General features: G+C 43.3%; 105 protein-coding genes. 38 read left to right on the plus strand and 67 right to left on the minus strand.

Features of this window, described 5'->3' with window-relative positions:
- Positions 1 to 145 precede the first annotated feature (145 nt).
- The 8 genes from EJP82_RS18860 to EJP82_RS18895 form a co-directional block, all read right to left on the minus strand.
- The gene (locus tag EJP82_RS18860; RefSeq protein WP_127193627.1) at positions 146 to 976 is read right to left on the minus strand and encodes a formate/nitrite transporter family protein; all 831 of its coding nucleotides are present in this window, start codon (positions 974 to 976) and stop codon (positions 146 to 148) included.
- Between the two features lie 259 nt (positions 977 to 1,235).
- Positions 1,236 to 2,597, minus strand: coding sequence for an FAD-dependent oxidoreductase (locus EJP82_RS18865; RefSeq protein ID WP_127193628.1), 1,362 nt, complete (start codon positions 2,595 to 2,597; stop codon positions 1,236 to 1,238).
- A gap of 249 nt (positions 2,598 to 2,846) precedes the next feature.
- Positions 2,847 to 3,689 carry a M15 family metallopeptidase gene (locus EJP82_RS18870; RefSeq protein ID WP_127193629.1) on the minus strand — a complete coding sequence of 281 codons (843 nt, stop codon included), beginning with the start codon at positions 3,687 to 3,689 and terminating at the stop codon, positions 2,847 to 2,849.
- 200 nt (positions 3,690 to 3,889) lie between these two features.
- Positions 3,890 to 5,434, minus strand: coding sequence for a DEAD/DEAH box helicase (locus EJP82_RS18875; RefSeq protein WP_127193630.1), 1,545 nt, complete (start codon positions 5,432 to 5,434; stop codon positions 3,890 to 3,892).
- A 260-nt stretch (positions 5,435 to 5,694) separates the two neighbouring features.
- Complete coding sequence (locus EJP82_RS18880) at positions 5,695 to 6,333, minus strand: ThuA domain-containing protein (RefSeq protein ID WP_127193719.1); 639 nt, start codon at positions 6,331 to 6,333, stop codon at positions 5,695 to 5,697.
- Between the two features lie 32 nt (positions 6,334 to 6,365).
- On the minus strand, positions 6,366 to 7,217 hold the full coding sequence (locus tag EJP82_RS18885; RefSeq protein WP_127193631.1) for a uroporphyrinogen-III synthase: 852 nt from the start codon (positions 7,215 to 7,217) through the stop codon (positions 6,366 to 6,368).
- 144 nt (positions 7,218 to 7,361) lie between these two features.
- A complete protein-coding gene (locus EJP82_RS18890) occupies positions 7,362 to 8,189 on the minus strand; it encodes a response regulator transcription factor (RefSeq protein ID WP_246054273.1) in 828 nt (275 codons plus the stop codon).
- The gene (locus EJP82_RS18895; RefSeq protein ID WP_127193721.1) at positions 8,171 to 8,560 is read right to left on the minus strand and encodes a Fur family transcriptional regulator; all 390 of its coding nucleotides are present in this window, start codon (positions 8,558 to 8,560) and stop codon (positions 8,171 to 8,173) included. The genes EJP82_RS18890 and EJP82_RS18895 overlap by 19 nt, the downstream gene beginning before the upstream one ends.
- 223 nt (positions 8,561 to 8,783) lie before the next feature.
- On the opposite strand from EJP82_RS18895, the gene EJP82_RS18900 reads away from it, so the two are divergent.
- The 8 genes from EJP82_RS18900 (at position 8,784) to EJP82_RS18935 (ending at position 17,493) form a co-directional block, all read left to right on the plus strand.
- The gene (locus EJP82_RS18900) at positions 8,784 to 10,355 is read left to right on the plus strand and encodes an FAD-dependent oxidoreductase (protein ID WP_246054275.1); all 1,572 of its coding nucleotides are present in this window, start codon (positions 8,784 to 8,786) and stop codon (positions 10,353 to 10,355) included.
- A gap of 268 nt (positions 10,356 to 10,623) precedes the next feature.
- Positions 10,624 to 11,661 (plus strand): BMP family lipoprotein, encoded by a 1,038-nt coding sequence (locus EJP82_RS18905; protein ID WP_127193632.1) that lies wholly within the window; start codon positions 10,624 to 10,626, stop codon positions 11,659 to 11,661.
- Between the two features lie 116 nt (positions 11,662 to 11,777).
- Entirely contained in the window at positions 11,778 to 13,316 is a 1,539-nt protein-coding gene (locus tag EJP82_RS18910) for an ABC transporter ATP-binding protein (RefSeq protein ID WP_127193633.1), read from the plus strand.
- Positions 13,309 to 14,385 carry an ABC transporter permease gene (locus EJP82_RS18915; RefSeq protein WP_127193634.1) on the plus strand — a complete coding sequence of 359 codons (1,077 nt, stop codon included), beginning with the start codon at positions 13,309 to 13,311 and terminating at the stop codon, positions 14,383 to 14,385. The genes EJP82_RS18910 and EJP82_RS18915 overlap by 8 nt, the downstream gene beginning before the upstream one ends.
- On the plus strand, positions 14,386 to 15,348 hold the full coding sequence (locus EJP82_RS18920; RefSeq protein ID WP_127193635.1) for an ABC transporter permease: 963 nt from the start codon (positions 14,386 to 14,388) through the stop codon (positions 15,346 to 15,348). It begins immediately after the preceding gene.
- Positions 15,349 to 15,544: 196 nt separating this feature from the next.
- Positions 15,545 to 15,877: a PadR family transcriptional regulator gene (locus tag EJP82_RS18925; RefSeq protein WP_127193636.1), complete on the plus strand. Its 333-nt coding sequence runs from the start codon at positions 15,545 to 15,547 to the stop codon at positions 15,875 to 15,877.
- On the plus strand, positions 15,870 to 16,493 hold the full coding sequence (locus tag EJP82_RS18930) for a DUF1700 domain-containing protein (protein WP_127193637.1): 624 nt from the start codon (positions 15,870 to 15,872) through the stop codon (positions 16,491 to 16,493). The genes EJP82_RS18925 and EJP82_RS18930 overlap by 8 nt, the downstream gene beginning before the upstream one ends.
- A complete protein-coding gene (locus EJP82_RS18935) occupies positions 16,486 to 17,493 on the plus strand; it encodes a DUF4097 family beta strand repeat-containing protein (protein ID WP_127193638.1) in 1,008 nt (335 codons plus the stop codon). The genes EJP82_RS18930 and EJP82_RS18935 overlap by 8 nt, the downstream gene beginning before the upstream one ends.
- Positions 17,494 to 17,575: 82 nt before the next feature.
- Here EJP82_RS18935 and EJP82_RS18940 read toward each other — a convergent pair whose 3' ends face one another.
- Both EJP82_RS18940 and EJP82_RS18945 read right to left on the minus strand, forming a co-directional pair.
- Positions 17,576 to 18,247, minus strand: coding sequence for an amino acid ABC transporter permease (locus EJP82_RS18940; RefSeq protein ID WP_127193639.1), 672 nt, complete (start codon positions 18,245 to 18,247; stop codon positions 17,576 to 17,578).
- A 1-nt stretch (position 18,248) separates the two neighbouring features.
- A complete protein-coding gene (locus EJP82_RS18945) occupies positions 18,249 to 19,037 on the minus strand; it encodes an amino acid ABC transporter substrate-binding protein (protein ID WP_127193640.1) in 789 nt (262 codons plus the stop codon).
- 128 nt (positions 19,038 to 19,165) lie between these two features.
- On the opposite strand from EJP82_RS18945, the gene EJP82_RS28900 reads away from it, so the two are divergent.
- From EJP82_RS28900 to EJP82_RS18970, 6 genes are all read left to right on the plus strand, one after another.
- Positions 19,166 to 19,330: an RAxF-45 family protein gene (locus EJP82_RS28900; protein ID WP_425464355.1), complete on the plus strand. Its 165-nt coding sequence runs from the start codon at positions 19,166 to 19,168 to the stop codon at positions 19,328 to 19,330.
- A 97-nt stretch (positions 19,331 to 19,427) separates the two neighbouring features.
- Positions 19,428 to 21,422 (plus strand): ribosomal protection-like ABC-F family protein, encoded by a 1,995-nt coding sequence (abc-f, locus tag EJP82_RS18950; protein WP_127193641.1) that lies wholly within the window; start codon positions 19,428 to 19,430, stop codon positions 21,420 to 21,422.
- A gap of 189 nt (positions 21,423 to 21,611) precedes the next feature.
- Positions 21,612 to 22,904 (plus strand): ArnT family glycosyltransferase, encoded by a 1,293-nt coding sequence (locus tag EJP82_RS18955; RefSeq protein WP_127193642.1) that lies wholly within the window; start codon positions 21,612 to 21,614, stop codon positions 22,902 to 22,904.
- Positions 22,901 to 23,605 carry a glycosyltransferase family 2 protein gene (locus tag EJP82_RS18960; RefSeq protein ID WP_127193643.1) on the plus strand — a complete coding sequence of 235 codons (705 nt, stop codon included), beginning with the start codon at positions 22,901 to 22,903 and terminating at the stop codon, positions 23,603 to 23,605. The genes EJP82_RS18955 and EJP82_RS18960 overlap by 4 nt, the downstream gene beginning before the upstream one ends.
- Positions 23,606 to 23,953, plus strand: a complete 348-nt coding sequence (locus EJP82_RS18965) for a DUF2304 domain-containing protein (RefSeq protein ID WP_127193644.1) — start codon at positions 23,606 to 23,608, stop codon at positions 23,951 to 23,953.
- Entirely contained in the window at positions 23,937 to 24,281 is a 345-nt protein-coding gene (locus EJP82_RS18970; protein ID WP_127193645.1) for an EamA family transporter, read from the plus strand. Before EJP82_RS18965 ends, EJP82_RS18970 begins: the two co-directional genes overlap by 17 nt.
- Positions 24,282 to 24,346: 65 nt before the next feature.
- Here EJP82_RS18970 and EJP82_RS18975 read toward each other — a convergent pair whose 3' ends face one another.
- From EJP82_RS18975 to cidR, 6 genes are all read right to left on the minus strand, one after another.
- A complete protein-coding gene (locus tag EJP82_RS18975) occupies positions 24,347 to 26,233 on the minus strand; it encodes an ABC transporter ATP-binding protein (protein ID WP_127193646.1) in 1,887 nt (628 codons plus the stop codon).
- Positions 26,230 to 27,957 (minus strand): ABC transporter ATP-binding protein, encoded by a 1,728-nt coding sequence (locus EJP82_RS18980; protein ID WP_127193647.1) that lies wholly within the window; start codon positions 27,955 to 27,957, stop codon positions 26,230 to 26,232. The genes EJP82_RS18975 and EJP82_RS18980 overlap by 4 nt, the downstream gene beginning before the upstream one ends.
- A gap of 26 nt (positions 27,958 to 27,983) precedes the next feature.
- Entirely contained in the window at positions 27,984 to 28,457 is a 474-nt protein-coding gene (locus EJP82_RS18985; RefSeq protein WP_246054277.1) for a MarR family winged helix-turn-helix transcriptional regulator, read from the minus strand.
- A 156-nt stretch (positions 28,458 to 28,613) separates the two neighbouring features.
- The gene (gene pdaA, locus EJP82_RS18990; protein ID WP_127193648.1) at positions 28,614 to 29,438 is read right to left on the minus strand and encodes a delta-lactam-biosynthetic de-N-acetylase; all 825 of its coding nucleotides are present in this window, start codon (positions 29,436 to 29,438) and stop codon (positions 28,614 to 28,616) included.
- A 121-nt stretch (positions 29,439 to 29,559) separates the two neighbouring features.
- A complete protein-coding gene (gene bcaP, locus EJP82_RS18995) occupies positions 29,560 to 30,972 on the minus strand; it encodes a branched-chain amino acid transporter BcaP (protein ID WP_127193649.1) in 1,413 nt (470 codons plus the stop codon).
- 119 nt (positions 30,973 to 31,091) lie between these two features.
- A complete protein-coding gene (gene cidR, locus EJP82_RS19000) occupies positions 31,092 to 31,982 on the minus strand; it encodes a cidABC operon transcriptional activator CidR (RefSeq protein ID WP_211350204.1) in 891 nt (296 codons plus the stop codon).
- Positions 31,983 to 32,120: 138 nt separating this feature from the next.
- Between cidR and EJP82_RS19005 the strand changes: the two genes are divergently transcribed.
- Both EJP82_RS19005 and EJP82_RS19010 read left to right on the plus strand, forming a co-directional pair.
- Positions 32,121 to 32,489, plus strand: coding sequence for a CidA/LrgA family holin-like protein (locus tag EJP82_RS19005; RefSeq protein ID WP_370877700.1), 369 nt, complete (start codon positions 32,121 to 32,123; stop codon positions 32,487 to 32,489).
- Positions 32,489 to 33,172: a CidB/LrgB family autolysis modulator gene (locus tag EJP82_RS19010; protein ID WP_127193652.1), complete on the plus strand. Its 684-nt coding sequence runs from the start codon at positions 32,489 to 32,491 to the stop codon at positions 33,170 to 33,172. The genes EJP82_RS19005 and EJP82_RS19010 overlap by 1 nt, the downstream gene beginning before the upstream one ends.
- Before the next feature lie 200 nt (positions 33,173 to 33,372).
- On the opposite strand, the gene EJP82_RS19015 is transcribed toward EJP82_RS19010, so the two are convergent.
- Positions 33,373 to 34,350, minus strand: coding sequence for a Gfo/Idh/MocA family protein (locus tag EJP82_RS19015; RefSeq protein ID WP_127193653.1), 978 nt, complete (start codon positions 34,348 to 34,350; stop codon positions 33,373 to 33,375).
- Between the two features lie 540 nt (positions 34,351 to 34,890).
- Between EJP82_RS19015 and EJP82_RS19020 the strand changes: the two genes are divergently transcribed.
- Positions 34,891 to 35,538, plus strand: coding sequence for a nitroreductase family protein (locus EJP82_RS19020; protein WP_127193654.1), 648 nt, complete (start codon positions 34,891 to 34,893; stop codon positions 35,536 to 35,538).
- A 65-nt stretch (positions 35,539 to 35,603) separates the two neighbouring features.
- On the opposite strand, the gene EJP82_RS19025 is transcribed toward EJP82_RS19020, so the two are convergent.
- The gene (locus EJP82_RS19025; protein WP_127193655.1) at positions 35,604 to 36,575 is read right to left on the minus strand and encodes a GGDEF domain-containing protein; all 972 of its coding nucleotides are present in this window, start codon (positions 36,573 to 36,575) and stop codon (positions 35,604 to 35,606) included.
- 264 nt (positions 36,576 to 36,839) lie between these two features.
- Here EJP82_RS19025 and gdhA point away from each other — a divergent pair, with 264 nt between their 5' ends.
- Positions 36,840 to 38,219: an NADP-specific glutamate dehydrogenase gene (gdhA, locus tag EJP82_RS19030; RefSeq protein WP_127193656.1), complete on the plus strand. Its 1,380-nt coding sequence runs from the start codon at positions 36,840 to 36,842 to the stop codon at positions 38,217 to 38,219.
- Positions 38,220 to 38,261: 42 nt separating this feature from the next.
- Here the strand turns inward: gdhA and gltC are convergent, their stop codons facing one another.
- From gltC to EJP82_RS19105, 15 genes are all read right to left on the minus strand, one after another.
- A complete protein-coding gene (gltC, locus tag EJP82_RS19035) occupies positions 38,262 to 39,185 on the minus strand; it encodes a glutamate biosynthesis transcriptional regulator GltC (RefSeq protein WP_127193657.1) in 924 nt (307 codons plus the stop codon).
- A 730-nt stretch (positions 39,186 to 39,915) separates the two neighbouring features.
- Positions 39,916 to 41,709 (minus strand): thiol reductant ABC exporter subunit CydC, encoded by a 1,794-nt coding sequence (gene cydC, locus EJP82_RS19040; RefSeq protein ID WP_127193658.1) that lies wholly within the window; start codon positions 41,707 to 41,709, stop codon positions 39,916 to 39,918.
- Entirely contained in the window at positions 41,706 to 43,427 is a 1,722-nt protein-coding gene (gene cydD / locus EJP82_RS19045; RefSeq protein ID WP_127193659.1) for a thiol reductant ABC exporter subunit CydD, read from the minus strand. The genes cydC and cydD overlap by 4 nt, the downstream gene beginning before the upstream one ends.
- Positions 43,427 to 44,443: a cytochrome d ubiquinol oxidase subunit II gene (gene cydB, locus EJP82_RS19050; RefSeq protein ID WP_127193660.1), complete on the minus strand. Its 1,017-nt coding sequence runs from the start codon at positions 44,441 to 44,443 to the stop codon at positions 43,427 to 43,429. The genes cydD and cydB overlap by 1 nt, the downstream gene beginning before the upstream one ends.
- Positions 44,430 to 45,833 carry a cytochrome ubiquinol oxidase subunit I gene (locus EJP82_RS19055; protein ID WP_127193661.1) on the minus strand — a complete coding sequence of 468 codons (1,404 nt, stop codon included), beginning with the start codon at positions 45,831 to 45,833 and terminating at the stop codon, positions 44,430 to 44,432. Before EJP82_RS19055 ends, cydB begins: the two co-directional genes overlap by 14 nt.
- 286 nt (positions 45,834 to 46,119) lie before the next feature.
- Positions 46,120 to 47,781 (minus strand): hypothetical protein, encoded by a 1,662-nt coding sequence (locus EJP82_RS19060; RefSeq protein ID WP_341190885.1) that lies wholly within the window; start codon positions 47,779 to 47,781, stop codon positions 46,120 to 46,122.
- Complete coding sequence (locus tag EJP82_RS19065) at positions 47,781 to 48,569, minus strand: ABC transporter ATP-binding protein (protein WP_127193662.1); 789 nt, start codon at positions 48,567 to 48,569, stop codon at positions 47,781 to 47,783. Before EJP82_RS19065 ends, EJP82_RS19060 begins: the two co-directional genes overlap by 1 nt.
- Positions 48,570 to 48,710: 141 nt before the next feature.
- Positions 48,711 to 50,177 (minus strand): catalase, encoded by a 1,467-nt coding sequence (locus EJP82_RS19070; RefSeq protein ID WP_127193663.1) that lies wholly within the window; start codon positions 50,175 to 50,177, stop codon positions 48,711 to 48,713.
- A 232-nt stretch (positions 50,178 to 50,409) separates the two neighbouring features.
- Positions 50,410 to 51,396 (minus strand): siderophore ABC transporter substrate-binding protein, encoded by a 987-nt coding sequence (locus EJP82_RS19075; protein WP_127193725.1) that lies wholly within the window; start codon positions 51,394 to 51,396, stop codon positions 50,410 to 50,412.
- A 56-nt stretch (positions 51,397 to 51,452) separates the two neighbouring features.
- The gene (locus tag EJP82_RS19080; RefSeq protein WP_127193664.1) at positions 51,453 to 52,211 is read right to left on the minus strand and encodes an iron ABC transporter ATP-binding protein; all 759 of its coding nucleotides are present in this window, start codon (positions 52,209 to 52,211) and stop codon (positions 51,453 to 51,455) included.
- Complete coding sequence (locus EJP82_RS19085) at positions 52,205 to 53,155, minus strand: iron chelate uptake ABC transporter family permease subunit (protein WP_127193665.1); 951 nt, start codon at positions 53,153 to 53,155, stop codon at positions 52,205 to 52,207. The genes EJP82_RS19080 and EJP82_RS19085 overlap by 7 nt, the downstream gene beginning before the upstream one ends.
- Positions 53,148 to 54,098 (minus strand): ABC transporter permease, encoded by a 951-nt coding sequence (locus EJP82_RS19090; protein ID WP_127193666.1) that lies wholly within the window; start codon positions 54,096 to 54,098, stop codon positions 53,148 to 53,150. The genes EJP82_RS19085 and EJP82_RS19090 overlap by 8 nt, the downstream gene beginning before the upstream one ends.
- Positions 54,099 to 54,414: 316 nt before the next feature.
- Positions 54,415 to 54,918: a hypothetical protein gene (locus tag EJP82_RS19095; RefSeq protein WP_127193667.1), complete on the minus strand. Its 504-nt coding sequence runs from the start codon at positions 54,916 to 54,918 to the stop codon at positions 54,415 to 54,417.
- A gap of 211 nt (positions 54,919 to 55,129) precedes the next feature.
- Positions 55,130 to 55,261, minus strand: coding sequence for a DUF4023 domain-containing protein (locus EJP82_RS19100; protein WP_127193668.1), 132 nt, complete (start codon positions 55,259 to 55,261; stop codon positions 55,130 to 55,132).
- 82 nt (positions 55,262 to 55,343) lie between these two features.
- Positions 55,344 to 56,282 (minus strand): 1,4-dihydroxy-2-naphthoate polyprenyltransferase, encoded by a 939-nt coding sequence (locus EJP82_RS19105; RefSeq protein ID WP_127193669.1) that lies wholly within the window; start codon positions 56,280 to 56,282, stop codon positions 55,344 to 55,346.
- A 224-nt stretch (positions 56,283 to 56,506) separates the two neighbouring features.
- On the opposite strand from EJP82_RS19105, the gene EJP82_RS19110 reads away from it, so the two are divergent.
- Entirely contained in the window at positions 56,507 to 57,709 is a 1,203-nt protein-coding gene (locus EJP82_RS19110) for an ArnT family glycosyltransferase (RefSeq protein WP_170220234.1), read from the plus strand.
- A gap of 62 nt (positions 57,710 to 57,771) precedes the next feature.
- Here EJP82_RS19110 and EJP82_RS19115 read toward each other — a convergent pair whose 3' ends face one another.
- Together EJP82_RS19115 and EJP82_RS19120 are read right to left on the minus strand one after the other, a co-directional pair.
- Positions 57,772 to 59,169, minus strand: coding sequence for a sensor domain-containing diguanylate cyclase (locus EJP82_RS19115; RefSeq protein ID WP_127193671.1), 1,398 nt, complete (start codon positions 59,167 to 59,169; stop codon positions 57,772 to 57,774).
- 201 nt (positions 59,170 to 59,370) lie between these two features.
- Entirely contained in the window at positions 59,371 to 59,886 is a 516-nt protein-coding gene (locus tag EJP82_RS19120; protein ID WP_246054283.1) for a hypothetical protein, read from the minus strand.
- Positions 59,887 to 60,113: 227 nt separating this feature from the next.
- Between EJP82_RS19120 and EJP82_RS19125 the strand changes: the two genes are divergently transcribed.
- Positions 60,114 to 60,866 carry an SDR family NAD(P)-dependent oxidoreductase gene (locus tag EJP82_RS19125; protein ID WP_127193672.1) on the plus strand — a complete coding sequence of 251 codons (753 nt, stop codon included), beginning with the start codon at positions 60,114 to 60,116 and terminating at the stop codon, positions 60,864 to 60,866.
- 275 nt (positions 60,867 to 61,141) lie between these two features.
- On the opposite strand, the gene EJP82_RS19130 is transcribed toward EJP82_RS19125, so the two are convergent.
- A complete protein-coding gene (locus EJP82_RS19130) occupies positions 61,142 to 61,741 on the minus strand; it encodes a DUF2785 domain-containing protein (RefSeq protein ID WP_246054285.1) in 600 nt (199 codons plus the stop codon).
- 58 nt (positions 61,742 to 61,799) lie between these two features.
- Complete coding sequence (locus EJP82_RS28495; RefSeq protein ID WP_246054287.1) at positions 61,800 to 61,964, minus strand: hypothetical protein; 165 nt, start codon at positions 61,962 to 61,964, stop codon at positions 61,800 to 61,802.
- Between the two features lie 531 nt (positions 61,965 to 62,495).
- Between EJP82_RS28495 and EJP82_RS19135 the strand changes: the two genes are divergently transcribed.
- Positions 62,496 to 63,533 carry an LLM class flavin-dependent oxidoreductase gene (locus tag EJP82_RS19135; RefSeq protein ID WP_127193673.1) on the plus strand — a complete coding sequence of 346 codons (1,038 nt, stop codon included), beginning with the start codon at positions 62,496 to 62,498 and terminating at the stop codon, positions 63,531 to 63,533.
- Between the two features lie 51 nt (positions 63,534 to 63,584).
- On the opposite strand, the gene EJP82_RS19140 is transcribed toward EJP82_RS19135, so the two are convergent.
- Positions 63,585 to 64,220 (minus strand): NAD(P)-dependent oxidoreductase, encoded by a 636-nt coding sequence (locus EJP82_RS19140; protein WP_127193674.1) that lies wholly within the window; start codon positions 64,218 to 64,220, stop codon positions 63,585 to 63,587.
- 190 nt (positions 64,221 to 64,410) lie between these two features.
- On the opposite strand from EJP82_RS19140, the gene pepT reads away from it, so the two are divergent.
- The gene (gene pepT, locus EJP82_RS19145) at positions 64,411 to 65,643 is read left to right on the plus strand and encodes a peptidase T (RefSeq protein WP_127193675.1); all 1,233 of its coding nucleotides are present in this window, start codon (positions 64,411 to 64,413) and stop codon (positions 65,641 to 65,643) included.
- A 64-nt stretch (positions 65,644 to 65,707) separates the two neighbouring features.
- On the opposite strand, the gene EJP82_RS19150 is transcribed toward pepT, so the two are convergent.
- From EJP82_RS19150 to nagA, 6 genes are all read right to left on the minus strand, one after another.
- Positions 65,708 to 65,893 (minus strand): hypothetical protein, encoded by a 186-nt coding sequence (locus EJP82_RS19150; protein ID WP_127193676.1) that lies wholly within the window; start codon positions 65,891 to 65,893, stop codon positions 65,708 to 65,710.
- 123 nt (positions 65,894 to 66,016) lie between these two features.
- The gene (locus EJP82_RS19155; protein WP_127193677.1) at positions 66,017 to 66,820 is read right to left on the minus strand and encodes a DeoR/GlpR family DNA-binding transcription regulator; all 804 of its coding nucleotides are present in this window, start codon (positions 66,818 to 66,820) and stop codon (positions 66,017 to 66,019) included.
- A gap of 114 nt (positions 66,821 to 66,934) precedes the next feature.
- Positions 66,935 to 67,864 carry a 1-phosphofructokinase gene (gene pfkB / locus EJP82_RS19160; protein ID WP_127193678.1) on the minus strand — a complete coding sequence of 310 codons (930 nt, stop codon included), beginning with the start codon at positions 67,862 to 67,864 and terminating at the stop codon, positions 66,935 to 66,937.
- Complete coding sequence (gene fba / locus EJP82_RS19165) at positions 67,861 to 68,727, minus strand: class II fructose-1,6-bisphosphate aldolase (RefSeq protein WP_211350196.1); 867 nt, start codon at positions 68,725 to 68,727, stop codon at positions 67,861 to 67,863. The genes pfkB and fba overlap by 4 nt, the downstream gene beginning before the upstream one ends.
- A gap of 57 nt (positions 68,728 to 68,784) precedes the next feature.
- Positions 68,785 to 69,747 carry an ROK family protein gene (locus EJP82_RS19170; RefSeq protein ID WP_127193680.1) on the minus strand — a complete coding sequence of 321 codons (963 nt, stop codon included), beginning with the start codon at positions 69,745 to 69,747 and terminating at the stop codon, positions 68,785 to 68,787.
- 38 nt (positions 69,748 to 69,785) lie between these two features.
- Positions 69,786 to 70,988 carry an N-acetylglucosamine-6-phosphate deacetylase gene (gene nagA / locus EJP82_RS19175; protein ID WP_170220235.1) on the minus strand — a complete coding sequence of 401 codons (1,203 nt, stop codon included), beginning with the start codon at positions 70,986 to 70,988 and terminating at the stop codon, positions 69,786 to 69,788.
- A 260-nt stretch (positions 70,989 to 71,248) separates the two neighbouring features.
- Here nagA and EJP82_RS19180 point away from each other — a divergent pair, with 260 nt between their 5' ends.
- A complete protein-coding gene (locus EJP82_RS19180) occupies positions 71,249 to 72,292 on the plus strand; it encodes an SIS domain-containing protein (RefSeq protein WP_170220236.1) in 1,044 nt (347 codons plus the stop codon).
- 86 nt (positions 72,293 to 72,378) lie between these two features.
- On the opposite strand, the gene EJP82_RS19185 is transcribed toward EJP82_RS19180, so the two are convergent.
- Together EJP82_RS19185 and EJP82_RS19190 are read right to left on the minus strand one after the other, a co-directional pair.
- Complete coding sequence (locus EJP82_RS19185; protein ID WP_127193683.1) at positions 72,379 to 73,479, minus strand: TFIIB-type zinc ribbon-containing protein; 1,101 nt, start codon at positions 73,477 to 73,479, stop codon at positions 72,379 to 72,381.
- Positions 73,480 to 73,496: 17 nt separating this feature from the next.
- Positions 73,497 to 74,567 (minus strand): SPFH domain-containing protein, encoded by a 1,071-nt coding sequence (locus tag EJP82_RS19190; RefSeq protein ID WP_127193684.1) that lies wholly within the window; start codon positions 74,565 to 74,567, stop codon positions 73,497 to 73,499.
- Between the two features lie 212 nt (positions 74,568 to 74,779).
- On the opposite strand from EJP82_RS19190, the gene EJP82_RS19195 reads away from it, so the two are divergent.
- On the plus strand, positions 74,780 to 75,709 hold the full coding sequence (locus tag EJP82_RS19195; RefSeq protein ID WP_127193685.1) for a bifunctional helix-turn-helix transcriptional regulator/GNAT family N-acetyltransferase: 930 nt from the start codon (positions 74,780 to 74,782) through the stop codon (positions 75,707 to 75,709).
- Between the two features lie 74 nt (positions 75,710 to 75,783).
- A complete protein-coding gene (locus EJP82_RS19200) occupies positions 75,784 to 76,518 on the plus strand; it encodes an SDR family NAD(P)-dependent oxidoreductase (protein WP_127193686.1) in 735 nt (244 codons plus the stop codon).
- A 65-nt stretch (positions 76,519 to 76,583) separates the two neighbouring features.
- Here the strand turns inward: EJP82_RS19200 and EJP82_RS19205 are convergent, their stop codons facing one another.
- The 6 genes from EJP82_RS19205 to EJP82_RS19230 all read right to left on the minus strand — a co-directional run bounded on the left by EJP82_RS19205 (position 76,584) and on the right by EJP82_RS19230 (position 80,393).
- Complete coding sequence (locus tag EJP82_RS19205) at positions 76,584 to 77,195, minus strand: flavin reductase family protein (protein ID WP_127193687.1); 612 nt, start codon at positions 77,193 to 77,195, stop codon at positions 76,584 to 76,586.
- A 42-nt stretch (positions 77,196 to 77,237) separates the two neighbouring features.
- A complete protein-coding gene (locus EJP82_RS19210) occupies positions 77,238 to 77,846 on the minus strand; it encodes an alpha/beta hydrolase (RefSeq protein ID WP_127193688.1) in 609 nt (202 codons plus the stop codon).
- Positions 77,847 to 77,923: 77 nt separating this feature from the next.
- Complete coding sequence (locus EJP82_RS19215; RefSeq protein WP_127193689.1) at positions 77,924 to 78,550, minus strand: nitroreductase family protein; 627 nt, start codon at positions 78,548 to 78,550, stop codon at positions 77,924 to 77,926.
- A gap of 45 nt (positions 78,551 to 78,595) precedes the next feature.
- Positions 78,596 to 78,994 (minus strand): DoxX family protein, encoded by a 399-nt coding sequence (locus tag EJP82_RS19220; protein ID WP_127193690.1) that lies wholly within the window; start codon positions 78,992 to 78,994, stop codon positions 78,596 to 78,598.
- 166 nt (positions 78,995 to 79,160) lie between these two features.
- Complete coding sequence (locus tag EJP82_RS19225; protein ID WP_127193691.1) at positions 79,161 to 79,892, minus strand: copper homeostasis protein CutC; 732 nt, start codon at positions 79,890 to 79,892, stop codon at positions 79,161 to 79,163.
- A 57-nt stretch (positions 79,893 to 79,949) separates the two neighbouring features.
- Positions 79,950 to 80,393 carry a MarR family winged helix-turn-helix transcriptional regulator gene (locus EJP82_RS19230; protein ID WP_127193692.1) on the minus strand — a complete coding sequence of 148 codons (444 nt, stop codon included), beginning with the start codon at positions 80,391 to 80,393 and terminating at the stop codon, positions 79,950 to 79,952.
- Positions 80,394 to 80,659: 266 nt separating this feature from the next.
- Here EJP82_RS19230 and EJP82_RS19235 point away from each other — a divergent pair, with 266 nt between their 5' ends.
- On the plus strand, positions 80,660 to 81,802 hold the full coding sequence (locus EJP82_RS19235) for a serine hydrolase domain-containing protein (RefSeq protein WP_127193693.1): 1,143 nt from the start codon (positions 80,660 to 80,662) through the stop codon (positions 81,800 to 81,802).
- Positions 81,803 to 81,869: 67 nt separating this feature from the next.
- Here the strand turns inward: EJP82_RS19235 and EJP82_RS19240 are convergent, their stop codons facing one another.
- Positions 81,870 to 82,622: an SDR family NAD(P)-dependent oxidoreductase gene (locus tag EJP82_RS19240; protein ID WP_127193694.1), complete on the minus strand. Its 753-nt coding sequence runs from the start codon at positions 82,620 to 82,622 to the stop codon at positions 81,870 to 81,872.
- 226 nt (positions 82,623 to 82,848) lie between these two features.
- Between EJP82_RS19240 and EJP82_RS19245 the strand changes: the two genes are divergently transcribed.
- Positions 82,849 to 83,568 (plus strand): 3-ketoacyl-ACP reductase, encoded by a 720-nt coding sequence (locus EJP82_RS19245; RefSeq protein ID WP_127193695.1) that lies wholly within the window; start codon positions 82,849 to 82,851, stop codon positions 83,566 to 83,568.
- Between the two features lie 73 nt (positions 83,569 to 83,641).
- On the opposite strand, the gene EJP82_RS19250 is transcribed toward EJP82_RS19245, so the two are convergent.
- Positions 83,642 to 84,481: a DUF2785 domain-containing protein gene (locus EJP82_RS19250; protein WP_127193696.1), complete on the minus strand. Its 840-nt coding sequence runs from the start codon at positions 84,479 to 84,481 to the stop codon at positions 83,642 to 83,644.
- Entirely contained in the window at positions 84,478 to 85,197 is a 720-nt protein-coding gene (locus EJP82_RS19255; RefSeq protein ID WP_127193697.1) for an HAD family hydrolase, read from the minus strand. Before EJP82_RS19255 ends, EJP82_RS19250 begins: the two co-directional genes overlap by 4 nt.
- Before the next feature lie 267 nt (positions 85,198 to 85,464).
- Between EJP82_RS19255 and EJP82_RS19260 the strand changes: the two genes are divergently transcribed.
- Together EJP82_RS19260 and EJP82_RS19265 are read left to right on the plus strand one after the other, a co-directional pair.
- Positions 85,465 to 86,124, plus strand: a complete 660-nt coding sequence (locus tag EJP82_RS19260; protein WP_170220237.1) for a TetR/AcrR family transcriptional regulator — start codon at positions 85,465 to 85,467, stop codon at positions 86,122 to 86,124.
- Positions 86,125 to 86,188: 64 nt separating this feature from the next.
- Positions 86,189 to 87,217, plus strand: a complete 1,029-nt coding sequence (locus EJP82_RS19265) for an alpha/beta fold hydrolase (protein WP_127193699.1) — start codon at positions 86,189 to 86,191, stop codon at positions 87,215 to 87,217.
- Between the two features lie 23 nt (positions 87,218 to 87,240).
- Here the strand turns inward: EJP82_RS19265 and EJP82_RS19270 are convergent, their stop codons facing one another.
- A complete protein-coding gene (locus EJP82_RS19270) occupies positions 87,241 to 89,550 on the minus strand; it encodes an ATP-dependent DNA helicase (RefSeq protein ID WP_127193700.1) in 2,310 nt (769 codons plus the stop codon).
- Between the two features lie 315 nt (positions 89,551 to 89,865).
- Between EJP82_RS19270 and EJP82_RS19275 the strand changes: the two genes are divergently transcribed.
- Positions 89,866 to 91,218, plus strand: a complete 1,353-nt coding sequence (locus EJP82_RS19275) for a GH1 family beta-glucosidase (protein WP_127193701.1) — start codon at positions 89,866 to 89,868, stop codon at positions 91,216 to 91,218.
- 76 nt (positions 91,219 to 91,294) lie between these two features.
- On the opposite strand, the gene EJP82_RS19280 is transcribed toward EJP82_RS19275, so the two are convergent.
- The 4 genes from EJP82_RS19280 to EJP82_RS19295 form a co-directional block, all read right to left on the minus strand.
- A complete protein-coding gene (locus EJP82_RS19280; protein WP_127193702.1) occupies positions 91,295 to 93,832 on the minus strand; it encodes an ABC transporter permease in 2,538 nt (845 codons plus the stop codon).
- A 4-nt stretch (positions 93,833 to 93,836) separates the two neighbouring features.
- On the minus strand, positions 93,837 to 94,523 hold the full coding sequence (locus EJP82_RS19285; RefSeq protein ID WP_127193703.1) for an ABC transporter ATP-binding protein: 687 nt from the start codon (positions 94,521 to 94,523) through the stop codon (positions 93,837 to 93,839).
- A gap of 127 nt (positions 94,524 to 94,650) precedes the next feature.
- The gene (locus tag EJP82_RS19290) at positions 94,651 to 95,688 is read right to left on the minus strand and encodes a sensor histidine kinase (RefSeq protein WP_127193704.1); all 1,038 of its coding nucleotides are present in this window, start codon (positions 95,686 to 95,688) and stop codon (positions 94,651 to 94,653) included.
- Positions 95,681 to 96,373, minus strand: coding sequence for a response regulator transcription factor (locus tag EJP82_RS19295; protein ID WP_127193705.1), 693 nt, complete (start codon positions 96,371 to 96,373; stop codon positions 95,681 to 95,683). The genes EJP82_RS19290 and EJP82_RS19295 overlap by 8 nt, the downstream gene beginning before the upstream one ends.
- A gap of 251 nt (positions 96,374 to 96,624) precedes the next feature.
- Here EJP82_RS19295 and EJP82_RS19300 point away from each other — a divergent pair, with 251 nt between their 5' ends.
- Positions 96,625 to 97,497 carry a YitT family protein gene (locus EJP82_RS19300; protein ID WP_127193706.1) on the plus strand — a complete coding sequence of 291 codons (873 nt, stop codon included), beginning with the start codon at positions 96,625 to 96,627 and terminating at the stop codon, positions 97,495 to 97,497.
- A gap of 221 nt (positions 97,498 to 97,718) precedes the next feature.
- Here EJP82_RS19300 and EJP82_RS19305 read toward each other — a convergent pair whose 3' ends face one another.
- Entirely contained in the window at positions 97,719 to 98,807 is a 1,089-nt protein-coding gene (locus EJP82_RS19305) for a serine hydrolase domain-containing protein (protein WP_127193707.1), read from the minus strand.
- 203 nt (positions 98,808 to 99,010) lie between these two features.
- Here EJP82_RS19305 and EJP82_RS19310 point away from each other — a divergent pair, with 203 nt between their 5' ends.
- From EJP82_RS19310 to EJP82_RS19335, 6 genes are all read left to right on the plus strand, one after another.
- Positions 99,011 to 100,129 (plus strand): ABC transporter substrate-binding protein, encoded by a 1,119-nt coding sequence (locus tag EJP82_RS19310; protein WP_127193708.1) that lies wholly within the window; start codon positions 99,011 to 99,013, stop codon positions 100,127 to 100,129.
- A 140-nt stretch (positions 100,130 to 100,269) separates the two neighbouring features.
- Positions 100,270 to 101,223, plus strand: coding sequence for an ABC transporter permease (locus EJP82_RS19315; RefSeq protein ID WP_127193709.1), 954 nt, complete (start codon positions 100,270 to 100,272; stop codon positions 101,221 to 101,223).
- Positions 101,220 to 102,017: an ABC transporter permease gene (locus EJP82_RS19320; protein ID WP_127193710.1), complete on the plus strand. Its 798-nt coding sequence runs from the start codon at positions 101,220 to 101,222 to the stop codon at positions 102,015 to 102,017. The genes EJP82_RS19315 and EJP82_RS19320 overlap by 4 nt, the downstream gene beginning before the upstream one ends.
- Entirely contained in the window at positions 102,014 to 103,120 is a 1,107-nt protein-coding gene (locus tag EJP82_RS19325) for an ABC transporter ATP-binding protein (RefSeq protein WP_127193711.1), read from the plus strand. Before EJP82_RS19320 ends, EJP82_RS19325 begins: the two co-directional genes overlap by 4 nt.
- 3 nt (positions 103,121 to 103,123) lie before the next feature.
- Complete coding sequence (locus tag EJP82_RS19330; protein WP_127193712.1) at positions 103,124 to 103,906, plus strand: DeoR/GlpR family DNA-binding transcription regulator; 783 nt, start codon at positions 103,124 to 103,126, stop codon at positions 103,904 to 103,906.
- A gap of 24 nt (positions 103,907 to 103,930) precedes the next feature.
- Positions 103,931 to 104,818, plus strand: a complete 888-nt coding sequence (locus EJP82_RS19335) for an alkaline phosphatase family protein (protein ID WP_246054289.1) — start codon at positions 103,931 to 103,933, stop codon at positions 104,816 to 104,818.
- Between the two features lie 82 nt (positions 104,819 to 104,900).
- Here the strand turns inward: EJP82_RS19335 and EJP82_RS19340 are convergent, their stop codons facing one another.
- On the minus strand, positions 104,901 to 106,202 hold the full coding sequence (locus tag EJP82_RS19340) for a DUF3999 family protein (RefSeq protein WP_127193713.1): 1,302 nt from the start codon (positions 106,200 to 106,202) through the stop codon (positions 104,901 to 104,903).
- Positions 106,171 to 108,717 (minus strand): DUF2339 domain-containing protein, encoded by a 2,547-nt coding sequence (locus EJP82_RS19345; RefSeq protein ID WP_127193714.1) that lies wholly within the window; start codon positions 108,715 to 108,717, stop codon positions 106,171 to 106,173. Before EJP82_RS19345 ends, EJP82_RS19340 begins: the two co-directional genes overlap by 32 nt.
- A gap of 273 nt (positions 108,718 to 108,990) precedes the next feature.
- Between EJP82_RS19345 and EJP82_RS19350 the strand changes: the two genes are divergently transcribed.
- Positions 108,991 to 109,590 carry a YkoP family protein gene (locus EJP82_RS19350; RefSeq protein ID WP_127193715.1) on the plus strand — a complete coding sequence of 200 codons (600 nt, stop codon included), beginning with the start codon at positions 108,991 to 108,993 and terminating at the stop codon, positions 109,588 to 109,590.
- A gap of 7 nt (positions 109,591 to 109,597) precedes the next feature.
- On the opposite strand, the gene EJP82_RS19355 is transcribed toward EJP82_RS19350, so the two are convergent.
- The 4 genes from EJP82_RS19355 to EJP82_RS19370 all read right to left on the minus strand — a co-directional run bounded on the left by EJP82_RS19355 (position 109,598) and on the right by EJP82_RS19370 (position 112,903).
- Positions 109,598 to 111,286: a methyl-accepting chemotaxis protein gene (locus tag EJP82_RS19355; RefSeq protein ID WP_127193716.1), complete on the minus strand. Its 1,689-nt coding sequence runs from the start codon at positions 111,284 to 111,286 to the stop codon at positions 109,598 to 109,600.
- Between the two features lie 324 nt (positions 111,287 to 111,610).
- Positions 111,611 to 111,889, minus strand: a complete 279-nt coding sequence (locus EJP82_RS19360) for a hypothetical protein (protein ID WP_127193717.1) — start codon at positions 111,887 to 111,889, stop codon at positions 111,611 to 111,613.
- 58 nt (positions 111,890 to 111,947) lie between these two features.
- Positions 111,948 to 112,502 carry a class I SAM-dependent methyltransferase gene (locus tag EJP82_RS19365; protein WP_246054291.1) on the minus strand — a complete coding sequence of 185 codons (555 nt, stop codon included), beginning with the start codon at positions 112,500 to 112,502 and terminating at the stop codon, positions 111,948 to 111,950.
- A gap of 59 nt (positions 112,503 to 112,561) precedes the next feature.
- A complete protein-coding gene (locus tag EJP82_RS19370; RefSeq protein WP_127193718.1) occupies positions 112,562 to 112,903 on the minus strand; it encodes a hypothetical protein in 342 nt (113 codons plus the stop codon).
- Positions 112,904 to 113,184 lie beyond the last annotated feature (281 nt).

A 113,184-nucleotide genomic window follows, 5' to 3' on the forward strand; every position in this document is an offset into this window, starting at 1 on the left:
TTATTCTCGGTTTCGTTTTGAGCTTATCTTAATGACATTGCCCTTGTGAGGCCCCCTTTTCATGCATATAACCGTCGCTGACCAGATTATGATAGTATCGCTTAAAACGTAAGTCTAGGCAAGTACTTTTAGTACCACTTCTTAACTACTTGCTTGCTACGGACTTGGAGCTTTGACCATGTTGGTCAGTAGCTACCTTCTCACCCGCAGGATCTTTCAGATAGGCTACCCAGTATGCTGCAGCCACAAATATCGCGCCACCGGTCAAGTTACCGAGCCATACGGGAACGAAATTTCTTATATAATCTCCCCAAGTGAAATATCCTTCAAAAATTGCTGCTGGAATAAGGAACATGTTAGCCACGACGTGCTGAAAGCCAATAGCAACGAAAGCCATGGTCGGGAACCATATCCCCATAATTTTGCCACTCATGTTGTCCGCTCCATAGGACAGCCATACAGCCAAAGCCACTAACCAGTTACATCCTATACCTGAAACGAAAGCTTGAAGAAAGCTATCATCGATCTTGTGACCCGCCATATCAACAAGCTTATCTAGATATGCTCCACTTGAAGTCAATCCGACAACGTGACCAAAAAAATACGCTACGAATAAAGCTCCAACAAAATTACTGATTGTAATAAGCACGAGATTTTTGAACATTTCACCCGTCGAAATCTTCTTACTCATTCGCGCCAGTGGAACAGCCATCATATTACCTGTCAACAGCTCGCCACCAGCGAGTAGAACTAGAATCAAGCCAACCGGGAACACAGCAGCTCCAACAAAGTTAACTAAACTGCCCCATTCTTTGGGAGCAGTGCTAATCACGCGAATATCTAGCAGAAACCCAAGAGCAATGAACGCTCCACCCAGAAATCCTAAAATCAACACCGTAAGCAAATGATTGTGCGCTTTTTTTACACCGTTCTCTACAGTGATCGCCGCAATCTGCTGAGGTTTGTAATATGCCATGGTTTAATCTCCTTTTATGCTTCATATCTCGTTATTATGAATTCTACTATAATTGTATAGCTTCGGTCATCGCCCGAAAAGTAACAAAGATCACGTTAGCGCTTTCATTAGGGTGAAATATTTCACATTTCATTCAAACAAGACTTCATGTAGCTAGCCAAGACATCCTTTGCACACTCTTCATACAAAAGACCACCTCAGGGATCTCTCCCTATAGATGGCCGTTGTCAGGCATTCTATTATTCATTCAAATTATCGATCATACACGAGTAACTTCTCTAGCTGGAACCTCTGGTAATGCCCCAAGACCTGCGCTGTTCAGGAAATTCCAAGGCTTGTTATAATGCGGTTGGAAGAAGAAATCGATGAACGCAAGCTCTTCCATCTTCATTTTGTTCTGAATACAAACTGAAATAGTGTTAATGGATTGTGTCAGATCCACCTTCGACATGATTTGAGCACCAAGGATTACTCTTGTATCTTTTTCATATACGACCTTCAGCATAAGAGATTCATGTGTTGGCATAAACTCCGGACGATAATTATCGTTAATAAGTACTGCTTCCGCCTGTATCCCAGCATGCTTCGCCGCTGTTTCCGTCATTCCAGTTCCTGCGATGTTATCTTCATAAATTTTAATCCCTGAAGTGCCTTGAGTACCCATATATTTCACTGTCGGAGTCACAAGGTTCCGAGCTACGAGTGTCCCCATACGTACTGCGTTCGTAGCAAGTGGAATGTACGAATGCTTACCCGTAGGATTGTACAGTATAGCGCAGCTATCACCTGCTGCGTATACATCACGCGTACTAGTGCGCATGTATTCGTCGACGATAATTGCCCCATTGTCCATCATCTCAACTTGACCCTTCAATAATTCTGTATTCGGACGGAAACCGATACATAGGATAACAAGGTCAGCTTCATGTTCACCCTGATCTGTAACGACTTTGCCTACCTTCCCGTCTTCCCCTACAAACCGTGTTACTTTCTCTCCAAGGGCCAGTTTAATACCATGCTCGCTTAAGGATTGTTCAATCTTATCTGTATACTCAGGATCCAAGTACTTGCTAAGAATTCGATCCTCTGCATCAATTAAAGTAACTTGTTTACCATTCATTTCAAATGCCTCGACCAACTCTACACCGATATATCCTGCACCCACCACGACGATATTACGCGCCTTCTTTGCCTTCTCAATGATCGTGTTAGAGTGATTGAAATTCTTTGAGAGCACAATGTTCTCGAGTTCAATTCCCTCAAACTTCGGTATGATCGGCCAAGATCCTGTCGTCACGATAAGCTTATCAAAAGACTCCTCAAACTCTTCTCCTGTTTGTAGATTGCGAGCTCGAAGGGTTTTCAATGCTGTATCTACAAAAGTCACTTCATGTTGCATCTTTGTTGTTACTCCCAACTCAGCAAGTTGCTCTGGTGAAGAGTAGAACAAGCCTCCAGCGTCTTCCACTACTCCACCAACATATAAAGCAATCCCACATGATAGGAAAGAGATATTATCATTTCTCTCATACACCGTAATTTCTGCTTCTGGATATAACTTAGCCGTATTAACAATGGCTGCTGTGCCCGCGTGTGTACATCCGATAACTGCTACTTTCATAATTTCTTCCTCCTCCAAGTTCCCCAATTTATAAGGTTTTCACCCCTTAGGGTATATATTGTGAAAAGTGTCACTTGTAAATACATGTTTTTGTGAATTAATTCACCTTATGTATCTATTATAGTGTGATATTTATCACAATGCAAATTATTGAGGGATAGTTTTCAAATTGTTCACACAAAAAAGGCTGCCTCCTAAGTAGATACAATCTAACTTGAGGGCAGCCTTCACCATAGATGAGACAGATTATTATTTTCCAGTTACGGGTACAGCATCATAATATTCTTCGAGAGTAATATCCCTTTCAGCAATTTCTGCCGCAATTTCCTTACCGACAAAGCGCAGATGCCATGGTTCATACTTGTAGCCCGTAATGGATTCCTTGCCATCTGGATAACGGATAATAAAACCATTTTCAGTAGCATGTTCATCGAGCCAATTGGCTTCCTTTGTGCCACCAAAGCAATCGTCAGCAGCACACTTACCGTCACTACCAGACACATCGATAGCAAGACCTGTTTCGTGCTCACTATGACCTGGAACAGCGCTATAAGTTTTGGCCTTTTCTTCCCCGTCCTTCGCTACATACCGATTAAACAAGGAGGTCTGGGTACTATGAGAGCGATAGGCAGAAACCCCAGCTAAATACACGCCATCGTTCTCCGCAGCAGCAAAAAGTTCCTCTAATGCCTGTGCAGCCTCTTTACGCATCATTCGCTTTTCAATCTTTTCTTTAAAAGTAAACCGAACATCGGGATATACTAAGTCTTCTGGCTTATAATCTTCTGGCAACGCGAATTCCTTATTAACTAGCACTGCAACACTCTCAGCATCCGCAGCCGCCGCGAGATCTGGTCCCTTATCCTGAGAGTCCGATGGAGTTTGCCCCTCTGTAGAGGAGTCACCATTATCTGTAGGCGTGTCTACGGTATCACTTTCCTCATTATCAGGAGACACAGCGTTTCCGTCTGTAATCCCGGATTGACCTGTGTTTGTCCCGGTAACTGGCAGCGCCGAGTTCTTCGATCCGCAGCCTACCACCAATACAGCTGCTACAAAAAGAACGACGACGGTTGTGATCCATTTATTCAAAGTTGGTTCCCCCTATATACCCTGCAATTCCAGGTTAGTTATCAATATAGAATGAACTAAAGAAAGAGGCTCCTTCATCCCGATGGGATTCTGTTAGTAAAGACTTTAGTTCCATCTGATTAATTCAGACGTATTCATGCACTATTAGGTTACACTCAAGAAAAATTTACACTGGGGTAATTATCGTAAGCTATTTAGCATTAACGTCCTTTGCGGACTCCACGATCACTACCACTGTTCCGGGTACCACCCTGTCCACGCTTAGCACCATCAGGTCTACTTTGACCTCCTGATCCCCGCTTCACACTATCAGGTCTGCCTTGACCTCCTGGTCCACGTTTATAACCATCCGGTTTGCTTTGACCACCCGGGCCACGTTTAGTATCAGTTGGTCCAGCAGGGCCTCTTCCTTCCCCACCACGTGCTACACGGCTCTCTCCACCCTGACCTCCACTACGGTCATCACGCGATCCACTAGTCGAATTGCGTCTTCCGCGAGAACTGTCTTTACTTTCTCCACGGCGGAATTTATCCCGGCCTCCAGCTTCGCTCTTTGTCCGGCCACGTTCAGATCTACTTGCATCCCGACTCGCAGAGACATTTCTTGCCCGATCCACTGTCTTGCTACTGCTACTACCACCTGGTCGCTCCAACCGAGCGGAGATCCCCTTCTCAATCAGCCGCAACGATTCAATATCCCTCGGGGAAGCAAATGTAACAGCGATCCCTTTCTCTCCAGCACGCCCCGTCCGGCCGATCCGGTGGATATAGCTATCCGCATCCTGTGGTATATCGTAATTGAAGACATGAGTCACACCTTCAACATCGATGCCTCTGGCAGCAACATCCGTCGCAACCAACAGTTCCAACTTCGCCTCGCGGAAAGCACGCATAACTTGCTCACGCTTGGACTGCGACAAATCGCCATGCAACTCGTCCGAAGCGAATCCCGCCTCTTGTAATGCCTCATTAAGCATACTAGCCCGTCGTTTCGTCCGGCAGAAAATAACCGCTAAGTATGGACGATTAGTACGAATCATTTCAATCAGGGCTTGTTGTTTCCCCCGATCTGTAACTTCCACCACAATTTGCTGAATACTATCCAGTGTTACACGTGAAGTTTCAGTGATCCGGATATCCTTGGGTTGGTCCATATATGTTTTGGCCAGTCTCTTCACATTGTCAGGCATTGTCGCAGAGAATAACATGGTTTGGCGACTTCTCGGTATCATACGAATAATACTTTCTACTTCTGCTAGAAAACCCATATGAAGCATTTGATCTGCTTCATCCAATACCAACATTTTAATGGATCCTAACTTGAGTGAGCCACGACGTAAATGATCCAGCAATCGACCTGGTGTACCAATAACTAATTGGGTTCCACTTTTCAATTTGCGGAGTTGACGCTCTACATCCTGTCCTCCGTAAGCCGCTAGAATAGACAGTCCTTCCTTGGCATTTGTTAATTTACGCGCCTCGGCAGTTATTTGAATCGCTAACTCACGTGTAGGTGTAATAATCAGCGCTTGTGCATCACTGCGATCTACACGAATTTTCTCTATGATTGGCAGCAAAAATGCCAATGTCTTCCCCGTACCCGTCTGGGCTTGAGCAATAACATCCTCTCCCGATAGTAGGGCCGGAATTGCGGCCTCCTGGACCGGAGTAGGCTTTACGATGCCTTGTTTATCTAATATATCAAGAAGGGCGGGGGTGATGCCCCATTGTTTAAATGTTGTCAAAAGTACTCACCTCATATTTTGATAGATGCGATTGTTCGCATCTTCGTGCACCTTTGTCCATTATTCAGAAAGGAACGCTTGGATTTCGGGACCCTTTTATTGTAACAGAGATTGACCCGAAATACTTTTCCTTAATAACCAAAGCCATGGCGACTAGCGCCATGGCAATTTCCGATAACGGCCGGAATGCCGGACAAAACTGCCTATTATCTGTTACTTAAGCATTTTAATTGATTTAATATCCAATATTGTGCTGGGTTCTAACCCGGACATCTTGCTGCCCATTTCGCACTCTGAAGAACCAACTTACGGTATTCTGGATGCTGAAATGCTGCCTGGTCACGTCCAGGTAGAAGATATACAACTCTGCCTAAGCCATAACGATGAGCCCAGGCCGCTGGATGCCATTCTCCATCCAAATTATATTCCATCAGAATCGTTGTTTCATTAAAAGGATCAAACTCAAACCGGTAAGGTTCATCTTTAATTTCAAATGGTTCTATATTCAGCATAATATCATGCTCTGGAGCGGTGATCCTCATTTCCAAATCACAAAAAGCTGGATGTATTGTATTCTTAGCCCCAATTAATTGTGCGAGCTCATACTTCTTCTGAAGTACAATGCCGTTATGAAGAACGAGTAACCCACCACCGCCACTAACAAAAGACAGCAGCCCTGCCGCTTGCTTAGAGGAAACCTTTTCTGCCCAACTATCATGATAGGAAATACATAAGTCGAAGGCTTCTATATTCTCTTTCTCTAATAATTGCTTATTCTCACTACATTGCACTGTAAGACTCTCTTGCAAAATACGCGTAATTTCTTCATCTACTCCCTGAAGAGGATGAAATTTGGGATGAGTGTAATCGCCAATCAAAAGTGCTTTTTTCTTGTTCATCATGTGTATGTCCTCCTATAACCCTAGACCTGCTAATTGTCCGATTCATGCGACCCTTCCATGGATAAGGGTCCGTCTTCACCGGCGTAATAACGGGCTAGCTCAATCATCATGCTGCCCATTCGTTCTTCCTTGGGTGCTACTACTCGGGGAACTCCAGCCTCGTAAAGCCCACGTGCTGTTACCTTGCCGACCGCTACGGAAATAACCGGGCCACGCAGCATTTCAATCAATCCTTGTAAACACCCCTGTTTGTCTGCATACTCCAATAGAAACTTAACTTGTGGACCACTTGTAAAGGTTACAGCATCAACCTTGCCCTCCATAATATCACATAGAAGCTGTTCTAGTGCACCTTCAGGGGGTGCAATATGACGATAAGGGAGAATTGGAGTACATCTACCGCCCTGTTCTTCTAACCAACTCACTAGGCGTGGAGCAGGATCCCCATGAAGCTGTAACATGATTGATTTATCTCGCATATCATGTGCGCCAAGTTCACGAATTAATCCTTCCGTACTACCGTCATCATCACGGACCAGCGGTGTAAGTTGACGTTTCTTCAATGTATTAGCCGTCTTATATCCTCGAGCAGCGATAGACGTTACCTTTAGGTTGTCCCAAAGTTGCTGTGCTACATCCATATCTTCCGCCATATCAAACATAGCGTCCAGTCCCACACCTGTAGTAAATATAGACCAATCTGGTGGATCATTTACCCAGGAGAGAATAGCATTTCGTAAATCAATGTCCTTTAGGAGTACTGTCCCCTGTGCAGGTCGATACAACGGAACCCCGCCCAGGTTCTCTACTAGCTTACCCAATTCCTCCGCTCGACGTGGCCCTGTCAATGCTATCCTTTTACCTTCTAATCTTCGTGACATAAATACTCCCCCCGCTTCAGCTACTAAAAGCAACTTACCCTAATTCCAGCTTAAACGACACGGGATGTGAAGTAAATATAGAAAGACCGTCCATCAATTGAGATGGACGGCCATTTAACGAAGATCATGATTGTAAATATCCCATCAATCCGCCAATCGGTATCCCACGCCGCGAACGGTCGTGATATAGACTGAATTTGCGGCACGATCGCCTAGTTTTTTGCGCAAGCTCTTAATATGCACATCAACAACGTTACTTCCACCCAGGAAAGAGGTGCCCCAAACTTGCTCCAGCAGTTCCTCACGTGATAGAACCGCACCTTCTTGTTCCAAAAGTTTGACCAATAACTCGTATTCAGTCTTCGTCAACTCAATCTTGGCCCCACTACGGTACACTGACATCTTCTTACGGTCAATCCACAGATCTTTGTAGATAGCCGGCGATGTTCCTACCAGTAGCCTTGAAGCTGATTTGCGCTTCTCACCATTACGGATAATACGCTGAGCATGATAGAGAACTTCCTGAGGACGTGCAGGCCATACTAACAGCTCCTGATTTTGCAGCCCTTGATCCAATCGGGACAGCATAGATTCTTTCACAAGGATCAAAGAAGGGATGTCCTCTGTTTCCTGCAGTACTAATGATTTGATCGCAAACATCTCTTCGTTGTTAACGTAAGGTGTTAAATCAAAAATCAACAAGTCTGCACCTAAGGCGTTACGTATCCCTTGCTCCCAATGATGGAATACAAGCACATCGAAACAACCATCAGAAAGGTCCCGAACCAACTCATGAATTCCACTCGGAAATGAGCTGACGATAATGACCCGTTGGGTAATCGGACAAGCATCCGGCATCTCCATAAATTGTTCTGAGTCTAAAGTTGCTCCATCCATATCTATCGGACGCCGCTGGAACGGAGTAATGTTCCCAGAATGATGTCCTGTACTCTTTACTTCCTCTGCTGACACTCCGAACACACCCCCCCGAAAACGACATGAGCATGATGCACATCATATCCCGTCTCTTTGGATACTTCAATGTTCCATTCCTCAGGAATTTGGGTCATCACCTCATCAACGCGCCCACACACCTCACAAAGAATGTGCTGGTGATCGTCGAGCTTAGCATCGTAACGACTAGCAGCTTCGCCCAAGTTTAATTCGCGGATCATCTCTTTATCAACCAAATACCTCAGTGAGTTATAAACCGTTCCATAGGCAAAATTGAAACCCTGTTCTACCAAACGATTCATTACCTCTGCCGCAGTCGGATGGTCATGAGCATTACGAATCACATCAAATACGGCCTTACGTTGTGTTGTTAGATTCAATGCTCTCATCATATATATCATCCCTGTAATTTTATTTTAATTTAGAATTAGTATAAGTCTTATTGCATGCGTCGTCAATGGGTTGATCCTCGCTTAGTTTGTCTCCACGGCCGTATGTTCCATGCACATTTTCCTCATACTATGAAAAGTACACGAACTCACTAGTGAGCAAAGTTTCTCATCAATACGGTTTTTAAGATGAGTTACTTTTAAAAATAAGGAGGAACATAACTTGAACAAAGATGATTTACTGCAAAATTTACCTGCCTTGCCTAAATTCCCGGAATCTCTCTGGAGAGAAACTTCGTCCTTACCTTCCTTCCCCCAACTAAATAAGGATATCAAAGCTGATGTCGCTGTTGTTGGTGCAGGTATTACAGGTATTACTACGGCTTATGTACTAACCAAAGCCGGACTAAAAGTCGTAGTTCTTGATGCTGCTACGATTCTTGATGGGGCAACTGGATATACAACCGCCAAAATTACTTCCCAACATGGAATGATTTATAGTAAATTGATTCATCATTTCGGGGAAGAGTCCGCCAGATTGTATTACGAGGCCAATGAAGAAGCACTTCAATTCATTAAAAATACGGTTCAAGAAGAGAACATTGATTGCCATTTACAACAGGAGGATGCCTATCTGTACGCCGACTCAGATGAACAAGCTGAACAACTACATAAGGAATGGCAGGCTTATGAGCAGCTTGAACTTCCTGGAGAATGGACTGAAACCCTCCCTATTCCACTAGTAACCAAGGGGGCGATCCGCCTGGGGAATCAGGCACAATTCCATCCCCTTCTCTATTTACGATCATTAACTAACTACATTACTGAGCATGGTGGGATCCTATACGAAAATACGATGATGGAGGATTATGCCAAGCAAGGTGAAGATGGTTCCATCGCATTAAAAACAATGTCAGGTCATATCATCACTTGTAATCACGCTGTATCGGCATCTCACTTCCCTTTCTTTGATGGAGGTTCGTTGTACTTCACAAGATTACATGCGGAACGCTCCTATGCCATAGCACTGGAACCGAAGAACCATTTTTCTTATGCTGGTGGAATGTATATCAACTGTGAAAAACCAAAACGATCACTACGATCTGCCAAAATGAACGGTAAAGAGGTTATTCTAATAGGAGGAGAATCTCATAGAACAGGTTCAAACGAGTGTACCCTCTGTCATTATCAAGAACTTGAAAAGTTTGGCGGGGCGATGTTTGAAGCCACAAAAGTTCCATACCGTTGGTCTACCCAAGATCTCATCACACTAGATGATGTGCCCTATATCGGAGCCCTTAACACACGTCACCCCAACATATTCGTAGCAACTGGTTATGGCAAATGGGGAATGACTACCGGAACACTCGCTGCACTCTTGATCAGAGACCTTATCCTTGGTAAAGAGAACCGTTATACGGAGTTGTTTAGCCCCTCACGATTCAAAATGAATCCTAGCATCAAGAACTTTGCAGTGCAAAACACCATAGTTGCGAAAGAGTTGGTCTCAGGAAAGATAGAAAACGTATATATGAAGCTAGAGGATCTAGGCACTGACGAGGGCTCTGTTGTGAAGCATTGCGGAAAACGGGCCGGAGCATACAGAGATAGTGACGGGAAAATTTTTCTGGTGGATACGACATGTACACATCTAGGTTGTGAGTTGGAATGGAATGACGGCGAACGTTCTTGGGATTGTCCCTGCCATGGATCGAGATTTAATTATAAAGGGCATGTCTTAGAGGGCCCGGCCACAAAAGATCTGAAACCACTAACCGTACAACCTGAGCCTTAACAAAAAAAATACGTAATCCTCAGTTTTCAGGGCAGATTTATTTAATTAATATTTAGGTTAAAACTTCCTGTAATCGAACATTGAATGTTAGGGTTTTCCTAATAAAACGCTTACTCAATAAATATCCCGAACATTTATTTAACCACGGTCAATAACATCTGGATTTTGCGTTTTTTTAATTGTATAATCAGATTTGTCAGACAAGCACTTCATTGTGCTTAGAGCCATCCAAAAGTATGGCTTATACTCTAAAGGGGGAAAAGTATAGATGAAGAAATCAATCAAACTAACTATGGTAATGCTACTTGCATTAACCCTAGTCTTGTCCGCATGTGGCAAGAAGAACGAAGCGAACAATGGCGGTGCTGCTGAAGGAAATGGTACAAAATCTGATGTTAAAGTGGGAATGGTTACAGACGTAGGTGGAGTTAATGACAAATCATTCAACCAATCAGCATGGGAAGGCCTTCAAGCTGTTAAAGATTCGGATGGAATTAGTGTTGATTACTTGCAAAGCACTAAGCCTGATGATTATATAACCAACCTCAATAAATTCGTAAAAGGTGGATATAACCTAACTTGGGGTATTGGTATGGATTTGGGAGAAGCGATCAAAACAGTCGCTGACCAAAATAAAGATGCTAATCTAGCTATTATCGACGCAGTTGTAGATGCTCCAAACGTTAAATCTATTACTTTCGCGGAAAATGAAGGATCTTTCCTTGTTGGTGTGGTAGCAGGTCTTACTACTAAGACAAATAAAATCGGCTTCATCGGCGGAGCAGAAATCCCGGTTATTGAAAACTTTGCAGTTGGATTTAAAGCTGGTATCGAAGCTGTTAACCCGAATGCCCAAGTTATGATCAGCTATACAGGCGCATTCGACAAACCGGACCTAGGTAAAACACAAGCAGCAACTTATTATAATGATGGAGCAGACATTTTGTTCCCAGCCGCTGGTGCAACAGGAACTGGTGTCTTCAATGAAGGTACAGCACGTAAGCAAAAAGGCGAAGATGTATGGGTTATTGGGGTCGACAAGGACCAATCTCTTGAATTCGGTGACGAAATCACTTTGACTTCCATGATCAAACGTGTAGATGAAGCTGTTAAACGTGTCAGCAAAGAAGTTGTTGACGGTACATTTAAAGGTGGAGTTGAAACTCTTAGTTTGAAAGACAATGGTGTAGGTATTGCTGAAACTTCAAGCAAAAATGTCTCTGCTGAAATTCTTGCTAAAGTAGAAGAGTTCAAAGCAAAAATCATTAGTGGTGAGATCGTAGTTCCTAGTGCTTTAGCTGAATAATCTTCTATTCACAGTACAAGAATAATCAAATATAATTAATGACAAGGCTGGTTATTACAACTAGCCTTGTCGTTTGTTAACAGACAGTTAGGTAAAATAATAGAAGGGGGTTCCTCATGATTGCAGCCAACCCTATCGTCGAATTAAAATCCATTACGAAACGCTTTCCAGGTGTTGTTGCTAATGACTCCATCAGCTTAAAGTTACACAAAGGCGAAATTCACGCCTTGCTTGGTGAGAATGGAGCTGGAAAATCCACGTTAATGAACATCCTGTTTGGATTATACCAGCCGGACGAGGGTAGCATTGAAATCGATGGCAAACCCGTTAATATCGACAATCCAAATAAAGCAATTGAATACGGAATCGGAATGGTCCACCAGCATTTCAAGCTGGTTCAGCCTTTTACTGTAACTGAGAATATCATTCTTGGGATGGAACCTAAAAAGGGCCTCAGTTTAGATCAAAAAACAGCGGCTAACAAAATCAAGGAATTATCGGAGCAGTATGGATTGAAGGTTGATCCAAATGCCAAGATTCAAAACATATCCGTTGGTATGCAGCAGCGGGTGGAAATATTAAAAACTTTATACCGCGGAGCACAAATCCTTATTTTTGATGAGCCAACTGCAGTGCTTACCCCCCAAGAGATTACTGAATTAATGGAAATTATGCGGCGCTTAGTAGCCGAAGGTAAATCAATTATTCTCATTACTCACAAGTTGAAAGAAATCATGCATATTTCGGATACGGTAACGATCATCCGCCGAGGCAAGGTTATTGACACAGTAAAGACTTCAGAATCCAATCCAAATTTACTCGCAGAGAAAATGGTTGGACGGAATGTTACATTTAAAGTGGACAAGCAGCCGGCAGCCCCGGGAGAAACCGTACTGTCGTTGAACGATATAAGGTTAATGAGAAAAGACGGAGTATCCGTCTTAAATGGCCTGAACTTTGATATTAAAGCAGGAGAAATATTAGGAGTCGCTGGTGTAGATGGTAATGGTCAGACGGAGCTAATCGAAGTTATTACCGGATTACGTAAGGCGGATCAAGGCTCCATCAAAATCCACGGGAAAGAAATTGCAGGCTCTACGCCTCGTGCTTTCGCCGAAAGTGGTATCGCTCATATTCCAGAGGATCGTCATAAGCATGGTCTTGTACTTGACTTCTCTATGAGTGAGAACCTTGTACTTGAAACCTATTATAAAGAACCCTTTAGCAAGCGTGGATTCTTAAACTTCGATACGATTAAGAAACAAGCACAACGCCTTATTGAAGAGTTTGATATTAGAACCCCTGGAATTGGTACCTTAGCTCGCTCTTTATCGGGCGGAAATCAGCAGAAGGCTATCATAGCACGGGAGATCGATAAGAACCCTGATGTTCTGATCGCGGCACAGCCTACACGAGGACTTGATGTTGGCGCTATCGAATTTGTACAGAAACAATTGATAGCACAACGTGATCAAGGAAAAGCCGTACTACTTATTTCCTTTGAACTTGATGAAATAATGAACGTTGCAGATCGAATTATAGTTATCTATGAAGGCAAAATTGTAGGAGAAGTCCTGCCGGAGCATACGAATGACCAGGAATTGGGTCTGATGATGGCGGGTAGCTTGGCTGTTGGAGGTCATGGGCATGAATAAAATAGTTAAGATTTTCTCTGGCAGCATTATCGTCCCTTTAACAGCTATTGTGATGGGGCTTCTTGTCGGAGCTCTCATCATGTTACTTGGAGGGTACGATCCATTACTAGCGTACCAATCTCTGTTCAGCCAAGTGTTTGGAAATCTATATGATCTCGGAGAAACATTCCGGGAAATTACACCTTTGGTGCTAACGGGACTAGCTGTAGCATTCGCCTTCCGAGCAGGTCTGTTCAATATCGGTGGTGAAGGACAGTTTATTATCGGGATGACTGCCGCTACATTTGTCGGCATCAAGATCACTGGGCTTCCAATGATCATCCATGCTCCACTAGCTCTCATTGTTGGTGGGATATGTGGAGGTTTATGGGCTGCGATTGCTGGTTACTTCAAAGCAAAGCGCGGAGTTAATGAGGTTATCACGACCATTATGTTAAACTGGACAGCTTTATACTTGGCTAACTATATTGTTAGGCATTTTCTACTCCTCAAAGGTCAACAACGTTCTGAGAATCTTCAGGATAGCGCATCCATATCCATTCAGTGGCTTTCCGAGTTACTGGGCAATGCCCGAATGCACTGGGGAACATTAATTGCTGTGTTAGCTGCCGTATTCTTCTATATTTTATTGTGGAAAACAAAACAAGGTTTCGAACTTCGAGCTGTTGGTTTGAACCCTCATGCTGCCGAATACGCAGGTATGAATGTGGGTCGAAATATTATAAAGTCTATGTTCATTAGTGGGATGTTCGCTGGACTCGCAGGTGCTGTTCAGATCCTCGGCGTATTCCATTATCAATCTGTGATGTCTGGAACACCAGGTATAGGATTTGATGGGATTGCTGTAGCGCTGATTGGTATGAATCATCCTTTCGGAGTTTTGTTAGGTGGCTTCTTGTTCGGCTCACTTACGTACGGTTCTGCTGGAATGAGCTTCGGAGCTGGGGTTCCTCCAGAACTGATCCGAATAGTTATTGGCTCGATCATTTTCTTTATAGCTACGCCTGGTATCGTTCGTTATGTTCTAAAGCCCCTCTACGCCAAACGCAAGAAAGAGAAGGTGTTGTAAATGGATTGGGTAACTACGCTCGGTCAACTAATGAATACGACGCTGGTATTCTCAACAGCTCTCATCTTTGGAGCCTTAGGAGGCATCTTCTCGGAACGGTCCGGGGTTACGAATATCGGTATTGAAGGATTAATGACCTTCGGCGCCTTTGCAGCTGCGGTCAGTACTTATTTCGCACAAGAAGCTGGTATGGGAGCGGCTTCTCCATGGATAGGAATTATCTCTGCTTTAATTATGGGGGTTCTAGCTTCACTTATTCATGCACTGGCCTCCATTACATTCAAGGCGGATCAGGTTGTCAGTGGTATCGTTATAAACTTCTTGGCCACAGGAAGTACCCTTTATATGGTCAAACTTATCTTTCATGGAGACGGTGAGACTGCCTTACTTAAAAATGTATTCAATAAGGTAGCCATTCCTTGGCTTTCAAAAATCCCAATTATCGGTGAGGGTCTTTTCAATAATTATCCAACCACCTATTTGGCGATTATACTCGTATTCGTTGCATACTTCGTTCTATTCAAAACTTCCTTCGGCCTGCGACTTCGTGCGGTAGGCGAGCATCCGAGTGCGGCTGATACAGCGGGCGTGAATGTTAAGCGTATGCGGTATATTGGCGTAATGATCAGTGGAGCGTTGGCAGCCCTCGGGGGAGCTACAGTAACACTGACAACAACGAGTACATTTGCGCATAATACGATTTCTGGACAAGGTTTTATTGCCATTGCTGCAATGATCTTTGGTAAATGGAATCCCCTTGGCGCCTTTGGGGCTGCAGCTTTCTTCGGATTCTCTCAAGCTATTCGTAGTTATGTCACACTATTTGACTGGTCTAAGAGCATCCCTACAGAATTTATCTATATGCTTCCGTACGTATTAACCATTATCGTGTTAGTTGCTGCAGTTGGTCGATCCGCTGCACCATCTGCACTAGGACAACATTACGATCCAGGAAAGAGATAATTAACATTTCAATGAATATTATATCGCCGCTTGATCAGGACGTAATTTCTACGTTGCTGTTCAAGCGGCTTTTGTTTTCCATTATTTATGGCATACTATCTTGCATTAATCAGTACTGTATGGTAGTATCCATTTACCGATACTAATCAATGTTCAGTACTGTTAATTATCAAACAAAGAAATGAGGCGATGACTTTTGGATATAAGTATCCAATTCAAGAAAGGCGCCTTGGAGCTTTGCGTACTGGTACTTATTCATGAACGGGATCGTTATGGATATGAATTGGCCCAATCCGTCTCTGAGCATATTGAGGTAGCAGAAGGTGCGCTTTATCCGCTGCTGAGAAGGCTAGTGATCGAGGGCTACTGTACGACTTACTTACAGGAATCCACGGGCGGCCCACCACGCAAATATTACAAACTGACGCCTGCAGGAGAGATTCATATGAACAAACTAGTGATCGAGTGGAAACAATTTGTCAGAAATGTATCAACCCTGATCGAGAAAGGAACATCTAGTGATGAATAAAAGCGAATATTTAGCGCTCCTTCATAGCCACTTATCAGATCTTCCACCTGAGGAACGTAATGAGTTAATGGAAGACTATCAGGCTCATTTTGCTTTTGCTCTCCAGAACGGTAGAAGCGAAGCAGATGTCATACAAGAATTAGGTCACCCCGCTGAGCTAGCTAAGGAGGCCCTTGGTAATCGACTTCCTCAAGAACCTATTTACTGGTTTGGACCAGGAAGTCCTAGTTCTAATCACGTACCTGACCCCGGTCCCGTACCACCCGTAACACCAGTTACCCCGCATCGAGGGAGTTTTGCAACTGCTATGGTCTACACAGGACTCTTTTTTGTAGATATCATTATCGGTCCATTACTACTAACTTTGTGGTCACTTTGGTTCGCCTTGGCCGCCATGGCCGTAGGTGGACTCGTTAGCCCGTTTGCATTAGGTTTGGAATATTTATGGTATGGTGAGTTATACCAAGCCAAAGCATTTGCCGTCTTGGCCCTGGTAGGTATTGGAATATTACTTGCTATCGTATCAAAGCGTACATTTAAAGACATTAAGAATTTAACTTTGAGTTTTTGGGCTTGGCATACTCGAACTGTGAGAGGGGAACAGCAGTATGAATAAAAGAAATTGGTCATTCATTGCCATCATCTTCATCGTGCTCGGTTTTGTGGGGATGGCCTATCAAGAGTTCGAGTTTGGTGATGACCTGCCATCCTATAATCACAAATGGGTATTTGACGAGGGAGAATTTAAATCACTAGTTGCAGATAGTGACTACGACATCGACCTAAAGTTCATTGATAGTCCCGATGGAACGGATTACATTGAAATGAGCGGAAATATGGAGCAGGATAACATCGATAAGCTGCAGCAAGTAACTCTTTCTAATGGAACTTTAAACCTGCCACTGGAGAAAAAATTCCGGATGAGTTTTCTAAGCATAAACTTTCAATCCGAGAGACAACATATAACGGTTGCACTTTCCAAAGAGAAATCTTTAGACTCCATCTTAATAGATCTGAGTGCTAATAATGGAGGTTTCCAGGACTTACGCAGTCAGAACGTTGAGATCACTGCATCTTCCGGTAATATCGAGGTTGATTCAATTAAAGCAGAAGCAGTAAAACTTCATGCATCATCAGGCAATATTACGGCTAATCAAGTCCAAGGAGATACAGATGCCAAAGTCACATCGGGCAATATTAAAGTAAATACTCTTACAGGTTCTCTTGCTGCTCGTACAACATCTGGTGACATTAAGGTGAATGATCTTACAGGCCCTCTTTCCACCCATGCAACCTCAGGTAACATTACCGTGAATAAAGTTCAAGGAAACGTAGATGCATCGGGGTCTTCCGGTAATCTCAAGTTCATCGATTTCACCGGATCTGGTAAATTCAAATTAACTTCGGGTAACATCACTCTAATGGATCAACGTTCTGATTCTTTAGATATTTCAGTTAGTTCGGGTAATGTAACATTGTCAAAAGATCCGGAATTCCAAGGTTTCTATGATCTCAAGACAACCTCAGGTAATATCAGTTCTCCTGAATCACCCCAGATTACAAAGGATATTATCAAAATCCGCGCCACCTCGGGAAACATAAAAATTAAAGATTAATCGTCATAATCATCAAAGTCAAAGAGGCTAATCCGGGTAGCATACTCTACCACGTTTAGCCTCTTTCTTGTCTAATGCTATCTCATGACTTTGCAGTGAAACGATCGAATCGTTTCTCCAAATGATTCTGTAGCGCCGATAATACAGTACTGAACAATAGATAAATGAGACCCGCTTCGGAATATACAAGCAGTGGCTCATAGGTTGTCGCGGTAATTTCCTGGGCTTTGCGGAACATTTCCGAGTATGTTACCATCGCCGCAAGTGAGGTATCTTTTACAAGACTAATAAAAGAATTCCCTAGCGAGGGCACGGATACGCGGGCAGCTTGAGGCAGAATGATGTGCCGAAGGGCTTGAATACGTGTCATACCTAAAGAATATGCTGACTCCCATTGTCCCTCATCTATAGATAGAATAGCTGCGCGGATAATTTCTGATCCATATGCTCCCACGCTAAGTGTAAAGCCGATTACAGCTGCCGGAAAGGGTTCTAGCGTTACTCCAACGGCGGGGAGACCGTAGAAAATAATAAATAATTGCACCAGTAACGGAGTTCCCCTGATGATCCAGACATACAAACGTGCAGTTAATCGTAGCACGCTCCAGCCCGATAACCGTGCAATGGCAGTAAGCACAGCTAAGGTTAGACCTAGTACAAAAGAAATCAAGGTCAATGGGATGGTAAAAGCCACCCCTGCCTGGAGCAAAGGTAGCAATGAATCGATAAAAATCTGAATTTTTCTATCATCCATATTATTTTGATACATCCTCACCAAAGTATTTCTTCGAGATTTCTAAATAAGTTCCATCGCTCTTCATATCCGCTAGCGCTTGGTTAACTGCATCAATTATTTCAACATTTCCTTTTTTAAACAAAGCTGCACTCTCATCAGCCTCCGGTAATTCATCAACCACTTTCAAAGCCACATCAGGTCTCTGTTTCATCAAATCCAAATAGGACAACTTTTCATTGACAGTAGCATCAATCCGTTTGGAGAGTAACAAATCGATGGCTTGATTAAATCCCTCTATTGCCACGATCTCCGCGCCATTCTCTTTGGCGATATCCGTTAGATTACTTGTGAGTGATTGTCCTGCCTTCTTCCCTTTCAGATCGGCAAACTTCGTGATATCCGTATTATCGTTTCGAACGATAAGCGCTGCCCGTGAAACGATATAAGGATCGGAAAAATCATACTTTTCCTTCCTATCCTCACGAATCTTCACTTCATTAAACACCGCATCAAAGCGATTCGCATCCAGACCAGCAAAGATTCCATCCCACTGTGTCTCAATGAATTCCGTTTCTACGCCCAGACGCCCTGCTATTCCTTCAGCAATCTCAATATCAAAGCCAATCAACTTGCCATCTGCATCGTGATAGGTAAAGGGAGCATAGGTGCCTTCCGTTCCGATCCTCAGCTTCCCACTCGCCTTAACAGCTTCCAAAGTGTTGCTCTTGTTATTATTCGAGTTGCCTCCGCAAGCAGCAAGCATTGTAGTTAGAACTAGGGTTAACAGCAACAAGCTTATTCTCTTCATTGTGTTCATACTCCCTTCTATTTGCTGATCTGATCATTCCAATAAGCAATGTGTTTCGTCATTTTGCTTGATCTTTCCACTTACGGAGCATATAATTTGTATATCTTTAGTAAAAGGAGGTGGGTAGAGTGGATCATCGTAATAATTCGTGGAATCGAATAAGCCAACTTCCAATGGCAATGTTTGGAATATTTTATGATGTTGTCCTTTACGGGATAAGTCTGTCCATTTTTACAATTCGATATCCATTAAAAATTGCGAAATGCCGCTCCTACCTTACCCTCACGGACTAGTTGTTTGTGTGAAAGAAGGCTGCAGGTTTTCCTGCAGTCTTCTTTTGTTATTGTGGGTGCTTCGGTGTAGCGGCATAGGCCGAAGGAGAAACTAATCATGATGATTCAATGTCAAAATATACAGAAATATTACGGTGCCGAGTTGGTACTAAGTGATGTATCGTTCGAAATTAAAAAGGGAGAAAAGGTTGGACTTATCGGGCGTAACGGTACCGGCAAGTCCACAATGATGTCACTACTCACCGGTAGTGACAATCCTGATCAAGGCTCTATTTCCATTTCCAAAGATGCTCAGATTGGTGCTCTAGCGCAAATACCAAATTACAGCAATCAAAGTACCGTTTATGGCGTACTGGAGTCTGCCTTCAAGCACTTACTAGATACCAAAGATGAGATGCAGCGGCTTGAAATAGAGATGGCTGCTTGCCCTACTTACGGTGAGGGAACTCTGCTGGAATCATTACTCAAACAATACGGCCGCTTGCAGGAAGCCTTTGAGCGCGGCGGAGGGTATGAGATTGAGCCTTCCATCTTGCGAATCTCTAACGGACTTGGTATTCCTTCGATTCAATATGATCGTCCCTTCTCTTCTTTATCTGGCGGAGAGAAAACTAAGGTTGGACTCGCTGTAATCCTGCTGCAAAACCCGGATATCCTATTACTCGATGAACCAACTAATCATTTGGATATGACAGCAATCCAATGGCTAGAATCCTTCCTGCATTCATTCGAAGGTACTATAGTGGTCATTTCGCATGACCGTTATTTCCTGGATACCGTGGCTGGAAAGATTATCGAAATCGAGGACGGTGAGGCGTTCACTTACTCATGTAATTACAGCGCCTATAAAATTGAGAAGGAACAAAAACTACTTCTACAGTTTGCGCATTACCAAGAGCAGCAGAAGAAGATCAAGAAGATGCAGGAGTCGATCAAACAACTAATAGATTGGGGTAATCGCTCTAACCCACCGAATCCAGGATTTCATCGTCGTGCTGCATCGATGCAGAAAGCTCTTGATCGAATGGTAAAGCTAAAGCGACCTATTCTGGAGCGCAAAGCCATTGACCTGCAACTTCAACAGTCGGACCGTTCAGGAAAGGACGCTCTCGTACTTACAGAGGTTGGAAAATCTATGGGCGCACGACGTCTATATCGTGATGTAAGCCATACACTGCGCTACGGCGAAATGGCTGTATTAATCGGTGCCAACGGAACAGGTAAAACCACCTTGCTCAAAAGCATTATTGGGTTAGAGCCCCCTGATGAGGGCGAAATTCGACTTGGCTCCCGAGTAGAGTTCGGTTATCTGGCCCAGGAATCGGCACCTTCCGATCATAAGGAGACCGTATTACAATATTTCCGAGATGAGATCGGAATGGAAAGTGGCGAAGCTCGAAACCAGCTTGCCCGGTTTCTCTTCTTCGGCGCTGATGTCTTCAAGAAGGTCCGCAGCCTCTCAGGTGGCGAATGGACTCGGTTAAGACTGGCTATTTTAATGTATCAAAAGCCGAACTTACTACTGCTTGATGAGCCAACCAATCATTTGGATATTGATTCACGTGAGGCACTTGAAGAAGCGCTCGAAGAGTATCCAGGCTCGTTATTGGCCATTTCTCATGATCGCTATTTCATTAATAAAATCGCCGGGCAGGTCTGGTCTCTTGAGGATGGGAAAATGTATGTAACCCTAGGTAACTTTGAGAGCTATCATGCTGAACAAGAGAAGAAACAAAGTTCAAACACATCAAGCATACAAAATTACAGCGCCAAAGCGCCGAGTGACACTAGTAACAGGGCTACTTCAGTTAACAGTCCCTCAGCCTCAGCTACATCCCTGAAGCCCTTGAAGGTTAAATCGCAAACGAGTCCATCCAAGATGACCAATCCAGCTTCCATCTTGAAGCTAGAACGCGATATCACAGAGGCGGAACAATGGATTTCAGCAATTGATCTAGCAATGGCAGAGCCGGAGGCCGCTTACGACGCACAGCGGTTGATCGACCTACAGAATCAGCGGAATGAGATTCAATTTCAACTTGATGAGATGATGGAGGCGTATTTTCAAACAATGGAAAACAATGTAACATAATAACCTTTAGAAACGTTTAAATCTAGCATGGCTGTTTCTAAACTTTTACGCTAAGATAGGATAATAGGTAATTTTTAGGTACGTGAATTCCCTTGAAAATCAAAAAAATGATGCCTACCGTTTTAAAATAGGGTCTTTAAGTTGACTATATAAATAGGGATCCGAAAATAAAGAACGGAGTTGAGCTAATTGTTCTCATTATCAGGACTTAATCGTCCTACCAAGTTGGCATTGCTCGGGATGATAGCCTTTGTGGGAATAGTCTCTTGTATTATTGTCCTTGCTTATAACGACTATTTCTTCCTTGGAGATCCGATCAAACCGAACAATGACGATGTCAAATATATTCAAACGTCCCGCCTCCTCTTAAATGAGGGGGTGCTGGCGTATAATACCAAGGACAAGCCTTCAGCATTCATCATGCCCGGGCTACCGTTTATTCTAGCCGGATTCATGGCGATATTTGGGCAAGATCAGGGAGGCGTGATCGCCTACCGGATATTCCAGTGTCTTCAGCAAGCATTCTGTATTTATTTGATCTTCTGGATTGGCAGGCGAATCTTTAATACGCGAGTCGCACTGATTGCTTGTGCCATAAGCACCATATATCTACCCGATTATTTCTCCTCAGGAGTTATCCTATCTGAGACAACGTTTCGAACAATAATCCTGCTGCTGGTCTGTGTAACGATTCTTGCTATAGAACAAAACAGATCTGCGCTGTATCTGCTGATTGGTGTCTTGACAGCTGCTGCGGCTTATTTCAAGCCACATGCATCACTCTATCCTGCTGTATTTCTTGTGTTATGGTGGAAACAGAAGATCCCCTTAAGGGTCATGCTGAAATATACAATTATTATGGCCGCTACTTATGTGGCATTGCTGACTCCCTGGTGGATTCGTAACTGGATAACCTTCCATGAGTTTATTCTGTTCACCAACTCAGGAGGAAGCCCATTCCTGCTAGGCACTCGAATTTATGGCCAGCTTCCGCCCGCCGGATTCTTCGAGGAATATCCTCAATACGATCCACAGACTTTGTTCCAAGGATCGGACAGTACGGCGATTCAAAAGGGACTGGATATTATATCCTATGGTTTCCGTCATGAACCACTGAAATATTTGTATTGGTTCACGCTTGGAAGATGGGTTGAGCTCTACTTCCATCCTTTCTATTCTCGTCCCATATGGCCAGTGACGCGTCCTCTCATGAATGTACTACAAGTTATTCTTATGTTAATTAATATGGTTGGTATCGTGTGGGCACTCTTGAAACATCAATTCACTCGCCTGCTCCCATTGCTTCTAGCACTAGGGTACTTCACTGTTATTTATGTACCGTTTGTAGCATTTAACCGTTACGGATACCCTAACATGGTCTTATTGATTATGTTCGGTGCCTATGCCATTGACCAGGTTCTAAATCACTTCATCAAATATCCCTCGGACCGTTTAGAGGGAAGGAGGACATCTGCTTCATGAAGACCCTTATTATTATCCCCGCTTACAATGAAGAAGGCAGCATTGCTGCTGTCATTAGGGATATTCACCAGCATGCTCCGTCTGTCGACGTCATCGTCATTAATGACGGCTCCTCGGATCGAACCGAACAATGTGCGATAAATGCAGGTGCGCGTGTACTAACGCTGCCTTACAATGTTGGCATTGGTGGAGGCATGCAAACTGGTTATATGTATGCCAAGCAACATAATTATGATATTGCCATACAAATGGATGCCGACGGACAGCATCTTGCCGAAGAACTCCCTAAGTTGATCGCCAAGGCAGAGCACTATGACCTTGTAATTGGTTCAAGATATGTAGAGAGCACATCCTATCGTTCTTCACATTTGAGACGTATTGGCATGATCTTCTTCTCAGGTCTGGTTAGTATGGTCACGGGCCAACGCTTCACCGATACGACTAGTGGCTTCCGTGCCGCAGGACCCAAGGTCATCGACTTGTACTCACAATACTATCCGATAGATTATCCTGAAGTTGAGGCACTCATTTACCTAAAACGTAAGGGTTGTCGAATAACAGAAGTAGCGACAGAAATGCGCAAACGCGAAACTGGCAAATCATCTATTACACCGCTTAAATCCATATATTATATGGTAAAGGTGACGTTATCCGTCCTCATGAGCGCTATGCGCTATGATAGAACGGTGGTGTCTAAATAAATGGCCATCTATGTTCTCTCTGTCTCACTTGCATTTGCATTTCTATTGATCGTTCTTGAGCTTGTACGGAGGCAGAAATTAAAAGAGCAGTATTCCTTGCTCTGGATCCTATTTAGTGTGACACTGCTCATCATTTCGTTTAACGTGTCTATTATTGAGTGGGTTGCGGATCAACTTGGAGTGAAGTACGCTCCCGCCATTCTCTTCCTATTCGGACTCCTATTCTGTTTCGCATTTATACTTCATCTGACGATTGTGATTACTAAGCTGACAAGTCATGTATTGCGACTGGCTCAGGAAGTGACCATTCTAAAGGAACGTGAGGTCTCTCATGGACAAAATGATTAGTTATCTTCTACTAATAGGTAATATTCTGCTGCTCGTGACAGGACAAGTTCTATTCAAGATTGGGCTTGGGAAATCCGGTGGACTTCATTGGGATAAAATAATAACATCCCCTACTATTATTGGCGGTTTGTTTCTATACGGTATCGCCACCCTGCTCTGGTTTGCAGTTCTAACTCGATTGCCGCTTAGCGTTGCGTACCCTATGCAGGCTTTCGCATATGTTCTTTCCATGGTTCCCGCCTATTTCTTATTTGGCGAAGATATCACTGCAACCAAATTAGCTGGTGTCGCCGTAATTATGTGCGGTGTTTATCTGCTTGCAAGATAATCAAAGATAAAAGGGTGCCCCCGTTAATGGGGGCACCCTTTTTGAATACTAGATGTTACATTAGATTATCCAACTTCAAGATCGAATCCACCTTTAGAGAACTGACTGTTGTACAGGTCCGCATAGAACCCGCCTTGAGCCAACAACTCTTCATGAGTCCCTTTTTCAATAACAGAACCGTGATTCATCACGAGGATAAGATTGGCATCCTTGATTGTCGACAGTCGATGGGCAATGACGAAGCTTGTTCTGCCCTTCATTAGTTCATTCATCGCCTTTTGGATATAAACTTCTGTCCGTGTATCTACACTACTCGTCGCTTCATCCAGAATAAGAATGGCTGGATCAGCAAGAATAGCGCGTGCGATGGTAAGAAGTTGCTTCTGTCCTTGCGATATATTCGAAGCTTCCTCGTTCAAAATGGTGTCATAGCCATGTGGAAGGGTACGGATAAAGTGGTCGGCATGTGCCGTTTTGGCTGCACGGATAACCTCTTCTTCTGTCGCACCTTCATGTCCATAGGCGATATTATCACGGATTGTACCGTTAAACAGCCACGTATCCTGCAGCACCATTCCAAACAGGCTCCGTAAATCTCCACGTTTCATATGAGCAATGTTAACACCATCAACAGTGATAGCTCCATCTGTTACTTCATAGAAACGCATCAGCAGGTTGATCAGTGTCGTCTTACCGGCACCAGTTGGTCCTACAATAGCGATCGTCTCTCCCTGTTTAGCTGTGATGTTCATATCCTCAATCAGGATGTTCTTGTCATCGTATCCGAACTTCACATGATCAAAGACGACATTACCTTGCGGTTGTTCCAGAACAACCGGCTTTTTCTCTTCAGCGACTTCTTCCTCTTCATCGAGAATTTCGAAGACACGTTCCGCCGAAGCAACAGTGGATTGAATAATATTAGCAATATTGGCCGTCTGAGTAATTGGCATTGTGAATTGTCTGGAGTATTGGATAAACGCCTGGATTTCTCCGACTTTAATTGTTCCTTTGGTCACCAGAATACCACCAACAACTGCAACGAGCACATAACCGATATTCCCGATAAAGCTCATAATAGGCATGATTACGCCGGAAATAAATTGTGCTTTCCAACCAGCCTCATATAACCGTTCATTAATTTCTTCGAACTGTTGCAATGATTTGCGTTCACGTCCAAAAGCTTTAATGACTTTGTGTCCTGTATACATCTCTTCTACATGTCCATTAAGCTGTCCCAATTCCTTTTGCTGTCTGATGAACTGTTTCTGTGATCGTTTAGCAATCGAAGTAATCGCAACTACGCTTAACGGCAGAGTCAGAACGGCAATCAACGTCATCAGTGGGCTAATTCTCAGCATCATAATGATAACACCGATAATTGTTAGTACTGCCGTGATGAGTTGGGTTAAACTCTGCTGCAATGTGCTGCTTATATTATCGACATCATTGGTTACCCGACTCAGCGTTTCACCGTGCGTACGTGCGTCGTAATATTTCAGCGGCAGACGTGTTAACTTATCGTTCACATCACGACGCAAATCAAATACCGTCTTCTGAGCAACACTGGCCATAATGTATTGTTGAAAATAACTGAACAATGCACTTAATAAATACAGACCGAGTAATTGCATAATGATTTGTCCCACGTACTGGAAGTCGATTTCTGCTCCCGGGACGCCATTCATCTTCCCAATAATACCTTCGAATAATTTGGTGGTTGCTCTCCCCATAACTTCTGGGCTTAAAACACTGAAATAAGTACTCAGAACTGCCATGAACAGCACTGCTAATAATAGCAGTTTATGAGGACTCAAATATCGGATCAATCGTCTTAGCGTACCCTTGAAATCCTTAGCCTTCTCTACAGGTCTGCCCATACCACCCGGACCGCCTGGTCCAACACCTGGTCCAACAGGAGCGCCTCCGCCTTTCGTATTCTTCTGGCTCATGCGATCTCCTCCTCTGAAAGCTGTGAATACACAATTTCTCTATAAACATCGCAGGTCTCCATCAGTTCACGATGATTGCCGATACCAGCAATTTGGCTATCGTTCATCACGATGATACGATCTGCATCCAGTACAGTACTAACCCGCTGTGCCACAATAATAACCGTAGATTCCTGTGTCTCCTGCTTCAGTGCAGCACGAAGTTTAGCATCTGTCTTGAAATCCAGTGCCGAGAAACTATCATCAAAAATATAAACTTCAGCTTGCCGAACCAAGGCCCGTGCGATCGAAAGGCGTTGCTTCTGTCCGCCGGAGACATTTGATCCCCCTTGAGCAATAACAGAATCGTAGCCATCCTCCATTTCAGAGATAAAATTCGACGCTTGCGCAATTTGAGCAGCATGCCGGATTTCCTCATCCGTCGCATCCTCTTTACCATAACGAATATTATCGTTGATAGTACCAGTGAACAAGACTGATTTTTGGGGAACAAGACCGATCTTCTTACGGAGTTCCTCCTGTGACATGTCTCGAACATCAGTACCATCCACCAGCACACGACCACTATCCACCTCATAGAATCTCGGAATGAGACTAATCAGCGTGGATTTACCCGAACCCGTACCGCCAATGATCGCCGTTACTTCACCCGGATTAGCTGCAAAGGAAATATCTTGAATGGCAGGTTGCTCCGCCCCAGGATAACTGAAGGTTACGTTCTGGAATTCGACGTACCCTTTCTTACCAGTAGCTGGTTTCAGTACTTCGGCATCCTTAATAATAGGAACCATATCCAGCACTTCGTTAATCCGTATGGCTGAAGCCGATGCCCGAGGAATAAGTACGAACATCATCGATACCATAACGAGCGAGAACATAATTTGCATAGCATATTGTAAAAAGGCCATTAGATCGCCGACTTGCATATGACCTGAGTCAATGCGTAATCCACCGAACCAAATAATAGCTACAGAAGAAAAGTTCATGACGAGCATCATGATCGGCATCATCAGCGCCATTATTTTATTTACTTTGATCGATGTTTCGGTCAAGTCTAAGTTCGCCGCTTGAAAACGTTTCTTCTCATGGTCAATTCGATTAAACGAGCGAATAACCCGGATGCCCGTCAATCCTTCACGCATAACGAGATTTAACTTATCAATTTTCAGCTGAATCGCTTTGAAATATGGCATCCCTTTACGGGCAATAAGTAAGATCGCCAATGCAAGTCCTGGAATAACGACAATGAATACTAGGGATAAGGTTGCATCCTTCGATACGGCCATAATAATTCCACCAATACATAACATTGGGGCCATAATCATCATCCGTAGAATCATAATAAGCACCTGTTGAATTTGAGTAATATCATTCGTCGTCCGTGTAATTAGTGATGCTGTTCCCAACTTATCAAATTCTTCAAGTGAGAAGTTCTCAACATGGTTAAACACCTTGGCACGTAATGATTTACCGAACCCGGATGCTGCTTTGGAGGAGAAATAACTCGCTCCAATCGAGCAGACCATCCCACCCAGAGCCACAAGTAACATGAATATACCGATATTCCATATATAAGCAGTATCACCCTTCACGACACCCGTGTCGATAATATCGGACATCAGCGTCGGTAAATACAATTCGGAGAGTGACTGGAAGAATACCAGTACAAGCACCGCGATGACTAGTAAACGGTATGGTTTTAAATTTCGGAAAAGCTTTAACATTCCCTATCATCTCCACTTTCTCTTTCTTATTTCTCCTGCTCCGCTTTTAGCATCATTTCTTTATATTGATGCACTTGTTCCAACAGGTCCGCGAGTTGATCACTTTTCTCTTCGCCCAAAAAGTCAAATAGACCTGTAAATCTGCTCTCAAAATTCTTCATGGCCTTCTGTGTAACTTCCTCGCCTGACTCTGTCAATTGGACGCGTACGACCCTCCGGTCCTCTTGATCGTTATAGCGCAATACTAAACCACTGGATTCAAGACCTTTGATCAACGGTGTTACTGTTGGTGAAGTAACCTCCATCATTGAGCTGAGCGCAGAGATAGTTACACCCCTTTTATCTTGAGCACAACCCCTCTTAATATAGAATAATACCCTAATCTCATTTCCTTTACAGTTTGCCAAAGGCATCCTGTTCCATTCTGAACGGTGCAAGCGATTAAATGCCTTTAGAAGTCTCTGGGCTTTCGTATCGTCGCCCATGATCACAACTTTCACTCCCCCTCATTTATTTAAACAGTTTAATAATTAGCTCACCTATTTATTCGTAAGCCTAATTATAAAAGCGTATAAATACAAAGTCAAGTTGAGCTAAAGAGAGGAGGTATAGAGTTAAAAGAACCTGGCGGAGGTTCCGTCAGGTTCTGAGATTACTCAATAATTTCCATTAGTCAGAAAAGGTAATACGTCACCGTGAAGCTGATTCAAACTCTTAAACTGATACCCTTGACGGCGTGCCTCGTCGATAATTGCTCCTAGGGCTTCGGTATTGTCTGCGGAGATGGAGTGAAGCAGGAGAACAGCGCCCGGATGAAACTGAGAGACCACCTTTTGGAAAGCATAAGAAGAGCCCTTCTGCGCCTTTACGTCCCAATCTTTATAAGCAGCCGACCAGAAGACGTTTGTATAGCCAAGCTCCTTCGTTACCCGGAGAGTCCGTTCATTGAAAATACCCCGAGGTGGACGAAGATACGTCATCTCAGAATTGCCCGTTATAGCGGTAACACCTTGCTTGACGGACTCTAACTCTTCCTTAATTTTGGCGTCCGATATCGTGGACATATCTGGGTGACTCCAAGAGTGGTTTCCTATCAAGTGTCCTTCGATCGCCATTCTTTTAACAAGCGCTGGCTGATCTTTAACATAATGCCCTGTTACGAAAAATATGGCCGGTACCTTCTTCGCCTTAAGCGTATCTAGGATCGCAGGTGTATATCCATTCTCATATCCGTTATCAAATGTTAGGAACATCTCCTTACGAGTAGTGTCCCCTAGGAAAACAGCGCCGTGTTTATCCACGATCGATTTAAATCCCTCTTCGTTAATAGAAGGAAGCTTACCATCTACGCTACGTTTAAAGCCAAAATGAAAAGCGCCATCGGCCGCGGAAACCACCCCGCTGTCCCCAGCCATTGCTACTACTGGACTCAGTGCAAAGAGGAGACAGACCATCACCACCGATATCAAGGCATGTTTCATACTGCATACTCTCCTTAAGGTCTTATAGTGTTCGTACTGTGCTTAATTTCTGCCTCTTTGACCTGTAATATACATAAAAGCCGCCGCATTCGCTGCGACGGCTAGATATCAATTATTAACTTTATGATTTTTTAGAGTTATTTTGCTTTCCCAACTCACTATGCTTATGTCCATAAAAGAAATAGATACATAAGCCAATGGCCATCCAGATCATGAAGGCAATCCAAGTTATCCCTGGTAAACTAATGAGCAAATACCCACAGCTTACCACGGCAATTAATGGAATGAGTGGAACGAGTGGAACCCTAAAGGATCTTTCTAAATCAGGACGCGTCTTCCGCAGAATAACAACTCCAAGCGATACCGAAACAAAGGCAAATAGTGTACCTATACTAACCAGGTCAGCCAGTTTACCGAGTGGAATTAATCCTGCAAACACGGCAACAATAATGCCGGTAATCCAAGTACTTGTCGCTGGAGTTTCCGTCTTAGGATGAAGCTTCGCTAGTCTCTTTGGCAGAAGCCCATCACGGCCAATGGCATATAATAACCGGGTTTGACCGAAGAGAAGTACGAACAACACCGTAGTAATACCAACGATTGCCCCCAGAGAGATAAAGCCAGCAACCCAATTCTGATTAATATACTGCAGACCGAAGGCTACAGGATTCTTAACATTTAGTAGTTCATAAGGCACCATACCCGTTAATACCGCCGTTACCAGTACATAGAGCAAAGAGCAAATAACCAATGACCAGATGATCCCCCTAGGCAAATCCTTCTGCGGGTTTTTAACCTCTTCAGCGGCCGTAGCCACCACGTCAAACCCAATATAGGCTAGGAATGCTGAAGCAGCTCCGGTTACGACACCACTAAAGCCAAACGGCATAAAGGGAGTCCAGTTAGATGGTTTCACATAAAAGGCACCTACAATGAGGAATAAAACAATGACGGCAACCTTAATTATGACCATGATCGAATTAAGTCGGGTCGATTCCTTGGCCCCACGAGACACAACAAAGGTTAAAAGTAATATGATTAATACAGCTGGCACATCAATGTAAGTACCTGCTGCTGGATCAAATGCACTGCTGAGTGCCTTAGGTATATCCACACCAAATCCAGACATCAACCCTTGAAAATAACCTGACCATCCACTGGCTACCATGGAAGCAGCAAAACCATATTCCAAGATGAGATCCCAGCCAAGTATCCAAGCAATTAATTCACCAAAGGTGGCATAACTATAGGCGTACGCACTACCTGATACCGGAACCATCGAGGCGAATTCAGCATAGCACAATGCACAGAAAGCACACACGATACCTGCAAGTATAAAAGATAATATAAGTCCTGGTCCGGCGTGTTCGGCGGCTGCAACTCCTGTGAGTACAAAAATCCCCGTTCCGACAACACAACCAACACCAAGCATTGTCAAATCAAATACGCCCAGTTCTTTTTTTAAAGATCCTACGCTTGCGTTGTTTTTCTCCTGAAGCATAGCAGTAATTGATTTCCTTCTGAAAAGACTCATCTATGTTGTCCCCTGCCCTAGTTGTGGTAATATCAATCGGACTTTAACGACTTATCCGATTTTTTCAGCATTGTAAAATATACTACAAGCCCATGAAAAGTACGAAGCATCACGCTAAATCAACCTTTATCTGCCAATACCCGCTCAGCAAATCGGATCCATTCTCGTGTTGCAAAGGACTGGTACCTTTCATCCCGCCATATAATACCAAGCTCCCATGGAATCACGGGTTCTACCAGTGGAATGACCCGCACCTGCTCTTCATCAATCTCTCGGCAAATTGTCTCCGGTAACAATGTAATACCTAGACCCACAGCTACCATTTGACTAATGAGATCCCATTGTGAGCTCTCATAGATCACATGTGGTTGAAAGCCCACACGGACACATTCGGCAATAATCCGATCATGAAGTGTGAAATCCTCTCGGAACAGAACGAATCCATCCTCGGATAACTCAGACAACTTGACCTCACTCTGTTCTGCAAGACGATGGGTAGGGTGTACAACTAAATTTAGCTTCTCCTCTACAAACGGGATACTACTTAATCCTTCTTGTCCAGTTGGTAACACGGCAACTCCTACATCGAGTAATCCATTGGCAACATCGAGTTCCACCTTTTTCGCCCCGTCTTCAAATAATTGAATTTTGATATCCGGATATTGATTATGGAATTGCCCTATTACCTTGGGAAAGAAGCTAGCGCCAACCATTGGAGGTAAGCCAATTCGAATATGACCCTGTTTAAGATTTCGTAAATCATCTAACTCTGCATTTAGGTTATGAAAGGCCGTAACGATTTGCCCAGCCTGATTCACAATAATTTGCCCAGCATCCGTTAGCTGTATCCGTTTGCCTGTTCGTTCAAATAAAATAACCCCTAGCTCTTCCTCCATACCTTTGATCGTCTTACTAATTGTAGGCTGTGTAATAAAGAGCGCATCGGCTGCCTTGGTGAAACTTTTGAGGCGAGCTACTTCTATTAGATATTGCAATTGCCTTATATCGATATAAATTCCCCCTGGCCACATCATAGATAAACGGAATGATATACATTCAGTATATTCATTTTACTCATGAAAACAAATGCTGTATTGTTTTCATTACAAACAAACGTAGCAAGGAAGAAGTGAACCAACGTGAATACAATCAAAAAAATAAGTACAGGTGTTTTGCAAGTTACGGTTCTGTTCTTTATATCCATAGCTATGAACAAAATATCTCAGCTGCTCCATTTACCGATTCCCGGATCGATTCTTGGAATCATCGTCATATTTACTTTATTGAAAACAAATTTGATCAAGCTGGCCTGGATTGAGCAAGGAGCTAACTGGCTGTTAGCTGAGTTGCTACTCTTCTTTATTCCTTCTGCTGTCGGCGTGATGAAATATATACCGATGCTTGAAAGCGATGGGGTTCGTATACTTATCGTAGTCGTTTCTAGTACCTTGATCGTCATGATTTCCTCAGGTCTAATCGCCGTTAGAATTGCTAAGCGAAAGGAGCGGTGGATCTGATGATCACTGGATTGCTATATCTCCTCTTCACCCTTGTGATTTACGGGTTATCCAAACGATTATATCGTGTACATCCGAAAGTTTACTTATCACCACTGTTAATTACTCCACTCTTTCTAATCATTGTTCTGATGTGGACACAAGTTCCTTACGAGACATATAACTTAGGTGGACAATGGCTCAGTTCGATGCTCCAACCCGCAACAATTGCTTTTGCCATACCACTGTATAAGTATTACAACGTGCTAAAGAAGCATGCGATAGAAATTCTAGTCAGTGTACTTACAGGTTCCATCGTCGCCATGTTCTCTTCGGCTTTCATTGCAGAATGGATGCATCTTGATTCTGAGCTAGTAAGCAGTCTAATTCCGCGTTCTGTAACAACACCTATCGCCATGAATGTCTCTCAGATTATCGGGGGTGTTCCGAATATTACCGCTGTATTTGTCATCATCACTGGTTTATTAGGAACCGTCATCGGTCCGCTCGTGATGAAGTGGTTTCACATCGATAATGAAGTCGCCCGTGGTGTTCTCTTTGGAACAAGTGCACATGGGACAGGAACTTCAAAGGCCTTCGAACTTAGTTCATTAACCGGAACTATTTCCAGTATTTCAATGATACTAGCTGCTTTATTCACCTTGGGCGTTGCCCCGATGATTATTTCGCTCTTAATGCATTAAAACTTACTATGTGGTTCCTCTTGTTTATATAGATTCTCCGTTTGGACCTTGCCCTTAGTCTCATGGGCAGGGTCATTTTTTGATAAGTTAGGAGAACTGACATTCCTTCAAAATCATTTCGCTCTCTCCGCAAGTCCTGATCAGCAAACAAAAAAAGCCCCGGCTAATCCGAGGCCTTAAATAGTATAAAGTTAATTAACTTACTCGCCGATTTGGACTGGTTTTCCGGACAATGCTGATTCCAATGCAGCAAAAGTTACTCTCTGTGTTTTCACCGCATCTGCATAATCAGAGAGTATCCGTGAGGTATCTCCAGAGCGTAGTGCGTGGATAAATGCCTCTGTCTCTGCAGCGTAAGCATTGTTTCCATTTGTATAAGCTGTTTTGACTCCTTGTTCTACTACTTCCAGTCGATTTGAATTCCAATCCAGAATTCCACTATCCGTATAAAGACTTAATCCGGCCGAACCGACACCGCTTGGAAGAATACAGGTGTTAGAAATATTCGCCACAGCACCACTCTTCAGCTTCAAAGTAACTGTACCAATATCAGGTACATTTACGTTCTCGTATTTATCTTGAACGACTCGATTACCATAGGCAGCATACACTTCTGTAACTTCACCAGCCGTATATCGAAGCAAATCGACAACATGAGTCGTCTGTTCGATAAATTGACCGCCCGACCCCTCCTGTCTTCTCCACCAAGCTACGCCAGGCATATCTCCCATCCAGGTCCCAAGTGCCATACCAATCGTACGACCCTGAAGCAATTCACGTAACCATTGGATCGATTCTTGGTATCTAAAATGATACCCCACTGAATTAATCAGTGGCTTCTTGCTCAATTTGTCCAAAATCCCCACAGGAACATCTAAATTCATCCCCAGCGGCTTCTCGACAAAAAAAGGAATTCCCCTTTCAATCAATTCTCCCTCAATCTCCCCATGCGACATCGGCGGCACGCAAATGTAGACAGCATCCAATTTCAGGGCATCCAACATATCGCTTAATACAGCAAAACTCCGAGCTCCGGAATAACGTGAGGCCATCTCCTGTGCCTTCTCAAGGCTCGTCCCACATATAGCAGCAACCTGTACACCTTCTGTTCCTGCCAGGATATCCCCGTGAACCTTACTAAACCAACCTGTACCGATAATCCCAACATTCAAGGACATAATATGTATTCCTCCTAAAAGTTTTGTGAGCGTTACTTCAGTGAATAAGGTTCGTACAAAACTTACATCGTAAGCATATGCCTAGTTTTGTGAGCATTACTTCCATGATTACGGTCCGTACAAAACTTACATCGTAAGCATATGCCTAGTTTTGTGAGCATTACTTCCATGATTACGGTCCGTACAAAACTTACATCGTAAGCATATGCCTAGTTTTGTGAGCATTACTTCGGTGATTACGGTTCGTACAAAACTTGCTCAAANGGTGATTACGGTTCGTACAAAACTTGCTCAAAGATGCCTGTATGTTATGTTGTTTTGTTCTAAGCGTAGCGCTTACAAGTAAAAACTGCAAGAGTATTACACCCTATATTGGCATCTGTTTTCATTGAACTATGTACCTAATTCATGGTTATCTCTTCTCTCCATAACTGTGGTTGCAAAAATTACAGTTTGGATATATACTGTGGTTATCATTTAACTGGTTTATTTTTCCTTAAATTATGAGTCTAATTTTTATTACAGAGAGGAATGTATTGGATGAGTCATGTAGAGGAATTACAACTGCAAGATATTTATACTTTAATGAATGAGAGACACTCTGTACGATCTTACGACCCTACGGTCAAAATATCGCGGGAAGAAATGACAGAAATGCTCGAGTTGTCCGCAACCGCACCCTCTTCTTCCAACTTACAACCTTGGCGTTTTCTTGTCATTGATGATGCAGACTTGAAACAAAAGCTGCTTCCGATTGCCAATAACCAGCAGCAAGTTATTGAAGCTTCGGCTGTTATTGCTGTGCTCGGTGATTTAAGATCCTTTGAACAAGCCGAAGCCATCTATAGCAAATCAGTTGAAGGCGGATTTATGACAGAGGAGATCAAACAAGGCTTTGTCGAACGTTTGCAAAAGACATATGGTGGATTACCTCCTGAACGGCTGCACCTTATCAATACATTTGATGCTGGTTTAATAACCATGCAACTCATGCTCGTGGCCAAGGCTAAAGGATATGACACCGTGCCTATGGGGGGTTACAATGCGGAGAAGTTCGCAGAAGCCTTCGAGTTGCCAGAAACACTAAAACCTATCCTTCTGTTGGCCATTGGCAAGGCGGCTAAACCTGCTCATTCTACTCCTCGCCTTCCAGTGGAGCAAGTGACATATTGGAACACTTTTAAATAAGCGTTATAAGCAAAACAGTGAGTAGCTCCCTGGGGCTACTCACTGTTTTTTCAAAAAAGCCTTTTCTAAGCCAACGGAACAAGCACATCCGGGACGCAATCATTAGTATAGTAACAACTATGCTTATCCGCTTTACATCTTTTCTTAATCCGGGTAGATTCATTCACAATTTCGTCTTCGTGATCATAACGTCTCCACTCATTAGTTACGATGGCGATTGAAATACCCACAAGCGGAATTTCCTCTATTCTACCTGCTCGATTCTCAGCTAGCACGTAGTGTTGCCGCAAATGACTATCACTATAAAATGACCCTATCATATCGTCAAATTGTTCTATAATCGATTGGTTAAGTTGCCGATAATCATGATGGTTTAATATAGCAATGAAGTCATCCCCCCCAATATGACCTACAAAACTATCCGGCTGATAAATAAATCCTTTAAGGATCGTGGCAGTAGCCTGAATCAACTTATCCCCTGCTGTAAATCCATAAGTATCGTTGTATGCCTTGAAATTATCAAGATCTATGTAGAGCACACAAGAGTGTTCCCACTCCAGAATCTGCTTCAGCTTCTCCTTAATCGACAGATTACCCGGAAGTCCTGTGAGTGGATTAAGAAAGGTGGCAATCTTAGTCTGAATCTCCGCGAAACTTAGCAGCAATTTACGGATGCTTACGACTCCGTAGAACTGACTATTCTTCGCCACGATCACGTAATCGTAGAGCTCCTCTTCCGGCCTGTCCATCGCTAGTTTACTGACCTCAGCAATAGATTCTCCATAATCAACAACCAGTGGTTCCTGTGTCATAATCAATCCAATAGGGCGCCCCATATATATATTGTAGCCATAAAGTGTACCCATCTGCTGGTAAAATTGCGCTCTCATCACCAAGGCCACAGGATAATCGTTATGGATGACAACAACACCTTGCAAATGAGGGTTATCTTTGAATACCTGATTCACCTGTTCACATTTAGTATCTTGAGACACATACGGAATCACCTCGGCAATCTCACCGATCTGTGAAATCATTCGAATCCCCCCCTTGTACCACTATAGACCAAAAGTACTAAATCTGTATTATGAGAATATTAAATATTTGAATTATTTCTTAACTTTTCTCTGCTATTACTGGAGAATAACCTTACATCCTTGGTTAAGTTCATCTCATTTGGTCATCAAGTTCATCTAAATAAAGTTTTGTTTATATCTCACATAAACATTACAATTAGATTAGAGAAATCGTGAAAAATAGAACAAACTAATTTCTGACAAATGAAAGGTGGAGTCTTAATCATGGCAATTACCCAACAGACAGGTTCAACTCTAGATACGGCCAAACAATATGTTAACGAGGTATATGAGACAGTTAAGAAACGTAACCCTGGTGAGAGCGAGTTCCACCAAGCTGTAAAAGAAATCCTTGATTCCCTCGTTCCCGTGTTCGCTAAACAACCTAAATATCAAAACAATGCCATCTTGGAAAGAATCGTTGAGCCTGAGCGCTTAATTACTTTCCGGGTACCTTGGGTCGATGACCAAGGAAATGTTAGAGTAAACCGCGGATTCCGCGTTCAGTTTAACAGTGCTATCGGACCATATAAAGGTGGACTACGCTTCCATCCGTCTGTTAATGCCAGCATCATCAAATTCCTAGGTTTCGAGCAAATCTTCAAGAACTCCCTCACTGGACAGCCTATTGGTGGCGGTAAAGGTGGATCTGACTTTGATCCAAAAGGAAAATCCGATAATGAAGTTATGAAATTTACACAAAGCTTCATGACTGAATTATCCAAATATATCGGTCCTGATACAGACGTACCAGCTGGCGACATCGGTGTAGGCGCAAGAGAAATCGGCTACATGTTCGGCCAATACAAACGTCTTCGCGGCGGTAACGAAGCAGGCGTATTGACAGGTAAAGGACTTACTTACGGCGGTAGTTTGACACGTACTGAAGCTACAGGTTACGGCCTCGTTTACTTCACAGCAGAAATGCTTAAAACGAAAGGCGAAAGCTTTGAGGGTAAAACCGTTGTTGTTTCCGGTTCAGGAAATGTATCGATCTATGCTATTGAGAAAGCACAACAACTCGGTGCTACTATCGTTGCATGCAGTGACTCCAATGGATACATTTATGACAAGGATGGCATCAACCTTGATACTGTTAAGACTTTAAAAGAAGTAGAAAGAAAACGGATCAAAGAATATGTAAATATTCATCCGTCTGCACAATACTTTGAGGGCTGCGAGAACATTTGGACTATTCCTTGTGATATCGCATTACCATGCGCAACGCAAAATGAAATTAATGAAGAATCCGCTAAGATCCTAGTAGCCAATGGCGTTAAGTATGTTGCCGAAGGTGCTAACATGCCTTCCACTTTGGAAGCTATAGACGTTTACTTGAACAACGGTGTATACTTCGGACCAGCCAAAGCTGCTAACGCTGGTGGAGTTGCAGTATCTGCATTAGAAATGGCGCAAAACAGTGCGAGACTTGCTTGGACGTTTGAAGAAGTAGATGCTAAGTTGGTTCAAATCATGCAAAACATCTACAACAACTCAGTAAATGCAGCTGAACAATACGGCCATCCTGGAAATCTCGTTGTTGGTTCCAACATCGCTGGCTTCCTGAAGGTTGCTGACACAATGATCGCTCACGGCGTCATCTAAATCAGACAAATTGATCAGTAAAATGAATAAAAGAAGCCGGGCCTATAATGGCCCGGCTTCTTCTTCATTTGGCATGCCGAACATCGGCGACATATCCTTCAGGAAATCATAGAACAACTTCTCCGTAGGAGGTAACTCACGGTTGGTCGGAATAATAACACCGACGTCACGAGTTACATTCGATTCTGCAATTGGCAAACTTACCATGGAAGATGGTATATGCTCTCCTATAGCAATCTCAGGGAGAACTGTTAGTCCGAGACCGGCCGCAACCAATCCCTTAATTGCATCCAAATCGTCCCCCTCAAATGTCACCTTCGGCTTAAAGCCCAGATTGGCACAAGCGTTCACGACAATCTCCCGTAGTACAAAACCTTCAGGGAACAATACAAATAAATCATCCTTGAGCTCACTCAATTTCACGGAGGATTGACCCGCCAGCTTATGGCTAGATGGCAGTAGAGCCGTAAATTTCTCCTGAAACAATACCTCGCCTTTTATATGTGCTTCATGCAGAGGTACTGGCCCCATAATCGCCAGATTCATATCTCCCTTTACAACCCATTCGATTAATTCTTTATAGGATCCATGCTGTAATTGAAATAGTACCTTCGGATACTGTTCACGAAAAGCGGAAACAACTTTCGGAATCATCTGTGCTGCCAAACTACTAGGAAATCCAATCCGCACCATACCTTGTTCCGGATCGAGAAATTCACTTATTTCCTGCTGTGCATTCTCCATTACTTTCATTAAGTGTTCCATATGTGCCAGAAATAGTCGCCCAATCGGGGTCAGCCTAACTTTACGCCCTTCGTGAATAAACAAATCCACGCCAAGTTCTGACTCAAGCTTGAATATTTGTCTACTGACTGCCGATTGTGACACATGCAGAACATAAGAGGCTTCCGTTACATGCTCCAGCTTCGCCACTTCAATAAAATATTGAATCTGCCTCAGTTCCACCTTGCCACCTCCGTCTTCTTACCATGCCTGACTCTGCTCCTATTTCATGTAATAGTTAGGAACTCAAGCTTTATCAAAAAACTTCCATGTCATGTTATATAGGTTTATTCCCCATTATATAGGCTAACTGGCAGGAAGAGAAGCATCTAGATTTCGATTAGTAAAAATCTTATCTTACTATGGTTAACTAATGGGGCCTACTTTTAAACTACTAGACAGTCAAAAGTTCTTGTCGAAAAATAGTGGCATAGAAAAAATAACCTAATCAATCAAAGGTATAATATCCCAATATTCCTATACCCAAAAAAGGGGAGATCAATCGCTGATAGAGATGTGAGACTGAGATATGTCGTTAAGTCGAATCCATAAGCTAAGATTCAAGGTGAGAGGACATAGGATCCGCTATTATGCCCTTTTCAGGTCTTTTTTGAGTTTTGCGGACCTGAGATCCGTTATTCGTCTCCAATTGGAGTCATAATCAGAGATAATTGAGCGAATAGCGGAACCAGTGTCCGCATAGATCACAAAACAGCGGTATTTTCAGCAAATAACGGACTCAGTGTCCGCACGCACAAGTTCTCAACTAACATTTATAAGCACCCTTCGTGAAATTGACTGTCCAGTAAACAAAAAAAACACCTCCGGCTCCACTTCATTCTTAAGTGGGTCCGAAAGTGCCTTCAACTAATTTGTTAATATCCGATAACTCTACTTATACGTATTCCTAATCTTAAATCTCTGGTCGATCCAGATGATATAGATTACGGTACCTTGGTTCTCGTTCCATCAATTCGGTATGTGTACCGCGCATGAGAACAACTCCGTTCTCCATGAAAATAACTTCATCCATACACTCCGCTCCAACCAAATGATGCGTAACCCAAATCAGCGACTTCCCTTTCGTTGCGCTGAAAATCGTTGATAGCAGTTCCCGTTCTGTACGAGGATCTAACCCCACTGTTGGCTCATCAAGGATAAGTACGGGGTTATTCTGCAATAAGATGCGCGCTAAGGCGACACGCTGCCGTTCTCCGCCTGAGAAACGTTGTCCCGTCTCACGCATAGGGGTCTCAAGCCCCTCAGGGAGTGACTTCACTAACTCATCTAGCTGTGCCAACTTACTCGCCTCAGCAATGTCTTCATCTGACGCCTCTGGGTTACCCAGTCGAATATTATTAGCTATCGTCGTGTCAAATAGATGTGGTCGTTGATTCAGTACGGAAACCACCTTCGAGATATCATCCCCGAAATCCGTAGCAGGAAGACCATTGATCGTAACGGATCCTACTCCAGGTGCAATAGCACCTTGTATTAGCTTCAGCAAAGTTGATTTGCCCGCACCGCTGCGACCAATAATTGCGATTCGCTTGCCCTGTGGGATATCCAGTGAAACGCCATCAACGGAATTAACGTCATCAGCACTATAGGCAAACTTTACATCTCGGAGCTCCAGCACAGCGCTACGAGATGCTACGCTAAGTGCATCCTTACTAACACTAGAATCCGAACCATCTATAGTCACGGACAGATCCGCTTGTCCATTTTTATCCGCATTCAGCCCACCCTCTAAAGTAGTACCCGAAATACGGTCCAACCTACTCAGTGATTCACCATACTGAGGAACCCGCTCCATCGCTTCAGATACAGGGAGGAATGCATCTGCAAGTGGAAACACGACCAATACGAAAGCTACGATTAATACGGGATCGATACTTCCAATAGCCACTTGCCCTGCAGACCAATACACCATCGAAACTACAATCGCAGCTACAACCAGTTGCCCGATTAAACTTCTCCATCTGGCCCAAGTCCGTAGTCTACGCTCTTTCCGGGCTACAACCGCTTCATCCCGCTCATATGATTCTAGAAATTCTGCATGTCGACCACTAATGACCCAATCGCTAATGCCCATAACGGCATCAGTCAACTTCTGATATAGACCATTGCGCTCACGTTTCACTTCGATATTCGTAGCTCTAGTCAGCATGAGGGAAATGTAAGGAAGCACCGCCACCAAAATAAAAATGTACAGTGCAACCAAAGCCGCGAACATAATATCAAATCCGCCCAACCCAATAACTGCTGCCGCATAAAGAATCAAAGCTACTAAGCTCGGAAACACCGTACGGATATATACGTTTTGTAACTGCTCAATATCATCAGCCAGTACGCTTAGGATATCTCCAGTCCGATAACGCGAAGAAATGAATAGCGCTTGTGGTTCTAGAATTTTATATAACTTCACCCGCATTTTAGACAAAATACGTAGCACCGTGTCATGACCAACTAACCGCTCTACATAATGGAGTACAGCCCGACCGATACCAAACGTTCTTACTCCGACAATCGGCACATATACCATGAGAATATTGTATGGCTGCAGGGACGACTTGGAGATCAAGAAACCGGAGGTGAACATGAGCATTGACGCGGAGAGCAGTGTAAGTGCACCCAAGATCAAATAGAGTGCAAAGCGTCCGCTATACATCCGGAAGTACGGTCTTATCCATTGCTCCTGCTTCATTGTATCCCCTCCTGTTGTAATGCTACCAACTGATGATAAACCCCTTTACTGCTTATCAATTGTTGATGCGTTCCCATCTCCGCCACTCGCCCTTGTTCCATAACGATGATGTAATCCATATCTCGCATCCAGTGCAACCGATGAGTGGCTAGAAGTATAAGCTTACCCTCGAACAATGGCAGCATCGTATCTTTCAGTTCATACTCTGTTTCAATATCGAGATGTGCAGTCGGCTCATCTAACAAAATAATCGGGCGCTCACTGAGTAGAGCACGGGCTAACGCCACACGTTGCTCCTGGCCACCACTTAGATCTCGACCACCACCACCGATAAGCTCATCATACCCGCCAGGTAAACCACGGACTACTTGGTCCAATCCCGCTGCCGCAGCAGCCTTCTCTATCGCATCATTTGACGCATCTGGTGAATAGAAGCTGATATTATCACGGAGAGAACCACTGAAAATATATGGATTTTGCGGAATGTAAGTAATTTGCTCTCGCCAAGCTGATTGAGTCAAGTCACCTACTGAAACACCATTTATTTCAAAATTTCCGGAAGTCGGGCGCAAAAAGCCTCCAAGCACATCAATCAGGGTTGATTTGCCAGCCCCACTCTCACCGATGATACCAATCTTCCCTACAGCCCCAAATTGCAATTTAACACCATCAAGCGAAGGTTTGCCGTCCACTTCATGGCACACACCAATGGAGGACAAGGTCAAGGTACTCTCCTGTGTCCAGCCAGGGAGCGTCGATTTCTCCGTAGTTTCTTTCTCCGCAGCGCTGATGATCGCTTCCATCGCTTCGCCTGCTTCTTTTCCATCCAAGGTGGCATGGAAATCTGCTCCAACCATTCGTACAGGGAGGAAATACTCCGGTGCCAAAATCAGCACAGTCAGACCTGTAAGCAGCGTCATTTCACCATCAACAAGTCGAAGTCCTAAACTAACAGCTACTGAAGCCACGGATAACATCGTGAAGAAGTCCAGGGCGAATGAAGATAAGAACGCAACACGGAGCGTTCGCATCGTCGCAGAACGATAAGAGTTGCTGACCCTGTCGATTGACTCACTGTGTTGCTTACTTCGCCCCAGAAACTTTAGCGTCTCCAATCCACGCAATGAATCCACGAAATGATTAGATAACATCCGGTAAGACTCAAACTGACGATCAATGTGTTTACGTGCTGTCATTCCGATCAAGATCATAAAGATAATTAGGATCGGCATCGTGATCGTCAGGATAACACCAGATTCCACGTCCTGCATAAATACATAAGCCAGAATAAGTATCGGTGTCATTCCCGTTGCCAGCATCCGCGGTAGGAACAACTCCAAGTAGTTACGGAATTTAATCACGCCTTCAATGACTAACGTAACTAAATTTCCTGTCCCTTCTTTCCCCGCAAAACGAGGCCCTAACTGAAATAGCTTCTCCATAACCTGCTTACGCAAATCTCTTCCCGTATGCTCCGCGAAACGGTAAGCTACCTTCTGTTGAATTAAACTGCATAACTGCCTCACTATAAAAGAAAGCAGGAACAACCCGATTCCCCCGAGTTGCGCCTGCAGCTTAGCGCCGGCAAACAAGGCGGAGAGGACCTCCGCCAACCATTTGGCCTGCATAATGATCGCAACACTTTGGATCAGTGTCAAACCGGCCATGACCACAAGAACCGATTTGATACCTGCCCATTTCATTAAACCGCGACCCATTAGTATTCCAGATGCTCCTTCTCATGAACCCGTTTATGGAAGACAAAATAGCTCCATATCTGGTATCCCAATACAAACGGTAATAGGGTCAGTGAAACAATGGTCATAACCTTAAGGGAATACTGACCTGAAGCCGCGTTATGAATCGTCAATGAGAAAGCATCGCTAATCGAACTGACCATAACACGTGGGAACATACCAATAAAGATGGAGGAGAATCCCAATGCGATAAGCCCTCCAGTCATACCAAATGCCCATCCGTCTCTCTTCTTAGAAATAAACCGACCGGCAAGTAGGAACACTACCACACCAATAACAGCAATTATGCTTAGAAGTAAACCGCGAGCTTCAAAGATATCTGTCTGGAAGTACGTCATTACACCTAGCACTACAAACAGTGCCGCAAGTGGAATAAGTAATTTGTGAGCTAATTTACGAGCACGCTCTTGCAAACTTCCTGTAGTCCGCAAAGATGTGTACATTAAGCCATGCACAAGACATAACACAACAACAGTAATGCCGCCTACTAATGTATATGGATTTACCATATCGAACAATCCGGCCTTCATTTCCATGTCAGCATCGATCGGCAATCCCTTCATCATCCCTGTAAACACTACACCCAGCAAGAATGGAGGCAATAAACTTCCTAGGAAAATGGAGATATCCCATGTTTTTTTCCATTTCCCGTTATCCACTTTCCCGCGGAATTCAAATGCGACACCCCGGGCAATCAGTGCGAGTAACAAGACGACCAGCGGTGTGTAATATCCACTGAACATAGTGGCATACCAGTTCGGGAAAGCTGCGAACATCGCGCCCCCTGCTGTAATTAGCCACACCTCATTCGCATCCCAGAAGGGACCAATTGTATTGATCAATACTCTTTTCTCCATATCGTTCTTGGCCAAGAACTTCGTACTCATTCCGACCCCGAAATCGAATCCTTCTAGAAAGAAAAACCCTACAAACAATACTGCAACAAGCACGAACCAGAGTTCATTAAGAGATAGCATGGTTACCCTCCTTACCAAATGGATCTGCTGAATGGTCATCATGATTATCTTCAGCGTATGGACCACTCTTAATAACTTTGACGAACAAGTACACCATGACCGCACCAAGTGCCGCGTAAATTGTAGTGAAACTGATCACTGAGAACAAAATTTGTCCTGAAGTAACACTAGGTGAGATACTATCCTTCGTTTGCATGAGTCCGAACACGGTCCATGGTTGACGACCAATTTCCGTCATGACCCATCCCGCTGTATTCGCAATGAATGGTAGCGATATCGACCACAACATGAGCTTATAATACCATTTGTTTGGAGACTCTAATTTTTTGCGCTTCATCAGATATAAACCCCAGAGACCAAGTACAATCATCAATGACCCAGCAGCAACCATGATCCGGAAACTCCAGAACGTTGTGCGCACAGGTGGAATGTAGTCGCCTGGTCCATAAGTTTGCTCATATTCCGCTTGAAGCTCATTGATCCCTTTCACTTCACCAGTGAAGCTACTGTAGGACAAGAAGCTGAGCAAGTACGGAATTTGTATTTCGAAATTATTCTTTCCATTTTCTGAATCAATATGAGCATATACCGTCCATGGAGCTGGGTCACCACTCTTACCCCACAGAGCTTCAGATGCTGCCATCTTCATCGGTTGAGTTTCCACCAAGTACTGAGCTTGCTGGTGACCGAATAACGCTGTACCCAACGAAGAAATCAGACCAACAATAATCGCAATTTGGAACGATTTCTTAAAGAATTTAACGTCTTGTTTCTTTAATAGTTTATAAGCACTGACACCTGTAATGAGGAAGGCCCCCGTGGCAAACGCACCCAGAACGGTATGCGGGAATTCCACCAACAACTGCCCATTGGTAATCAGCGCAAAGAAGTCGTTCATCTCAGCCCGCCCATTGTTGATCTCAAATCCAACAGGATGCTGCATAAACGAGTTAGCTGCTAAAATCCAGAACGCTGAAACCGCCGTACCAATCGCAACGAGCCAAATGCAGAGCAAATGAACACGTTTGGATAAACGATCCCAACCAAAAATCCATAATCCAATAAATGTTGATTCCATAAAGAATGCAAATAGCGCTTCAACCGCTAGCGGTGCGCCAAACACGTCCCCTACAAATCGCGAGTAATCTGACCAGTTCATACCAAACTGGAACTCCTGAAGAATACCAGTAACCACCCCTACTGCAAAGTTAATCAGGAACAGCTTCCCCCAGAACTTCGCCATACGTTTATACTCTTCTTTACCCTTCACAACATACATAGTTTCCATAATTGCAATGAGCAGCGCCAGACCAATGGACAGCGGCACGAAGAAGAAGTGGAAAATCGTTGTGGTTGCAAATTGAAGGCGCGCAAGCATGATCGGATCCATAAATTTCTTCCCTACTTTCTTTCTTTGTTTATCTTTTTTTATCTATTGTGAATTCTATCACGGAAAAATTAAAATGAACGCCGTAAAAGTAATAATTTTGTGACAAGAATCACATGACTAATGTCACAATTATGAAGAATATCTGATTTCCGCACTATAGCGCCCTTTTCCTTCATCAGACTACCTATGTGTTTGTGAAAAAACTGTGACTGCCCCATTGATTCTTGATCAACAGGGCAGTCATTGTAAGTTAAGTTTTAGAGACAGTGAACCTTAAATTCTCATTTTATATCTGAATCCCACGCTGTAATATAGCCTTGGAAAATGCCCATTTCCATACAGCAAGGTTTGCAACGACCAAGACTACAATATAACCATAAACACCATAATCTAAACTCGTAGCCAGCCAGTGAAGAAACGCGAACACTGCCAATAGTAGCATCAGGGGAATCACTCGTATGCTCTCCGCCTGTTGTCCTCCTTCGAATGCCTCGGAAAAAGGGAGGGCTTTGCGCATACAAGCAAAACAAATCACAGTATAGAGCGTGAAACTTAGTGCCACCACGATCAAGTCCGGAATAATCACTGCGCCAAACAGAATCATAAAAACACAACTATCTAATATAAACAGTGGCAACAACAATCGAACTAGGCAAGCTTTCAGTGCCCCCCTGTAAATAGGTGCATGGTCCGATATTGGAGCAGCCTGATATATCCATGATGCCTTATATTTAGCGGAATATCTTAGCATGATTACAAGTGTCGGAACTAGTATTGCACAGAAATAGATAAGCAAATACTTCTTCGTACCTACTAGATCAAGGGACCCATTACCAGAAAAATCACTAAACAAGAATATAAAGGGGAATATAATAGAGAGCCCGATTGAGGGATATACCTTGAGCTTAAACTCTCGCTCTTTCCCCATCATGGTCCAAGCAAAGTTGAAAAACACCCTTTCCTGTGGGTCTCTACATAATAAACTGTTTACACGTCTTAATAGGAATCCTTTTTTCTTCCGACTCCGCCCTCCAGGATCAGCTAGTTTTTGCAGATTTCTCTCTAGGGATGGCATCAGTTTGATATAGAGTAGAAAGGCCGCAATCGGTACAAACACTGCCAATAATGAAAATAGAATAAACAAAGGTTCATTCACACCGTGGAGTAGGCTCTCAAAGGACGCCCCGAACCAAATAGGAGGGAGGAAGAACTGCCACCACTTCGCATGGAAAACAACTTCTAAATCTACGACACCAAACATTCGTATAAGCAGTTGATAACCAATCGTAATTGATATTGTGAGACCGATCTGTACATAGTTGATCATGTCCTTGAGCTTCTCACCGTCGAAGAACTTTAATATCGCCAAATATACCAATGCGGTAATGACGACAATCAGCAGATCCATCAGAATAAGCTCCAGCAGGAATAGTAGGAAGAACCCTACCCCATGCCGAATTAATCCCGCGACCAGCGGTATACCTGATATAGCACCTGTCAGGAAGAACATGTAAATCAGGATGTGTATGGTCTTAGCCATGGCAATCGTCTTCCGACTTATCGGTTTAGTAGACAATATGTTTCGGTCACGAATATCAAGTAACACCGCCGAAAAGTCGGAAATAAGCGAGGTCAAAATCATGAACATGAATACACCAAACACCGTACTCATCTGAAAAATATAATTATCTCCCATCAAAATAAATGGGGTACTCATTAATCCAAATAAAATATACAACCATAATGATCGAATAAATTGATTGCCTTCCGGGGCGCCTTTGCCGTCTTTCTTCTTCGAAGACTTCGTGATGATGGTGGGTACTCTTCTAGCATCCATCGTCAATTTAGTCTGAAGTATACGGCGCATGACAGGGTAATCAATGCCTGATTTTTCAAATAACCTACTAAACTTATCCAGTATCTTCAGTGAACGATAATCTTTCATCATTACACCTCTTGCACAATAGATACGAATTTTTCCGCGATAGCCCTGTGCTCATTAAATCCAGTTAATTGATTGAAAATCTGCTCCAATGATCCTTCATGACTTTGAGCCTTAAGCTCTTCAAAGCTACCGTCGGCAACAATTCGCCCACCGTCTAGCAAAATAATCCGGCTACTGATCTTCTCTACCACATCCATAATGTGTGAGGAGTAGAAGATCGTCTTCCCACCAGCCGCAAGCAATGCCAACATTTCTTTGACAACCATAACACTATTAGCATCTAGACCACTTAGGGGCTCGTCAAGAAAAAGAATATCAGGATTATGCAGCAAGCTTGAAATGATCAATACCTTCTGTTTCATCCCTTTGGAGAAAGTCGCAATCCGGGCGTTGGACACATCCTGCAGCCCGAAGCTTTCCATCAATTTAATTCCCTTAAGTTCTGCGTCTACTGCTTTTAGTCCATATAATTCGCCGATAAAAGACAGATATTCCAACGCGGTCAGCGTGTCGTACATTTCTGCAATTTCCGGAACATAACCTATCCTTTTCTTGTAATCAACCTTTCCATCACTGGGGCTTTGCCCAAGTACACTCACATCACCACTGTAACCCTCCACCAGGCCAAGCATAATCTTAACTGTAGTACTCTTACCTGCACCATTCGGACCTATGTATCCAATAATTTGACCAGGATATACTTCAAGATCAACCCCGTTCAACACATATTTATCACCATATTTCATTCTAAGATCACTTATCCGGATAACCGGTTCTCTTGTATTTTTCATTATCACTACTCATCTCCTCCCCAAGCTACTTCCATTTTACCATAATTTTCTCAGTCGTTTTGAGGTTGAGTAGTAAATCATATTAAAAAGACGAAGCTCCACATAAGGAGCTTCGTCCATTGATATCGCCGTAATACTTACTTATTCACTCTTAGGGGCACCAGACATAAATCCACTGATATCAACACCAAGTCCCTCTGCAAGGCGCATACCGTACTCTACATCGGCACGGAAGAAATTGCAGATCGCCCGAAGTTGAATCTCTTCATTCGTCGCACGGAGATCATTCACCATGTTACGGATCAGATTATCCCGCTCTTCCGGTGTGAAGCTACGATATAGTTCACCCGCTTGGGTAAAATCATCCGTCTTAGCGATTTTCTGACGTCCGACTTCTCCCTGTAGTGGCATAACACTGTCACGGTAAGCTGGATCTTCCTTTGGACTGCTATCTAAGCTATTTGGTTCATAGTTAACAGGGGAAAGATCTTGATTCACATTCATCTGACCGTCCCGCTGATGATTTCGTACCGCTGCATAAGGGCAGTTAACAGGAATTTGCAAATAATTAGCTCCCAGGCGATAACGCTGCGTATCCGGGTAAGAGAACAAACGACCTTGAAGCAATTTATCCTCGGAAGGCTCGATTCCTGGAACGAGCGTGCTCGGCGAGAATGCGGCTTGTTCTACTTCAGCGAAGAAGTTTCCTGGATTACGATTCAGTGTCATCGTACCAACCTTCTCCAATGGATAATGATCTTCTGGCCATACTTTCGTTGGATCAAGAGGATCAAATCCCCATTTATCCAGATCTTCAACAGGCATTAATTGTACATGCAAATCCCATTGTGGGAATTCTCCCTTGGCAATATGCTCATGAAGATCACGAGTCGCATGATTGAAATCATTCCCTTGTACTTCCTTAACTTCGTCGGCAGACAAATTAACTACACCCTGCCGTGTTTTCCAAGTATATTTCACATAGATTGCTTTACCTTCAGCATTTATCCATTTGTAGGCATGGACACTGAAACCATCCATCTGACGATAATTTGCTGGCGTTCCGTTATCCGATAATAACCAGGTCATCATATGTGTTGATTCCGGTGTCAACGTCATGAAATCCCAATAACGAGCTGGATCCTGAATATTGGTATCAGGAGCAGGTTTCAGTGAATGCACCATGTCTGGAAACTTAATCGCATCGCGGATGAAGAATACTGGCAGGTGATTACCTACGATATCGTAATTTCCTTCCTCGGTGTAGAACTTCACTGCAAATCCACGTGGATCACGTGCCGTTTCTGGGGAACCTGTGCCATGAATTACTGTCGAGAAGCGAACAAAAACTGGTGTCTCACGTCCAGCTTCTTGAAGGAAATGCGCCCGTGTATATTGGGACATGCTTCGCTCAGTTACGAATACACCGTGAGCACCTGCCCCACGTGCATGCACTACACGTTCTGGAATCCGCTCACGGTCAAAGTGAGCTATCTTCTCTAATAAATGATAATCCTCTAGCAATGTCGGTCCATTCTGGCCCGCTGTACGTGAATTTTGGTTGTCACCAACCGGCGCACCTGTATTTGTTGTCAATCTTTCTTTCATATATACACAACCTTTCGAATTGTTATATTTAGACTTGGTCTAAGTTCTTAAGTAAATTGTATCATGCAGACTTGCTATAGTGCATGAAGATTTCATGACAAATTGATGAAGAATACTTTAACCTAAAGCCGCGCCCCCGCTGGGTTCAAGCTATCTAACACAAAGAGGCTGACCCACAAGTAGCATAAACTACTTGCAGGTCAGCCCCTATCCAAAATCTACTGTTATTAATTTATTTGATACCCTCTTGTACCTCATTTAACATTGCCGGTACGGACAACAATCCACCACCAGAGAGATACCAGTAACTCGGATCAAGGTAAATAATCTTGCCATCTTTGTAGGCATTGGTCTTCTTGACCAATTCGTTCTCTACCAACTTCGAAGCAGGATCTACTGCTTCTGCTCCCTCACTAACTACAGCATCACGATCGACAACGAATAGATAATCTGGGTTCTTCTCAGCAACATATTCGAAGGAGATGCTATCTCCATGAGTGGAGACTTTAATACCCTCATCTACAGGAGTTATACCAAACACATCGTGTATTATACCAAAACGTGAACCTGTTCCATATGCACTAACCTTCCCACCAGAAGTAAGGATGATCAAACCCTTCTTACCACTTGCCGCTGTTTGGTCATGAAGCGCTTTGATAGAATCGTTAATCGTTGCTAATTCCTGCTCTGCTTCGGCCTTTTTACCAAATATATTAGCTAATTCGTTTACATTACTCGTAAAAGAATTCATAAAATCAGCCGTATCTACGCCCATGAAGATCGTTGGAGCAATCTTATTCAGCTCTTCGTATGCTTCAGAAGAACGACCAGAGATAAAGATCACATCTGGATCAAGTGCGTTCAGCTTCTCAAAGTCTGGCTCAAACAGCGTTCCCGCATTTGTATATTTGGAATCTTCATATTTTTTGAGGTGTGCTGGAAGATTACCTTGTGGTACAGCCGCTACTTCAACGCCTAATTTATCCAATGTTTCTAACACACCATAATCGAATACAACAACAGTGCCAGGGTTTTTCTTCACGGTAGCTGTACCCAGTTTATGAGTAATCTTAAGTTCTGTTTCCTCTGCTGGAGCTGCAACTGCCGTATCCGTCGAATTCGTACTTCCTGTATTCTTGTTAGAATTCGCTGCTCCATTACTGCTATTATTGGATCCACATGCTGCCAATACAACAACCATAATTATTGCCATAAACATCAAAGAAAATTTCTTATTCAATGAATTCACCTCATAATTTATTTTGTTTTAACTAGTCATCTAAAATAAACGCAAATTTTATTGCCCCCGATTATTTCAACTGGAATGTCCATATCGTAAACTTCTTTCAATACAGCCGAATCCATGATTTCGTCGGTAGTGCCTTCCTTTATAATAATTCCGTCCTTGAGTGCGACTATATAGTCGGAATAACAAGAGGCAAAATTGATGTCGTGAATGACGATAATAACCGTTTTTCCAAGCTCGTCAACGAGCCTTCTTAGAACTTTCATAATCTGTACCGAATGCTTCATGTCTAAATTGTTTAGCGGTTCATCAAGTAAAATGTAGTCCGTGTTCTGTGCGATAACCATAGCGATAAATGCTCTTTGCTTCTGACCACCACTGAGTTCATCTAAATATTTGTCCTGCATAGATCCAAGGTCCATATAAGCGATAGCTTCATCTATATGGATCCAATCCTCTTTGGTCAGTTTGCCTTGTGAATAAGGGAAGCGTCCAAAGCTAACCAATTCCTTTACCTTCAACTTAATGTTGATATGATTTGACTGCTTTAGGATCGAAATTTTCTTCGCAAGCTCGCCGCTTTTCCAACTACCGATTTCCTTATCATCGATCAAAATTTCGCCTTCGTCTTTGGTAATCAGACGGCTAATCATCGACATCAGTGTACTCTTACCCGCTCCGTTAGGACCGATGAACGAGGTGATTTTACCCTTAGCAATATCAACGTTAACGCGGTCGACCACCATTTTACCGCCGTATTTCTTGGAAACTCCCCTGACCTTTACCACGATTTATTCTCCTTTAGCAGTAGATAGATGAAGTACACCCCACCTATAAAGTTGATGATCACGCTTAATGAAGTGGAGAAAGTGAATACTCGTTCAAGAATCAGTTGACCGCCAACTAAGGCAATAAAACTGATAAGCGACGCACCTGCGATCAACTGTTTATGACGGTACGTATTCAGGAACTGGTAGGCGACATTTGCCACAAGCAGCCCTAAGAAAGTAATCGGACCTACTAATGCAGTTGCAATGGAAATCAGGATAGCGACGACAATCAACATCCGCTTAACCACATAATCGTAACTGATACCCAAGTTAACCGCGTGATCTCGGCCGAGGGCAAGTACATCTAAGTACTTGTTAAACTTGGCAAAATAGATCCCCGTCAGTAATACACCCGCCAAAGCGATGAGTAAAATATCTGAATTGACGTTGTTAAAACTAGCGAACATTTTGTCCTGTATAACAAGAAATTCGTTAGGATCAATTAGTTTCTGCATAAACGACGACAGACTAGAGAAAAAGGTGCCGAAGATCAATCCAATCAATAGCAAGTGATATATATTACGTCCTTCTTTTTTGAAGAGCATCCTATAAAGTAGTCCAGCGAATAATACCATCAAGCCAACGGCAAGAATAAAACGGAAATTCTTATTCATCATGGTTAAGGTAGTTGAACCAAACAAGAACACGATCAATGTCTGTATGAGCATATACAGTGAATCCAGCCCAATAATACTTGGGGTCAAGATACGGTTATTCGTGATCGTCTGAAATACGATGGTGGAGAAAGCTATGGCCGTTCCGGTGAGGAGGATGGCAAACAATTTTTTGCCTCGTCTAGGTAATACATAATCCCAATGTCCTCCTACATCAATCGTCATAAATATAACAGCGAGCAGAATTGAAATGCCGACAAGGATACTTAGTTTTGTTCTATTACTCATATGACTTTCTCCTCATCAGCATGTACAGAAATATACCACTCCCGATAACTCCAACGGTCAGACCGATAGGTACTTCATAGGGGTAAATTACTACTCTCCCTAGAATGTCACATGCTAGAACGAATACCGCTCCAAGTAGTGCCGTGTGAGATAGGTTGTTCTTCAGGTTATCTCCTAAATACATCGTCACCAGATTCGGGACAATGAGTCCTATAAAAGGAATCGAACCAACAGTAAGCACGACAACTGAGGTAACCAAGGCAACTAATACAAGCCCCAGGTTAACCACCTGCTTATAGTTCAACCCCAAATTAACTGCGAATTCCTCACCCATGCCCGCAACCGTAAATTTATTTGCATATAAATAGGCCGCTACGACGAGTGGGACGCTTATGTAAATAAGTTCGTATCGTCCCTGCATGATCATCGAGAAATCGCCATACAGCCAAGCCGACATGCTCTGAATTAGATCATATTTATAGGCGAAAAAGGTAGTTGCCGAGCTAACAATACCGCCGAACATCAGGCCAACCAGCGGAATAAATATGGTGTCTTTATATTTCACTCGATCTAGAATCTTCATAAAAATGAAGGTTCCGGTCAATGAGAATATAAAGGCTACTGACATTTTCCCAAGCGGCCCTACAGATGAGAACAGAAGCATAGAGACCATGATCCCGAAGCTAGCTGAATCCATTGTACCTGCCGTCGTCGGGGATACGAATTTATTCCGGGTCAATTGTTGCATGATCAGGCCAACGATACTCATGCTGACCCCAGCAATAATGATACTAATCAATCTCGGAATTCGACTAATCCATAAAATCTCCCATTGGTCACCAGTAAGATGAAAAATATCAGTTATTGATATACTTTTAACACCAATAAATAGAGAAAGTACCGAAAATGCAATAAGTAATGCTGCTAAATATATTTTCTTCATGTATTGACCTTACTTTCCTTCCTCACGTCTGAGAAAGTTGATGTCACTGCCGGCAAGACAGTTCATTAATAATGATATTCATTATCATTTAGACTAAATTATAACGTCTTTTTTTTTGAACTGTCAACTATTTTAAAATTAAAGATTTAATTGGGGGCGATACGATATGTACCTGTGACAGGGATATATCCCATAGAACACAGAAAAGCGAAGAAGGGATTGTTCTCCCTACTTCGCTAAGAGACTGCATTATGTCGATTAAATAAGTGAACTTCTATTGTGGTGGATAGTGGCTACCAGAGCAAAAAATGATTCATCACGAACGTTTTCTCGGCGCTATCATTACACCAACCCCAATGACAATTAGTGCGATAGCCAGAACCGGTTGCCCGAAAATAAACCGGTTATAGAGTGCTCCAAAGGAGAACACAGCGAAGAATAGAACCGACAAACCTCCTAGAATGTTAATAGGAATCAGCAACCATTTGTTTCGATCTGTGAACCAGTAAAATTCGAACAACCCTACTGCTGGAGCCGCAATGAAACCGGGCCACAGATATTCCCAGCTATCGAATAAAGTTGCAATTTGGCACACGAGGCCAACAGTAAACAAAATCCCCCCCGGAATTAGGAGACCCGATCCTCTTCTACCTGTCATTGAGAAGTACATCCAGTGAAAAAACAATCCTAGAGGGATGACAAATATGGTCGGCCAAAAGTTACCGAACAGCGTACCCGCGGTGAGGGCCTCTTTACGGAAGAACAGCAAGTATACGCCAAGTAGGATAACAAGTGGGCCGATCCATGATTTTTTATTCATCGCGCTTTCTCTCCTTTACCTATGTATTGATCTTATAACAGCATACTACATTAAGATTAAGCGTTCTTCGGTCTCTAGGGAAGATATTTACTAGACCTAAGTCCAGTTATTTGGGCAGATCAACAAGAGGGAAGATAATTCTTCTCCTAAGGAGCATAGGAATAGTAAAAAGAGGCGCCCCCAGCTAAGCTGTGGGACACCTCCTTCTTGTCTACTTTTGTGTACCGTGTTGTTTGTTCGGTAGTCGCCCTGAAGGACTTCCTTTGCCATTATGAATTTTGTTCTTTTCTTCCTTCGCCTGTGTATCATGAACCTTCTCAACAAAATCATGCGTGTTCTCCAATGATCTGGCCTCCTTTGCGGGTAATATCTTTCCCAGTTACTATGCCCGTTTACGAAGCAATCTAAAAACATCCTCCATTACATTACATCAACAGTACTGCAATTCCTAAGGCAACAATACGTGCCACATTACTCAGCACGAAATTTTTGACTGCTAGACTAAATGTAAGCCTCTTGGTTGGTTGTTCTGCAAATCGCATAACATTTTTGTGCACCGGAATTACTGTACAGAGGACGAGTAGCAAAATTAGTGGATTTACGCCTAAAAAGTAAAGCACGATTAAATCAGCATATGACGCATAATACATAAGTTTAAATAGAAGCAATGCATTCGATTTACCTATATAAATAGGTAAAGTATATCTTTTGTTCTCAATGTCCTCGTCCATATCGCAAATATTATTTGCGAGCATAATGTTCGCAATACATAAGATCGCTGGAATCGAGATTAGGAATATGAGGACCACTTCAAGCAATTGTACATTTAGACTGACAACCCCGCCCTGCAACGTCAAGGATGCAAGTGCATCTCCGACATGAATGTACGTAGACACAAAAATAATAACAAAACCCATAAATAAACCAGAGAATATTTCTCCTAGTGGCATTCTTGAAATTGGGATGGGGCCAAATGAATATAAGATACCCACCGCAAAAGACAGACCCCCGAGTAACAGTACCAGAAGTCCTGACTGTACAACAAGCATAATGCCTGCACCAATAGCAATCAGTAGCAATGCTATAATCAAACTTAGCACTCTAGATGGATGCATCTTGTGCTTAACGATCGCATTGTGGACTTCGTACCCGTAGCCTCTCGTCTTGACGGCCTTATGATAATCATAATAGTTGTTGATAGCCGTAGTGGCCATGTCGAAGCTGAGTAACGAGAGAAACATTAATCCAAAGTTGTAGACGTGAAATTCTTGAAATCGGAACACTGCGTATACCGTTCCAATGAAAAAGGGAATTATACTCGCTACTTTAGTTCTTAATTCTACAAGTTCAAAAAATTTCTTCATTTCCTTTTCATCATCCTTATGAGCTATTGAGTGATATGTCTTAAATGATGATATCTAATTTTTGGAATAATATCAAAAGAAATTAACATATATCACGTCTCCCAGACGCCTAATCTATTAGTAAGATAATTAATTTCATTGACTGAAATTAAAAGGTTCCTCTATAGTTATTATTGGATTGGTCAATGTTGGAAAAATTCATACTAAAGGATGACAAACTACTCATGAATAAACCCTCAGATTCTTCAATCTTTGCTCGAAAAGCACTACCATTTCTTATATTAATATTTGTTCTGGCTATACTACTTAGATCGTTATTTGTGTTCGTCACAGGAACCCAGGACTTCTTAGAAGGGGATGGCGGAAATTACTATACTATGATCCAGCAGTTAGCCCAAGATCATGTATACTCCTACGGAAGTGAAGATCCTAACTCCCGTGTGACGCCGGGGTTTCCTATATTTGCTTATATTGTACTCTCCGTATCTTCCTTTAATATCGATCTTTATAAATGGGTGCAAATTCTAATTGGCGCTGCCACAATATTACCGGTGTACTACTTTATTAAAGCAAACACTCGAGCAGTATACGGACTGATAGGCGCTTTATTTGTCGCTCTTTATCCACCCTTTATCTATATGACGGGCTTGTTTCTAACTGAGACCCTATTTGTATTTTTACTAGCCTTGTTCTTTGCATCATGGCAACGCATGTGGAATAAGCCTTCCCTTTGGAATATTATATTAAACGCTGCCTTATTAAGTTGGGGTATTCTCACCCGTCCAGGGATGTTGCCCATAATCTTCATCGCTGCACTATTTCTTGTGCTGTCAAAATCCAAACGTCGAATTCTGTTCCCATATCTACTTACAGTCGCCGTATGCTTCTTACCATGGGTTCTGCGGAACTATATTGTCCTGCATGAGTTTACGATCCTTGCCGCTGGAAGCGGAAATGCTCTTCTTGCTGGAGCCTTTCCTTATTTCAAAGAGAGTGCCAATTACACAGAAATGTACGCTCTCGGCTTAAGTCAGTCCCAATATGGTATGCGCGTCATTCTAAATGGACTAAGTGATCAATTCTTCTATTACTTGGGTTGGTTCTCGTATGGTAAGCTGTATTATCTCTTCAGTAATATGTGGGTTTCTAGTAGCCTAAACTTTCCTAAGTTATATGTTTATGGTGGAGTACTACTCCATTACGGCATTACCGCTTGCTCTATACCCGCACTACTCTATTTATTAATTAAGAAGAACTTCATGGCCTTCTGCTTCACTGGAATGTTGTTATTCCAACTTTTATTTATCCCAACAGCCCGCTATGGCGCTCCCTTCTTTATCCTCACCGTCATGTCAGTTGGGCTTGCTGCTTACTCGCTTCAGAAAGGGACTAAGCAAGTAGTAACTCTAAAAAAAATGACTGATTAAGTTATACTTTAACAAATGCTCTCCAGTTTCTATGATCCTAGTAAAAGGGTGAGCCCAAGGGCTCACTCTTTTGTGTAGGCTATCTCACCATATATCTTATATACGCCACCATTATCCCTCTTGGCACTGTACATCGCTTCATCGGCCTGCCGGATCATCTCTTCTAGAGTTCCCGTACCCTCCAAAGAAATACAAATTCCAATACTCGCTCCAGCTGTCAGATTAAATCCATGATGGACAAACCCCTCAGTCAAGCTAGCTCTAATCCGATCAGCTACCTTAACCACCCGCATCTCATCCATTTCGGTCAACAGCACGACAAATTCATCACCGCCCAGCCGGCATACCGTATCCTGTTCTCGAATAAGTTCCAACATCCGCCCAGCTATATCCTTCAGTAATAAGTCTCCTGCTGCATGACCATATGTATCATTAACATCTTTAAAATTATCTAGATCAATGAACAATATTGCTATAGGAAGATAGCCACGCTTACAGTATTCCTCGAATTTATTACTTAGCATCGTGCGATTAGGTAATCCTGTGAGCTCGTCATGATAGGCCAGGAATTCTATTCCTCCCTCCATCTGTTTACGCTCTGTGATATCAATCATGATACCCTCCAGCCGAATAAGATGATTCAGAGGGTTCAAATGTGGCCTAGCCCGATTCTGCACCCACTTTATGTCCCCATTCGGGCAAATGATCCGATACTCTTTCACCGTATTCATTTGCCAAATTAGTAACTCCTTCTGGCCCATATCGAATATATGTTGATCATCCGGATGAATAATCTCACGAAACTGCTTAGCATCTTGACTGAATATCTCAGCATTGAATCCGAAAATATGTTCAAGTCCTTTCGAAACACTCAGCTGAGAGGCACTTAGATCATAGGTCCAAATCCCTATGGATAAATCCTCTAAAGTCGACCTAAGTTGCTCCTCGCTGCTCTTAGCCCTAAACCACAGTTTCTGCATCATTTTCGTATATACTAGAGAAAATATCGTAGTAAAAATACCGAATACAATAATATAGATCAAGTCCCGGCTGCTCATTTCCGGAAGTGTTTGAAATTTTAATTGATAAAAGAAATAAATGCTAGATACAACATAGAGCACACCTGATAACAAAACAGCTCGAAGATCAAGGTAAAATAAACATAATAATGGCGCAAATCCCAGAAAAATATAATTAATTAAATAGGGGTCACCGGCGATTAAGAAATAGAAAAATAAAAATAGGAAGCATACAGTCAGTAGCATCGTAAAAATTGGCCAGCGCTTGATCCATACCAGCAGTGCCGGAATCGACAGTAAGATCAAACTGACTAATGGATTAATAGCCGAGAAACTGCCCTCAACTAGCAAATTGATAATGAGAGCTGATCCATAAAAAATAACTAATAGCTTCAACATCCATATATTTTTTTGATGTATCCGATCCGTTTCTTCGTTCATTGTCCCCACTCTTTTCCTTTTATAGGAGTAAAGAACTATACCTAAAGTAATAGTATACTAAATTACCCCGTCCTGCCATATTAATATCCCTAAGGATTAAAATTTTCATTTCAAAAAAAACTATCCCAATAGTAGATGCTTTCTACCATAGGATAGCTTTTGGATAATGACTAGAAGAGGCAGGATGTCATATTATTCATTTCAAGGAATGTATTGCTGTACAATCCGCACAACTTGCCCATTCTTAATGGTTATATGATAAGGAAATTGGCTTAAATCAATCAGATCACTCTGCGAAAATATCTCTCCAAACTTCGCTAAACTGATAAACTCATTCCAGTGAATGTCCAAATCCTCTATATTTCCTGAATGATCATAAATCTGCATCAATACCTCAGCATCCTTCGCCAAGGGATAATGGGTTAGTTGCTCATCGTCGTTAACGATGTAATACCCATCTGGAGGTCCATCTATTCCCGCATCGGGTTCATGTTCTTGGAACGCAACCTCCGCCTCCTTGCCTTCATACCATTGGATCGGATCCACAATAATTTCATTGCCATCCTTGCCGATATGTAATTGGTCTATATATACGCTAATCGTGCTAGAATCTTGTGGTACAGGCTTATATTCAGGCTCGGCTGCTCTTGAACCGGGCGTCAGCGACATTGTTACAATAAAGAATAGGGGAATCATTACGGCAATCAGTTTTTTCATGGTTAGGGTTCCCGCCTTTCTGTTCTTCGGTCTATGTTTATTATATGACGGAGGGGAAAAAAAAGGGTCACAACAAAGTTAAAACGGATGACAAAATCTTCTTTACTTAGAGAGACAACCCTTCTATTATTTAAAATTCCGTAGTATTTTAACGGTAAGTTTTGGTACAGTAGTTCTATGTCTTGGGCAATGATCCCGCTATATCTAAATTTAAAGGAGAAATCAACATGAGCAATTGCAACTTGCAGAGTAAATATGCCTTGATTACAGGCGCTAGTAGGGGGATTGGTAAGGCCATCGCACTTGAGCTAGCCAAGGCAGGGACTAACATTATGATTAATTACTACGGCGATGACAAAGAGGCTGCAGATGTGAAGCGTCAGGTAGAATCCCATGGAGTTCAGGCAGAAACGTTTCATGCTGACGTCAGCGACCCTTCTCAGGTGCGGGACATGTTTGCCGCAGTGGATACCCTATTCGGTAAGTTAGATATTCTTGTTAACAATGCAGGAATCGCCCAAACCGTCAAAGTTACGGAGATGACAGACGAACAGTGGGATCGAATGATCAAAATTCATCTATATGGCACATTTAATACTTCTCGCGAAGCGGCTTGCCGAATGTCGGCACAAAAATCCGGTAAAATCATTAACGTGACATCAGATCTAGCCAGTCAGGGCGCTGCTGAGCTATCTCATTATGCGGCAGCCAAAGGTGGTATTACAGCCTTTACCAAATCACTTGCACGTGAGCTTGCCCCTTATGTACTCGTGAACGCAGTTGCTCCTGGTGGAACTTTTACAGATATTCGTTCTTCCTTAGAAGAAGGCCAAGACAAGGATGATTCGCGTTATATACTGGGTCGACTCGCCTTTCCTCAGGAGATCGCAAGATCAGTAATGTTCCTAGCTTCTGATGATGGTAATATCTATACTGGTCAAGTGCTAGGTGCTAACGGCGGCAGCGTAATGAACGGATAGGCCACAGCCGGGCGTGACCAGTGATAGCCTTTGGACATAACGCCTGGAGAACGATATACATACAACAGCGATATCCCTTCATAGTTGCAAGTTCGTCCCTCATAAATAAACAGGGTAACATCATTTTAGATGTTACCCTGTTTTTGTCTGATTAGGTGTTATTATCGTTCGATCGACCAAGGGGAAAATGTTCCCTGAGGGCTATTGTTTGCCTGTACTGTATTTGAAGTGGAGACAGACAAGTGAGGGTGCTTTTTCCCTCACTTGTTTCTTAATTAGGAATAGTATACTTTTTCAAATTTAAATAATGTATGCTCGATAGTTGGGCAGAGATCGGCATCTACTTTATAAAATTTAACTCGAAAGTATAAACTTTTTAAAAAGTTCTTTATATTATTTTTTTGCTTAAAAGCAGGAAGAAATTCTGAACTTTTCTCCACATCACCAAAACTTTGAATCCATTGCTCTACATAAGTCTGACTTAGCATTTTTCTATTTAAAACACTGATTATGGGTCTTACCATTCTCTCATCCTCACCATCGGAGTAAATTCGATCTGTTATGGTCATCTTTTCGTAAACCAAATCGAGGATGGTTATGAGGTCATTCTTATCCAGTTCGGAACATTGAGCCAAATCGTCTAAAGCATCTGCCGCATGGGCTATGGCATGAGCCCAGCCTTTTTCTTCGTCATACCCACGGTAATCTCGCTCTTCTTGTAAACTGTGAAATACTTTCTCTTTTATCTGTTGAATTTGCTCTTTTGAGAGAAATGGTGATTCTCTATGCTTCATGATGAGGAGCGGTATGACTAGCATAGAGAAAGATCGAGTGAAGACAGAATCTGTATTTGTTTCACCAAGCTTAAAATGCAAATGGTTTTTATCCAAAATAACTGGTAGAAGTTGTTCTAGTTCGTTTGCAGTTAGAAAATTACCAGGAATCCAATGTGATAAGGTTGTATAAAATTAGCTCATCTCGTAGCTCAGCATCCAAAGAACCGATATTATTTATCATTTCTTGTATCAACTGAAATGTATCGGGAGGTGCTTGGTAGCCATTATCTTTAATTAATTTCAACTTTTCTTTTAAATTCATTTTATACGCTCCTACTAGAAATTTTCCGAACTGACTTTTTTAAGGGTTTCTACTAACTATGCGGCTTCTTTCCTACCCCTTTTCCCTTCCTAATAAGGTACAGATAGGATCAGATACTATTCCACAATAGAGCGAAAATGCATATTTTACTAGGTATTTTCTTGCATTACCTGGGCTCTGACATGCCAAATAAGGTTCGTACAACACGACAAAAAAGCACACCACGGGCGTCATGGACGCTACGTAAGTGTGCTTCACTCTGAGCAAATATTTACCTATATTTTAGCAAAGAATATAAAATACATTAAACGCAAACTTTGTAGCCAGTGATCACATTTGTTATGATAAGAATGTACTCATATATAAAAGAAAGTAAGTAACATAAATAACGCGTATGCTTCCGAGGTAAGTTTTGTACGGGCCGTATTCTGGAAGTGATGCTAACAAAAAAAAGCGTATGCTTCCGAAGCAAGTTTTGTACGAAGTGTATTCAGGAAGTATTGCTAACAAAACTTTAAGGAGGCTACATCAATGTCTGATAAAGATTTGAATAATAAAGAGGCTCGGCAACTTTCGGATATCCCAGTCTCTATCCTGGATCTAGCCCCAATTACGTCAGGTGGCACAGCTACCGACTCTCTACGCAACACACTTGATCTGGCGCAACATGCTGACGAATGGGGTTATAACCGATATTGGCTGGCAGAACATCACAATATGCCGGGGATCGCCAGTTCAGCTACTTCCGTCGTCATCGGGCATGTCGCTGCAGGAACTAAAAGAATTAGAGTGGGTTCCGGTGGGGTCATGTTACCTAACCATTCCCCTTTGGTCATAGCCGAGCAGTTCGGAACATTGGAATCTCTATTCCCTGGGCGTATTGATCTTGGACTCGGAAGAGCCCCGGGATCAGACCAACTGACTTCTCAAGCGTTACGAAGAGGCCCCGGTAGCAACGGTCAGGATTTCCCTGAACGGCTCCGTGAACTCCGAGACTATTTCAATCCCCCCGCTACTTCCGCTATGAGGGTTCGAGCTATTCCCGGTGAAGGTCTGAACGTTCCGATATGGCTGCTAGGATCCAGTGGTTTTAGTGCTGATCTCTCGGGGAGACTAGGGCTACCCTTCGCTTTTGCCAGTCATTTTGCTCCCGAGTATTTGCTGCCTGCCTTGGATATTTACCGTAGTCAATTCCGTCCGTCAGAGACCCTCGAGAAGCCCTATGCTATGATCGGCGTAAGTGTCATCGTGGCTGATAGTGATGAGGAAGCCCTGCGGTTAGCGACTTCCCAAGAGCAGCAGTTCTTGAATCTCATCCGTGGTCGTACCGGCCCTTTACAACCACCAGTAGATAATATGGATGCTCTATGGAATGCGCAAGAGAAAGCCATTGTTCGTAGTAAATTCAGTTATGGCGCAGTCGGTAGCCCAGATACTGTTCGCAAAGTGTTAGAGTCTCATTTGTTAGAGACTGGGGCCGATGAAATCATCGTCTCAGCTCAAGTTTATGATCATCAAGCGCGTTTACATTCATATGAGTTGTTGGCTGATATCTTTAGTAAGAAATAATCATCATTAGTACCTAAATGCTCTTCATCCGAAAAAAACGCCCTCTATTGCTTAGTTCGCAATAAAGGGTGTTTTTCCAATGTACTTTGTATCATCAATTTGTTGAAGAAGAAAATCCGCAATGTCTTGATTTGTCATCTTCATTCCAGGCATATCAGTCAAATTCACTTTAATTCTCCCTGTCTGCGGACCCTCAACTACGACGGGTAAACGTACCAATGTCCAATCTATGTTACTACTAGCTAAGATTTCGTGTTCTTTCTTTTTGTCGGCCATCATTGCAGGATAAAGGATAAGAAACAGCCTTGCCCCAAGTTTATTTAATAAGCTCTTGTGATCCCCATCAACATTTAATGATCCACCTGTAACTGCTATGTATCTCCGAATCCCTAAATCATTCATCGCTGTAAGTATATTGCTGGTTACTGCACTGTATATAGGTGAATCTTTAGCCGGTTGCCCTAACGTATTAATTACGACATTACAACCTTGAATCAGGTTTGCAATGACATCTTTGTCTCTAGCATCACCTTCTACCACTTCGATGTGCTCGTTGGAAGTTGTCTGAAGATTGATACTTCTAACTAGCATTCTAACTTGATAACCTCGCTTCAATGCATAATCGGCGATAAATCGTCCGACCTTACCTCGGCCGCCAATGACTGCAATTTTGAGCGTATAATTCATTCTTATCAACACCGATCTAGAAACATTGTATTTTAATCTCAATAAAGGATAACTTAAACATAGTACGTGTTTTCGCCTATTATGTTCCATTACTATTTCTCACCCTTTATTGTGCAGCAGCCGTTTGATACAATTCAATTAACAATGAACTTACTACTCCCTATAAAACAAAGGAAAGAAGCTGAACTTATTGAAAGAAGAGATCATCCGGAGATTTACCTCTTATGTCCAAGTCGACACACAATCTAATGAAGATAATGAGAGTTGTCCCTCTACTCCCGGGCAATTAACATTCGCCCAAATGCTAGCAGAAGAGCTGCGAAACATCGGTATGAAAGACATCAGCTTAGATGAATATGGCTATCTCATGGCTACCCTTCCCGCTAATACACAGAAAGAAGTACCAGTCATCGGATTTCTAGCGCATTTAGATACGGCCTCAGATTTCAATGGCGCTAACGTCTCTCCACAATTTGTTGAAAATTATGATGGTGGAGACATTACATTGAACGAAGCTCAGCAGATTGTATTGTCACCCAAGGACTTTCCTGAACTTCTTACATACAAAGGTCAGACGTTAATTACAACCGATGGTACTTCGCTGCTCGGTGCTGACGACAAGGCAGGAATCGCTGAAATTATGACCGCGATGGCCTACCTAATCGCACATCCGGAAATCAAGCATGGTACAGTACGAGTTGCTTTTACCCCTGATGAAGAAATCGGTAGAGGCCCTGAGCGCTTTGATGTAGCCGCCTTTGGCGCTAAATATGCATATACTGTAGACGGTGGACAACTCGGTGAACTGGAGTATGAGAGCTTTAATGCCGCCTCAGTAAAAATCTGGTGTAAAGGGGTTAACATCCACCCCGGATTTGCCAAAGGAAAAATGATTAACTCCGCCAAAATGGCTATGGAGTTCCAACGTCGTCTACCTGCCGAAGAAGCACCTGAAACGACTGATGGTTATGAAGGTTTCTATCATCTACAGTCTATACAAGGGAATGTAGAGCAAACACAACTACAATATATTATTCGAGACTTCGATCGAAATCGATTCAAGGAGCGCAAAGCCAACATGCAGCGTATTGTAGATGAACTAAGAGCTATCTACGGTGAGGACAATCTCATTTTGGAGATGAAAGACACGTATTATAACATGAAGGAAAAGATTGAACCTGTGATCGAAATCGTGCATATCGCTCGTGAGGTTATGGAGGGTCTTGGTATTGAGCCGATTATCAAGCCTATCCGTGGCGGTACAGATGGTTCTCAATTATCTTATATGGGACTGCCCACACCAAACCTGTTCGCAGGCGGGGAGAACTTCCATGGTAAGTACGAGTATGTTTCAGTTGAAAGTATGGTCTATGCGAGTAAAGTGATCATTGAGATTGCAAAGCAATTTGAGCAAAGAGCCTAAGGGTAAGATCAAATAACCCCGTCATGGAAAGATGCCATGGCGGGGTTTTACATATACAAATATCTTAAAATATTCTGACTAAAACAATAATAACAGCTATGATTCCAACCAGAATGAGCAAATTTGTTACTTGATATAGAAGGCCTGGAGCACCTTGAGAGTGAAGCCTTTTCTCATTCACATCAAAGTTAGCTTTGGCTGCGTATGGGTCCGATAAATGGGAAAGCGGCTTGTTGCTATCATCAAACATGGTATCAACCCCTTTAGGTGAATATACCAAATTATAACATACGTTAAGTGAAATAATCGCAGAAAAACAGATGTTCAAATACTGAACATCTGTCTTGGGATTGGGACAAACAACATGTCCCAGCTATGATTGATGAGCAACATCTTCAACCGTTGTATGAATCGCAATCTGTTGTTCTTTACATGCTGCTTCAAACCAGCCCTCTGGATGCTTATTCGTAATGACTCCCGTTGCCCGATGCAATGGGATAATCGTGAACAGAGCGCTTTTCTCAAGCTTACTTTGGTCGAATACAGCATATACTTCGCTTGAACGCTCGATTAGCAGTTGGGCAATACGAGCCTCCAACTCAGAATGCATAGTAAATCCATGAGCTTGAGATACCCCGTCTACACCAAGGAACATCTTCGTAACGTTGATCTTTTCAATAACACTTTCCGCAAGTGGACCACTAAGTTCGTAACTCTTCGCGCGCATGACACCGCCAATGACCACTACTTGAACACCATCTGCATCTGCTAGCTCAGAAGCGATATTCACCGCATTGGTGACAATCGTGATGTTCCGGTGCTTTTTTAAAGCTCTGGCGATAAAAAAGGTTGTCGTGCCTCCGGTTAGGCAAACGATGTCTCCTTCTTCCACCAGTTCCGCAGCCACCTCGGCGATCCGTTCTTTGCCTTGCCGCTGAAAAAACCGTTTATCTGCAAAGGGCAATTCCGATGTCGACTGCATGAGTGCCCCTTCATAGATGGCTCCCCCAATCGTACGAATGATCTGCCCTGATTTCTCTAACAAATCGAGATCACGCCTGGCGGTAGCTTCCGAGCACCCAATGGTCTCGATAATTTCTTGAATCGATATTTTCCCATGCAATTTAATGAGTTCCAGAAGTTTGGTCCTGCGCAACTCACTCTTTGAGTATTCCATAACTCTCTCCTTTGATGACATTGCGTCATCCATGCTAATCCTAATTTTGTAGGATGGAGGACTAAATTGCAAGTAGGCTAATTCAATTGTAATATTACGAGCGAACCCTACGACTTATAAGGCTACGACTTGAACTTGTTTAACGTAATCTTGAAAAAGTTTATATTCGATATGGCCTGCTTTGTCAGACATCGCATTAGCTGCTGCTGCCGCTGAAGCAATGCGTAGCTTCTCTGCAGGCGAATCTCCACGTTCTTCTGCAAACGCCATACCTGCAACAAATGAATCCCCACAGCCAACCGTATTCACTGCCTGAATGTTTGGTGGAATAACACGGTACCCTTGTCCATCGATGAATGCAATAGCTCCTCGGTCACCCAGTGTGACACACACTTGAGGGATCCCCTCAGCTGCTAGTTTTTGCGCCGCCTCTGCCCATTCAGACTCATTAAGTTGATCTTGTCCCAGCCATCCAGCTAGCTCATGTTCATTCGGCTTCACAAAATGAGGCCGAGCTTGCAATCCACTAGTCAGCGCTGCCCCGCTAGTATCCAAGAATACGCGTGCCTTGGTTGACTGAATGATACCGATAAGATCAGCATACAAGTCAGCAGGTGCACCAGGTGGTAAGCTACCCGATAACACCACAACACTCGATTGTAGAGCAAGTCTGTGTATCGTCTGCTTCATCTCCGTAATTTGATTGTCACTGATTGTCGGTCCCTGTTCAAGTAACTCTGTGGAGGTTCCGTTGGACTCATCAATGATGTTCAGACATACGCGTGATTCTCCCGCTACACGAACAAAGGAAGTTTGAATTCCCCGATTGTTCAAGCTACTTTCAATAAAAGAACCGCTACTGCCAGCAACAAATCCAGTTGCCGTTACCTCACCACCAAGTAGTGTGATCACTTTGGCTACATTATTACCTTTGCCGCCTGGCTCGGCAATTTGCCGGGCGACGCGTTGCACGCCGCCTAGTTCAAACTGATTTACATAGTACGTTTTATCTATGGCCGCATTTAGCGTGACCGTTGTAATCATCGAAGATCGCCGGCTTTTCCGATACATCCGCAAAGTTCCATTTTTTCAATCGCAAGGCGCTTCACAGCTTCTTTAGCAGGAACCATATATTTACGAGGGTCATTCTCTTCCACGTTAGCAGCGAATACATCTTTAATTGCATTCGAGAACGCGATACGCAATTCTGTAGCAACGTTCATTTTGGACATCCCTAGAGCTACTGCCTTCTTCACTTGCTCAGCTGGAATTCCTGAACCACCATGTAGAACCAACGGAACATCAACGATCTCAGCTATTTTTGCAATGCGGTCAAAGTCAATATTTGGCTCGCCTTTATAAATACCATGAGCTGTACCGATTGCTGGTGCTAGTGTAAGCACACCTGTACGTTCAATAAACAATCTGCAATCTTCAGGGTCAGCAAGCAAGGCTTCGTGTTCAGCCACGACGATATCATCCTCAACGCCGCCTACTTTACCAAGTTCTGCTTCCACATTTACACCTGCTGCAAGAGCGATTTCCATTACTTTAAGTGTGCGTTCCACATTCTCTTCAAACGCAAACATAGAAGCATCGATCATGACCGATGTATAACCTGCACGGATACACTGAACAATCGTCGAAAAATCTGTACAATGGTCCAAATGCAAAGCGATGGGTAGTCCAGTACGATCAGCAGCAACTTTAGCAGCTTCCGCTATGTAATCAGGACCTAAGTGTTTCACCGTTCCAACCGTTGATTGAATGATGAGTGGGGATTGAGTTTCGACCGCTGCCTCTACTACTGCTTGAAGCATTTCTAATGTGTGAACGTTGAAAGCACCAACAGCGTATTTATTCTTACGAGCGATTTGCAGCATTTCAGTGGATGAGATAAGTGTCATGATAAGTTCCTCCTAAGTGTGTTTTGCCAGATAAACTGGCTATATAGTGGTAATCTCTTAACCTTGTTTATGTTGATGTAGCGCCCAAAGCGCACTTCCAATAATGCCGGCATCGTCACTAAGTTCTGCACTCTTGATAGCAAAATGATTGCGATAATCTTGGAGTAAACGATGATTTAATTCCTCTCTCATCGGTGCAAAAATGAGCTCACCAGCTAAGGCGCCCCCTCCACCGATAACAATCACATCGGGCGAGAGAGTCGGTACGACCCAAGCCAATGCACGCCCAAGTACACGTCCCGTCTGTTCAAGCACATCACGTGACAGATCGTCACCTGCTAGACATGCACGCGAAACGTCGCTTGAACGGATATCTTTCACATCAGGAAACCACTCGCTAAGCAGACTTGCTTCGCCTAGTTCTATTCGCGTCTGAGCTTGCTTTGCAATCCCTGTTGCAGATACGATCGTTTCGAGACAGCCGATTCTTCCACAGCCGCACGCAAAGGTCCCATGATCGACCGGCACATGTCCGATCTCACCCGCCATAAAGTTGTGTCCACGATGTATTTCCCCGCGCTGTACAAACGCAGCTGCCAAGCCCGTGCCAATTGTAATTCCGTATACGTAATCGTGACCGCGGCCAGCACCTGCAACCGCTTCTCCATATACATACATGCGGACATCATTATCTATAAAGACCGGCTTACCTGTAATTGCCCTGAGCTTAGCCGCCACAGGTACTTGATTCCAGTTCAGATTAACTGCCCGAAGACTAATGCCTGCCTCGGGATCAACAAGTCCTGGAATACCTAAGCCAATAACTTCTATATCATGGGCAGCGATTCCAGCTTCTTCACTAAGCTGTTCAAGCGTTACAGCTATGCTCTCTAAAATAGCGTCTACGCCTCTTTCAGGCTTGGTTGGATATTTCCGTTTAATCAGGACATTGCCGAGTTCATCCAATATGCCGCACTCAATATTGGTACCACCAACATCAACACCAACTGCATATTTCATAGAAGATCCCTCCTCTCCCGTTCCAAATAATCAAAGTACTAGTCCGCACAAGCGTAGACCTGATGCCCTTGCACAAAAGTTTGAAGCACTTTAAAATGTTCATTTACTATGATTAAATCTGCATCCTTGCCCAGCTCAATGGTTCCCTTAGAATCGTGAACTCCAATTTGTGTAGCTGGATGAATTGTTAGTGCAGGAACAAGATCCGCAACATCCATTCCTGTAAACTTAACTGCGTTAGCCAAAGCCTCAATCATCGTCAGTGAACTGCCTGCTAGGCCGCCTTCTGTTCCATCTTCTTGTTTCAGATACACTTTGCCTTGTTTCATGATGACCGGCAGCTTACCAAGCACATATTCCCCATCGGGACATCCAGCCGCACACATACTATCTGTGATCAGAAGAACTTTGCCCTCTGGCTTAATGTCGAAAGCCCATTTGATTAAACTAGGGTGTACGTGAATACCATCGCAAATTACTTCAACTGCTAATTGATCCAGCATCAGTGATCCACCAGCGGCACCAGGTTCTCTATGATGTAAAGGCTTCATCCCATTGAAGAGATGGGTTACCTGCGAAGCGCCCCACTCCGTCGCGCGTTGCATTGTTTCGAAGTCGGCATCGGTATGACCCAAGGAAATAACGACTCCTTTGTGCACAGCATGACGGATGACTTCTTCCGCATGGTTCAGTTCAGGTGCAATCGTCATGAGCTTGATGGTCCCTTGCGAAGCTGACCAGAAGGCATCGAATTCTTCTATAGAAGGTTCACGAAGATCCGCTGGGTTCTGTGCCCCACATCTAGCTGCATTCAGAAATGGTCCTTCCAGATGAACACCTAACAAGTTAGCCCCATCCGGTTCACGTTCTATCTTCATCGATTGTGCAGCACATTCCAGAGCTGTAATGATTTCTTCATGTGTCGCAGTAAGCGTCGTTGCTAGTAATGAAGTTGTTCCATTAGAAGCATGAAATCTACACATACCCTGAATCTGATCTACATTCCCCAGCATGGCATCGTAACCACCACCACCATGAACGTGAATATCGATGAACCCTGGTAACAAAAGCCCTCCACAGGCGTCCACATGTTCAAGTCCTACGCTATCATCCTCTACATTCGGTTCAGAAGTAGAGATTTGAGTAATCGTTCCATTCTTGATAAGTAAGCTACCATTCTCAATCCAGCCATCAGGCGTAAGAATCCGTGCGTTATAAATTCGAGTTGCTTTATGCTGCATCAACATTTCCCCCTTATATATGTGGCGAAATCGGTCTGATGTTTTATTTCATTTCATGATTATAATAATCTCATTTATTGATTTTTTCAATCTTTTTTTGATTATTTTGATAAATAAGCAATAAAAAATACACAAAACACACCTCAAAATGATTGTAATTATCATTAATTGATTAAATTTTTCTTTTTATGATTGAAATTATGATCGAATTGATTTACACTCACATTACATACACAACAATATTTAGGAGGCTATTATCCATGAGCTTAACTTATAGCGAAATTAAGCAACAATATACGGCTTTACAACAAACCTATGATTACATGCTCTCTAAAAGACAAGAAATTATTGCCTTTGCAAAATCTGAGTCCATCACTTCCGTTACCTTTGTTGGCTGTGGGTCAAGCTACTGCTTAAGTGAATCGGCTGCATTCTCTACTCGTCTGCGTGCGGGACTTCCAGCAAGCGCATTAGCTGGTGGCGATCTCATGTTAAACCCTGAGCGGTACAACACTTTGTTAGACAAAACTCTATTGGTAGCTCCATCGCGTTCCGGCAGCACAAGTGAAGTAGTTGAAGCACTACGATTGCTTCAAAATGATAAGCCTATTGCTGTACTGACACTTTCCTGTGTGACAGATTCACCACTTTCGAAAAAGGCGAATTTATCGCTAGAGTTACCTTGGGCATTCGACCACAGTGTCTGCCAGACTCGTACCGTAACCAATCTTTATGTAGCTAACCTGATGTTGACCGCATTCCTCGGCAACGATGAAGTTGTTATCGCAGACATCCAAAAGGCGATCAACCAAGGCGAAGCCTACATGGCACGCGTAGAAAGTGATATTCGTAAAACAGCTGATTTCGCTTGGACGAATGCCGTTGTGCTTGCTGATGGCGAGCTTCAAGGTCTTGCTTCCGAAGGTGCTATCGCTTTGACTGAGATTGCAAAGGTACAAGCACATTCCTACCACCTGCTGGACGTTCGTCATGGTCCGATGGTAACTGTTGGACCGGATACACTTGTGATCGCGGCGATCACTGGTAATGGTACAGAACAACAACGCAATCTAATGCGTGACATCAAAGGCAGAGGTGCTACGATTATCGCATTCGCCGATCATGCCGATGCTGTAGCGGCAGAACACGTAGATCTAGCTGTCATCTCAGACAACAGATTAGATGTTGCCGTACAAGGTATTCCGTTTATCTTCATTCCACAAATCGTTGCTTTGACTAGTGCTGACCGTCAGGGCATTAACCCCGACCAACCCGATGGTCTGGTTGCTTGGGTCAAACTATAAATCAACCCTAATAAAAAAGCATTTCACCCCCTTTTGAATGGGGATGAAATGCTTTTTGCAATGTGCATTTTAAATTGTAATCAGAACTATTGCGACTGACTAATAAAGTAAATCAATAAAACAAGTACGGCGACCCAGAATAGCGAGAAGAAAGTGATTTTCCAAGCACTCTTAGGCGCTTTACCCGATACGGCACCCGTCTCTCCGTTAACCATATACCTGAATTGCTTATTCTGGTATGTATAAATCGCATTCCATATCGGCAATAGGATGTGCTTGTAGGTAGCATTGGAGTAATGAGTCCGTATATTCACGTTCCGCTGTTCGTCCCCGCCAATCTGACCTCGCACCCCTCCACTAATCGCTCCATCCATAACGTTCGTCGCTTGATCCCAACCTTGCTTAAGCGGTACCGAATACCGCTCTGCTATGAAACCACTAATATAGTGTGGCTTGTAAGCTGCTAGATTCTTGAGATCAAATTTCCCGATATTCCCCAACAACTTCGCATCATATTGTCCAGAAGCGGGGATGAGTACATCATCAAAAAACCTACTATAAGTACCACTCGTAGAATGCCACACCGTATATCGTACCCGCTCGGTATAGGTTTCCGTCTTGCCATTGACTGTGCGCGTCCTTGTCTCATTCCGGTAATGGTATGTACCTACCTCTGCTGTGTAAGCTGAGGAGGTATTCGCATCATAAGTCCAATGGGGAATGTAGATACCATTCAGACTTGAATTAACATTCTGTTTCTTAAATTGGTTAGGTGCAAACCAACGTTTTCGTTTCCATGCACGGAATGAGGAAATGGCTTGCTCTTGTGAGATCCGAAAGGGTAGAACCGATTCAGGACGTATACTTCTTTCCGCATCATTTTGAGGCAATACTTTTGGCGATCCGCAAAAAGGACAGGTCACAGCGGTTTGATGATTACTCAGCAGCATCTGTCCCCCGCAGTTTGAACAAGACAACGCCTGTTGTTCTGTATCCCAATCCGTAGAAGCCGCTTCTTCTACATCCGCGAAATTCAAGCTGTGCTCTTGGGGCTCGGTCATGATATTCTCTATCGTCTCTTCTCTAGCACAATATCCACATTTGAGATTTTGACTCTCCGTATCAAACATCATCTGGCCACCACAGCTTTGGCAAGGGAAACTAACCTGATTTGCTTCAGAACTCATAATCCATCCCTCATCCTTTACTGTTTAGTTCCACACCCGGAACAAAACTTACTATTTGGCGCCTGCTCAGTCCCACACTGGGAACAGAATTTCACCTCTGCCTTTGGTGTACCACAATCCGAGCAAAATTTAGCCCCTGGTGGATTCTGATGACCACAATGTTCACAAGCTATCGTTCCCATTACGGGTGGGGTCGCCGGAGATGGAGCTGCTTGCTGAGGTGTAAGATTAGAGTTATTCATCACTCCATTAAACATTTGTCCCATAGCCATGGCAGCACCCATTCCTGCTCCCGCACCTGCAAGTCCGTTATCCGAATTATTCGCAGCTTCACGAATAGCTTCAGCAGCCTGATACTTCATATACTGATCGAGATTTCCAGCGATGTTCATGGAAGATTTACGATCAATCATTTTCTCCACTTCTTCAGGCAAAGATAGGTTCTCAATCACGAATCCCACTAGCGACAGTCCGATGTCAGCAAAACTCTGGTTAAGACGTTGACCCGCTTGATGGCTTAGTTCTTGGTAACTTGCAGCAAGATCAGCCACAGGAATTTTGGATTCGGCTAACATATCGCTAATATTGGAGACAATAAGTGTTTTGAAAAAACCGTTAAGGCTCTCCGCGCTAAAGTTCTCATTGGTTCCGAATATCCCACGCATGAACAAGGCCGGGTCACTTACTCTAAACGAATAATTACCAAAACCACGCAAACGAATCATCCCAAATTCAGGATCACGCATAATGACTGGATTGGTTGTTCCCCACTTCTGATCCGTAAAGATCGCAGTGCTCACAAAGTAGACATCCGCCTTAAATGGCGAGTTAAACCCATATTTCCAAGATTTAAGACCTGTAAGTACGGGCATATTCTGCGTGCTAAGCGTGTGACGGCCAGGACCAAATATATCGGCAATGACACCTTCATTCACAAAAATAGCTGCCTGCGATTCACGAACAGTTAATTGCGCACCCATTTTAATGGCGTTATCATACACTGGAAATTTGTATACTACCGAACCTGTTGTATCATTCCATTCAATAACTTCAATAAATTGACCTTTGATAAACGAAAAGAGTCCCAAATGACGTCATCCTCCTAAGCCTTCTATATTTACATATATTATACGTTAGGAATTGTGATTCGGTATCGGAAATAATGGCAGAAAACCTCGTATTTTGTAATATATCTTAAAATGCACGCAAATGAATGGAATGGAATTTAGTTGCTTATCAACAACTAATTAATTGACAAAAGCAACTAATTAATTTAAATATATAAAAAGGAGGTGTTTCCATGTCATTAATTACTTTAGAAAATAGAATCCATACCGTACGGCACTTCAATCGTTTTATCACTCGTAATATAGGAGTTTTGCAAGAAGGTTTGTTACATAGTCCTTACTCTCTCACTGAAGTCCGTATTATGTTTGAACTAGCCCATCGAGACAATCCGACTGCATCTGACCTAACCAAGGAGTTGGGACTTGATGCAGGTTACCTTAGTCGTATCCTGGCTCGTCTTGAACAGCAAGGACTTATCGTTAAAGTCCGCTCGGAAACCGATGGTAGGCAACGGATTCTGCAACTCACTCCCGAAGGTAAAGAGGTTTATCTGCCTCTTAATGAACGCTCAAATGAAGAAGTAGCCGAGATGCTTAGTGAGCTCTCAGAGGGGGATCAAGTTCAGCTGTTTAAAGCTATGCAAACTATCGAAAAGCTGTTAACTAAAGACTTCAAATATTCTAAACCGTTTATCTTACGGCCTCATGAGCCGGGAGATATGGGTTGGATCGTTCATAAACATGGTGTGCTCTATGCTCAAGAATATGGTTGGGATGAACGGTTTGAAGCCTCCGTATTGCAAATAGCAACTGAATTTATTAATAACTACAACCCTAAACAGGAACGTTGCTGGATCGCTGAAATGAACGGAGAAATCGTCGGTTCTATCGTTGTTGTACAGGAGAGTGACACAATTGCTAAACTTCGCTTGCTCATAGTTGACCCAAAAGCACGTGGGATGGGGCTGGGTACACGCCTCGTTGAAGAAGCAATTCAGTTTGCCAAACGTGCAAAATACCAAAAGCTAGTATTATGGACTAATCATGTACTCAAGGAAGCACGTCACATCTATCGCAAAGCAGGTTTTACACTTGTAGCTGAGGAAAAGCATAGCAACTATGGTCCAGAGGTCATTGGGGAAACGTGGGAGTTAATTCTATAATCTGATGTACACCCTCATCATTTAGTTATACAATTTGAGAAAGATTTTCTGCGGTAGAGAGGGGAGTTATATTCGTGCTCAAAAATAGAATAGTAATCGTAACGGGTGCAGCTTCAGGAATTGGAAGGGAAGTTGTCACACAATGCTTACTTGAGGGTGCTTCGGTTATAGCATGCGATATTAATGAACATTCCTTAGATGACTTAAAACGTTCAACAGCTGACCATCTTGTTCTATATACATATCCATTAGATGTGAGCAATTATGATGAGGTCGCATTATTTTTTGACTATGTGAAGGCAGAACACCCTAACATTAATGGACTAGTTAATAATGCCGGCATTTATTTAGCTAAAAATATACTAGATTATCAGGCTGAAGAAATAGATCAAGTTCTTAATATAAACGTAAAGGGGTTTATTTACTTCTCGCAAATGTTCGGCAGACTATTGATGAATAGCCAGCGCGAAGGAATTATCGTGAATATGTCCTCAGTTTCAGGTATTGAAGGCAGTTCAGATGCCATTTACGGTTCATCCAAAGCTGCCATACTAGGTTTAACGAAAAGTTGCGCGATGAATTTTTCGCCTTACATTCGAGTTAATGCAGTTGCTCCTACGATGGTCAACACTCCCATGATGAATACGATACCTGAATGGAGAAAAGAAGAGTATTTACAACATCAACTTATCAACACACCTGTATTGCCCGAAGATGTTGCTAATACTGTAGCTTTCTTATTATCAGATAAAGCGAAGCACTATACAGGAGCAACCTTTGATATTAATAATGGAGGATATCTGCGATAGCATACAAAAAGCATTCCGTCTCTTTATGAAGGGCTGGAATGCTTTTTATATCGTAGTATTTTTCGTTAATCTGGGCGTTCAATCGAAAAGATTTCACCCAGTTTAGAATAGTTAGTCCCTGCCAAACGGCTCACCGGTTTCAATCCTTCCGGATCGATATGTCCATCTTGATATAAAGACTCATCGATGTGAAATTGGACCACCCGCCCAATTAACAAATCGGTAGCGGGTGCCTCCGCTGTTCCGCCAAGTGGGATCACTTGCTCCAGCAGACATTCCATGCGGATTTTGGCTTCAGCAAGGCCAGGTACAGAGATCACTTCACTTTTGATCGGGGTAAGTCCAGCTAAGTCAACTTCACTCTCTTCTGGCGGCAGACTAGCAGCTGTTACATTAATCTCCTGAATGTAGGATTCATCCGATATGTGAACTACAAAAGCACCCGACTCTATGGCGTTCCTTGAAGTATCTTTCGGTACACCCTGCTTTCGCTGTACAGAAATCGATATCAGAGGAGGATTCGCCGTCACGATATTAAAATAGCTGTAAGGTGCAGCATTCAACACCCCACTACTAGACAATGTTGTTACCATCGCTATAGGTCGTGGGATGATACTACCAATTAAGAGCTTATAGTTATCACGTTCACTTTGGTTGTTCGGATCAAACGATAACATTCTGCATCCCTCCTCGCTCGCAGTTGATTAATCAGTCAATTTTTATGCAAAATTTTGTTGATACCAGATCCCAGCAGCCTTCACCTCAGAAGAAGTTAACTGATGGCCAAATGCTTCCCAATGAACTGTAACTTGTGCCCCTGCTCCGGTCAGAATACCATCCAAATCTCTTGTCTCATTAGGTGGGCACATGTTATCGTTACTTCCTGCTCCGATAAAGATGGGAACCCCAGCTAAATCAGGTAGTTCAATCCCCCGGCGTGGCACCATCGGATGGTGTAGAATCGCCCCACGGAGCGCATCTGAATAATGGAACAGGAGACTTGCGGCGATATTGGCACCGTTAGAATAACCAACTGCCACCACTTGTTTACGATCAAATCCATAATCGGCAGCAGCCTGATCTAGAAAATCATTCAACTCTTTTGTACGAAAGATCAAATCTTCCTCATCAAATATTCCTTCCGACAGACGGCGGAAGAACCGCGGCATTCCGTTCTCCAGTACATTCCCTCGTACACTCAATACGGACGACCCAGGAGATATTAGCTCTGCTAGTGGTATTAAGTCATTTTCAGTTCCACCAGTACCATGTAGTAGAAGTAACACTGGCGCCTCCCGATCCGTTCCTTTTTGAAAAATATGCTTCATTATAGATCACCCTCCAACACCCGCATAAACCGGGTTCATTATATAAGATAACTTCCTGATATCTTTAACGGTACCTATTAGAACTTATTGTAACTAACAAATTCAGCTACGGGCTTGCGATAGCCACGTGGTCTCATGCTCGTCGTATCCTCTTTGCCAATTGCGATTAGCATAGCAGGAACATATGAATCTGGGATTTGCAGTATATCACTTAATGCATCCGGATCAAATCCGATCATAGGGCAAGTATCCCATCCTTTATCCTTAGCAATCAACATCATTGCCATAGCAGACAAGCTTGCATTTCGGATCGCTTCATCCCGCTGAAATGACTCACCCCGGGTTTCATAGAACTCCAGTACACTGGACACAGTCATATCATACTCTTGTTTACTAAGGATGCCCAAATTGAGCGAACCTTCGTTAATTTTTGCGACATCTTTATATGCATCTTTATTACCCAAAACTACGATGACGGCTGAAGCTGTTTCAACCTTATATTGTTTGTTTGCAGCTTCGTACACCTTCTGCTTCTGCTCGTGGTCTTTAACAACAACGTAGTGAGCATGCTGTAAATTGAATGCAGATGGAACAAATTTCGTAAGCTGAAAAATTTCATCCAGCTCCTTATCTTCTATTGTAACTCCGGTAACAAATTTATTCGCCGATCTGCGCGATTTAAGTAAAGAAGTAAATTCACTCATTAAAATATTCCTCCTAGGTTGTCTCAGTTAAGTTGTCTTTTATAGTTACAGAATCGCGTCAATGGAGTAATCTCCGCCGCCAATCAGTGCAATTCCCACAGCTATTGCAATCACGATCAAGTTGTATTCATATCCGTTTCCAGTGGACCAGAAGCCGTTCTTACCATGTACCGTAACAATTGCAACTAACATCGTTATGACGATCAGCGCAGCAGCGAACGGAGTAAATAATCCTAGAGTGAGAAGTAGCCCACCAATCAATTCTGAAAGACCCGCCATAACTGCCATCAGAATTCCCGGCTTAATGCCGATGGATTCCATCCAACCTCCCGTTCCTTTGGGTCCGTATCCCCCAAACCATCCAAACAACTTCTGTGCGCCATGTCCTACAAACGTCAATCCAATTACTAACCTAACAATTAATAAACCTAATGCTATACTCATTTTTAAAACTCTCCCTTATGTTCTTTTATGTTTGTTTCAAGAATCTTTATATAAAGATATATGGCGTAAGAATGAGTGAATAACTCACCATAGCCTGTGATGTATTTGGAGTAGGCTCCGAAGCCTACCCCTTCATTAATGTGGTCAACAGCATATCCATCAACCATCAGCCAATGTAACTGATTTTATTAACTAAGTCCTTCAATCGAGTCGGGTCTATCGGCGCTAAAGCCGAGCTATCCAACCGAACTGCGGAGCCAAAATGCACTTCAGATACGCCCGTAGCTTCAATAAATGACTCGATTCCTTCAATTGTCAGACCATGACCTGCGAGAATACTTAGTGAATGCCCACTGAAAGGTTGAGACAATGAACCTGCCTCCCTGTCCCTAGTTATTTCAACTAGTTTGCGAATCATCGGCACTGCTTCTGGCGCTGGTCTTACTCCACCTGAAGTTAGTACACGGGATATTTGGTGGTAACGCAAGAGTGTCCTTAACCCAGCAACCATATCCTCTAATTCATCAAAGGCACGATGAAAGGTTACATCCAACTTTCCGGCGAGTGGAAGCACTTGTTCTAGAAATGCTTCATCAATGCCCCGGTCCACCGTCAAAGCACCTATGACAATTCCCGCTGCACCCGTTGCTGCGATTGCCTTGATGTCCGCTGACATCGTAGCTACATCCTGCTTCCCATATACAAAAGACCGACTATGTGGTCGTACCATAACATTTACCGGGATATCGACGGCAGCAACGACTTGCTCAATCATTCCAATACTAGGAGTTAATCCACCTTCTGTGATAGCAGTAATCAATTCAAGACGACCCGCACCACATTCTTCAGCTAGCAACGCATCCTCTACACAAGTTGCGATAACCTCCAACACTACCATCTAACTGGAACCCCCTTCAGTGTGATCTGCAAGAAACAGACATAGGGTATGAATGTTCTACTTAAAATTCTCCTGAGCGTACTTACCTAACTTCTTCAAAAGCTGTGCCGCTACAGATTTCTCTTCTGGAGAAAGACCAGCCATCGCTTGCTCTATCACTTCCGTATGCTTAGGAAAAACTTCTTCTATAAATTGCTCTCCCTGATTCGTTATCTCTGCGTATATTAGACGGCGGTCTTCCGTAGAAGCTCTACGGGCAACGAGGCCTTTTTTCTCTAGTTTATCAACGACATACGTGATATTCCCACTACTCATAAGCACCTTACCACAGATTTGTTGAATGGGTTGCGATCCCTTATGATATAGTAGCTCAAGAACCCCAAATTCAGTTCGAGTTAGACCATATTGTCGAATATCCCTTTCGGTATGAGCATTCAGCCATTGGGTTGCTCTTGTAAGTGCAACGTAGAGATCTAGGGACTCATTCTTAGTTTGATCCATGCTTATTCCACCTCCTACAATACCGTAAATATATTTTGCATAACAAAATTATCTCGACATGAAATATCTTAATATTAAGATACTTTATTTGTTGTAAACTGTCAACTGCTATTTAATAACTCAGAAAGCTATTGATTCTATATTGTGATAAAAACAAATGTTTTATTATACAAAATAACGCACTTCTCGAACACTTATAGACAACATAAGGTCTATTCGTTAGAATAACTCCATTGTTCCTACTTTAAGGAAGGCGAGGGAAATTAATGAATGAGATTCCAGAAGGCGTTCGTATATACAAGGGAGCTGTAGATGTAGCTCCGGAGGAAGTAGGGCTCAGCTCCGAGCAGTTGAACAAATTGAAGGCTCACTTCTATGGATTAATGGAACGTGGGGAGCTCCAAGCAGCCAGTTATCTTGTGGCACGGCACGGGAAGATTGCTGCATGGAATTCATTAGGGAAGCTAGATGGTACGCAAGAGCACGGTGATTTGCAACCAGATTCCATTCGCAAACTGTCTTCTTTAACGAAATCATTCACTAACGTCGCAATAGGTACACTGATCGAGGATGGTAAGCTTTACTTGGATCAGCCGGTGGTTACAATTCTAGACGAGTTTAACAATTCGACACATCAAGACATTACCATCTTTCACTTATTAACGCATACATCCGGTATTATGCCCGTGTCCGGTTATTTCAATGAGCCCTATCCACGAGAATGGTGGGGAGCACAGGGTTTTGACAATTGGATTCGTAAAATACTACAAGGAACCTTGGTATGTGAACCAGGAACAGCCTACAATTATTCGACAGTCGGCTACGCCTTACTGGGGGAAATCATTACTCGAGTATCGGGTGTGCCGTATGAACAATACATTACGGAGCAGATTCTACTTCCATTAGGAATGAGCCGAACCTACTTCGATGTTCCGCAGGAATTACACAATCAAGTGCTTATTGTGGATCAGTATGACCACGATTCACTTACAAGCCGACAGGACAGAACTGGTGGACCTCCGAGATCAGATAGCGGACTTCATTCAACCTTATATGATTTATGGAAGTTCGGACAAATGCTCTTGAATGGTGGTACTTTCGAAGGGCAACGAATTTTAGGGCGTAGAACAGTCGATTTGTTAACGCGTCGTCATCTGTTCAATATTCCGGCATACCATTGGGGTGGGAAAATCAAAGATAAAGGTCAAGCACTTGGCTTCGACCTCGCTATTGATCATATGTCTTTCGAATCGATCGGTACGTTTCAGTTGGAAGGGGCGGGCCGTTCAGCCCTATTTGTAGACCCTGCTGAACAATTGGTAGTCGTCTTCTTCGTACCATCTGCGTATTCATGGGTGCCTCTCTCCGTGTTGGGTACCAAGCAAATTATTTGGTCAAGTTTGATGTAATTAATTACTCTGTAACCATTAAAAAATGCACTCCCTATTTCTAGGGGGTGCATTTTTTAAAGTATATTTATTTCGCAGAATATCCACCGTCGATCGGAAGTTCAATACCTGTAATATAGGAAGATTCATCTGAAGCTAGGAATAATACGCCTTTTGCGATATCTTCCGCTTCGCCAAGTCGTGGAAGTGGCGACATGGACAAGAACCAAGCTTTCATTTTTTCATCGTTCATCATGTCGGTCGTCATCGGCGTTCTGATAAATCCAGGGTGCACGGAATTCGCCCGAATGTTATGTTTAGCATAATCTACAGCCGTTGCTTTGGTCAGCATCCGAACTGCCCCTTTACTTGCAGTATAAGGACCTGTTCCGCTACCACCCGTTAATCCAGCGATTGAGGAAATGTTGACGATGGACCCTCCACCTTGTTGGATCATGTGAGGGATTACCTCTTTTTGTCCTAAAAAGACACTTGTCAGGTTGATGTTCATTACCTTATTCCATAGTTCAACATCCGTTTCGAGGAACGGTGTAGCGCTAGAAATACCAGCATTGTTAACAAGAATGTCTACTTTACCAAATGTAGCAACGGCTTGATCCACAACGCGCTTCCAGTCTTCTTCGGAAGTTACATTATGAGCCAGACCAATCGCTTCTCCACCGCTCTGTACAATCTCCTCAGCAACTTGCTTAATCTTATCTTCCTGTATATCTGTTAAGACGAGCTTGGCACCTTCTTTCGCAAAAAGAAGCGCATCGGCTTTACCCATTCCACCAGCTGCACCAGTAATAATAGCTACTTTATTCTCTAATCTCTTCAAGTAAATCCCTCCTTGTAGTAGTGTGAGAAATATCACATCAAGCACCATACACCTTTTATTCTATGGATTCAAGCCATTTTCCTATCTTTACCTAATTTGCATATATTATTAAAAATCGCGGTTTGTCCATTTTATTACAGATACTACCCCTACCCTTACTATTACCTCGTATATAATATAAAATAAACATGTAAACTATAAAAAATGGATATGGAGGAGATCAGACATGCAACTTTCAAATAAAACAGCCATCATTACGGGGGCAGGTAAAGGCATTGGCAAATCCATCGCAATTGCTTTGGCGAAGGAAGGCGTGAACCTCGGCCTCATTGCACGGACAGCAGCTGACCTCGAATCATTGCAAAATTCTTTAAAGATAGAACACTCCGTGAATGTACATATTGCTACAGCGGATATCTCTAACCAACAAGAAGCCGAAGCAGCCGTCTTGAAACTTAAAGAGCAACTCGGTTCTATCGATATTCTTATCAACAATGCAGGAATCGCTGAATTCGGCACCCTCGTTGAGATGGAACAAAGCACTTGGGAACGAATCATTCAAGTAAATCTGATGGGTACCTATTATATTACCCGCGCAGCACTTCCCTTCATGCTGGAGCAAAATAGCGGAGATATTATCAATGTCGCTTCAACGGCTGGAGAACGTGGTTTTGCTACGGGTTCGGCATATTGTGCATCTAAATTCGCCGTGCTCGGCTTAACGGAGTCCCTATTACAAGAAGTTCGCAAGTCGAACATTCGGGTAGTTGCTCTTACACCTAGCACTGTTGCTACCGAGTTGGCACAAAATGCAGGATTAAAAATTGGGGATGAAGACCGGATGATGCAACCGGAGGATGTTGCGGAATTGGCCTTGGCTACCTTGAAACTACCATCACGAGTATTTATCAAAACTGCAGGTATTTGGACAACTAACCCACAGTAAGAAGCTGTGATTGACTATAAAAGCACAGAAAAACCCCGCTCTCGTAGAGCGGGGTTTTTCTTATACCACCTTATTAAACGAAGATATTTAACTTTGCTTCTGTTTTAATTATTGCATCCATAAGTTCCGTCCCACGATTGTGATGAAGCAGTCTGAAATAAAGACTGCGTAGGAAATTTTTCGTATTCGTACGGGTCATATACAAACTGCGGCTCCGCGGCCAGTCGCAGCATTGCTCCAATTGGCCAAACCAATCAGTAATCAACGAAGGCGACAGCAGATCATGTTCAATTATAGTAACAACGATGCTAGCAATACGGTCGTCCTCATCGTCACTAAAAACATACCGCCCGTTATACAGCATTCCCTGAATTGCAGCTAGCACTTCTAGCTGCACAGCTTCATCGCTTTCCACGCACCGCACTAACTCTTCCAAGGCATCCGCCCCATGAGCTGCTGCATGAGCCCAACCGCCCTCGGTCACATAACCTCGTAAATCCTTTTCTTCTATGTAGTATCCAATCAGACGTTCTTTCAAGTGTGTGAATTCAGATAGGTCCAGAAAAGGTTGCTCTATATGCCGCTGCAATATCAAAACCACAACAAGTACAGAGAACGTTCTTGTAAATACACTCGGATCTTCCTCGCTACCCAAATGATAAAACAGATGTTCATCGTCGATGATAACAGATAAGATCTCTCGAAGCTCCGCGTCATTAAATAGCTTTTTCTCACCGATCCATCCGGCAAAAGTAGCGTAAATGAGATTGTCACGCAACTCCGGCAAAGGGTCCCCAATATACTTCAGCATCAGCTTTATGTAATCCCACAATACTTCACCCTCATTTAGCATATAACCATTATCTTCGATTCTTTGCAGATCAACCATCAATTCTTCTCTTATGTCGTTCATGCTCTCGTCTCCCATCCTGGTATCTTTCGCAAGTTACCGTCCCATATTTGCACTTTACTTGTTACTTCTAGCCCTTCTGGCGATGAATTGGAATGGATATAACAAGCATCGATCCCAGCTCTCAGGGCCCCTGCCATGTCGGTTCTTGGGTCATTGCCGATCATGATTGCCGAGGATAAGTCGACTTCATAGGTAGTCCTTAGATAATCAAAAAATAGCGGATCCGGTTTACTTATCCCTGCTTCCGATGATATGGCAATCCCATCAAACAAATCGTAAATACCCAATACCTTTAGCTCAGCCTCAACAAACGTCTTCTGCCCGTTCGATAGGAGATACACTCCTTTACCTTTAGACCGTAGAGTATTGAGAATCTCGATAACCCCATCATAAAGAGATAGATGTCGCATACTCAGGATACGTAACCAGTGTACCGTTTCATCCAGCCAATCCTCGTTTGGCTCACCATTTAGATCACGTACGATAGCGGCAAAGACGTTCTGCATTACGAAATCAGGGAACTCACAGTGCTGCGCGGCCGCCTTCATCTGAACTTCAATCTCCTGAGCCACACGACGGCACAAATCCTCCCCCGTAGTATCCATCCCATAGTACCGGAAATGAAAAGCCATAGCCTCCCACACTTCTGGGCTCTCTTCCTCCGTATGAATATCAATTAACGTACCATATAGATCAAAAATATAATTCTGATACACTACGTCCCCTCCAACTTGGATCTATGTACTCTCTACAACACACTTTGGAATATTATGTACTTACACTATAGTATCATGGGTACTTCAGGCAATACATATGACAAATATACTAAAGAACGGTAGGTGATATTTCACGAAGGTAACACCAATAAGTTCAACGGAATTGGGCCTTCTTTTCTTTAGCTTGAAAATAATTTGTTTACTTACTAACGAACGTTAGTTAATATAGTTGTATTGGAAAAAATTATGAATTACGAGGTATATGATATGAACCCACCGCTAACCCCGCATACTTTTGTAGATATCCATAATAATCCTATGAAGAACGCAACCAAGGCCTCCATTCTTCATACATGTATCGAACTCTTTGCTCATTCTGGATATAGCGCGGTCTCCATTCGTGAAATCACACGTAACGTTGGGATTAAGGAAAGCTCTCTGTATAATCATTTTCGCAATAAGAATGAAATCATCGAAACCATCTATACCAACTACCGAATGGAGCTCGCGCGGATTCTACCTTCCATGGAGAAAGTAGATGAGTTAATTCCACTGATGGAGCCAGAAGTATTCATGCAGCAGGGATTTACTTTATTTAAGATGAGCTACAATAACCCTACATTTGAGAAAATGTGGCGAATTGTTCAGATCGAACAGTTTCGTGATGTCCGCGCTAGAGATATCTATCTGAACGACATCTGTAACAACACACTTCTTTTCGTCGAACAAGTATTTCAGAAACTCATCAACATGGGCAAAATGAAACCCTTGGATCCTACCGATTTAGCCGCAGCTTATCAATACCCCGTGTTTGCGATGATGATCGAATATTATATTTTGAAATGTGATCAGAAGGATACAAGTCTACTCGAGAAACGAATGAACAACCATATTCAACAATTTTTCCAGAACAACTTAACAAGTTAGGGTGTAACGGATCGAGGTTGGGAGAAATAGAGCTACATAGATACATTACAGAGGAGAATGTTACATGGGCGTTTTTTGGGCAAAGAGAGACTTTGTCGTTCCCCCTACCGGGATCAGCAAAGTCGAGCAGCTTGTTATTGGAGGCATACAGCAGTACGTGTTAATTCAATCGGAGAATATCAGTAATCCTATCTTGTTGATGCTCCATGGGGGCCCCGGCCTGCCTGTTCCAGGTGTATCGAATCGCTCCAGAGATTATGCGTTAGCGACAACAACCAAAGACCTAGTCAAACATTATACCCTTGTATTCTGGGACCAAAGAGGTGCTGGCAAATCTTACGCACGCAATATTCCTGAAGACTCGTTTAACGTTGCCCAATTTGTAGCGGATGCCAAAGAAGTCGTCCAGTATCTCAAAAACCATTTCCATAGAGATAAAATATTTATCGCCGGCCACTCATGGGGAAGTATTCTTGGCTTACGGTTAGCTTATGAGAATCCAACTGATTTCTACGCTTATATCGGTATTTCACAATTGATTAACTGGGCAGAGAATGACGTCTTGTGTTTGCGGTGGGCTTTGGATAAAGCGATAGAAACAAACAACCAAAAGGCAATCGATGAGTTAACGAACTGCGGAGAACCACCTTTTGTAACGAGTGTAGAGCAATGGACAACGGTAAGAAAATGGCTTGCTAAGTACAATGCCATGATCTACTCTGATGATCAAGTGAAGCATTCCGGTATGAAGCTAGCTTTCAGTATACTTATGCGGTCCCCTGATTACTCTATCCGGAATATTATGAATACGTTCAAAGGCTTTGGGGCCAGCTACACGCAAACGATGATCGAGGATTTTGCAACGATTAATTACGAAGAGGAGATCACGCGAGTTGAAATCCCCGTTACTATCATTCATGGGAGCAAGGATCTCCAAGTTTACGGCGAGCTTCTAGAACGGTACTATCAATCGCTAGAAGCTCCCGCAGGCAAGCAACTCATATGGATGGAGCATTCATCGCATATGTTTCATCCCGATGATGCTAGAGCAATAGAAAGAGAGATCATTAAGCTCAAGCATTTGAGCAACTAAGCGCATAGGCACCGCCTTTGATCTCATCTATCTCGTGCGCCCTTTCCAACCACCATACGGTCACGCCATTCCGTAGGTAGCAATGCTGCATAATGTGGCTGGAGATAGCGGTCATCTACCAGTACGATTACACCATGGTCATTTTCAGAGCGGATTAGCCTACCTCCGGCTTGCAACACCTTGTTCATCCCAGGATAAACATAAGCATAGTCGAACCCATCCTTGCCTACCTCGTTGAAATAATCCCTAATAATATTGCGCTCTAAACCGATTTGAGGCAACCCTACTCCTACCACAACCACCCCTGTTAGCCGATCACCTACCAGGTCGACACCTTCGGAGAAGATTCCTCCCATCACTGCAAATCCTATAAGCGTTCTCCGGTTCTCCGCATCAAATGCAGACAGAAACCCATCTCGTTCCTCTTCCGATAAATTGCCACGCTGTAGTAACACCCTAGCATCAGGTTCTTTCTCCATAAAGGCTTCGTAGATCTGATTCATATAGGCATATGACGGAAAGAAGAATAGATAATTTCCCTTTCGTTTTGCCGTCAACTCCAATAATAATTGAACCAAACGGCTCTTAGTCACTTCCCGATCATGATAACGAGTCGATAAAGGCTCAAGATGGACATCTAATTGCTCCGGGCTAAAGGGTGACGGAATCGAAAGACTATAATCCTCTTCATCAGCCCCTAGCATGTCCCGATAATATCCTAGCGGTGACAACGTTGCCGAGAAATAGATGTGCGAGCGAAAGCTCTTACCCACTTCTCCCAGTAGATATGAAGGGTCCAAGCAGAATAGCTTGATCGAAACCTCCTGTTGAATGACCTCCACATACGTTACGTATCGTTCATCATATAGCTTGCTAATTCTCACAAAGTTCTGGGCGGCAAAGTAAGTCTCCAACAACAGCGGATTCTGCTCGGTAAAGCCCGTGTTCGCTAGCTCCTGCTCAGCCTGTAACACAAAGGATTCTACCAACATGATCAGTTCCACTGGCGGTTCTTTGAGGATAAGAGGTTTGTCTTCTGCCTGCTTACGGAGCTTAATGAAATGGGCATTTAACGCTTTGGTCACATCATAAATCCCACTGTTAACCTCTTTATATTCCTGCTTTAGATTAAGAAAGCTTAGTTTATTTAAGGTGCTAGAGAACATCTCTCTTGCCCGGTCCACCAAGTTATGAGCTTCATCAACCAACAGTGCGGTTTGATTCTTCTGCTCGGCAAACATTCTTTTTAAGGATATGCGTGGGTCAAAAATATAATTGTAGTCGCAAATGATCGCATCGGAAGCGTAGGAGACATCTAGCGAAAATTCAAACGGACATACGCGATGCTTGCGTGCATACTCCTCGATTACTCCCCTACTCATTCGCGTTTCATTAGATAATATATCTAGTACTGCTCCGTTGATTCGGTCATAATACCCATCGGCGTATTCGCAATCTTCTTTGCGGCAGCTAACTTTCTCTTGAAAGCAAATTTTCTCCTTCGCCGTAAGGGTCACGGTATGCAGATGGAGTCCCTTAGATTGCATTAAGACGAAGGCTTCCTCTGCAGCAGTCCGAGTTGTCGTACGAGCAGTCAAGTAGAATATCCGCTCCAACAACCCCTGGCCAATCGCTTTAAGTGCAGGGAAGGTCGTAGATATCGTTTTCCCAATACCCGTAGGTGCTTTGGCGAACAGACTAACGCCCTCTTCAATTGTCTTGTAGACTGATCCCGCCAGCTTCCGCTGACCCGCCCGGTATCCTGGAAATGGAAATCCGAGGTCGAGAATGCTTTGGTTTCTATTAAGCCTATGCTGTTGAGACATCTCTGCATATGGGACATATTGCTTCACGACTTCATAGACAAAACTCTCTAGCTCTGGAAACTCCAGTGTTTGCATAAATCGTTTCTGCTCTTCCACATCCAGATCTACATAGGTTAATTGAATATTCATGGTGGGAATCCCATGCTCTTTAGCGTGCATATAGGCATAAAACTTAGCCTGCGCCCAGTGTACCGGATACGACTCTTCAGTGATCAAACCGATGTCCGCTGCTGTTGATTTGATCTCATCTATCGTATATGTCCCCTCTTCCGAGAGTAACAACCCATCACAACGCCCATCTATGATAAAGAGGAGATCCCCATAAGATATCTCCGCCGATAAATATACTTCACTCTGATCTAATTCACCGTATTGTTTCTGTAGCTTCTGGTGTGCTTTCGTCCCCTCAACCATAGTGCCTGTACTGCGGAAGCCGCTCTCCAAACTCCCACTACTAAATACATATTCCACTAGAGGTCTCACTGCAATCTTTATCGGGTCACCCATATAATCCACCTGCCGATTCAATATACTTACAGAACGTTAGTTCTATTAGTATACCATGAATTAGCTCTTATTCTTGTCTTTAAGTGGACGCTCGAGACACATCAATTCTATACTCTTTCTTCAAATATTTATGAATACGTATAAAACCCTCTTTGGTAAGTTCATCTAAGCGTTTGCCCTGCTTCAATTAACGCCCCAGAATAATTCTGATGGCCTGAGTTTCATTTGTTAGATCATTTGTTATTGTATATGTTATTTTGTTATTTGTTGTATTATGATTATATATAACAAATAATAACAACGTAGGAGGCTATCATGAGCTTCAATTCTAATTTTGTCTGGGGTGCCGCTACAGCGGCCTATCAAATCGAGGGTGCAGCAAGCGAAGATGGTAAAGGATTATCTGTATGGGACATGTGTGCCCATATTCCAAGCTTCGTCAAAGGTAACCACACGGGAGATCACGCATGCAACCACTATTACCGCTATAAAGAAGATGTTCAATTGATGAAAGAAATCGGACTGCAAGCGTATCGGCTATCGATTTCTTGGCCACGTGTACTGCCAGATGGAACAGGTCGAATCAACGAGAAAGGTCTCGATTTCTATGACCGTTTAATCGATGAGTTATTGGAGAATGGAATTACTCCCTATGTGACACTATTCCACTGGGATTATCCTCATGAACTATTCAAAAAAGGTGGATGGCTAAACCCGGACAGCTCTGATTGGTTCGCAGAGTATACTCGGGTCATTGCAGATCGGTTGTCCGATCGTGTCACGAATTGGTTCACGCAAAATGAACCGCAGTGCTATATCGGCCTTGGTCATAGCAATGGAACCCATGCGCCAGGCCTGAAGCTAGGACAAGCCGAAGTGTTACAAGCAACTCATAATTCCTTACTTGCCCACGGCAAAGCCGTGCAGACTCTGCGACAATACTCCAAACAACCTTGTCAGATTGGCTATGCTCCTGTTGGGATTACTTCATTTCCGGAGACAGAGACTCCAGAAAATATTGAAGCCGCTAGAAGACATACTTTTAGCATTACAGAGCCTACATTTTGGATGAACACATGGTATATGGACCCGGTTTTCCTTGGCCATTATCCCGAGGATGGATTAAAAGTATTTGAACCATGGCTGCCAACTATCAAACCAGGCGATATGGAGACCATCAACCAACCGCTCGATTTCCTTGGACTTAATATTTACCATGGAACCCCAGTGAAGATGGGAGCAGATAGTAAGCCTCAACTCATCGGTAACCATGACGGCTATCCGCAAACCTCTATGCGCTGGACTGTGACACCGGAATCGCTCTATTGGGGACCTAAGTTTTTCTATGAAAGATACGGCGCCCCAATCGTAATTACAGAGAATGGTATGGCGAACTTAGATTGGGTTAACTTAGACAAACAGGTTCACGATCCACAGCGTATCGATTATATGCATCGTTATTTGCAAGAGTATCGTAGAGCCGCCACGGATGGTGTCGATGTAAAAGGATACTTCTACTGGTCATTCATGGATAATTTTGAGTGGGCAGAAGGATATAATGAACGTTTTGGACTAGTGCATACGGATTACCGCGATGGTAAACGCACGATCAAAGATTCCGGCTATTGGTATCGTTCAGTTATCCAGAGTAATGGAGAGAGTTTATAATTATCTAACATTAATAAAAAGATGGCCCTTGCTGAGACGCAAAGGCCATCTTTTCTTATAATTCACATAACCTTGTCTATTCCGCCACACGCAGTCTTTCGACGATTGTGGACTTGGATAACATGCGATACGCGGTAATCGTTACGATATAGGCGATCACCATCAGGATAAGGATAACAGCAACAATCGGCCATGCATTCATGCGGAATACGGTCCATGCCAGATTATCCGCTAAAGTCTTTGCGATCTGATAGGTCAGGAACATCCCAAGTGTCCCAACAATCAGGGCTGTCAATAAGATGCTGTAAAACCCTTCATACACCAACATCCTTTTCATCTGCTTCTTGGTCATCCCGATACTCTCCAAGGTAGCAAATTCATTACGACGAGAGACCACCCCAGTAATAACGGTATTGATATAGTTCAGCACCCCGATTAGTCCAATGATAAAACTTAAACTATAACCTACCGTTTTAAATACAGTCATAAATCCAGCCATTTCCTGCCTATAATCTTCTCTGGATCTCACATTAAGGCCCTTTGTAGCCTCAGCAACAGCCCTTACAGTGCGGTCCACTTCATCCAGCTTAGCTGGGTTTACATGTAAGGTAACGGAGAGAATCTGCGCGTCAGCAAAGGTGGCTTTCATTTCATTAGCCGGCAAATAAACATTAAAACCGAAAGGTGAATACCTTTGGGCTCCCGCCGCATAAAACGCTTCCTGCTTGAGCACTGCCATGACCTCATAGCTTTTACCCATGCTTCCCAGCTTGATCTTATCACCTGGGTGATAGTAGCTGGCATTTACATCCTCATCTAGTATCGCTTCCGTAATCATGACATAATCACCAGAATCAAACTTTGCACGATCAAACGTACCTTCCATGATCTCCTTCTGCTTCAGTACGTCATACCAGCCACCTTCAATCCCATGCAACTGTAGGCGTATAACCCCACTTTCCAATGTTTCAGCAATAGCAGGATGTGGCTCGGCAACAACAATCAAAGGTTCCAGTACAGATCTGATGGTATCATCTATTGGTAAACCATCCCATTGATAATAGACTTTATCCAGACTCTCTACGCCATCAATCTTACCCAAAACGTCGGTAACCTCTTCCGTCAGCATATATTGATCTACTTCGCTATTCCTACTTCCCGCAAAAGACTCTTCCTTCATTACAAGATCACCTGATATAAATGTATTCAAATATTTATTTACATCGAAGGATGAAATCACTGTGAAGATAATGCTGAACAGTATAATGCTCAGGGACAAAGAGGCAAGCATTAGGAATAATTTCTTTTTATTTCTAAGGATGTTACCCAGCGACATTCTGGACAGTTTGGCCCCGTTTACCGATCTCTTCGTTTTTTTTCTGCTGCCACCACTGCTTATCCCAGCATACCTAACGGCCTCTACAGGTGAAATCTTCGATGCGGTTCTACCCGGCTTACTGGCGGCAATCCGAACCGTCATATATGAGAATAACGCGGCGCCAATGAAAATGAGCGGATTAACCGAATAACTAGCTTCCATCTCAGTCATAGAGAAAGAACTTGTCATCATAGGCGTTATCCAGCAACCAACCCCATATCCTGCAGCCAAACCAATAGGTAGCGCAATAAGGTAAAGTCTATTGGCCTGGATCGAGATGACCTTCCTGAGCTGCTTCGGTGTAGTTCCAATGGTCTTCAGTAGACCATAGAATTTAATATCCCTGACGACCGAGATATGAAAGATATTGTAGATGAGCAGATATCCGCTCAGCATAATGATGAAGATCAGTACAACATACGGAATGATATTGGTCCAATCTTCAAATATAGAGACACTGGCATAGGCCCAATTCACCCCATAAGGCGCATCTATTCCAGTATCCGATAGCACCTTCTTTACTTTCCCCTCGATGTCCAAAGAGTTATTAAACATCACATCAAGTCTAATTGTATTGGTATACGAACCGTCTGCCTTCGATATTTCCGTGTCGATGTCGGCGATATTCTTCTGAACAAAAGCTTCCGATACATAGGCCAAACCGGACATAGCGACATACTGATCGGCTTCGAAATAACCGGACACTACAAAGTCTTGTGAAATGACTTTATCACCCATAGTGCCATCTATGTCGATATCCAGATTCACCTTAGTTCCTATCTCATGAGGAGCTCCCAGCAAATCTAGCTCCCAGGTATTCATAGCTATCTCATTTTCTTCAGAAGGCAGCCCACCTTCAATGAAGTGTATAAAGCTGTGTTTGAAATGGTTCTCGTCAACAAAGTTAATCTCTACCCGATTGTTCTTGAACACACCACTATTAATATCACCAACCACAGTAGCCCTACTATATTCCTTGATGGAAGGATGCTGAATCAGCTTAGCAACTTCATCCTGGTTCAGATACTTGAATCCGCCATGGAAGTCACTACCTACCGTTTTCATACTGGCAAGCTCCATGGACTTATTAACGCTTAGCGCCATTGTAAATACCGAAGTCAATAAAAGTGTGGTGAGCACAATGGCACACACAATCATGAGGTTGCGCATCCGATTCGCCTTTAAGCTCTTCCTTGCAATATTCGAAACACTCTTTCCGTTACCTGTAGAAATCATGAGCTCACCTCCTACCAGCTTCGGAGCGGCTTGCAATTTGACCGTCCTCAATTCGGATCACTCTATCAGCGGTTTGGGCAATCCCTTCGTTATGGGTGATCATTACGATCGTTTGATTAAATTTCTGACTCATTTGTTTCATGAGGATGAGCACCTCTTGGCTTGTCTTGCTATCCAGATTCCCCGTAGGTTCATCTGCCAAGACAATAGAAGGCTTAGTGGCTAAGGCTCTGGCAATCGCCACTCTCTGTTGCTGGCCCCCGGACAAATTCGCTGGAAGATTGTTTACCTTTTCCTTTAGTCCCAGTGTCTCAATGACCTGATTCACATATCCTTTATCCACTCTCGCACCGTCCAGCTCAATCGGAAGTACAATATTTTCATAAACATTAAGGATAGGAATTAGATTATAACTTTGAAAAATAAAGCCTACGGATCTCCGTCTGAAAATCGTCAGCTTGTCATCATTCATATCAAAGAGATCGTTTCCGTCCACATATACTTTGCCTTCCGTCGCCCGGTCCAACCCTCCGAGCATGTGAAGGAGCGTGCTCTTCCCACTTCCGCTTGTGCCAACGATAGCCACAAACTCCCCCTTCTCTACCGTTAACGAAATACCATCCAGCGCTTTGACAACATGATCACCTTGACCGTAATACTTCTTTAAATCTTGTATTTGTAAGATTGACATAATGCTATTCTCATCTCCCTATTGAAAAAAGGTCCGTACCCTGAGCTAGGTACAGACTAAATCTATCAAATCAATCTAACATTCCCATGTCTGAAATATAACAGTGTTGACACAATCATATGAGTAATTACATTCGCAGCAAGTAGACGGAAAAAGTCGATCCCTGCCCCACGGTGGAAGAAGCCATGATATATCCTCCTTGAGAGTTAATGATTTCTCTGGCTAGAAATAAACCGATGCCTACGCCTTCATATTTCGATGTCGCCTTGCATCTATAAAAGCGCTTGAATATATCATTAAGCTCACTATTGTCTATTCCGATGCCTGTATCTGAGATATCTATACGGGTGAACATCTCATTGGCTTGTGCTGCTATATGTATTTTACCTGTTGTATCACTATATTTAACTGCGTTATCCATGATATTGAACAGGGCTTCGCTTGTCCATTTCATATCGTGCCGTGCAGTAATGGCTTGATCACAATCTATCGCTATTTCAATATTCTTGTGTTCCGCATGGGTATATACTTGCGACACCGCTTTGCTAATACTCTCAATGATAGGGTTGATCGTGGCGTGAATTGAAATGATTCCCGTCTCTAACCTGGACAATTTGATCAGGGATTGGATCAACCAATCCAACTTGTCCGCTTGCGACTTAATTTGCGTCACGAACCCCTGAGTATCCTCATCTAGCCCGGAATGAGAATGCTCATCCAGAAGCTGACTGTATAGCACGATGTTCGCAAGCGGGGTCTTAGTCTGATGCGAGATATCAGATATCAGCTCTTTGATCTTGTTTTTCTCAGCTTCTACCTTTTTATCATGAGTCGTAGATAGATCAATATAACGGATTAATTTATTTTCCAGGGATGAAATGTTGGTCTCCATGTAACCTGTGACCCGATCCTGACCGTTAATAGCCCCATCAATCACATCATCCAGGTTATTAACCACGCCAGCAATTCTGCATTTCAGACTCCAAACGGAGGCTCCTCCAACCACAAATACAATCACCAAGAACAGAACCGACATCCAAACTATTCTACTGTTGAAACCGACTGTATATAGTATTGCACCCGTATACCCTATTACCAGTACTGTTAGCAAGATAGAGAAGACCAGATAGACTCTATTAAAATAATACTCACCGTTCTTATTCATGCGCATTCCCTTCTGCCCATACGTACCCTAGACCATAAACCGTTTTGATGTACTTAGGTGAAGAGGGTTCGTCTTCAAGTTTGGAACGTAATCTTCTGATGGTCACAGTCAAAGCATTCTCATCGACGAACTCCGCTTCATGCGTCCAAATTCTATCCATCAACTGCTCCCGCGTCAGAATGTTACCCTTATTCGTCACAAGGATCTTCAATAACTTCTGCTCTGTCTTGCTTAGAATCACGGCTTGATTACGACTACGAAATTCCATCTTTCCAAAATCAAATGTCATATGATCAAGGGTCAGCTTGTCCTCATTATGTTGATCGGATCTTCTTAGTACAGCCATCACCCTAGCCCGTAGCACCATTAAGCTGAAGGGTTTGGTTATATAGTCGTCTCCTCCAAGCTCAAAGCCAGTCACAATATCACATTCCATATCGTTTGCGGTCAGAAATAATATAGGAACCTTCGATACCCGCCGTATTTTCTCACAGAAATCGAGTCCACTACCATCTGGGAGATTCACATCGAGTATGATCAGATCGATTCCACCATTGGCAAATAACGTCTCTGCGGTTGCCAAGTCATAAGCTTGCTTGATCTTAATATCGTCTTGGGCTAGCGTGAGCGCAATCCCTTTATTCAAACTGATATCGTCTTCTACTATAAGTAATGTTGTGTCCATGTGATTGCTCCTTGAACAGACTTATTTCACTTGATTATACTGGTTTTTGCACTGTAACGTTGTGCGGAAAAGATATATTTATTATGTGTTTTGGGGAAACCATAAGTAAGCATCCATTGGTATGGTCAAATTTTCCTAAATATTTGTTTTATCGTGATAAATATTATAGTGAGGTATGCCGATAAAAAAGATAATTTAAACTGATAATATTATTCTATTACATACTCTATTGTAGAAAAGAAGGCTCAGACATGAATCTCACTAAATATCCAGAACTCATACGCAAACCATTAAAGGCTTCCCTCAAACCGGCCGAGGAAGTTGGGGTTATCCTTCTGTCTGCCCTTCTTGTCGCAGCCGGAGTTAATCTGTTTCTTATTCCACATCAACTCCTGTCGGGTGGTGTAGCGGGCGTTGCATCAATTATCGGCTATTTAACTAACTGGAATATCTCTATCCTTTATTTCATCATTAATGTACCGCTTATTATATGGGGCTGGAAATCAGTCGGGAGACGCTATATCATACTAAGCTGCATTTCCGTCGTAGCCACTACCTGGTTCATGTCCATCATTCCTCAAGTACAAGTAACCAATGATCCAATACTCGGCGCCGTATTTGGAGGAATCATTTCTGCGGCAGGTATCGGATTTTCACTTCGTGTTGGTGGATCAACGGGAGGCTTTGATATCGTCGGATCGATCCTAACTCGCAAACATGATGTGGCGATGGGCAATATTCTATTTATCCTCAATGGAATTGTTATTCTCGCGCTGGGTTTCTTCTTAAGTTGGGACCTTGCCCTTTATTCTATGCTATCTACCTTTGTTAAAGGGAAAGTTGTGGACATGATCCATGTAGGACATATTAAGGTGACCTGCTTTATCGTCACTAAGAAAAAAGAGCAAATGCTCTGCCAATTGCGCAAGCTCCACCACGGGATTACTTGTGTGCACACCGAAGGTGGGTACAGCGAAGAAGAGAATTACATGTTGATGACAGTTACAACTCGTTACGAACTGGCAGCCGTCCGTAAAACGGTAGTGGATACCGATAATCAAGCCTTTATGAATGTGGTCCAATCCACTGAAATTCTCGGTCGTTTTGCCAGACCACTCAAATAATATAGATCTGCATACGAAAGGGTACACCGTCCAAATTGCGACGGTATACCCTTTTTGTATACATATATATGAGGAAAATCTAAAAATCAGTGGTTGACACAAACGAATACAACAGTGGAGTTTTGGAGTGATGGTAGCATCCTCCAAAACGTAACGCTGCTTCCCACTATAGGGTCTGTCAACCGCTGATTTTGGTTTTGAGCCATATATGGCTCTTTATTTTAACGCAATGCAGGCAGGATATATTTCTCCATTAATTCATCGGTATTGGCTACCTCGGAGGATCCGGCGTCCGAAGTAATGACAATCACCGTATTCAATTCTGGAATCATCCGTATATGTTGCCCTCTATAACCATTTGCCTCATAGGCGGATATTTTATTCCCTTGTTCATCCTGCATCGTCTTTATCCAAAATAAATAGCCATAGTCAGTATTAGCATCCACATTGATTTGTTTGCGCGTAGATTCTTCCACCCAAGCTTCAGGTATAATCTGTTTCCCTCCCCACTTGCCGTGTTGCAAGTAAAGATATCCTAGCTTGGCCATATCCCTTGGTAGCATAGACAAATTGGTACCACCATTGTACATCCCAGTTGAGTCCTGCTGCCATTGATAATCTACAATATCCAATGGGCCGAACAGACTTTTGTCGGCGAATTCTTTCGTAGACATCCCTGTTGTTCTAGACAATACCGCTGACAGCATATGTGGAAGACCCGTACTGTAACTAAAAACAGCTCCCGGAGCAGTTACCATCGGCTTATCCATTGCAAATTGAAGATAATCCGGGCTCACAATCCAATTCTCGAAATCATCGTCTACTGTGGCAAGCCCCCCTGACAATGTTAATGCATCATGCAGCGCAATATCCATTTTCTGCGGATCCGATTGTTCCGACATCTCCGTCAGCACCGAAGATAATTTCTGATCTGTCCCCGTAAGATATCCTTGATCGATGGCGATTCCAGTTAATGCAGAAATCACACTTTTGGTAATAGAATATACACCGGTTGTTGTCTCGCCGTTCTTCCAATCGAAATACTTCTCATACACCAAATAACCATTTTTAATAATGAGCAGACTGTATAAGCTAGTATAATTTGCCTTGATCTGCTCTTCAGCTAGATTCAATTTCTCCTCGTTCAGCCCCTGCTCTAATGGAGTTGACTCCGGCCAAATAAATTCTTTCACCTCATTCTGATCCAACTGCTCCACACTGTCTGCTGAGTTTTGCTCGTTCTGCATACACCCAGATAATATTGTTACCATCAGTAGAATGAACATGGTGATCCATTTAAATGTTCTCATGGGACTCTCCTTATTGGAAAATAGTGGGTTTACTTTACTATATATATGGCAACCCACTTTGAACAAGGTGTAATACTACTTTTACATACTACAATCTTTACGTTGAAACTGGGAAAACAATACACCATTAAAGTTAAATCTATACAGAAACAACAACAATCATGAAATAATCCACAAATCTAGTTTGGGAGGAAAGAGAATCCATGAAAAAGAGATGGTCAAAAGGTACTGGGGTCATTCTAACACTAGCGTTGGTTACGATGCTGTCCGCTTGCTCAGGAGGAAATAAGAATACTGCCGCCGTTGCTGAAGCAGGTGGAAACTCCACCGATAAGGTGATTAGTCTGGAGGAACTGACCAAGCTAGCTAAAGAAGAAGGCCAAGTTGTCAGCGTGGGGATGCCGGATAGTTGGGCGAATTGGAAAGATACTTGGTCTGATATGAAAACGAAGTATGGAATCGACCATCAAGATACGGATATGTCCAGCGCTGAGGAAATCGCCAAGTTCGACGCGGAGAAAAATAAACCAACGGCCGATATCGGCGATGTTGGAGTAGCCTTCGGTCCTGTAGCTGTGTCAACCGGGGTAACACAACCTTACAAAACCGCAAATTGGGATGAAATTCCGAGCTGGGGTAAAGATGCCGATGGACATTGGGTCGTAGGTTATCAAGGGACCATCTCTTTTCTAACAGATAAAAATTTAGTGAAAAACCCGCCAACAAGTTGGGAAGATCTGAAAAATGGCGATTATAAAATCGTTGTCGGAGATGTGACCAAGGCTGCCCAAGCACAAATGGCAGTTCTAGCAGCGGCGATTGCATTTGGTGGGGATGAAAGCAATATTGAACCCGGCATTAAGTTTTTCGAAGATTTGGCCAAACAGAATCGCATTTCTTTATCCGAAGCAACTCCTGCCAACATCGAGAAAGGTGAAGTTCCAGTAACCATTCTCTGGGATTTCAACTCACTGGGCTACCGGGATCAATTCGACAAAGAGCGTTTTGAAGTGGCGATACCTAAAGAAGGCAGCGTAGTTAGTGGTTATGCGACCATTATTAATAAATACGCACCACATCCTAATGCCGCAAAACTGACTCGTGATTATATTCTAAGTGACGAAGGCCAAATTAATTTGGCTAAAGGATACGCTAGACCGATTCGAGCGAGCGTTAAGCTTCCAGAAGACGTTGCCGCTAAACTACTCCCTGCAGATCAATATACAAGTGCTAAACCCGTTGGCGATTACAAGGTTTGGGAAGAAACAGCGAAGACGTTGCCGCAACTTTGGCAGGAACGCGTTCTTGTTCACCTAAATTAATACTCAATTGACCTCTTCAAGATACAAGTAAGCCCGGGCTAGCCGGGTCCGCAGTGGCGCCTTCGTAAGGGGGTGCCTCTGCTATTTTGCGAATAAAAATAAGCTGTTGGTCCACTATTCCAGAAATGTGGTGATTCGTAATGAAAAAGAAACGTGGCAGACGCGCTTTGATCCTGCTTGGCCTCTTGCCGTTTGCCTTGTTAATTATAGGATTCCTGCTTGTTCCCGTATTTTCGATGCTAACGGGGAGCTTTATGAACGATAGCGGAGATGGCTTTAGCTTAGATCAATATGTTACCGCCCTAACCAACGCTTTTTATTTCAAAGCGATCCAGAACAGTGTACTCATTGCCTTGTTCTCCAGTCTTGCTGGCATTATAATCGGCGCATTAGCCGCCTATTCTATTACACTCTTCTCCCCTGCGGTTCGAAACCGTATCCTGTTGATGTCCAACATGACTTCCAATTTCGCAGGAATTCCACTTGCCTTCGCTTACATCATTCTGCTTGGAAACAACGGGATCTTCACCCTACTGTTCCATGAATGGGGCTGGGATATCTTTGCCGGATTTAATTTATATAGTTGGACGGGATTGACACTGGTCTATGTATATTTCCAGATCCCACTGGCGATTCTGCTCGTCTACCCTTCCTTCTATGGCATCCGTGAGCAGTGGCGTGAAGCGTCTTATTTACTCGGGGCCTCCCCCGTCAAGTTCTGGATTACAATTGGTCTGCCTTGTATCGCTCCCGCACTACTGGGTACGCTTGGCATCCTCTTTGCCAATGCGATGGGAGCATACGCTACCGCCTATGCCCTCGTAGGAAGTAACTACAACCTGTTGGCTGTGCGAATCAGCTCACTTGTCACGGGTGATGTCGTCACTCGTCCACAGCTCGGTTCGGCGCTGGCTGTACTTCTAGCGGCAACCTCCATCGCAGCCGTATGGATCAACAGTATGATGACGCGCAAAGTCGCAGCTTTTACATCTGGACCTTCGGAGTCACCCCAGTCCCCGCGCACTAGACTTTTTCAAACCAGAAAGAAAGTCTCTACAGACCAGAAATCCCTAACAGGGAGGGAATCAGCATGACTCGTAAAATGGGATATCACCGGATACTCATTAGTTTCCTGCTACTCTATTTGCTACTCCCGTTAATCGCAACAGCGCTATACGCTTTTGCTGGTAAATGGGATCATACTATACTACCTGAAACTTGGACGCTCGACTGGTTCCGGCAGATGTCACTCGACGCTAGGTTCCTAGAATCGTTATGGAACTCCTTCTATCTGTGTGGCATTAGCGTGCTACTCAGTCTAATTATCATGCTACCTACCGTCTTTATCGTCACCGTTTATTTCCCACGCTGGGAGTTTCTTTTCAAAAGTATGGTGATCCTCCCCTATGCCGTTCCTGGCATTGTTGCTGCGGTTGGTCTCATTCGTACTTACTCTAGCGGTCCAATCGCTATTTCCGGTACACCCTATATCCTCATTGGCGCATATTTTGTGGCTATTCTACCCTACATGTATCAAGGACTGCGTAACAGCATGTTGACCGTAGATGCCCCCGCACTGCTAGATGCAGCAGAAATGCTAGGTGTGAGTAAAATAACCGCTTTCCGTACTGTGATTCTCCCCAATATTCTGCCCGGTATCACGGTCTCGATCTTGTTATCCTTCTCCGTGCTCTTCGGTGAATTTGTGCTCACTAATATGTTGGTCGGTGGGCAAATTGAGACGGTTCAGATCTATTTATATAATCGCCTATCGGAAAGTGGACATTTGGCTAGCACCATCGCCATATTATATTTCTCATTTATTCTACTCGTTTCCATTGGCTTAACGAAAATGGGCAACTTCATGAAAGGGGGACTCCGCCTATGAGCTACTTACAACTTGCAGGCATTACGAAAAGGTTTGGTGGTAATACCGTGTTAGACAATATACACCTGAGTGCAGTTAAGGGGGAAATGATTACCCTACTTGGCCCTTCTGGCTGTGGTAAAAGCACTCTGCTTCGCTGTATATCCGGGTTAACCGAGATTGAAGCGGGTTCTGTTGTACTGGAAGAACGCGAACTCACCTCCCTGGCTCCTCGCGACCGCGAAGTAGGCATGGTGTTTCAATCGTATGGGCTGTTCCCCAATCTCAGCGTAAGTGAGAATATCGGCTACGGCTTGAAGATGAAAGGAATCAAAAAAGAACAGCGAACGAAAAGCGTGAATGAGCTACTAGAGTTAGTCGATCTATCGGAGAAACATCACGCCTATCCTCATGAACTTTCAGGCGGACAACAACAACGGGTAGCCCTGGCGAGATCGCTTGCTATGCAACCTAAACTGATGCTACTGGACGAACCGCTTAGTGCACTTGATGCCAAAATTCGCAAGAATTTACGCATGGAGATCCGCCAATTACAGAAACGACTGATGATGACGATGATCTTCGTTACCCATGATCAAGAGGAAGCGCTGATGATCTCGGATCGGATCTGTGTCATGCGAAATGGAGTTATTGTTCAAGAGGGCAGCCCTGAGCAGATTTATTCAGCTCCACGTACAGAATTTGTTGCACGGTTCATAGGTAACTATAACGTGCTGGAACCTGAACAAGCAGCACGGCTAGCAGGCCTAGCCAAAGTTCCTGATATTAGCTATGCCATCCGGCCTGAATCTATTATCCTGTTGCCGGGGGAAGGTATGCCATCTACTTGGAATGGTTCCCAAGAATTTATCGCTGCCACTACCCTCTCAGGTTATGCCACCCCACCCTTTTCTGGTGGTGATATTCCACTGTACTGGACAGGCAAAGTAGTCTCTATGACTATGCTTGGTAACATTCTTCGGTATAGTGTGGAATCGGAAGGTGTTCTATTATCCGTAGATATTCTGGCTGGTCAAGGTACTTACCGCCCGAGTGAGCAATCAGAGGTTACGTTATGTGTCTATACTTCGCAATGTATCCCTCTGGAGAAGGATGGTGCCTAATTATTGTCCATTCTGGCAGAAGAACGTAAGTTGATCATTCTGGAACAGTTAAGAAGTGCTGGGCAAGTGAAAGTACTGACGCTCGCGGAGCGGCTCGGTGTCTCGGAGGAAACGGTCCGTCGTGACCTCAAGCAATTAGAAAATGACGGACTGCTAAATCGGGTGTATGGCGGAGCTATCCCCCAGAAATTTAGCAACTACGAGCCACCGTATCTCCAACGTCAAGCCATATATAAAGAAGATAACCAGCGGATCGGGGAGGCTGCGGCCGAGTTAGTGAAATCCGGCGATACGATCGCTATTGATGTCGGTACCACCTTACTAGAATTCGCCAAGGCAATTCAAGGTCGTCAGCGCCTAACGATACTAACGAATTCACTCGCCGTGTCCTTTTGTCTGATGGAGTCACTTAATATGGGGCGTTTTACAGGTACGGTTATTATTATCGGCGGCGAATTAAATCCTCAGCAGCAATCACTCTCGGGTGTCATTGGAGAAGAGATGATGAAGCAGTTCAATGTCGATAAGGCATTCCTCTCCGCAGGTGGGATAACCACCGAACGGGGAATCAGCGACTATGATATCCATGAATGTCGCATGTCTAAGCTATTTGCTCAATCGGCAAATGAAGTCATTGTACTCGCAGATCATAGTAAGCTTGGCAAGGATGCTTTTGTACAGATCATTCCCCTGGAGGCCGTAAATACCATCGTTAGTGACACCTCTCCTCCAGAGCCCTGGCTTCCCCTACTGAACGACTATCAGATGGCTTGGATTCAGACCTAATTCTTATCGAAGGGAGATAATATAATGGTGCAACAACGTGTACATGGTAAAATGCTGGGGGAATCTGTAGGACTCGGGCCCCGTCTGATTACTGTTGTTCTTGACGGCCTCCGCTATCAAGGGGCTACACAGTGGCTTGGTTATATAGAACATATGGTGGAAAAGGGGCAGGCGGCTCGCTACAAAGTGATCTCGGAGCTTCCTAGTTTGTCACGTCCCCTATATGAAGTATTACTTACAGGGACACCCGCTTATATGAACGGAATAACCACCAACCAGGTTGTAAGACTTAGTGGAGAGGAAAGTTTGTTTCATTTGGCAAAAAATGCGGGTTTAACCACTGCAGCAGCTGCGTACCATTGGGTGAGCGAGCTATATAACAAGGCGCCGTTCAATCCACTACGGGATCGCCATCAACATGATGAGCAGCTCCCCATTATGCATGGATCATTCTATTTCGAGGATCAGTATCCTGACTCCCACTTGTTTGCCGATGCTGAATTCCTGAGGCAGGCCTACAATCCAGACTTTCTATATGTACACTCGATGAACATTGACGATGCCGGGCATCGCTTTGGTGGTGGGAGTAAAGAGTACGAAGGCTCTGTCCGTATCGCAGACAGTATTCTGGCGTTGGCCGTACCTCAGTGGATTGCAGCCGGATACACTATACTCATCACAGCAGATCACGGTATGACCGTATCGGGCCAACATGGTGGAACAACACCGGAAGAACGTGAGGTTGCATTATATGGAATCGGACGTCCCTTTACTCCTGGTGTATATGATGAACCTATCCCCCAACTGGCCATCGCCCCGCTCATGGCAGGTCTACTGGGACTTATGCCTACCGTGAGAATGACGCCGTTTCTGATCCCCGGCTTACGTCTACCGGCTCCAAGTGGTGTATAATCAGGCCAACTCACATAAAGAAGACATCCCGTTATACTAATGGGATGTCTCTTCTAATTAAAGCTTCATCTGCTTACTTCTCTTAGGATGTTTTCCTAAGCTTTTGGGCAAGTAATCCGATCAACACCACTGAGATCACAATAATCACTCCGCTAAACCACGGTTTCGTTGCGAACCCTTCCCGTGCAGGTATGTTATCATCTGTTACCACGGATAAAGTCGTTTCTTCTCCCAATGTTCCTATTACCATATCCTCTTGCTCAATATGACTTCGAAACTTCACGATATCATACTGTGGCTTAACTACAGTGCCGTTTCCATATAACAATCGGTATGGTCCAGTTCCCTTATCCTCAAATACCAACTTATTAAGCTTATATTCAATTGAAATATCTGATATGTCCAAAGGTGGATCATCCTGATTGTTAATTCTAATTGTGAATGCAGGCGTAGTAGTTGGGAAAATTGCAGTTATTGTGGTGTCGGCAATTCTTACGTCTTTGAAGTCCATACTGAACAGTTCTGGTATGTTTTCTGCTTCAATGGTCTTTCCTTCTGAATCCATAAGTTCATATGTGCGTGTAAAGTTCCCAGCGGCCGTAAGTTGTACTCGTTTGATCCTTAAATGATTTGGATTCTGAATGATAATATCCGTAAACCCATCTTCCTGTTTCATTTCATACTTTGGCGTTCCACTCCTCTGAAAGTCCCGCCACTGTAGATCAGAAATAACGTTACTCAATTGCATTTGTGGGAACGATAAACCCTCTACATTATTCAGCACTTTCAAACGGTAATAACGAAATGAATACTTATCATCCAGCTCAATGGTGTCCTTCGTCAGCGAGTCGATCCGATAAAGATCATCCATCTTCAACCGTTCCCAGCCTATACTGTCATAACTCCCGTAAACTTCTACATGCTTCAAGAAATTCTCATTCGGCAGTGATACCTTTAGGCTATTCCCCCGGATATCTACGTTCTTCCCTAACGGGGTAACTTCGAAATCAAATACCGAGTCATCTTTCTCCTTCTTGACTTCACCCAGTAATTCGGTCGTATATGTTACACGATCTTCCGCAGACTCGCTATATCCGTTATCAATATAATAAGGCACAAACTGCCCCTGCTCGTTCACGATCCGAAGATCATTTAAATCTTGCGAAGCTCCCGCATACACTTGCTCATCTAGAAACACGGCCCGGTATAGGCCGCTGGCATCCTTGAAATCTAGCGGTTTGGAGAAACGAAAGTTCTGTGCCCCATCTTGTTCAGCAGCCCCTACGTTCATCCCCCCGCCTACATTGAAGAACAGACATCCTACCAAGATCGCACCGGCGCCAGCTAACAGGCTACCCTTGCGAATCCACTCCCGTATCCTCATGAGTCTCCCCCAATCTGCTTGATACTCTCTGATAGAGATAGGATATACCAAGTAGCACCAGTCCGAAGCAGAAATAGGCAATCATCTTGCCACCTGTGGTTAAAAAGCTAAGATCATACAACAGCAATTTCCCCGTGGAAAATAACGTCAACCCTAGCCCTATACGCCTTATATACACGTATCTGTTGCGGAAGCCATACATGATATAGGCGATGGACAGTAATAAATATGCCATGCTAAATACTAATGCGATATCACCAAGTCGTAATTGGATACTCAAAAATACGGTAAGAATAGCCAGCAGATAAATTCCTAAAATAGTGGGATACAGTTCTATACTCTTAAACTCCCTACGAATTAACGCAATGACCAAATCCCGCCCACTAATGAATACAAATACGTTAATTCCAATCAATACAACCAATGCCAGATAATCAGCTACTGAATTTTGACTGTAGTTCGAGTGCAGTGTTGGTATGAATAAAGTAACGCAAAGACAGAAGAAGTAGCCCACTACATTGAGAAACAGACAATAGTATTTGACCAGTCGATCATACAGCACGCTAACCTTTGTCAACGAATAAGCAAGCATCATCGTGATGAATGCGATGAGTAGTGTCCTGTAAAAACCATATTGAGCGAAATCTCTCGGGACCAACGTTTGATAAACCCGCCCCATCTCAAACAATAGATAGAACCATACGTTGGCGAGTGTCACATATTTAAATACGTTGATGATTGTATTCTCGAATGGCTTCTTATTCAGGAACGCTTCCTTGTCCTGATGACGAATCGCATAATATAACGTAATGATTAGCATACCAATGGAGATAGAGCTGTATTTTAAATTGAAGGCTCCCCTATCCAAGAGTAGATAACTACTTAGATCAATAAGGATAAAGGCTCCCAGACAAAGTCCGATAATCCCCCAACCCACTCGCTCCAGCTGCTTCAAGGAATTTCTATTACCGAATACCGTCAATATAATGCCTTCAATTAACCATCCCAGGGCCACCCATTGAATACCAAACTGGAACGGAATCATGAGTAGTGCGAACGTAAGCGAGGTCCCATAGAATAATAACCTCGTCTCCTTCTCTTGCTCCAAATACTTAAGCGCAAGTCGCCCTAGCCCCATATAAATCAGACAGAAGATCAGGGCTAATAAACCCTTGAAATCACTTAATCCTGCGTCAGCCAACAATGCATACAGCGTTCCACAGCTGAACATCGTATTGAGGGCCAGTAGCGAGAAATCCCACCAGGATAACTTGGAACGGTATTTGAATGGATACCATAACGTGATTCCAAGATACATTAGGAATGTAATCACAGCATATACCATGCTTATAGATTCACTATCCCCCCGCCACACTAACGCCAACATGGAAGGTACATTAAATAGAAAACTGATGTAATTGACGATAACCCAGCGTTTTCTTAATGAAATCAATAAGATGAAGCCATTCAATAGAAGTAAATAGACCATAGCGATGTACACGGCATTCCCATGAAGACCAAACGCCTGCATATAGGAGAATAACGGAATGTAACCGCCAACCAAAGCCAATGAACAAATGGTTCGCGACTGATATCTTAGCGATAACAGCACGCCCGTTAATGTCACCAGCACAGATAGACCTAAGCCCGTATAGATACCAATAATCTCTAACAAGAAATAGCTGTAGAAAATCGATCCATACAATACGGATATCCCACCACCTAGCAAACCTAAGGCGAAAGTTTCTTTGCCCTTGCGGAATAGCCATTCTCCACCTGCAAGCATCAGCGCACCCAATAGGAAGAAGGTGCTACCCTTCATATAACCGTTGAACCATTCGGAATATGAGAACTTGAAGGCTGAGCCTACCGCAAGAATAATGAGCAAGATTGCGATTTTATTAATCCAGTTCAATCCGATCTTCATTTCAATTTGATTCTGCTTGATTCTACGCTGCATGGTTTCCTCGCTGACTTCCTCCGATTGCAGTTGATCCAGTGCATTCGAACTGTCCTGCCCAACTTTCTTCTCCATATCCTGAAGTTGCTGACGGTGATGCCATATTCGTTGATCCAGCTCGGTAGAAACGGCTGCTAACTTTGAGTTGACTTGCTCCTTACCTTCGTTCAAATGAAGCTCAGCCCGTCTGTACAAATGATGAATGTCATTCTTAACCTTATTCTCCACTGCCTCTAGCCGGTTCATGTGAGCGCCTTGCTTTGCTCCAAAGTATGTATTCAACTTCTCACGCGACACCTTAATAATATTCATTTTCTCATCGATAATTTGTTCCGTAAGCGCCTGCCGTAGTCCGCCATTCTCTGACTCCAGTTGGTGAAGTTTGGTCTGTAACATCGCTATGCGTTCCTTGTACTCCTCCACCTTTTTACGAATCACTTCATTCTCACGGAGGAGATCATGGGATTCATATTCCGCAATAAGGATCTGATACTCCTTAATAAGCTTGTTCTGGCTTTCTTGAATTGAAAATAGAGTCTCCCTAAAATCCTTCATTTAATACCTCCAATTTCCATTCCTAATAATAAATCCATTCTACTATATAGTTATAGCGCACAATAAGTATTTTTTTGGAAAAATAATACTTCTGTGTATTTTCCCGTAACTAAAGGTCTAGTAAGCCCACTAGACTAGAGGCTAGCAGCAAATATGACAAAAGCCGGTATTTATTACATGATTTCTCCTGTATACTGAAAAACATAGCCATGTTCACATGAACAGAAAGTACTTCTCAGTTGGCATACTTTTACTAAAGGTGAGGATTACTTAATGAAGACTACTTCGCGTTATAAACGTGCCATACAAGGGGTATGGATGGGGTGGGAACGTGTATTTGAATGGTCGACCTCGCTCAGGTCGAGTTATTCAGGACATTTTGGTATATGTAAAATGTTCGTGACGAAATATCACGGGAAAGACATTCTATGCGAGGATGGAACTATCATTCAATCAGGAGATTGGGTAGGGGAGCTTCATTTAGATAATCATAAAATATTACATATGCTACAGGCCAAGGGAGCCAACCGAGTCGCGCTATCCGTTGCTCGAATGGCACGTGTCTCATTGCGAGAAATTTGCGCTGAAGTAATCACAGACCCGCAGCTTAGCCAGGTCAAGGCCCTACAAGGCATTACTTTGCTTCATAGGGGCATTATCCATGGATTAGGTTTTGAGATTCACCCTCTAGAAGGAGGAAAATTTCGAGCGCTCACTACTTCGTATTTACGTATATTGCTAAGTGTATTCCATCCAAGCAGTCGAGAGCGAATCGACCCACACGCAGAGAAGCTCATTCCGATGAGACTTGTCTTGAGCAGAGATTCGCTTATCGACCGGTTTGCCGAAAAACAAGAAGAGTATGTCGTCTAATTCAAGTCTATACCTTAAATTTCCTTAGCGCAGTTTGCAATTCAACCGCCGCCGTTGACAGAGCAATAGAAGAAGAATCCATCTCCTCAATCGCTGTTAATTGTTTTACTGTTGCCGTCACCACCTGTTGGGAGCTTGAGCTGGTAACTTGAGCAATTTCTGCAATCATCGTAACCGAAGCAGAAATTTGCTCTATACCTGCGGACATCTGCTCTGCCGTAGCAGCAAGGTGCTCAACCCGCCCTCCCATTTGAGCGCCTGAGTGGATGATCCCGTCAAAGCTCTCTTCCGTCATGCTCGTGAGCTCTAGTCCGGTCTGCACTTCTTGCATAACTCCAACCATCGCCGCTAACGAGGATTTCACGTCTATGTCCACTTCACTCATTAGATTTCCGATAACTTCCGAGGCTTGGTGCGATTGTTCTGCTAACTTCCGCACTTCAGAAGCAACGACCGCAAACCCTCTACCCTCTTCCCCCGCCCGAGCGGCTTCGATGGAAGCATTCAGAGCTAATAGACTCGTCTGCTGTGAAATCCCCTGAATCATCGTAACCATACCTGTAATTTCACGCGACTTCTCATCAAGTTGTCTGATGATGAGTTCGGTATCTCTAACAGATCCATCAATAGTAGCCATTTGCATCACTGTCTTCTTGACATACTGACCCCCAGCTTGCGCATGTTGTTGAGTCTGTGCCATCACTTCCGAGACATCGACAGCATGTTCGGCTATACTCTGCACGCCATAGGCTATTTCCTCAACCGCTCTAGCATTCTCCGCCGCGCTCTGTGTCTGACTGTCTGCTCCTACAGCTACCTGCTCAATGGAAGTGGCAATTCTAGTTGATTCTTCGGTCGTTTTCTCTGCTATTAGTCTAAGTTGACTCGCCGTAGTTGATACATTATCGGAAGCATGTAATCCATGCTGAACAAGATCCTGCAGATTGGCACCCATTCGATTGAAGCTCAGCGCTAGCTTGCCGATCTCATCACCACCAAGATCCTGAACAACTGTAGTGAAGTCTCCCTCCCCAGCACTTTCCATTGCCTTGGATAGTGTGCTGAGTCTTTTTTTCATCCTATTTATATACAACACAATCAGAGCAAACGAAATGAGAATCGAGATAACAATAACCCACAAGAACCGCACCATAAATGACGATATAATGTTATTAATCAAACCTTGTGGAGCACCAACATAAAATATCCCAATAGTTTCGCCGCCCGCATCCTTGATGGGCTCATAAGCCGCTTGATATGTATTACCTACTACAACTGCTTCACCATAATATTTCTGTCCATTCTTCAACACAGCTTCAGCCACTGCTGAAGAGACAGTTGTTCCTACCGCTCTCTCACCTTCATTCATAACATTTGTAGCAATTCGTGTGTCTCCTTGGAAGATTGTGACCGTGTCCCCCGTCATCTCTCCAATATCATCAACGAGTTCAAAGTTCCCACTCATCTTCACGTTACCCTTGTACAAATCACCCTCTTGCATCATCCAAGCCCCTGGATATTTGCTGTCGATAAATTGACCTGCCAGTCCCAGATCGCTCTTAGCCTTCTCTTCAGCAAAAGTCTTAATCCCCTTTGACATCTGTTCGATGGCAACAATCGCAATCGCTGCGGCAAATACCAACATAATTCCAATCACGATCAAACTAATTTTTGTAGCAATGCTACTACGCCGCATAGTGATTTCACTCCCGATCTATTTTTTCTGATTCATAATGTTCTATCCCCGAGTTATGTTATTTGAGTCTTTCTCATAGTAGATGAATATACCATTGTAAAGTAGTTAAAAAAGTCACTATATTTCCAGCATTTATGCAACTTTCCGACTAATTTTTACAATAATCTACTTAACCAGCAAATCCTTTTCAGTTCCAACAAAACATTGTCAAATTTGTACCCTTTGCAGGCCTATTTTAGGTCCTTTTGTACTCCTTACGAATATACAAAAAAAGCCCGCAACCCCAGAATCAAGGGCACGGGCTAAAAACTTATTGTTGTGCTACTAATCTACGTATCCAGCAAGTCCTTTTTCCATTAAATAATCCATTTCTAGATCCAGTATCGTTTCTACGGTCAATTCGTCTAATTTGACATCAGATCGACTAAGCACATAGTCAACAAGTTCATCACTGTCGATATCAACGTCATCACTTGCGCCCTTATGTGCGTTGCTAATAAAAGCGGCCTCGTGCTTCAGTACCAACCGAATGTTCTCGGGTTTGGCATCCGTATGACTAGCAATGTAATAAACTAACTCTTGTTCATTTAATTGTTCACTCATGAAATTTCAACTCCTAGTTTAGATATAATACGTGTTTATACAACCGCATGTATTGATATTATAGCACGACCTGATAAATATAAACCTTGGTTCGATACATATCTCGACAAACAATGACTTCCTCAGGTTCCCATTCTGGCAATGCGAAACAAATACTAATTATCCTTGTCCCCGGAACTAGTTGTTTGCGAAAGATCGGACTTAGTCTCTTCATCGCCCCTGGATAGAGATAACAAAGGACTACACTCGCTTGTTCATAGGAATAAGAATAGATATCTCCCCGTAAAAAAGTAACATTGTCAGAAGAGCTAAGCCGAGCAGATACGCGGGAAATCCATAACGGAATGAGCGAGTTCTCAATCCCCGTGATCCGCCAGTTCAAGTCATGGCCTGACAGATGCAAAGCAAGCGTACCCCAACCCGAACCCGCTTCAACAATGGGACCAACCTCCCCAAACCGCTTCATCTCCGAGGTTACGATACGCCGGACCGGCGCCGAAGAGGGCATTGGTGAGATGCCGTTTCTCCAACTGGTATATACAATGGACAGCAATCCGAATAAAGTAGCTGCAATTAATAACCCCGACATGATTCCAAAGCTGATATTTGCCATGATGAGCTCCCTTTTTAAATGTATGTATTAAGGAATCTTGCTGAAATAACTGAATTCTTTCATTTAGGGCTATCTTCTTTAGTATCTAACTCATAAAGATCCCACCAAGGCATTTCCGTATTAAAAATCAAGATGAGGTAATGATTCGCAGGGTCATTTTTAAGTTCGACAATTCGATCGCCTGTCTGTGTTTTACCTATTAGTTTTCGATTGATTTTTGAATCGTATATCGTTTGGTCAGCCATTCCTCGATACACATATGTACCATACTTTGAACTAGATAGCTCTTTTTGCTGAATTACTGTAAATGACTCGTACGAAGGAAAGAAAAAAAGACGAATACAGACTCCTAATGTAGCAAAAGTAACCACAGCTACAATCCACAGGTATCGTTTCTTCATCCTTACCTCCCCCTATTATCGAAATCATCTTGTTTTCTCTTCTTGTTTTCTCTTCGATATTTTATTTCGTTAATTTATAGTAAAACCCTTTATTGCCAAGTTGTTTGATCGAAGTCACATGGAAATTCTCCTGTTATTTTGTTGAGGTGACCAACCTTACTCACTTTAATTGGAATAACTCCTGTTAATTCTTCTGATCTATCATACTATTGCTTCAAGGCGTCAAATTAGAGGGAGAAGTAGAACTAGAATAAAAAGTGGACACCTCGATAAGAGAATTC

This window comes from Paenibacillus anaericanus (assembly GCF_003994475.1).
In the GTDB taxonomy this organism is placed as follows: Bacteria; Bacillota; Bacilli; order Paenibacillales; family Paenibacillaceae; genus Fontibacillus; species Fontibacillus anaericanus.

Bases quoted from the DNA above. Each gene is read 5' to 3' on its own strand.
- EJP82_RS18860 (WP_127193627.1), bottom strand. From the start codon at position 976: ATGGCATATTACAAACCTCAGCAGATTGCGGCGATCACTGTAGAGAAC.
- EJP82_RS18865 (WP_127193628.1), bottom strand. From the start codon at position 2,597: ATGAAAGTAGCAGTTATCGGATGTACACACGCGGGCACAGCAGCCATT.
- EJP82_RS18880 (WP_127193719.1), bottom strand. From the start codon at position 6,333: ATGAACAAGAAAAAAGCACTTTTGATTGGCGATTACACTCATCCCAAA.
- EJP82_RS18885 (WP_127193631.1), bottom strand. From the start codon at position 7,217: ATGTCACGAAGATTAGAAGGTAAAAGGATAGCATTGACAGGGCCACGT.
- EJP82_RS18895 (WP_127193721.1), bottom strand. From the start codon at position 8,560: ATGAGAGCATTGAATCTAACAACACAACGTAAGGCCGTATTTGATGTG.
- EJP82_RS18905 (WP_127193632.1), top strand. From the start codon at position 10,624: ATGAAGAAATCAATCAAACTAACTATGGTAATGCTACTTGCATTAACC.
- EJP82_RS18910 (WP_127193633.1), top strand. From the start codon at position 11,778: ATGATTGCAGCCAACCCTATCGTCGAATTAAAATCCATTACGAAACGC.
- EJP82_RS18915 (WP_127193634.1), top strand. From the start codon at position 13,309: ATGAATAAAATAGTTAAGATTTTCTCTGGCAGCATTATCGTCCCTTTA.
- EJP82_RS18920 (WP_127193635.1), top strand. From the start codon at position 14,386: ATGGATTGGGTAACTACGCTCGGTCAACTAATGAATACGACGCTGGTA.
- EJP82_RS18930 (WP_127193637.1), top strand. From the start codon at position 15,870: ATGAATAAAAGCGAATATTTAGCGCTCCTTCATAGCCACTTATCAGAT.
- EJP82_RS18935 (WP_127193638.1), top strand. From the start codon at position 16,486: ATGAATAAAAGAAATTGGTCATTCATTGCCATCATCTTCATCGTGCTC.
- EJP82_RS18940 (WP_127193639.1), bottom strand. From the start codon at position 18,247: ATGGATGATAGAAAAATTCAGATTTTTATCGATTCATTGCTACCTTTG.
- EJP82_RS18945 (WP_127193640.1), bottom strand. From the start codon at position 19,037: ATGAAGAGAATAAGCTTGTTGCTGTTAACCCTAGTTCTAACTACAATG.
- abc-f (WP_127193641.1), top strand. From the start codon at position 19,428: ATGATGATTCAATGTCAAAATATACAGAAATATTACGGTGCCGAGTTG.
- EJP82_RS18960 (WP_127193643.1), top strand. From the start codon at position 22,901: ATGAAGACCCTTATTATTATCCCCGCTTACAATGAAGAAGGCAGCATT.
- EJP82_RS18965 (WP_127193644.1), top strand. From the start codon at position 23,606: ATGGCCATCTATGTTCTCTCTGTCTCACTTGCATTTGCATTTCTATTG.
- EJP82_RS18970 (WP_127193645.1), top strand. From the start codon at position 23,937: ATGGACAAAATGATTAGTTATCTTCTACTAATAGGTAATATTCTGCTG.
- EJP82_RS18975 (WP_127193646.1), bottom strand. From the start codon at position 26,233: ATGAGCCAGAAGAATACGAAAGGCGGAGGCGCTCCTGTTGGACCAGGT.
- EJP82_RS18980 (WP_127193647.1), bottom strand. From the start codon at position 27,957: ATGTTAAAGCTTTTCCGAAATTTAAAACCATACCGTTTACTAGTCATC.
- pdaA (WP_127193648.1), bottom strand. From the start codon at position 29,438: ATGAAACATGCCTTGATATCGGTGGTGATGGTCTGTCTCCTCTTTGCA.
- bcaP (WP_127193649.1), bottom strand. From the start codon at position 30,972: ATGAGTCTTTTCAGAAGGAAATCAATTACTGCTATGCTTCAGGAGAAA.
- EJP82_RS19010 (WP_127193652.1), top strand. From the start codon at position 32,489: ATGATCACTGGATTGCTATATCTCCTCTTCACCCTTGTGATTTACGGG.
- EJP82_RS19015 (WP_127193653.1), bottom strand. From the start codon at position 34,350: ATGTCCTTGAATGTTGGGATTATCGGTACAGGTTGGTTTAGTAAGGTT.
- EJP82_RS19020 (WP_127193654.1), top strand. From the start codon at position 34,891: ATGAGTCATGTAGAGGAATTACAACTGCAAGATATTTATACTTTAATG.
- EJP82_RS19025 (WP_127193655.1), bottom strand. From the start codon at position 36,575: ATGATTTCACAGATCGGTGAGATTGCCGAGGTGATTCCGTATGTGTCT.
- gdhA (WP_127193656.1), top strand. From the start codon at position 36,840: ATGGCAATTACCCAACAGACAGGTTCAACTCTAGATACGGCCAAACAA.
- cydC (WP_127193658.1), bottom strand. From the start codon at position 41,709: ATGAAGCAGGAGCAATGGATAAGACCGTACTTCCGGATGTATAGCGGA.
- cydD (WP_127193659.1), bottom strand. From the start codon at position 43,427: ATGGGTCGCGGTTTAATGAAATGGGCAGGTATCAAATCGGTTCTTGTG.
- cydB (WP_127193660.1), bottom strand. From the start codon at position 44,443: ATGCTATCTCTTAATGAACTCTGGTTCGTGCTTGTTGCAGTATTGTTT.
- EJP82_RS19055 (WP_127193661.1), bottom strand. From the start codon at position 45,833: ATGGATCCGATCATGCTTGCGCGCCTTCAATTTGCAACCACAACGATT.
- EJP82_RS19060 (WP_341190885.1), bottom strand. From the start codon at position 47,781: ATGATGAAAGATTATCGTTCACTGAAGATACTGGATAAGTTTAGTAGG.
- EJP82_RS19065 (WP_127193662.1), bottom strand. From the start codon at position 48,569: ATGAAAAATACAAGAGAACCGGTTATCCGGATAAGTGATCTTAGAATG.
- EJP82_RS19070 (WP_127193663.1), bottom strand. From the start codon at position 50,177: ATGAAAGAAAGATTGACAACAAATACAGGTGCGCCGGTTGGTGACAAC.
- EJP82_RS19075 (WP_127193725.1), bottom strand. From the start codon at position 51,396: ATGTTTATGGCAATAATTATGGTTGTTGTATTGGCAGCATGTGGATCC.
- EJP82_RS19085 (WP_127193665.1), bottom strand. From the start codon at position 53,155: ATGAGTAATAGAACAAAACTAAGTATCCTTGTCGGCATTTCAATTCTG.
- EJP82_RS19090 (WP_127193666.1), bottom strand. From the start codon at position 54,098: ATGAAGAAAATATATTTAGCAGCATTACTTATTGCATTTTCGGTACTT.
- EJP82_RS19095 (WP_127193667.1), bottom strand. From the start codon at position 54,918: ATGAATAAAAAATCATGGATCGGCCCACTTGTTATCCTACTTGGCGTA.
- EJP82_RS19105 (WP_127193669.1), bottom strand. From the start codon at position 56,282: ATGAAGAAATTTTTTGAACTTGTAGAATTAAGAACTAAAGTAGCGAGT.
- EJP82_RS19110 (WP_170220234.1), top strand. From the start codon at position 56,507: ATGAATAAACCCTCAGATTCTTCAATCTTTGCTCGAAAAGCACTACCA.
- EJP82_RS19115 (WP_127193671.1), bottom strand. From the start codon at position 59,169: ATGAACGAAGAAACGGATCGGATACATCAAAAAAATATATGGATGTTG.
- EJP82_RS19120 (WP_246054283.1), bottom strand. From the start codon at position 59,886: ATGAAAAAACTGATTGCCGTAATGATTCCCCTATTCTTTATTGTAACA.
- EJP82_RS19125 (WP_127193672.1), top strand. From the start codon at position 60,114: ATGAGCAATTGCAACTTGCAGAGTAAATATGCCTTGATTACAGGCGCT.
- EJP82_RS28495 (WP_246054287.1), bottom strand. From the start codon at position 61,964: ATGAATTTAAAAGAAAAGTTGAAATTAATTAAAGATAATGGCTACCAA.
- EJP82_RS19135 (WP_127193673.1), top strand. From the start codon at position 62,496: ATGTCTGATAAAGATTTGAATAATAAAGAGGCTCGGCAACTTTCGGAT.
- EJP82_RS19140 (WP_127193674.1), bottom strand. From the start codon at position 64,220: ATGAATTATACGCTCAAAATTGCAGTCATTGGCGGCCGAGGTAAGGTC.
- EJP82_RS19150 (WP_127193676.1), bottom strand. From the start codon at position 65,893: ATGTTTGATGATAGCAACAAGCCGCTTTCCCATTTATCGGACCCATAC.
- EJP82_RS19155 (WP_127193677.1), bottom strand. From the start codon at position 66,820: ATGGAATACTCAAAGAGTGAGTTGCGCAGGACCAAACTTCTGGAACTC.
- pfkB (WP_127193678.1), bottom strand. From the start codon at position 67,864: ATGATTACAACGGTCACGCTAAATGCGGCCATAGATAAAACGTACTAT.
- fba (WP_211350196.1), bottom strand. From the start codon at position 68,727: ATGACACTTATCTCATCCACTGAAATGCTGCAAATCGCTCGTAAGAAT.
- EJP82_RS19170 (WP_127193680.1), bottom strand. From the start codon at position 69,747: ATGAAATATGCAGTTGGTGTTGATGTTGGTGGTACCAATATTGAGTGC.
- nagA (WP_170220235.1), bottom strand. From the start codon at position 70,988: ATGCAGCATAAAGCAACTCGAATTTATAACGCACGGATTCTTACGCCT.
- EJP82_RS19180 (WP_170220236.1), top strand. From the start codon at position 71,249: ATGAGCTTAACTTATAGCGAAATTAAGCAACAATATACGGCTTTACAA.
- EJP82_RS19185 (WP_127193683.1), bottom strand. From the start codon at position 73,479: ATGAGTTCTGAAGCAAATCAGGTTAGTTTCCCTTGCCAAAGCTGTGGT.
- EJP82_RS19195 (WP_127193685.1), top strand. From the start codon at position 74,780: ATGTCATTAATTACTTTAGAAAATAGAATCCATACCGTACGGCACTTC.
- EJP82_RS19205 (WP_127193687.1), bottom strand. From the start codon at position 77,195: ATGTTATCGTTTGATCCGAACAACCAAAGTGAACGTGATAACTATAAG.
- EJP82_RS19210 (WP_127193688.1), bottom strand. From the start codon at position 77,846: ATGAAGCATATTTTTCAAAAAGGAACGGATCGGGAGGCGCCAGTGTTA.
- EJP82_RS19215 (WP_127193689.1), bottom strand. From the start codon at position 78,550: ATGAGTGAATTTACTTCTTTACTTAAATCGCGCAGATCGGCGAATAAA.
- EJP82_RS19220 (WP_127193690.1), bottom strand. From the start codon at position 78,994: ATGAGTATAGCATTAGGTTTATTAATTGTTAGGTTAGTAATTGGATTG.
- EJP82_RS19225 (WP_127193691.1), bottom strand. From the start codon at position 79,892: ATGGTAGTGTTGGAGGTTATCGCAACTTGTGTAGAGGATGCGTTGCTA.
- EJP82_RS19230 (WP_127193692.1), bottom strand. From the start codon at position 80,393: ATGGATCAAACTAAGAATGAGTCCCTAGATCTCTACGTTGCACTTACA.
- EJP82_RS19235 (WP_127193693.1), top strand. From the start codon at position 80,660: ATGAATGAGATTCCAGAAGGCGTTCGTATATACAAGGGAGCTGTAGAT.
- EJP82_RS19245 (WP_127193695.1), top strand. From the start codon at position 82,849: ATGCAACTTTCAAATAAAACAGCCATCATTACGGGGGCAGGTAAAGGC.
- EJP82_RS19250 (WP_127193696.1), bottom strand. From the start codon at position 84,481: ATGAACGACATAAGAGAAGAATTGATGGTTGATCTGCAAAGAATCGAA.
- EJP82_RS19260 (WP_170220237.1), top strand. From the start codon at position 85,465: ATGAACCCACCGCTAACCCCGCATACTTTTGTAGATATCCATAATAAT.
- EJP82_RS19265 (WP_127193699.1), top strand. From the start codon at position 86,189: ATGGGCGTTTTTTGGGCAAAGAGAGACTTTGTCGTTCCCCCTACCGGG.
- EJP82_RS19270 (WP_127193700.1), bottom strand. From the start codon at position 89,550: ATGGGTGACCCGATAAAGATTGCAGTGAGACCTCTAGTGGAATATGTA.
- EJP82_RS19275 (WP_127193701.1), top strand. From the start codon at position 89,866: ATGAGCTTCAATTCTAATTTTGTCTGGGGTGCCGCTACAGCGGCCTAT.
- EJP82_RS19280 (WP_127193702.1), bottom strand. From the start codon at position 93,832: ATGATTTCTACAGGTAACGGAAAGAGTGTTTCGAATATTGCAAGGAAG.
- EJP82_RS19285 (WP_127193703.1), bottom strand. From the start codon at position 94,523: ATGTCAATCTTACAAATACAAGATTTAAAGAAGTATTACGGTCAAGGT.
- EJP82_RS19290 (WP_127193704.1), bottom strand. From the start codon at position 95,688: ATGAATAAGAACGGTGAGTATTATTTTAATAGAGTCTATCTGGTCTTC.
- EJP82_RS19295 (WP_127193705.1), bottom strand. From the start codon at position 96,373: ATGGACACAACATTACTTATAGTAGAAGACGATATCAGTTTGAATAAA.
- EJP82_RS19300 (WP_127193706.1), top strand. From the start codon at position 96,625: ATGAATCTCACTAAATATCCAGAACTCATACGCAAACCATTAAAGGCT.
- EJP82_RS19305 (WP_127193707.1), bottom strand. From the start codon at position 98,807: ATGAGAACATTTAAATGGATCACCATGTTCATTCTACTGATGGTAACA.
- EJP82_RS19310 (WP_127193708.1), top strand. From the start codon at position 99,011: ATGAAAAAGAGATGGTCAAAAGGTACTGGGGTCATTCTAACACTAGCG.
- EJP82_RS19315 (WP_127193709.1), top strand. From the start codon at position 100,270: ATGAAAAAGAAACGTGGCAGACGCGCTTTGATCCTGCTTGGCCTCTTG.
- EJP82_RS19320 (WP_127193710.1), top strand. From the start codon at position 101,220: ATGACTCGTAAAATGGGATATCACCGGATACTCATTAGTTTCCTGCTA.
- EJP82_RS19325 (WP_127193711.1), top strand. From the start codon at position 102,014: ATGAGCTACTTACAACTTGCAGGCATTACGAAAAGGTTTGGTGGTAAT.
- EJP82_RS19335 (WP_246054289.1), top strand. From the start codon at position 103,931: ATGGTGCAACAACGTGTACATGGTAAAATGCTGGGGGAATCTGTAGGA.
- EJP82_RS19340 (WP_127193713.1), bottom strand. From the start codon at position 106,202: ATGAGGATACGGGAGTGGATTCGCAAGGGTAGCCTGTTAGCTGGCGCC.
- EJP82_RS19345 (WP_127193714.1), bottom strand. From the start codon at position 108,717: ATGAAGGATTTTAGGGAGACTCTATTTTCAATTCAAGAAAGCCAGAAC.
- EJP82_RS19350 (WP_127193715.1), top strand. From the start codon at position 108,991: ATGAAGACTACTTCGCGTTATAAACGTGCCATACAAGGGGTATGGATG.
- EJP82_RS19355 (WP_127193716.1), bottom strand. From the start codon at position 111,286: ATGCGGCGTAGTAGCATTGCTACAAAAATTAGTTTGATCGTGATTGGA.
- EJP82_RS19360 (WP_127193717.1), bottom strand. From the start codon at position 111,889: ATGAGTGAACAATTAAATGAACAAGAGTTAGTTTATTACATTGCTAGT.
- EJP82_RS19365 (WP_246054291.1), bottom strand. From the start codon at position 112,502: ATGGCAAATATCAGCTTTGGAATCATGTCGGGGTTATTAATTGCAGCT.
- EJP82_RS19370 (WP_127193718.1), bottom strand. From the start codon at position 112,903: ATGAAGAAACGATACCTGTGGATTGTAGCTGTGGTTACTTTTGCTACA.